Source organism: Acinetobacter sp. ANC 3813, assembly GCF_002135435.1.
In the GTDB taxonomy this organism is placed as follows: Bacteria; Pseudomonadota; Gammaproteobacteria; order Pseudomonadales; family Moraxellaceae; genus Acinetobacter.
The window spans coordinates 57,672-173,014 of record NZ_NEGK01000008.1 but is presented as its reverse complement, the minus strand read 5'-3'; the positions used below and the strand labels follow the sequence as shown (position 1 = coordinate 173,014).

General features: G+C 42.5%; 102 protein-coding genes, 1 other RNA gene and 6 pseudogenes (2 of these 109 cut by a window edge). 75 read left to right on the top strand and 34 right to left on the bottom strand.

What is annotated here, in order from left to right; genetic code table 11:
• Nucleotides 1-26, top strand: partial view of an NAD-dependent DNA ligase LigA gene (gene ligA / locus B9T34_RS13190; protein ID WP_086213585.1) — the 3' end only. It extends 1,999 nt beyond the left edge of the window; the window shows 26 of its 2,025 coding nt (coding positions 2,000-2,025); the start codon falls outside the window, past its left edge; its stop codon occupies nucleotides 24-26.
• 63 nt (nucleotides 27-89) lie between these two features.
• On the opposite strand, the gene B9T34_RS13185 is transcribed toward ligA, so the two are convergent.
• Entirely contained in the window at nucleotides 90-1,154 is a 1,065-nt protein-coding gene (locus tag B9T34_RS13185; RefSeq protein ID WP_086213584.1) for an SDR family oxidoreductase, read from the bottom strand.
• Nucleotides 1,155-1,549: 395 nt separating this feature from the next.
• Nucleotides 1,550-2,212 carry an SH3 domain-containing protein gene (locus B9T34_RS13180; RefSeq protein WP_086213583.1) on the bottom strand — a complete coding sequence of 221 codons (663 nt, stop codon included), beginning with the start codon at nucleotides 2,210-2,212 and terminating at the stop codon, nucleotides 1,550-1,552.
• A gap of 452 nt (nucleotides 2,213-2,664) precedes the next feature.
• On the opposite strand from B9T34_RS13180, the gene rlmF reads away from it, so the two are divergent.
• Together rlmF and ftn are read left to right on the top strand one after the other, a co-directional pair.
• Nucleotides 2,665-3,639 (top strand): 23S rRNA (adenine(1618)-N(6))-methyltransferase RlmF, encoded by a 975-nt coding sequence (gene rlmF / locus B9T34_RS13175; protein ID WP_086213638.1) that lies wholly within the window; start codon nucleotides 2,665-2,667, stop codon nucleotides 3,637-3,639.
• Nucleotides 3,640-4,014: 375 nt separating this feature from the next.
• Complete coding sequence (ftn, locus tag B9T34_RS13170; protein WP_086213582.1) at nucleotides 4,015-4,479, top strand: heteropolymeric bacterioferritin subunit Ftn; 465 nt, start codon at nucleotides 4,015-4,017, stop codon at nucleotides 4,477-4,479.
• Nucleotides 4,480-4,586: 107 nt separating this feature from the next.
• Here the strand turns inward: ftn and B9T34_RS13165 are convergent, their stop codons facing one another.
• Nucleotides 4,587-5,135 carry a peroxiredoxin gene (locus B9T34_RS13165; RefSeq protein ID WP_416202717.1) on the bottom strand — a complete coding sequence of 183 codons (549 nt, stop codon included), beginning with the start codon at nucleotides 5,133-5,135 and terminating at the stop codon, nucleotides 4,587-4,589.
• A 204-nt stretch (nucleotides 5,136-5,339) separates the two neighbouring features.
• Here B9T34_RS13165 and B9T34_RS13160 point away from each other — a divergent pair, with 204 nt between their 5' ends.
• From B9T34_RS13160 to bioD, 5 genes are all read left to right on the top strand, one after another.
• On the top strand, nucleotides 5,340-6,071 hold the full coding sequence (locus B9T34_RS13160) for a lipase family protein (RefSeq protein ID WP_086213580.1): 732 nt from the start codon (nucleotides 5,340-5,342) through the stop codon (nucleotides 6,069-6,071).
• Nucleotides 6,072-6,156: 85 nt separating this feature from the next.
• Nucleotides 6,157-7,449 carry an adenosylmethionine--8-amino-7-oxononanoate transaminase gene (gene bioA, locus B9T34_RS13155; protein WP_086213579.1) on the top strand — a complete coding sequence of 431 codons (1,293 nt, stop codon included), beginning with the start codon at nucleotides 6,157-6,159 and terminating at the stop codon, nucleotides 7,447-7,449.
• A gap of 2 nt (nucleotides 7,450-7,451) precedes the next feature.
• Entirely contained in the window at nucleotides 7,452-8,609 is a 1,158-nt protein-coding gene (locus tag B9T34_RS13150) for an 8-amino-7-oxononanoate synthase (protein ID WP_086213637.1), read from the top strand.
• A gap of 8 nt (nucleotides 8,610-8,617) precedes the next feature.
• Nucleotides 8,618-9,400, top strand: a complete 783-nt coding sequence (bioC, locus tag B9T34_RS13145) for a malonyl-ACP O-methyltransferase BioC (protein ID WP_086213578.1) — start codon at nucleotides 8,618-8,620, stop codon at nucleotides 9,398-9,400.
• Nucleotides 9,397-10,038, top strand: coding sequence for a dethiobiotin synthase (bioD, locus tag B9T34_RS13140; RefSeq protein ID WP_086213577.1), 642 nt, complete (start codon nucleotides 9,397-9,399; stop codon nucleotides 10,036-10,038). Before bioC ends, bioD begins: the two co-directional genes overlap by 4 nt.
• Nucleotides 10,039-10,392: 354 nt before the next feature.
• Here the strand turns inward: bioD and rluB are convergent.
• From rluB to B9T34_RS13125, 3 genes and pseudogenes are all read right to left on the bottom strand, one after another.
• Nucleotides 10,393-11,250 (bottom strand): annotated as a pseudogene (gene rluB, locus B9T34_RS13135) (23S rRNA pseudouridine(2605) synthase RluB); the annotation flags it as partial.
• 41 nt (nucleotides 11,251-11,291) lie between these two features.
• Nucleotides 11,292-11,897, bottom strand: coding sequence for an SMC-Scp complex subunit ScpB (gene scpB / locus B9T34_RS13130; protein WP_086213575.1), 606 nt, complete (start codon nucleotides 11,895-11,897; stop codon nucleotides 11,292-11,294).
• Nucleotides 11,894-12,685 (bottom strand): segregation and condensation protein A, encoded by a 792-nt coding sequence (locus B9T34_RS13125; RefSeq protein WP_086213574.1) that lies wholly within the window; start codon nucleotides 12,683-12,685, stop codon nucleotides 11,894-11,896. Before B9T34_RS13125 ends, scpB begins: the two co-directional genes overlap by 4 nt.
• Before the next feature lie 295 nt (nucleotides 12,686-12,980).
• On the opposite strand from B9T34_RS13125, the gene B9T34_RS13120 reads away from it, so the two are divergent.
• Entirely contained in the window at nucleotides 12,981-13,715 is a 735-nt protein-coding gene (locus B9T34_RS13120; RefSeq protein ID WP_086213636.1) for a GNAT family N-acetyltransferase, read from the top strand.
• Between the two features lie 208 nt (nucleotides 13,716-13,923).
• A complete protein-coding gene (locus B9T34_RS13115) occupies nucleotides 13,924-14,511 on the top strand; it encodes a hypothetical protein (RefSeq protein ID WP_086213573.1) in 588 nt (195 codons plus the stop codon).
• A 147-nt stretch (nucleotides 14,512-14,658) separates the two neighbouring features.
• Here B9T34_RS13115 and B9T34_RS13110 read toward each other — a convergent pair whose 3' ends face one another.
• Together B9T34_RS13110 and B9T34_RS13105 are read right to left on the bottom strand one after the other, a co-directional pair.
• Complete coding sequence (locus tag B9T34_RS13110) at nucleotides 14,659-15,276, bottom strand: L-threonylcarbamoyladenylate synthase (RefSeq protein ID WP_086213572.1); 618 nt, start codon at nucleotides 15,274-15,276, stop codon at nucleotides 14,659-14,661.
• A 117-nt stretch (nucleotides 15,277-15,393) separates the two neighbouring features.
• Nucleotides 15,394-16,056: an elongation factor P hydroxylase gene (locus B9T34_RS13105; RefSeq protein WP_086213571.1), complete on the bottom strand. Its 663-nt coding sequence runs from the start codon at nucleotides 16,054-16,056 to the stop codon at nucleotides 15,394-15,396.
• Nucleotides 16,057-16,153: 97 nt separating this feature from the next.
• On the opposite strand from B9T34_RS13105, the gene B9T34_RS13100 reads away from it, so the two are divergent.
• The 6 genes from B9T34_RS13100 to lysM all read left to right on the top strand — a co-directional run bounded on the left by B9T34_RS13100 (nucleotide 16,154) and on the right by lysM (nucleotide 19,894).
• Entirely contained in the window at nucleotides 16,154-16,711 is a 558-nt protein-coding gene (locus tag B9T34_RS13100; protein ID WP_086213570.1) for a YceD family protein, read from the top strand.
• Between the two features lie 77 nt (nucleotides 16,712-16,788).
• A complete protein-coding gene (gene rpmF / locus B9T34_RS13095; RefSeq protein ID WP_086213569.1) occupies nucleotides 16,789-16,971 on the top strand; it encodes a 50S ribosomal protein L32 in 183 nt (60 codons plus the stop codon).
• 205 nt (nucleotides 16,972-17,176) lie between these two features.
• Nucleotides 17,177-18,163: an ACP S-malonyltransferase gene (gene fabD, locus B9T34_RS13090; protein WP_086213568.1), complete on the top strand. Its 987-nt coding sequence runs from the start codon at nucleotides 17,177-17,179 to the stop codon at nucleotides 18,161-18,163.
• Entirely contained in the window at nucleotides 18,160-18,894 is a 735-nt protein-coding gene (gene fabG, locus B9T34_RS13085; RefSeq protein WP_086213567.1) for a 3-oxoacyl-ACP reductase FabG, read from the top strand. The genes fabD and fabG overlap by 4 nt, the downstream gene beginning before the upstream one ends.
• Nucleotides 18,895-18,977: 83 nt before the next feature.
• Nucleotides 18,978-19,214, top strand: coding sequence for an acyl carrier protein (gene acpP / locus B9T34_RS13080; RefSeq protein WP_067669528.1), 237 nt, complete (start codon nucleotides 18,978-18,980; stop codon nucleotides 19,212-19,214).
• Nucleotides 19,215-19,420: 206 nt separating this feature from the next.
• Nucleotides 19,421-19,894, top strand: a complete 474-nt coding sequence (gene lysM, locus B9T34_RS13075) for a peptidoglycan-binding protein LysM (RefSeq protein WP_086213566.1) — start codon at nucleotides 19,421-19,423, stop codon at nucleotides 19,892-19,894.
• A 97-nt stretch (nucleotides 19,895-19,991) separates the two neighbouring features.
• Here lysM and B9T34_RS13070 read toward each other — a convergent pair whose 3' ends face one another.
• Entirely contained in the window at nucleotides 19,992-20,459 is a 468-nt protein-coding gene (locus B9T34_RS13070) for an Lrp/AsnC ligand binding domain-containing protein (RefSeq protein WP_086213565.1), read from the bottom strand.
• A gap of 140 nt (nucleotides 20,460-20,599) precedes the next feature.
• Between B9T34_RS13070 and B9T34_RS13065 the strand changes: the two genes are divergently transcribed.
• The 5 genes and pseudogenes from B9T34_RS13065 (at nucleotide 20,600) to B9T34_RS13045 (ending at nucleotide 26,404) form a co-directional block, all read left to right on the top strand.
• Nucleotides 20,600-21,865: a D-amino acid dehydrogenase gene (locus B9T34_RS13065; protein WP_086213564.1), complete on the top strand. Its 1,266-nt coding sequence runs from the start codon at nucleotides 20,600-20,602 to the stop codon at nucleotides 21,863-21,865.
• Between the two features lie 83 nt (nucleotides 21,866-21,948).
• Nucleotides 21,949-23,067, top strand: a pseudogene (gene alr, locus B9T34_RS13060) (alanine racemase); the annotation flags it as partial.
• A 146-nt stretch (nucleotides 23,068-23,213) separates the two neighbouring features.
• Nucleotides 23,214-23,576 (top strand): RidA family protein, encoded by a 363-nt coding sequence (locus B9T34_RS13055; protein ID WP_086213562.1) that lies wholly within the window; start codon nucleotides 23,214-23,216, stop codon nucleotides 23,574-23,576.
• A gap of 131 nt (nucleotides 23,577-23,707) precedes the next feature.
• Entirely contained in the window at nucleotides 23,708-25,135 is a 1,428-nt protein-coding gene (locus tag B9T34_RS13050; RefSeq protein ID WP_086213561.1) for an amino acid permease, read from the top strand.
• Nucleotides 25,136-25,297: 162 nt separating this feature from the next.
• Nucleotides 25,298-26,404, top strand: a complete 1,107-nt coding sequence (locus tag B9T34_RS13045) for an acyltransferase family protein (protein ID WP_086213560.1) — start codon at nucleotides 25,298-25,300, stop codon at nucleotides 26,402-26,404.
• 67 nt (nucleotides 26,405-26,471) lie between these two features.
• Here B9T34_RS13045 and hemJ read toward each other — a convergent pair whose 3' ends face one another.
• Nucleotides 26,472-26,924 (bottom strand): protoporphyrinogen oxidase HemJ, encoded by a 453-nt coding sequence (gene hemJ / locus B9T34_RS13040; RefSeq protein ID WP_086213559.1) that lies wholly within the window; start codon nucleotides 26,922-26,924, stop codon nucleotides 26,472-26,474.
• A 67-nt stretch (nucleotides 26,925-26,991) separates the two neighbouring features.
• Nucleotides 26,992-28,221 carry a beta-ketoacyl synthase N-terminal-like domain-containing protein gene (locus B9T34_RS13035; RefSeq protein WP_086213558.1) on the bottom strand — a complete coding sequence of 410 codons (1,230 nt, stop codon included), beginning with the start codon at nucleotides 28,219-28,221 and terminating at the stop codon, nucleotides 26,992-26,994.
• Nucleotides 28,222-28,492: 271 nt separating this feature from the next.
• Here B9T34_RS13035 and B9T34_RS13030 point away from each other — a divergent pair, with 271 nt between their 5' ends.
• The 7 genes from B9T34_RS13030 to rimI all read left to right on the top strand — a co-directional run bounded on the left by B9T34_RS13030 (nucleotide 28,493) and on the right by rimI (nucleotide 36,384).
• The gene (locus tag B9T34_RS13030) at nucleotides 28,493-29,971 is read left to right on the top strand and encodes an EcsC family protein (protein ID WP_086213557.1); all 1,479 of its coding nucleotides are present in this window, start codon (nucleotides 28,493-28,495) and stop codon (nucleotides 29,969-29,971) included.
• 156 nt (nucleotides 29,972-30,127) lie between these two features.
• Nucleotides 30,128-30,502: a 30S ribosomal protein S12 gene (gene rpsL, locus B9T34_RS13025; RefSeq protein WP_002050319.1), complete on the top strand. Its 375-nt coding sequence runs from the start codon at nucleotides 30,128-30,130 to the stop codon at nucleotides 30,500-30,502.
• A gap of 177 nt (nucleotides 30,503-30,679) precedes the next feature.
• Nucleotides 30,680-31,150 (top strand): 30S ribosomal protein S7, encoded by a 471-nt coding sequence (gene rpsG, locus B9T34_RS13020; RefSeq protein ID WP_005011815.1) that lies wholly within the window; start codon nucleotides 30,680-30,682, stop codon nucleotides 31,148-31,150.
• Nucleotides 31,151-31,280: 130 nt separating this feature from the next.
• Nucleotides 31,281-33,416: an elongation factor G gene (gene fusA / locus B9T34_RS13015; RefSeq protein ID WP_086213635.1), complete on the top strand. Its 2,136-nt coding sequence runs from the start codon at nucleotides 31,281-31,283 to the stop codon at nucleotides 33,414-33,416.
• Nucleotides 33,417-33,511: 95 nt separating this feature from the next.
• Nucleotides 33,512-34,702, top strand: coding sequence for an elongation factor Tu (gene tuf, locus B9T34_RS13010; protein ID WP_086213556.1), 1,191 nt, complete (start codon nucleotides 33,512-33,514; stop codon nucleotides 34,700-34,702).
• Nucleotides 34,703-34,917: 215 nt separating this feature from the next.
• Nucleotides 34,918-35,799, top strand: coding sequence for a metal-dependent hydrolase (locus B9T34_RS13005; protein WP_086213555.1), 882 nt, complete (start codon nucleotides 34,918-34,920; stop codon nucleotides 35,797-35,799).
• Nucleotides 35,800-35,925: 126 nt separating this feature from the next.
• Nucleotides 35,926-36,384 (top strand): ribosomal protein S18-alanine N-acetyltransferase, encoded by a 459-nt coding sequence (rimI, locus tag B9T34_RS13000; protein WP_086213554.1) that lies wholly within the window; start codon nucleotides 35,926-35,928, stop codon nucleotides 36,382-36,384.
• Nucleotides 36,385-36,480: 96 nt separating this feature from the next.
• Here the strand turns inward: rimI and B9T34_RS12995 are convergent, their stop codons facing one another.
• The 3 genes from B9T34_RS12995 to trxB all read right to left on the bottom strand — a co-directional run bounded on the left by B9T34_RS12995 (nucleotide 36,481) and on the right by trxB (nucleotide 39,119).
• Nucleotides 36,481-37,296, bottom strand: coding sequence for an arginyltransferase (locus tag B9T34_RS12995; RefSeq protein WP_086213553.1), 816 nt, complete (start codon nucleotides 37,294-37,296; stop codon nucleotides 36,481-36,483).
• Nucleotides 37,297-37,331: 35 nt separating this feature from the next.
• The gene (aat, locus tag B9T34_RS12990) at nucleotides 37,332-38,069 is read right to left on the bottom strand and encodes a leucyl/phenylalanyl-tRNA--protein transferase (protein ID WP_086213634.1); all 738 of its coding nucleotides are present in this window, start codon (nucleotides 38,067-38,069) and stop codon (nucleotides 37,332-37,334) included.
• Nucleotides 38,070-38,168: 99 nt separating this feature from the next.
• Nucleotides 38,169-39,119, bottom strand: a complete 951-nt coding sequence (gene trxB / locus B9T34_RS12985) for a thioredoxin-disulfide reductase (RefSeq protein WP_086213552.1) — start codon at nucleotides 39,117-39,119, stop codon at nucleotides 38,169-38,171.
• 250 nt (nucleotides 39,120-39,369) lie between these two features.
• On the opposite strand from trxB, the gene B9T34_RS12980 reads away from it, so the two are divergent.
• Nucleotides 39,370-42,462, top strand: coding sequence for a DNA translocase FtsK (locus tag B9T34_RS12980; RefSeq protein ID WP_086213551.1), 3,093 nt, complete (start codon nucleotides 39,370-39,372; stop codon nucleotides 42,460-42,462).
• A gap of 68 nt (nucleotides 42,463-42,530) precedes the next feature.
• Here B9T34_RS12980 and B9T34_RS12975 read toward each other — a convergent pair whose 3' ends face one another.
• Together B9T34_RS12975 and B9T34_RS12970 are read right to left on the bottom strand one after the other, a co-directional pair.
• The gene (locus B9T34_RS12975) at nucleotides 42,531-43,079 is read right to left on the bottom strand and encodes a hypothetical protein (RefSeq protein ID WP_086213633.1); all 549 of its coding nucleotides are present in this window, start codon (nucleotides 43,077-43,079) and stop codon (nucleotides 42,531-42,533) included.
• 206 nt (nucleotides 43,080-43,285) lie between these two features.
• Nucleotides 43,286-44,173 carry a LysR family transcriptional regulator gene (locus B9T34_RS12970; protein WP_086213550.1) on the bottom strand — a complete coding sequence of 296 codons (888 nt, stop codon included), beginning with the start codon at nucleotides 44,171-44,173 and terminating at the stop codon, nucleotides 43,286-43,288.
• A 115-nt stretch (nucleotides 44,174-44,288) separates the two neighbouring features.
• Here B9T34_RS12970 and B9T34_RS12965 point away from each other — a divergent pair, with 115 nt between their 5' ends.
• Nucleotides 44,289-45,191 (top strand): AEC family transporter, encoded by a 903-nt coding sequence (locus B9T34_RS12965; protein WP_086213549.1) that lies wholly within the window; start codon nucleotides 44,289-44,291, stop codon nucleotides 45,189-45,191.
• Nucleotides 45,192-45,263: 72 nt separating this feature from the next.
• On the opposite strand, the gene B9T34_RS12960 is transcribed toward B9T34_RS12965, so the two are convergent.
• The 6 genes from B9T34_RS12960 to B9T34_RS12935 all read right to left on the bottom strand — a co-directional run bounded on the left by B9T34_RS12960 (nucleotide 45,264) and on the right by B9T34_RS12935 (nucleotide 49,740).
• A complete protein-coding gene (locus tag B9T34_RS12960) occupies nucleotides 45,264-45,551 on the bottom strand; it encodes a PA4642 family protein (RefSeq protein ID WP_086213548.1) in 288 nt (95 codons plus the stop codon).
• 173 nt (nucleotides 45,552-45,724) lie between these two features.
• Nucleotides 45,725-45,997 carry a cell division topological specificity factor MinE gene (gene minE, locus B9T34_RS12955; protein ID WP_086213547.1) on the bottom strand — a complete coding sequence of 91 codons (273 nt, stop codon included), beginning with the start codon at nucleotides 45,995-45,997 and terminating at the stop codon, nucleotides 45,725-45,727.
• Between the two features lies 1 nt (nucleotide 45,998).
• Nucleotides 45,999-46,811 (bottom strand): septum site-determining protein MinD, encoded by an 813-nt coding sequence (gene minD / locus B9T34_RS12950; protein WP_086213546.1) that lies wholly within the window; start codon nucleotides 46,809-46,811, stop codon nucleotides 45,999-46,001.
• 65 nt (nucleotides 46,812-46,876) lie between these two features.
• Nucleotides 46,877-47,605: a septum site-determining protein MinC gene (minC, locus tag B9T34_RS12945; protein WP_086213545.1), complete on the bottom strand. Its 729-nt coding sequence runs from the start codon at nucleotides 47,603-47,605 to the stop codon at nucleotides 46,877-46,879.
• A gap of 122 nt (nucleotides 47,606-47,727) precedes the next feature.
• Nucleotides 47,728-48,786, bottom strand: a complete 1,059-nt coding sequence (locus B9T34_RS12940) for a hypothetical protein (RefSeq protein ID WP_086213544.1) — start codon at nucleotides 48,784-48,786, stop codon at nucleotides 47,728-47,730.
• Nucleotides 48,787-48,816: 30 nt separating this feature from the next.
• A complete protein-coding gene (locus B9T34_RS12935; RefSeq protein WP_086213543.1) occupies nucleotides 48,817-49,740 on the bottom strand; it encodes an acyltransferase in 924 nt (307 codons plus the stop codon).
• A gap of 248 nt (nucleotides 49,741-49,988) precedes the next feature.
• On the opposite strand from B9T34_RS12935, the gene B9T34_RS12930 reads away from it, so the two are divergent.
• The 10 genes from B9T34_RS12930 to B9T34_RS12885 all read left to right on the top strand — a co-directional run bounded on the left by B9T34_RS12930 (nucleotide 49,989) and on the right by B9T34_RS12885 (nucleotide 60,449).
• Nucleotides 49,989-50,621: an OmpA family protein gene (locus B9T34_RS12930; RefSeq protein ID WP_086213542.1), complete on the top strand. Its 633-nt coding sequence runs from the start codon at nucleotides 49,989-49,991 to the stop codon at nucleotides 50,619-50,621.
• Nucleotides 50,622-50,748: 127 nt separating this feature from the next.
• On the top strand, nucleotides 50,749-52,788 hold the full coding sequence (locus B9T34_RS12925; RefSeq protein WP_086213541.1) for a UvrD-helicase domain-containing protein: 2,040 nt from the start codon (nucleotides 50,749-50,751) through the stop codon (nucleotides 52,786-52,788).
• 33 nt (nucleotides 52,789-52,821) lie between these two features.
• Entirely contained in the window at nucleotides 52,822-53,274 is a 453-nt protein-coding gene (gene dut / locus B9T34_RS12920) for a dUTP diphosphatase (RefSeq protein ID WP_086213540.1), read from the top strand.
• 657 nt (nucleotides 53,275-53,931) lie between these two features.
• Nucleotides 53,932-55,353, top strand: a complete 1,422-nt coding sequence (locus B9T34_RS12915; protein WP_086213539.1) for a phosphomannomutase/phosphoglucomutase — start codon at nucleotides 53,932-53,934, stop codon at nucleotides 55,351-55,353.
• A gap of 10 nt (nucleotides 55,354-55,363) precedes the next feature.
• The gene (gene argB / locus B9T34_RS12910) at nucleotides 55,364-56,272 is read left to right on the top strand and encodes an acetylglutamate kinase (RefSeq protein WP_086213538.1); all 909 of its coding nucleotides are present in this window, start codon (nucleotides 55,364-55,366) and stop codon (nucleotides 56,270-56,272) included.
• A gap of 148 nt (nucleotides 56,273-56,420) precedes the next feature.
• A complete protein-coding gene (locus B9T34_RS12905; RefSeq protein ID WP_086213537.1) occupies nucleotides 56,421-57,209 on the top strand; it encodes a GNAT family N-acetyltransferase in 789 nt (262 codons plus the stop codon).
• Nucleotides 57,210-57,303: 94 nt separating this feature from the next.
• Nucleotides 57,304-58,152, top strand: coding sequence for a class II glutamine amidotransferase (locus B9T34_RS12900; RefSeq protein ID WP_086213536.1), 849 nt, complete (start codon nucleotides 57,304-57,306; stop codon nucleotides 58,150-58,152).
• Nucleotides 58,153-58,437: 285 nt separating this feature from the next.
• Complete coding sequence (locus B9T34_RS12895; RefSeq protein ID WP_086213535.1) at nucleotides 58,438-58,893, top strand: bacteriohemerythrin; 456 nt, start codon at nucleotides 58,438-58,440, stop codon at nucleotides 58,891-58,893.
• Nucleotides 58,894-59,040: 147 nt separating this feature from the next.
• Nucleotides 59,041-60,123 (top strand): hypothetical protein, encoded by a 1,083-nt coding sequence (locus B9T34_RS12890; protein ID WP_086213632.1) that lies wholly within the window; start codon nucleotides 59,041-59,043, stop codon nucleotides 60,121-60,123.
• Complete coding sequence (locus B9T34_RS12885; RefSeq protein WP_086213534.1) at nucleotides 60,123-60,449, top strand: RnfH family protein; 327 nt, start codon at nucleotides 60,123-60,125, stop codon at nucleotides 60,447-60,449. Before B9T34_RS12890 ends, B9T34_RS12885 begins: the two co-directional genes overlap by 1 nt.
• 42 nt (nucleotides 60,450-60,491) lie before the next feature.
• Here the strand turns inward: B9T34_RS12885 and B9T34_RS12880 are convergent, their stop codons facing one another.
• Nucleotides 60,492-60,890 carry an outer membrane protein assembly factor BamE gene (locus B9T34_RS12880; protein ID WP_086213533.1) on the bottom strand — a complete coding sequence of 133 codons (399 nt, stop codon included), beginning with the start codon at nucleotides 60,888-60,890 and terminating at the stop codon, nucleotides 60,492-60,494.
• A 112-nt stretch (nucleotides 60,891-61,002) separates the two neighbouring features.
• On the opposite strand from B9T34_RS12880, the gene fur reads away from it, so the two are divergent.
• Nucleotides 61,003-61,440: a ferric iron uptake transcriptional regulator gene (gene fur / locus B9T34_RS12875; RefSeq protein ID WP_086213532.1), complete on the top strand. Its 438-nt coding sequence runs from the start codon at nucleotides 61,003-61,005 to the stop codon at nucleotides 61,438-61,440.
• A gap of 82 nt (nucleotides 61,441-61,522) precedes the next feature.
• Here the strand turns inward: fur and B9T34_RS12870 are convergent, their stop codons facing one another.
• Together B9T34_RS12870 and B9T34_RS12865 are read right to left on the bottom strand one after the other, a co-directional pair.
• Nucleotides 61,523-62,644, bottom strand: coding sequence for a PilT/PilU family type 4a pilus ATPase (locus tag B9T34_RS12870; RefSeq protein ID WP_086213531.1), 1,122 nt, complete (start codon nucleotides 62,642-62,644; stop codon nucleotides 61,523-61,525).
• Nucleotides 62,645-62,668: 24 nt separating this feature from the next.
• Nucleotides 62,669-63,706 carry a type IV pilus twitching motility protein PilT gene (locus B9T34_RS12865; RefSeq protein ID WP_086213530.1) on the bottom strand — a complete coding sequence of 346 codons (1,038 nt, stop codon included), beginning with the start codon at nucleotides 63,704-63,706 and terminating at the stop codon, nucleotides 62,669-62,671.
• 123 nt (nucleotides 63,707-63,829) lie between these two features.
• Between B9T34_RS12865 and B9T34_RS12860 the strand changes: the two genes are divergently transcribed.
• Nucleotides 63,830-64,522, top strand: a complete 693-nt coding sequence (locus B9T34_RS12860; protein ID WP_086213631.1) for a YggS family pyridoxal phosphate-dependent enzyme — start codon at nucleotides 63,830-63,832, stop codon at nucleotides 64,520-64,522.
• Between the two features lie 47 nt (nucleotides 64,523-64,569).
• Here B9T34_RS12860 and B9T34_RS12855 read toward each other — a convergent pair whose 3' ends face one another.
• The 3 genes from B9T34_RS12855 to B9T34_RS12845 form a co-directional block, all read right to left on the bottom strand.
• Complete coding sequence (locus B9T34_RS12855; protein ID WP_086213529.1) at nucleotides 64,570-68,166, bottom strand: AAA family ATPase; 3,597 nt, start codon at nucleotides 68,164-68,166, stop codon at nucleotides 64,570-64,572.
• Nucleotides 68,167-68,174: 8 nt separating this feature from the next.
• Nucleotides 68,175-69,425 (bottom strand): exonuclease SbcCD subunit D, encoded by a 1,251-nt coding sequence (locus B9T34_RS12850; protein WP_086213528.1) that lies wholly within the window; start codon nucleotides 69,423-69,425, stop codon nucleotides 68,175-68,177.
• 299 nt (nucleotides 69,426-69,724) lie between these two features.
• Nucleotides 69,725-70,102, bottom strand: a complete 378-nt coding sequence (locus B9T34_RS12845) for a VOC family protein (RefSeq protein ID WP_086213527.1) — start codon at nucleotides 70,100-70,102, stop codon at nucleotides 69,725-69,727.
• A gap of 336 nt (nucleotides 70,103-70,438) precedes the next feature.
• Here B9T34_RS12845 and B9T34_RS12840 point away from each other — a divergent pair, with 336 nt between their 5' ends.
• From B9T34_RS12840 to B9T34_RS12830, 3 genes are all read left to right on the top strand, one after another.
• Nucleotides 70,439-71,383, top strand: coding sequence for a diguanylate cyclase (locus B9T34_RS12840; RefSeq protein WP_086213526.1), 945 nt, complete (start codon nucleotides 70,439-70,441; stop codon nucleotides 71,381-71,383).
• Nucleotides 71,384-71,697: 314 nt separating this feature from the next.
• Nucleotides 71,698-72,150, top strand: a complete 453-nt coding sequence (locus B9T34_RS12835) for an ABZJ_00895 family protein (RefSeq protein ID WP_171265212.1) — start codon at nucleotides 71,698-71,700, stop codon at nucleotides 72,148-72,150.
• Between the two features lie 66 nt (nucleotides 72,151-72,216).
• Nucleotides 72,217-73,119: a TIGR01777 family oxidoreductase gene (locus B9T34_RS12830; protein WP_086213524.1), complete on the top strand. Its 903-nt coding sequence runs from the start codon at nucleotides 72,217-72,219 to the stop codon at nucleotides 73,117-73,119.
• 114 nt (nucleotides 73,120-73,233) lie between these two features.
• On the opposite strand, the gene thiO is transcribed toward B9T34_RS12830, so the two are convergent.
• Together thiO and hemB are read right to left on the bottom strand one after the other, a co-directional pair.
• The gene (thiO, locus tag B9T34_RS12825; protein WP_086213523.1) at nucleotides 73,234-74,361 is read right to left on the bottom strand and encodes a glycine oxidase ThiO; all 1,128 of its coding nucleotides are present in this window, start codon (nucleotides 74,359-74,361) and stop codon (nucleotides 73,234-73,236) included.
• 89 nt (nucleotides 74,362-74,450) lie between these two features.
• Nucleotides 74,451-75,464, bottom strand: coding sequence for a porphobilinogen synthase (gene hemB, locus B9T34_RS12820; protein ID WP_086213522.1), 1,014 nt, complete (start codon nucleotides 75,462-75,464; stop codon nucleotides 74,451-74,453).
• 108 nt (nucleotides 75,465-75,572) lie between these two features.
• On the opposite strand from hemB, the gene B9T34_RS12815 reads away from it, so the two are divergent.
• The 3 genes from B9T34_RS12815 to B9T34_RS12805 all read left to right on the top strand — a co-directional run bounded on the left by B9T34_RS12815 (nucleotide 75,573) and on the right by B9T34_RS12805 (nucleotide 79,022).
• Nucleotides 75,573-76,070, top strand: a complete 498-nt coding sequence (locus tag B9T34_RS12815; protein WP_086213521.1) for a thioesterase family protein — start codon at nucleotides 75,573-75,575, stop codon at nucleotides 76,068-76,070.
• Between the two features lie 267 nt (nucleotides 76,071-76,337).
• Nucleotides 76,338-77,489: an HlyD family efflux transporter periplasmic adaptor subunit gene (locus B9T34_RS12810; protein ID WP_086213520.1), complete on the top strand. Its 1,152-nt coding sequence runs from the start codon at nucleotides 76,338-76,340 to the stop codon at nucleotides 77,487-77,489.
• A 6-nt stretch (nucleotides 77,490-77,495) separates the two neighbouring features.
• Nucleotides 77,496-79,022 carry a DHA2 family efflux MFS transporter permease subunit gene (locus B9T34_RS12805; RefSeq protein WP_086213519.1) on the top strand — a complete coding sequence of 509 codons (1,527 nt, stop codon included), beginning with the start codon at nucleotides 77,496-77,498 and terminating at the stop codon, nucleotides 79,020-79,022.
• A gap of 99 nt (nucleotides 79,023-79,121) precedes the next feature.
• Here the strand turns inward: B9T34_RS12805 and glpK are convergent, their stop codons facing one another.
• Nucleotides 79,122-80,606, bottom strand: a complete 1,485-nt coding sequence (glpK, locus tag B9T34_RS12800; protein ID WP_086213518.1) for a glycerol kinase GlpK — start codon at nucleotides 80,604-80,606, stop codon at nucleotides 79,122-79,124.
• A 130-nt stretch (nucleotides 80,607-80,736) separates the two neighbouring features.
• On the opposite strand from glpK, the gene ssrA reads away from it, so the two are divergent.
• Nucleotides 80,737-81,095: a transfer-messenger RNA gene (gene ssrA / locus B9T34_RS12795) on the top strand.
• 185 nt (nucleotides 81,096-81,280) lie between these two features.
• On the top strand, nucleotides 81,281-82,429 hold the full coding sequence (locus B9T34_RS12790) for a tyrosine-type recombinase/integrase (protein WP_086213517.1): 1,149 nt from the start codon (nucleotides 81,281-81,283) through the stop codon (nucleotides 82,427-82,429).
• 161 nt (nucleotides 82,430-82,590) lie between these two features.
• Here B9T34_RS12790 and B9T34_RS12785 read toward each other — a convergent pair whose 3' ends face one another.
• Nucleotides 82,591-83,502 carry a hypothetical protein gene (locus B9T34_RS12785; protein ID WP_086213516.1) on the bottom strand — a complete coding sequence of 304 codons (912 nt, stop codon included), beginning with the start codon at nucleotides 83,500-83,502 and terminating at the stop codon, nucleotides 82,591-82,593.
• A 231-nt stretch (nucleotides 83,503-83,733) separates the two neighbouring features.
• Between B9T34_RS12785 and B9T34_RS12780 the strand changes: the two genes are divergently transcribed.
• The 16 genes and pseudogenes from B9T34_RS12780 to B9T34_RS12705 all read left to right on the top strand — a co-directional run bounded on the left by B9T34_RS12780 (nucleotide 83,734) and on the right by B9T34_RS12705 (nucleotide 101,590).
• The gene (locus B9T34_RS12780) at nucleotides 83,734-85,473 is read left to right on the top strand and encodes a hypothetical protein (RefSeq protein WP_086213515.1); all 1,740 of its coding nucleotides are present in this window, start codon (nucleotides 83,734-83,736) and stop codon (nucleotides 85,471-85,473) included.
• Between the two features lie 475 nt (nucleotides 85,474-85,948).
• Entirely contained in the window at nucleotides 85,949-86,926 is a 978-nt protein-coding gene (locus B9T34_RS12775; RefSeq protein WP_086213514.1) for an inovirus-type Gp2 protein, read from the top strand.
• An 82-nt stretch (nucleotides 86,927-87,008) separates the two neighbouring features.
• Entirely contained in the window at nucleotides 87,009-87,971 is a 963-nt protein-coding gene (locus tag B9T34_RS12770) for a hypothetical protein (RefSeq protein ID WP_086213513.1), read from the top strand.
• 589 nt (nucleotides 87,972-88,560) lie between these two features.
• The gene (locus B9T34_RS12765; RefSeq protein ID WP_086213512.1) at nucleotides 88,561-88,821 is read left to right on the top strand and encodes a hypothetical protein; all 261 of its coding nucleotides are present in this window, start codon (nucleotides 88,561-88,563) and stop codon (nucleotides 88,819-88,821) included.
• 18 nt (nucleotides 88,822-88,839) lie between these two features.
• A complete protein-coding gene (locus B9T34_RS12760) occupies nucleotides 88,840-89,406 on the top strand; it encodes a hypothetical protein (RefSeq protein ID WP_086213511.1) in 567 nt (188 codons plus the stop codon).
• An 11-nt stretch (nucleotides 89,407-89,417) separates the two neighbouring features.
• Nucleotides 89,418-89,798, top strand: coding sequence for a hypothetical protein (locus tag B9T34_RS12755; RefSeq protein WP_086213510.1), 381 nt, complete (start codon nucleotides 89,418-89,420; stop codon nucleotides 89,796-89,798).
• A 120-nt stretch (nucleotides 89,799-89,918) separates the two neighbouring features.
• The gene (locus B9T34_RS12750; protein WP_086213509.1) at nucleotides 89,919-90,227 is read left to right on the top strand and encodes a hypothetical protein; all 309 of its coding nucleotides are present in this window, start codon (nucleotides 89,919-89,921) and stop codon (nucleotides 90,225-90,227) included.
• Between the two features lie 41 nt (nucleotides 90,228-90,268).
• Nucleotides 90,269-91,315, top strand: coding sequence for a DUF932 domain-containing protein (locus B9T34_RS12745; protein WP_086213508.1), 1,047 nt, complete (start codon nucleotides 90,269-90,271; stop codon nucleotides 91,313-91,315).
• Between the two features lie 152 nt (nucleotides 91,316-91,467).
• Complete coding sequence (locus B9T34_RS12740) at nucleotides 91,468-92,511, top strand: YqaJ viral recombinase family protein (RefSeq protein ID WP_086213507.1); 1,044 nt, start codon at nucleotides 91,468-91,470, stop codon at nucleotides 92,509-92,511.
• Between the two features lie 112 nt (nucleotides 92,512-92,623).
• Nucleotides 92,624-93,516 (top strand): annotated as a pseudogene (locus tag B9T34_RS12735) (hydrolase or metal-binding protein).
• Between the two features lie 92 nt (nucleotides 93,517-93,608).
• Nucleotides 93,609-93,839 (top strand): helix-turn-helix transcriptional regulator, encoded by a 231-nt coding sequence (locus B9T34_RS12730; protein WP_086213506.1) that lies wholly within the window; start codon nucleotides 93,609-93,611, stop codon nucleotides 93,837-93,839.
• A 108-nt stretch (nucleotides 93,840-93,947) separates the two neighbouring features.
• A pseudogene (locus B9T34_RS12725) lies at nucleotides 93,948-94,329 on the top strand (HNH endonuclease domain-containing protein); the annotation flags it as partial.
• Between the two features lie 153 nt (nucleotides 94,330-94,482).
• A pseudogene (locus tag B9T34_RS12720) lies at nucleotides 94,483-96,039 on the top strand (type I restriction-modification system subunit M).
• Nucleotides 96,036-97,277: a restriction endonuclease subunit S gene (locus B9T34_RS12715; RefSeq protein WP_086213505.1), complete on the top strand. Its 1,242-nt coding sequence runs from the start codon at nucleotides 96,036-96,038 to the stop codon at nucleotides 97,275-97,277. The pseudogene B9T34_RS12720 and the gene B9T34_RS12715 overlap by 4 nt, the downstream one beginning before the upstream one ends.
• Nucleotide 97,278: 1 nt before the next feature.
• A complete protein-coding gene (locus tag B9T34_RS12710) occupies nucleotides 97,279-98,451 on the top strand; it encodes an AAA family ATPase (RefSeq protein WP_086213504.1) in 1,173 nt (390 codons plus the stop codon).
• A 10-nt stretch (nucleotides 98,452-98,461) separates the two neighbouring features.
• The gene (locus B9T34_RS12705; protein WP_086213503.1) at nucleotides 98,462-101,590 is read left to right on the top strand and encodes an HsdR family type I site-specific deoxyribonuclease; all 3,129 of its coding nucleotides are present in this window, start codon (nucleotides 98,462-98,464) and stop codon (nucleotides 101,588-101,590) included.
• A gap of 227 nt (nucleotides 101,591-101,817) precedes the next feature.
• On the opposite strand, the gene B9T34_RS12700 is transcribed toward B9T34_RS12705, so the two are convergent.
• Nucleotides 101,818-103,242 carry an APC family permease gene (locus tag B9T34_RS12700; RefSeq protein WP_086213502.1) on the bottom strand — a complete coding sequence of 475 codons (1,425 nt, stop codon included), beginning with the start codon at nucleotides 103,240-103,242 and terminating at the stop codon, nucleotides 101,818-101,820.
• Nucleotides 103,243-103,490: 248 nt separating this feature from the next.
• Between B9T34_RS12700 and B9T34_RS12695 the strand changes: the two genes are divergently transcribed.
• The 3 genes from B9T34_RS12695 to B9T34_RS12685 all read left to right on the top strand — a co-directional run bounded on the left by B9T34_RS12695 (nucleotide 103,491) and on the right by B9T34_RS12685 (nucleotide 106,745).
• On the top strand, nucleotides 103,491-104,390 hold the full coding sequence (locus B9T34_RS12695) for a phytanoyl-CoA dioxygenase family protein (protein WP_086213501.1): 900 nt from the start codon (nucleotides 103,491-103,493) through the stop codon (nucleotides 104,388-104,390).
• A gap of 107 nt (nucleotides 104,391-104,497) precedes the next feature.
• Nucleotides 104,498-105,256, top strand: a complete 759-nt coding sequence (locus tag B9T34_RS12690; protein WP_086213500.1) for a TorF family putative porin — start codon at nucleotides 104,498-104,500, stop codon at nucleotides 105,254-105,256.
• Nucleotides 105,257-105,296: 40 nt separating this feature from the next.
• Nucleotides 105,297-106,745 (top strand): APC family permease, encoded by a 1,449-nt coding sequence (locus B9T34_RS12685; protein WP_086213499.1) that lies wholly within the window; start codon nucleotides 105,297-105,299, stop codon nucleotides 106,743-106,745.
• A 53-nt stretch (nucleotides 106,746-106,798) separates the two neighbouring features.
• Here the strand turns inward: B9T34_RS12685 and B9T34_RS12680 are convergent, their stop codons facing one another.
• Complete coding sequence (locus B9T34_RS12680) at nucleotides 106,799-107,479, bottom strand: helix-turn-helix transcriptional regulator (RefSeq protein ID WP_086213498.1); 681 nt, start codon at nucleotides 107,477-107,479, stop codon at nucleotides 106,799-106,801.
• Between the two features lie 453 nt (nucleotides 107,480-107,932).
• On the opposite strand from B9T34_RS12680, the pseudogene B9T34_RS19255 reads away from it, so the two are divergent.
• The 6 genes and pseudogenes from B9T34_RS19255 to B9T34_RS12655 form a co-directional block, all read left to right on the top strand.
• Nucleotides 107,933-108,022 (top strand): annotated as a pseudogene (locus tag B9T34_RS19255) (LysR family transcriptional regulator); the annotation flags it as partial.
• A gap of 287 nt (nucleotides 108,023-108,309) precedes the next feature.
• Complete coding sequence (gene lldP, locus B9T34_RS12675) at nucleotides 108,310-109,974, top strand: L-lactate permease (RefSeq protein WP_086213497.1); 1,665 nt, start codon at nucleotides 108,310-108,312, stop codon at nucleotides 109,972-109,974.
• A gap of 17 nt (nucleotides 109,975-109,991) precedes the next feature.
• Nucleotides 109,992-110,735: a transcriptional regulator LldR gene (gene lldR, locus B9T34_RS12670; RefSeq protein ID WP_086213496.1), complete on the top strand. Its 744-nt coding sequence runs from the start codon at nucleotides 109,992-109,994 to the stop codon at nucleotides 110,733-110,735.
• Nucleotides 110,736-110,738: 3 nt separating this feature from the next.
• Complete coding sequence (gene lldD / locus B9T34_RS12665) at nucleotides 110,739-111,890, top strand: FMN-dependent L-lactate dehydrogenase LldD (protein WP_086213495.1); 1,152 nt, start codon at nucleotides 110,739-110,741, stop codon at nucleotides 111,888-111,890.
• Between the two features lie 342 nt (nucleotides 111,891-112,232).
• On the top strand, nucleotides 112,233-113,930 hold the full coding sequence (gene dld, locus B9T34_RS12660; protein ID WP_086213494.1) for a D-lactate dehydrogenase: 1,698 nt from the start codon (nucleotides 112,233-112,235) through the stop codon (nucleotides 113,928-113,930).
• A 1,167-nt stretch (nucleotides 113,931-115,097) separates the two neighbouring features.
• Nucleotides 115,098-115,343 carry the beginning of a ShlB/FhaC/HecB family hemolysin secretion/activation protein gene (locus B9T34_RS12655; RefSeq protein ID WP_086213493.1) on the top strand. 1,500 nt of this gene lie beyond the right edge of the window, so 246 of the gene's 1,746 nt are visible here — the first part of the coding sequence; its start codon is at nucleotides 115,098-115,100; its stop codon lies off the right edge, out of view.

The window sequence follows — 115,343 nt, the reverse complement described above, 5'->3', positions numbered from 1 at the left end:
TCTTGGCATTTTTAGAGCAGTATTAAAGACCTGCTTTGAAATTGAATAAAAAACCGCCAATAGGCGGCTTTTTTATGAAGAAGATTGGACTATGGAATATATTTCTTTACGACACCGTCATCCAACAGTTGTTGAAAATGCTCAACTAGACTGGTTTCAATATTGCGATATTGAATACCCAATTCGGCTTGGCTCTTAGATGCATTGAAGTAGATTGGATAACCCATATTCAGCTCAACAAAAGACTTGGAAAAACCTGCCAGCGGGCCAAACAATTTAAATGCGGTTTTAGGCAGCTGGTTGCGCGGGAAGGGGAATTTAGGGCCAAAGTGCTGGCGCAGAATTTTGCCCATTTCCAGCAGACTGAGTGTGCCGCCGCTGATAATATAACGGCCTTCGGCTTTCGGATTGAATGCCGCCTGCAAATGTGCATCGGCAACATCGCGTACATCAACAATGCCATTCCACATCGGCGGAACGCCAGCCAGTGTCATGCCGTTGGCAAACTGTTCTAAAACTTCCACGCTGCCGGATTTGGTCATCGCGGTTAAAGATGGGCCAAGGACCAAGGCTGGATTTACACAGACCAGTTCCCAGCGTTGCTGCGCTTTTTGCATCTCCCAAGCTTTACGTTCGGCCATGACTTTAGAATATGGATAAGGCTGATGAGTTTCTGAGCTGGTGCTGTTCCAATGCGATTCATCAAATTCATTATGGGCTGTTTTTTGAATATCAATGGCATCGCCATAGGTCGAGGCAATACTGGAAGTGACCACAACGCGCTTGACCGATTCGGTGGCATTCACGCTGTTCAGCACATTTTCAGTGCCTAAAATAGCGGGTTCGATAATGTCTTTTACAGCATCTTTATAATTGGTCACCACAAAAGGTGAGGCCATGTGCAGCACAATTTCACAGCCTTGCATGGCTTCATCAAAGGCATGTGGTGTCAGTAAATTGGCTTCAAACAGTTTGAGTGTGCCAGTGCTTTGGTTTGCGATATTTTCTAAGTGAGCAAAGCTTTTTTTCTTATTCAAGTCGCGTACGGTGGCGTGTACGGTGTGTCCTTGTTCAAGCAGATTTTTAATGACCCAGCTGGCAATATAGCCTGTGGCACCTGTAACGAATATTGGTTTTGTTGTTTGGGTATTCACATTCTTCAACTTAAAGTGACTTATTTTTTTATCATATTGATAATATTTATTTTTGTCTTTGATTAATTTGAAAAAATATATGTTGATGATTGAGTTTAATGTGCTCTAAATTCAGCAGAAATCTTATGAGAGCGCTGCAAAAGTAATTTTTTATTGATTTAAAAACGCGAAGATGGGGTAAGTGTTGGATAGATGCATATTCTTCTTATTGTGGACGCAAAATCTCATAAATAGATGGACAAAGAGTCATATCTAACTAGTGCGCTTTAATTTGAAGCCTAGATCTTCGGTCTAGGCTTCTTCATTTCGTGTAGAATCTATTGTATTAAATCTTATCCTTATGATTGAGCACTCATCTATTTGCCATCGACCGCTAAAAAAGAGTTTAAATCATATTAATTTTTAACTTTTTTTATATAAGCCTCAGATACATACCCATCAAGATCTATATTATTTATATTCACAGAAACTTTAATCCATCCATTGGTAACTTCTTTATATACTTTCAACGGTGTATTTCTAGGAATAGCAATAATCGATTCACTTTGAAAATTTGGAGCTTCTCTTAAGTTAACACGAGAAATGGTTACACCTTTTGATTCAATCTTATTAAGATAGTAGACATAGGTTTCCTTAAAGTCAGAAGTTACTTCTAAGTTATCTATATGAAACATAAGAATAATAAAGAAAAATTGTATAAAAAAATCTAAAAACTTATTTTTCTCTTCCTCATTTTCAAAAGATTGAAGTTCATCAGAAAAATTAATTTCATCACGAATACTTTCTTCAAAAAAAATAAAATTCTCTTTGTTATCAATTTTTTGATTGTTGATGTAGTTTTTCTGAAAATTTTGATTGTTCACAATATTAACTACTAACATTTGGAAATTTTGTAGATTTTTTTGAACTCTCGGATCATTTAAATATTTATTAAGAGCAATAGAGGTATTTTGGATGGCTATTAATGTTTGTTGCACTTCAGGCTTATTAAAAAAGGAAGTAAGACCCGTTTGAAAATTTATTAGGATTTGATTAATTATTTGAATGTTTTTTGCCATTCAGGGTTCTTAGTCAACTTTTCGATTTCACTTAGTGGAATAGACAATTTTATGTTTCCTACGATTAAATAGAATTATTGATATTTTCTAAAATTAACATAATACACGTTATACGAAATGCTATTTTTTATTTCATATAAATCATGGCTTTATTTTGATGTAAAAAGCCCAAACCTACCGATTTGGGCTTTTTTGTTGATTCTTCATGTTCCATGCTTAAATTTCAATCAATGTTTAACGGTTTTGTTTAGTGAGATTTGATGCTATAGCAAACAAAAATTTCCAGATTAAATAAGAATAGATGTCCAAGTGGTTATTGATTTTGCAGATAGACAAATAAAAGGATTGGGGCGTCATTGTCAGTTAAATTCACGTACAATATTGATGAATTTGCAGGTATAGATCCTGCCTTATCAGATAATTCTGTTCTCCCGTTGATGATTGGCATACACATGGCGCAAGCAAAGAAATCTTTTCCGCAGCAAAAATCGGAATTACATGCACGAAATCAGCATCGCAGCCGTTACGATTTTCCTCAGTTAATGAAGAGTTGTCCGGAACTTGCGCCTTTTGTCAACCCAAATCAATATAACGATTTATCGGTAGATTTTTCTGATCCGCACGCTGTGAAAATGCTCAATAAAGCGTTGCTTAAGCATTTTTATGGCATTCAATATTGGGATATTCCCAAAGATTATCTTTGCCCGCCTATTCCGGGCAGGGCTGACTATATTCATTATTTGGCTGACTTATTGAGTGCTAACAACAAGGGGCAGATTCCAACTGGACACGCCGTTCAAGTGTTAGATATTGGGGTTGGCGCGAACTGTATTTATCCGATCATTGGTCATCGGAGCTATGGTTGGAAATTTGTCGGCTCAGACATTCATTCTGCATCGGTTAAAAGCGCTCAATTTATTGTGGAGGCCAACCCGAATCTGCGTAAAGGGATTCAGATTCGATTGCAGAAGGCAGCGAGCAATATTTTCAATGGGGTAATTAAACCTTCAGATCGTTTTGATTTGACCATGTGTAATCCGCCATTTCATGCCTCGCAAGATGAAGCCAACGCGACAGCAACGCAAAAATTAAGAAAACTGGGCAAGCCGGTTGATCAGAGCAAGGTGGTGTTAAACTTTGGCGGTCAAAAAAACGAACTCTGGTGTGATGGCGGCGAAGAGCGATTTGTCTGCCAAATGGTGCAAGAGAGTATTCAGTTCACTGAGCAATGTCTTTGGTTTAGTACGCTGGTTTCCAAGAAAACAACATTGCCTGTGCTCTTAAAAGCCATAGCGAAGAGCGGAGCAGTGGATGTGAAAACCATAAAAATGACGCAGGGACAAAAAGAAAGCCGTTTTGTCGCTTGGACTTTTTTAGATTCAAAGCAGCAGCAAGCATGGAAGAATGCACGTTGGACTTCAGCTTAAGTCTGTCTTCTTTGGAAATTTTCGCCTTGTCTTTGACTGCAATGCATGAAGCGTCAGTATAGTGTTGTCTTCATCGATTTGCGCAGCAACTCAAGCGTGGCGTGTTGAATCAATCAGCGGATATTTGTACTAAACAAGACGCATTGTTAATTGTTACAAAAAACAGCACCCAGCGATTTTTGCTTATTTCACGCTCAAAGCGCTATAAATATTCTGCAAGGGCTTCTTTTATATGTGAAAAATGCGCGGAATTGAACTGCAAATGCGTATGTTTATCATTTAAATTTTATATAAATCATAAGCTTACAAAATTTATATTTTGCATTCATTTTGAAACTTGTCCATAATATTTGAAAAGGGTATGGAGTAAAGAAAATGCGTGGCAATCCAGAAGTCGTAGACTACTTAAATATGCTGATCGGTGGCGAACTGGCTGCTCGTGATCAATACCTGATTCATTCCCGTATGTATGAAGATTGGGGCCTAAGCAAAATCTTTGAGCGTATCGATCATGAAATGCAGGAAGAAGCGCAGCATGCTGATGCGATTATCCGCCGCGTGCTGTTCTTAGAAGGCACGCCAAACATGAACCGTGACGATATTGTCACTGGTGAAGACGTGGTGACCTGCTTAAAAGCTGATTTGGCGCTGGAATATCATGTGCGTGAAAAATTGGCGCAAGGCGTAAAGCTGTGTGAAGAAAAAGGCGATTATGTGACCCGCGATATGCTGCGTCAGCAAATGTCGGATACGGAAGAAGATCATACCTATTGGCTGGAAAAACAGCTGCGTTTAATTCAATTGATCGGCCTGCAAAATTATATTCAATCGCAGATGTAAGATCTGTTTCAATTTGAATTTGCTTTTTAGGGCAAATTCAGCTGATAAAAAAAGCCTTTGGATGCGTGTCCAAAGGTTTTTTTTATCATCTATTTGTTGATGCTTTTTTATTTTTTATTCAGTTTTTGAATATCCGCCAAGACTTGCGCGGCATGGGTTTGCGTATCGACACTGCTGTAGTGGTAGACGATTGAGCCTTGAGGATCAATCAGAAAAGTTTCGCGTTTGGCCATTTTAGTGATGCCTAGGTTGCGCACAATGCCGAGTTGACTGGCCAGCTGATGTTTGCTGTCTGCCAGAATAGGGAAAGGCAGGCCCAGTTTGGCAGAGAATTTTTGATGTGAGGCCACATCATCCAAGCTGACACCCAGCACAGCGCTATTGTTCTTTAAAAATTGCGGATACAGCGCTTTGAATTGATTGGCTTCTTTGGTGCAGCCAGGAGAGTCATCTTTGGGGTAAAAATACAGCACCAGCCATTTGCCGCGGTACTGTTTCAATTCATGCCATTTACTGTTTTGATCCTGCAGTTTAAACGCGGGTGCAGGCTTGCCAACCCATTGCTTTTGCTCAGCTGCTGAAAATATAGCGTTTTCTGCATAGGCGGGAACAGTAAAAGCGCTGGATGCAGTCAGGCTAAGCAAACTGATTTGCATAAGGGCTGTTATTTTCATGGCATATATTTTCATGGAAGTCTAAAAAGATCGTAGCAGATTTTGAGTTCGTACAGCGCAGAGAGTGTTTGCAATTGTTTCACATCGGCATTCGAAACGAATTCAAACTGTAATGAGAAATGTCACTGCTTAACTGAATGCGGCGTTCTATACTATTTTAAATAATTCATGATTTTCGAGTGAGCATTGAACCAGCATATTTTACTTATTACTGGCTGGGGCGGCGGCACCAAATTGCTGCAGCCTTTACAGGACGCTTTGACACAGCAGGGTCATCATGTTGAGCTGATCAATATTTTTAATGCTTTAGATCCAGAGGTCTTGCAGCAGCAGGTAGAAAAAGCGCGGGCATTTGATGTGATTTGCGGCTGGTCACTGGGCGGCCAGCTGGCGACATTATTGGCAGATCAGATTTCTAAGCAATATGATGAGCAAAAGATTTTAATTACTTTGGCGTCTAATCCCTGTTTCGTGGCCAATGATCAGTGGGAAACGGCTATGGATGTGCAGACTTTTCAAAATTTTAAACGGTTCTTTGAAACCGATGCGATTGCAACTTTAAAAAAATTCGGCTTTATGGTCTGTCAGGGGACTGCAAACACCAAACAGGATTTCTTAACGCTGCAAAGTTTAATTCAAGCGCAGAATTTAGATGTGTTGCGTGCAGGGCTGAATTGCCTTGAACAGCTAAATAATGTCAGTATCTTAAAAAAATATAAAGGTCATCAGTATCATCTATTTGCGAAACAGGATTATTTAGTTAGTTACAAAGTTGAGCATAATCTTCGAAATTTCGCTGTGGAGTTTTTAGAGACTGAATTAATAAGCGGCTCTCACGGCATGCCATTATTTGAGTCTGAAAGCATAAGTTGCAAAATCTGCCAATATTTAAAGAAAATTAAACAAACATTCGGATAAGTGACCTATCTCGCAATTTATTTTTCATTCCTGCAGGTTTAACATCGTGCCCAATTGATGCAAACGCCTTTTCATGGAGTGAAAGATGACCGAATTAACTGATCTGCAGTTTGACCAGCAGCATATTTGGCATCCCTATACGTCTATGACGCAGCCGCTGCCTGCGTTTAAAGTCAAAAAAGCTTATGGCGCAACGATTGAGCTGGAAGATGGGCGGCAGCTGATCGACGGCATGTCCTCGTGGTGGTGCGCCATTCATGGCTATAACCACCCTGAGCTGAATCAAGCGGCAATTGATCAGCTGCAAAATATGTCGCACATTATGTTTGGCGGCCTGACACATGATCCCGCTATTCAGCTGGCAAAAGTATTGCTTGAGATCACCCCGCCCAATTTAACCAAGATTTTCTATGCAGATTCGGGCTCAGTGGCCGTAGAAGTGGCATTGAAGATGGCAGTGCAGTATTGGGCATCTCTGGGTAAAAAAGAAAAAAGCAATTTTGTCACACCGCGCTCGGGTTACCACGGGGATACTTGGAATGCGATGTCGGTCTGCGATCCTGTTACAGGCATGCATCAGATTTTTGGTTCCAGCCTGCCTAACCGCATATTTGTACCCGCGCCGCAAACTGCTTTTGATGAAGCGTGGAATCCTGAAGATATCAAAGATCTTGAGCAAACTTTGGCGCAGCATTATGCCAGCATTGCTGGACTGATTATCGAGCCGATTGTACAAGGCGCTGGCGGCATGCGTTTTTATCATCCTGAATATTTGCGTCAAGCCAAATTGCTCTGTGAAAAATATCAAATCCTGCTGATTTTTGACGAAATTGCGACGGGTTTTGGCCGTACTGGCAAGCTGTTTGCTTGGGAATGGGCAGGAGTGGAGCCTGACATTATGTGCATCGGCAAAGGTCTTACGGGCGGCTATATGACCTTGTCTGCCGCACTGACCAGTACACAGGTTGCAGAAACCATCAGCCAAGGTGAGGCGGGAGTGTTTATGCATGGCCCGACCTTTATGGCCAATCCTTTGGCTTGCGCCGTGGCATTAAAAAGCACACAGCTGTTGCTGTCACAAGATTGGCAGGCCAACATCTCGCGTATTGAAAGACAGCTGCAGCAGGGGCTATTTCCTTTAAGTGATTTGGAACATGTGCAGAATGTGCGGGTGCTCGGTGCTATTGGTGTGGTGGAGCTGAAGCATGATGTGGATATAAAAAGCCTGCAGCAGGAATTTGTCCGCCGCGGCATTTGGGTGCGCCCATTTGGCAAGCTGGTCTATGTGATGCCGCCGTATATAATTTCGGAACAAGAACTCAAAACGCTGTTAGAACAGCTGGCTGACGTAGTCAAAAATATGGAGCAAGCTGGATGAATATGACATTGCTCGATCATTATGCACAGCAGCTGGACAGTTTGAAAGCGCAAGGCAATCGGCGTCAATTTACGGCTCATCTGCAGCAGGGCAAGATGATCACAATGAATGATCATCAAATGCTGAATTTGGCGTCTAATGACTATTTGGGTTTGGCATCGGATCTGCAGCTGCGTGAACAATTTTTTGATGAAACACCAAATGGCCAGCGCTGGATGAGTTCGTCTTCCTCGCGGTTGCTGACTGGTAATTTTCCAGAATATGAACAGCTCGAAGCCAGCTTAAGCCAAGCCTTTCATGGCCGCGACGCTTTGCTGTTTAACAGCGGCTACCATATGAATATCGGTATTTTGCCTGCATTGGCGGACAGTAAAACCCTCATATTGGCGGATAAGCTGGTGCATGCCAGCATGATTGACGGCATTCGATTGTCTGCCGCCAAATATGTGCGCTACCGCCATAATGATTTAAATCATCTCACTCAGCTGCTGCAGAAATATCATGAGGATGCTGAAATTGAGCGCATTATTGTGGTGACTGAATCCATTTTCAGTATGGATGGTGATGAAACAGATTTAGCCGCTTTGGTGCAGATTAAAAAGCAATTTTCCAAAGTGATGCTGTATGTAGATGAAGCGCATGCGATCGGCGTGCGCGGCGCGCAGGGTTTAGGCTGTGCAGAGCAGTATGCGGTGATTGATGAGATTGATTTGCTGGCAGGCACTTTTGGCAAAGCGATGGCTTCAGTCGGTGGTTATTTGATTTGCCATCCTGTCATTCGTGAATATTTGATCAACAGCATGCGCCCGCTGATTTTCAGCACCGCCCAGCCGCCAATCTGCATGGCGTGGACTAATTTTATTTTTCAGAAAGTTTTAAATTTAAATGTACAGCGTCAGCATCTGCTGCAGATCAGCCAGTCCTTGCAGCAAGCGGTGAAATGTAAAGGTTTTGACTGTCCATCCACATCACATATTGTTCCTGTCATTATTGGCGAGTCAAATAAAACCGTGGAAAAGGCAAAAATGCTGCAGGCTGCAGGATTTTATATTATGCCTGTGCGGCCGCCGACCGTGCCGCAGCACAGCTCGCGTTTGCGCATATCGTTAATGTCTTCGATCAGTCAAACTGAAATTGATCAGCTTGCGGCGCTGCTTTGAGTGAACTGATGATGATTCAAAAATCTCAGGTCGCACAGCGCTTTGCCAAAGCGCATCAAAGCTACGATGCACATGCACTTGTTCAAAAACAGATTTATCAGCACTTGATGCAGCTGATGCAGCAGCATTTGCCTGCAAAGCAGCTGGGAAAAGCGCTGGAAGTGGGCTGCGGTTCAGGCGGATTAACCCGAGAATTGCTGTTGAATTTTCAGATTAATCAGCTGTTTCTTAATGATCTTTATTCAGAAGTTCAGCAGCATATATCCGCTTCGGAATATCCTGAAACACAGATGAATTGGCTGATTGGCGATATTGAAGCGCAGCCTTTGCCGCAGCATTTAGATTTGGCGCTGTCCAGTTCTGCGCTGCAATGGATCAATGATTTAAATGCATTGCTTCAGCGGATTCATCAGGTCTTAAATCCGCAAGCTTATTTATGCTTTTCGACGTTTGGTCCGCAGAATTTACAGGAAATCAAAGCGCTTACAGGGCAAGGTCTGCACTATCAGACCTTGCCCGAAATACAGGCTTTACTGAGTGAAGCAGGTTTTGAGGTTTTGCATCTTTCGGAAAGTTTAGAAACATTGCGCTTTGATCATCCCAAAGCCGTACTGCAGCATCTAAAAGCGACAGGGGTCACAGCGACCTCATCCCGCCACCGCTGGACCAAGCAATCTTTAACACAGTTTTATCAAGATTATCAGCAATTTTCACAGCTCGATGATGCGGGATTGCCGCAGTATGCATTGAGCTATCATCCAATTTACTGCATTGCACGGAGACGCTTATGACAGCGCCAGTTTATTTTATCAGCGGCATTGATACCGGCATTGGCAAAACTTTTACTACGGGATATTTGGCGAAACTGTGGAATGCGCGGGGCGTTAAAACCATTACCCAGAAATTGATTCAAACGGGCAATGCAGATGTGTCTGAAGATATTGAGCAGCACCGTGAAATTATGCAGATGGGCTGGTTTCCTGAAGATGACAGCAAATTGACCATGCCTGAGATATTCAGCTATCCAGCCTCTCCGCATTTGGCAGCTAAAATTGATGGGCGTGAAATTGATTTTCATAAAATTGAAGATGCGACAAGGCAGTTAGCCGAAATTTATGATGCGGTGCTGCTGGAAGGTGCGGGCGGCCTGATGGTGCCCTTAACTGAACAGTTGCTGACGATTGATTATGTGGCGCAGCATCAGCTGCCAGTCATTTTGGTGACTTCAGGACGTTTAGGCAGTATCAACCATACCATTCTCAGCTTAGAGGCGCTCAAAAGCAGAAATATTGAGCTGTATGCGCTGGCTTATAATCTCAATGATGAATCACAGGATAAAATCATTTCACAAGATACGGCTGATTTTTTGAAAGGCTATTTGGCGCAGCATTTTCCACATGCACAGTGGATTGATATTCCTGCACTTTAAGCTGAATTTGCAAGCTGGCAGTTTGTTTGTCATAAAAAAACCGCTCATTGAGCGGTTTTTTTCAGTTTTGAATTAAAACTTTTTAAAGATTTTTTTTGTGCCGTATGGCTTGCGCGGCGCATTTTCATCACGGCGTTCACGGTTGCCAAAATCGCGGTTGCCAAAATTGTCATCGCGGCGTTCACGGTTTGCAGGAGCTTCTTGACGGTCGCGCTGTCCATAACTGCCTTGGTTGCCGCTGCTGCGGCGTTCACTCTGCTGACTAGGCTGAGCCTTATCGTCACGGCGTTGACCAAACTGGTTCATGTCGTCACGGCGTTCACGTTCACGGCCATACACCGGTTTTTGCTGTGTTTCTTCTTCATTGTCACGGCGCTGCTGACGCAGGAAACCGCCGCGGCGCGCAGCCATCGGTTTATCCTGCATGCGTTCATTGCGGCGTTTCGCCATGCCAAATAAGCCAGTGCCTTGACGCGGCTTCAACTCAACAGATTTTGTTAAGTTGTCGATATCTTGCTTGTCCAATTCCATCCAGCGGCCAGTACGCAGTTCACGCGGCAAAATCACAGTACCGTAGCGGGTACGCAGCAGGCGGCTGACTTTTAAGCCTTGTGATTCAAAGATACGGCGTACTTCACGGTTTCGACCTTCTTTCACCACCACTTGGAACCAACGGTTAATACCTTCACCGCCAATTTCAGTGAATGATTCAAATTTCGCAGGGCCGTCATCCAGCGTTACGCCTTTGAGCATGTTGTTTTTCAGCTGCGGTGTTACTTCCCCCATAACACGTACAGCATATTCACGTTCAATTTCATTTGACGGGTGCATTAAGCGGTTTGCCAGTTCACCATCATTTGTGAACAGCAATAAGCCTGTTGAGTTGATATCCAGACGGCCTACCATCACCCAGCGGTCGCCAGCAATTTGAGGCAATTGCTCAAATACAGTCGGGCGGTTTTCAGGGTCGCTGCGTGAACAGATTTCACCTTCAGGCTTGTAGTAAATCAGCACGCGGCGGCGGATTTCGTCTTCGATCTGGAATTGCACTTTACGGCCGTCGATGCGAAGCTCATCACCCGGTTCAATGCGTTCCCCAACTTGGGCAACTTGCCCATTTACGCTCACACGTCCTGCGGCAATGACTTCTTCCATATAACGGCGAGAACCCAAACCAACACGTGCAAGCACCTTTTGCAATTTTTCACTCATGACAGCATAACCTTAGAAATTATCATCAACAGTTCACCTATTTACGACTTCGGCGCATTTGCGTCGAGGGCCATAAAAGCTTCCTTGGCATCCTGCAGGGGAGGCAATTGACCTAAAGAATGGAGGCCAAAAGCATTTAAAAAGTGTGGCGTTGTAACTAACAACGCAGGTCTTCCTGGGAGTTCCCGAAAACCAGACTCTTTGATCCAGTTCCAGTCAAACAGCGTTCGTAAAATCTGGCTGTTGTTGGTGACTCCGCGAATTTGCTCAATGTCTGCCCGTGTCACTGGTTGATGGTAAGCAATCACAGCGAGTGTCTCGAGCAGAGATGGCGATAAACGAAATGGTCGTTCAGGCCATGTCTGTACAATAATATTACGATATTTTGCGCGAACTTGAAATCTGTAACCTTGCGCAGTTTCAATCAATTCAATCGATCTGCCATGCTGCAGCAAAGTCAGCTGCTGCAGAAATTGGCGCAGTTTCTGTTTGCTGTAGCGGTTTTCAAAAGCTTCTTTTAAACGCGCCACAGAAACTGCTGTATCGCTGGCAAAGATAATGGCTTCCAGCTGCATCAGCACTTCATGCGTGTCTTCTGGCTGCGGGGCATTGTCTAAGTTAAGTTCGTAATTTACATCATGATTCATGCCTGTGCTCCTTGAATTGCAAGCGGCGCTTCAACACCTGTGGCAATGATGTTTACTTTTTGCTGGCGGGTCAGCTCTAGAATGGCCATAAACGTCACAACCATGCCCATGCGGCCTTGGCTGGGTTTCAGCAATGCTTCAAACTCTAAAATTTCTCCGCTTTCCAGCTTGCTTTCAATATAGGCAATGCGCTCTTCCAGCAGCACAGGTTCTTGCAGAATTTGATGGACTACAGGTTCTGGGCGGTTAAAGACACACAGAATCGCATCGCGCAGCAGGCTGGCATCATAGCCATCATTGCTGAATGAAACATGCCCCAGCATGACATTGGTTTCAAAGGTGTCGCGTTCTAAAATGGTCATTTGACCTAAACGCTCAGCAGCTTGCTTAATGCGTAAATAATTTTCTAAACGGTCAATCAGTTCTTGTTTTGGATCATCTTCTATTGTTGCAGATTTAGGCTTAGGCAGCAGCAGGCGTGATTTTAAATCGGCCAGTAAAGCCGCCATCACCATATAGTCTGCTGTCAGTTCAATATTGAGCGATTTCATCGCATCCATATAAGACAGGTACTGCGCGGCTATGGGGGCAATGTCCACCTGCAGCAGATCAAAACCATTTTTTTGAATCAGGTAAATTAAAAAGTCGAGCGGGCCTTCGAAATGTTCTAAAAGAATTTCAAATGCAGCGGGAGGAATGTATAAATCCTCGGGAATCGTATCTTGCCACTCATCCAATACACGGATGTGTGCAGATTGCTCCACGGGTTCATGGATAGGTTGATTCATTGCAGTTATAGGCCACGCGAATTTTCAAAGGCATGAATAGCGATTTCAGATCAAATAGAATCTGCTGCCGTCAGCAGATGATGAGAAATAGCAAAGATAAAGAGCGGGTAGTTTAATCGAAAAGCGCACTGAAATAAATCAAAGTGCGGCGATTTCATAAAAAAAACTTGGAATAGCTAAAGAATAATGATCTGCTTCAAATTATTCTAAAAAAATGTATTTTTCTCAATCTTTTATGCTTATCTTCAGAAATGGAATTTGTATAAATATAAAACACAGGGTGGCTGTGCTGCAGATGAGAGCGTATCAAAAAACACAAGAAAACCCGTTTGGACAAAAAATTGGCCTGCCGGTACAGATGAATATAGAGCAGTCAACACAGCCGATGGCTCTGTGCGGGAGAACCGTGCAGCTGATGCCATTTTCAGAGATGGTCTTAAACAGTGAGCGGCTCAATCAGCTGTGGCAATGCAGCAGTCAGGAACCGGACGGCCGCTGCTGGACTTATCTGCCTTATGATCTGTGCAGTGATCTGCAAAGTTTCAAACACCGTTTAGCAGGGCAGTTTGGTCTTGGCCAATCTCAGCATTTTGTGATTGAACATCTGCAGCAGGTTACAGGCTGGATTGCATTGCTGAATATCCGCCCAGAGCAAGGCGTGATTGAAATTGGCAATGTGTATTTCTCGCATGTGATGAAGCAAAGCACTGCGGCTACAGAAGCTGTTTATTTGCTGCTGAAAACTTGCTTTGAGCAAGGTTACCGCCGTGTAGAGTGGAAGTGTGATGAGCTGAATCTGCCATCACGGCAAGCGGCTTTACGTTTAGGATTTCAATATGAGGGAATTTTCCGTCAAGACCGTGTGGTCAAAGGCAGGAACCGCAATACGGCTTGGTTTTCTATGCTGGATGAAGAATGGCCTGAACTGTTAAAAGCGTATCGGGCGTGGCTGGATCCTGAAAATTTTGATGCAGCAGGACAGCAGAAAATTCGTTTGGGTGACTTTATAGCACTGTACCAGTCAGCATGAACCGCGCTTTTAGGCCTGTATTAAAGAAGAGTATTGCGCAATGGTTGGCTGTCCTATGACTGAATAGGCTTGAGATGCTCATCGGTGTTTATGTTGGGTGGGTGTGCAGTTGTTGCGGAATTAAAATATAAAAAACAGTTGCTTAATGCTAAATAAATCACCATATTAAGCGCATAAATCATGAAGAATTAATAATAAGGATAAGTACATGCCAGTGATTGTAGTGCTGATCGCGATGATTGCTTTTGGAGTGTTTTTGGGTTATCCCAAGTATCAAGTGATGAAGCTTGAAGATGAAGTGCGCAGCAATCTTAAATCGGGCGGTTTTGCCGAAATAGAAGCGCGATACCGCCCTCTGATGAATGCCGCGAAAATTGATTTTTCTGTTTTGGATCAATATCCAAACGTCCGTTTTTATATGCGCAATACACAATTTTCAGGAAAAGTTTTACCTGAAAATACCCAGGACATGGTCAATAATATGAGCTGTGATTCGCTAGAGTCCTTCCGAGCACTAGAGGATAAAGAGCGTACTGCGGTGCTGAATGTGCTGGAAGAAGATCAGGTTGTCTTTCATATTTCCTTAAAAAATAAATTTGGCGCAGAGTTGGCCTCGCACCAGCAAAAGCTTTCGGCTTGCCCGAGTTTTACGGCTTTAAGAAATTTAAAACATGATGCTGAGCAGGGCGCAGAGCAAAATACTATAACGCCTGCAGCAGCCCCTGTCATTTCTTCAGCGGTTGAAGCTGCGCCTGCAGCGGCATATTCAGGCAGTGATGAGGCTGCTGCCCATTAAGGTTCATGGTGTACAGAACTGGATCGGGCAAATATGTATGGCCAAGCAGCTCTAATTTACATATGCCAAAGCTTAAAAAAACCTTGCTGAAGATCGTTCAGCAAGGCCGTATTTACAGGATCTTTAGATCGCAATCAAAGTACTGCTTTATTCAAACGCGCTGAGATCTCCCATGCCGCGTCGGATAATTTCAGGATGATCGCCCGCAAGATTGACCACACTTGTGGTATTTAATGTGCCTAAGCCGCCGTCAATCAAGACATCAATCTGCTTGCCAATCTGCATCTCAATATCATAAGGATCATCAATCGGGTCGTTTTGACCCGGTAAGATCAGCGTGGATGTCAGCAGCGGCTCGCCTAATTCTTTTAACAGCATCTGGCAGATGGGATTGCTGGGAATGCGCAGGCCAATGGTTTTCTTTTTTGGATGCATTAAGCGGCGCGGCACTTCACTGGTTGCCGGCAGAATAAATGTGGTGATGGCAGGGGTATTGTTTTTCAGCAGACGGTACATGGCATTGTCCACTTTGGCATAAGTGGCAATGTCTGACAGGTCTGAGCAGATAATAGCATACTGATGCTTGGCATCCAGCCTGCGGATCTGCGCAATACGCTCCATTGCGCTTTTGTTGCCAATTTGGCAGCCAATGGCATAGGCGGCATCGGTTGGATAAACAATTACATCGCCAGCGCGGATGCGCTCTACAGCTTGGCTGATCAAGCGGGGTTGAGGATTGTCGGGATGTACGCGTAAATGCAGCATATCTGGTCCTCCATTATTATATTTAGCTGTTGATATTAAGCAGTCATTATACAGCTGGGTCTATTATGGATGCGCAGCGTAACGGCGCGCAATGCATCATGCGTAGATTTGTGTAATTTAATCAAGCATTTCACGCAGGAACTCATTGGATTGTAATGTTTTGCCATTTCGTGTGCAGGCGCAGATGCCGTTTATAAAATGCTGGGCATCTCTGGGCAGCTTTGCCTCACCTGAAAAATAGCGCTGCAGCTGGGCATGGACATTGTCTTTAAATGCTGCGCCATCACCGCTATCACCCGTTAAGTTATCCAGCGATACGCGGAATTTACGGCCAAAAGCCTGCGAGAATAGCCATTCAATGGCTTGCGGCTTAATTTCAACTTGCTCAAATAAGGCTTGCTGTTCCCGCGTGCGGCCATCTGGCGCATACCAATAGCCGAGATCAGGCAAAAGGCGGCGTTTGTCGCCGGCAATCGTCCAGTGGCTGATTTCATGCAGGGCGCTGTTAAAGAAACCGTGTGCAAATTGGATGCGGGCAGGGGCGCTCGCAACTGCTGGAAAATACTCAGGTTCAAAATCACCTTTGACTAAAGTGACATTTAGGTGGGAAAACCAGTGATTAAAGTGTAAGATGAGCCAATCGACCTGATCTGCTTCTGATGATAATTTAGCCCATTGCGAGAGTTGCGCTGGCTTGGCTGAAGTGTCAGAATCGTCGGTTGAAAGTGTGCTCATAAGTGATGAAATATTCACTTCTGTTTGCGGCTGCAACAGATGCATGACTTGAATTACCCAAATGGTCTGTCTAAATAAGTACAAAATTGTATCTTAATCTTTGACAGAGTACTGATGAATTTGTAGAATTGCCGCCTTAATTATGTCAGCAAATACCTTTCCGGCACAGATTGAGCCGTTTAAATGGGCTGAACAAGGCTTTACATGGTCAGGTACCCTGCCATTGTCTCGCTTTGTTCGTATTGCTCGTGAAGCTGTTGGATCAATTGATAATCAATTGATTAACATAGACTGTAAGCTATCAATGGATGCGTATCATCGCGTTGTATGGCTGGATGGTCATGTTGAAACGAAAGTTCCAGTGGAATGCCAGCGTTGTTTAGACGTGGTAGAAATTGAACTCGTTTCAGATTTTCATCTAGCTCTAGTGGACGATGAGTCACTGATAGAGCGCTTGGATGAGGATGCTGATTTCATCGTCTTAGGTGAAAGTGAAGCAACCACTAAAGGTACATATGATGCACCTGCAATGGCTGATTTACTTGCGCTGATAGAAGATGAACTGTTATTGCTGATGCCTTTGTCTCCTAAGCACGACGCTTGTGAACATAAGCACCAGCCTGCCGTTCAAGAAGCTGTTGAAGAAAAGCGGGATAACCCGTTTGATGTTTTGGCAGGTTTGAAGGGTAAACTTAACTAATTTTTGTGTTATACTCACACGTATAAGACAATCGAATTTGTTCTGATCCATTTTTTCGATATTTGTAAGGAGCCATCATGGCCGTTCAGCAAAACCGTAAAAGTCGCTCTCGCCGTGACATGCGCCGTTCACATGACGCTTTAACTGAGAATGCATTAACTGTAGACCAAGCTACTGGCGAGACTCACCGTCGTCACCACGTAACTAAAGATGGTATCTACCGTGGTCGTCAATTATTCGCTAAAGCATCTGCTGAATAATTGATGATGTATTAAGCGTCAAGCTTAGTAGAAAAATTGGGAGCCTTAAGCTCCCTTTTTTTTGTGCCGATTTTTGTTGTATTTGGCAATTACCTAACGCAAATTTAAATGTTAAATTTCCGCCCACATATGAACTCATATGAGGTTTTGCTGAAATAATGAACATTTGTCATTGTTTGGCATATCTTAATTAAAGGATTTTTTTATGTCTGCTAATCAACTTGAGCAAGCGGTGCTGGCTGCGAAAACTGCATTTTTGTTTCCGGGCCAAGGTTCGCAAAAAGTTGGCATGCTTGCCGATCTTGCAGAACAGTTTAGCGGTGTTCAAGCCACATTTGCTGAAGCATCGGAAGCGGTAGGTTTTGATTTGTGGCAAATCGCGCAAAGCGGCGAAGGACTGAATCAAACTGAATTCACGCAGCCTGTATTGCTGACAGCCAGTATCGCGATGTGGCGTGTATGGCTGGAGCTGGGCGGTGTGATGCCGAAATACTTGGCAGGCCACTCATTGGGTGAATACAGCGCATTGGTTGCGGCTGGCGCGATGAGCCTTGGTGATGCAGTCAAATTGGTAAACCTGCGCGGTAAATTGATGCAGGATGCCGTACCGCAAGGCACTGGCGCAATGGCGGCAATTTTGGGCTTTGATGATGACAAAGTGATTGAACTTTGCGCCCAAGCCAGCACATTAGGCAAAGGCAGTGTAGAAGCTGCCAACTTTAATGCGCAAGGCCAAGTGGTGATTGCCGGCACTAAAGATGCGGTTGATGCTGTGATTGCTTTAGCGAAAGAAAATTCAGGCAAAGCGATTGCCTTGCCCGTTTCTGTTCCATCGCACTGTTCATTAATGAAGCCTGCGGCTGAGAAGTTTGCAGCAGTTTTGGAACAAACTGCCATTGAGCTGCCGCGCATACCTGTAATACAAAATGTCAACGCAGAAATTGCCACTGATGTGGCGCAGCTGCGTCAGGCATTGACTGCGCAGCTGTATGAATCTGTGCAGTGGACCAAAACCATGCAGTTCATTCAGGATCAAGGGATTCAGTATGTTGCAGAATGCGGTCCGGGCAATGTGCTTGCGAATATGGCGAAACGTTTGCCAAACATCGAAAAAGCATTTCCACTTGACTCTACTGGTCGCATGGAAGATGCACTTAACGCCATTTTAATGGCTGAAGGGAAAATTGCATGACACAAGAACGCAAAGTTGCACTGGTTACTGGTGCAAGCCGAGGGATTGGCGCAGCCATCGCTCAGCAGCTGATTCAAGACGGTTATTTTGTTGTAGGTACTGCAACATCTGAATCAGGCGCAGAAAAACTTGCAGCTGCTTTTGGCGGCAATGGCGCAGGCAAAGTGCTGGATGTCCGTGACGGCGCAGCGATTGATGCTTTGGTGTCAGACATTGAGCAAAATTATGGTCCTGTTCTTGCGTTGGTGAACAATGCAGGCATTACCAAAGATAACTTGCTGCTTCGCATGTCAGAAGATGATTGGGATGATATTTTGAACATTCATCTGAAAGCAGTCTACCGTTTATCTAAACGTGTGCTGAAGGGCATGACCAAAGCGCGTTTTGGACGCATTATTAACATCAGTTCTGTGGTTGCGCATTTTGCCAATCCAGGTCAGGCGAACTATTCAGCGGCAAAAGCCGGTATTGAAGCGTTCAGCCGCAGCCTTGCAAAAGAAATGGGCAGCCGTCAAATTACAGTGAACTCTGTGGCGCCTGGTTTTATTGCAACAGAAATGACGGAACAGTTGAGCGAAGAAATTCGTAAAAAAATGAGCGATCAGGTGGCTTTAGGCCGTTTAGGTGAGCCTCAGGATATTGCTGATGCCGTAAGTTTCTTGGCTTCAGACAAAGCAAGTTACATTACTGGTACAGTGTTACATGTAAATGGCGGTTTATACATGGCTTAAGGCCAAGTATAAACTTTCCAAATTTTTTATATTCAATTAAACTAACGGCATTAAAAACGCCACAAGCAATGAGGAGAATTCCTGTGAGCGATATCGAACTACGCGTTAAACAAGCAGTAGCTGAGCAACTTGGTCTTAAAGTTGAAGAAATCAAAAACGAAGCATCTTTCATGGATGACTTAGGTGCTGACTCTCTTGACCTGGTTGAGCTTGTTATGTCTTTCGAAAACGACTTCGACATCACTATTCCAGATGAAGATTCTAACGAAATCACAACTGTTCAATCTGCTATTGACTACGTTTCTAAGAAACTAGGTTAATAACTGATTTTCAGCTTTGCTGAAACAAAAGAGCCGCCTTCTGGGCGGTTTTTTTGTGCCTGTATTTTGGTTGTTACATGAATTTACGGTTCTAACACGAATGGCAACTTAAAGTTGTTTATTTTTTAGCTATAAAAATAGAGCTCAATCATTTTTTGAAAATTTGATTTTATAAACGCATAAGTTAAAACAATAAGGAGTGTCAGATGGGTCTTTTTGATTTTGTAAAAGGCATTGGTAAAAAAAATACAGCGCCTGCAGAACCGCAAGCGGCGCCAGCAACTCCTGCAGAGCCGTCTGTACAGGAAATTGCCAATAAGCTTTTGGGGCATATTAAGAGCTTAGGTTTGCCTGTCACAGGGCTTTCAGTCAGCTATAACTCCGCCTCGGATTTGGCTACGGTGAAAGGGCAGGTGCAAACACAGGCGGATAAAGAAAAAATTGTTTTGGCGGTGGGTAATATTGATCACGTGGCGCAAGTGGATGATCAGCTGACCGTGGCTGCGCCTGAACCTGAAAGTAAGTTCTATACGGTTAAGTCCGGCGATAATTTATCTAAAATTTCGAAAGAATTTTATGGTGATGCCAATCACTACAATAAAATTTTTGAAGCAAACCGCCCATTGCTGAAAAATGCTGATGATATTTTCCCTGGGCAAGTGCTTCGTATCCCAGCTTAAACGCTTTCCTGCTAAAAACGCTGCATGGCCAGCGTTTTTTTATGCCTATGTTTACCTATGATGTACGGCAATCAGCATCACAAGATGAATGCTTATGCTAAGCGGTGACATCCAAATATAAGCCTTCTTTCACTTCCTCCATCACCACATAGCTATGCGAAGATGCGGATGCAGGCAGTTTTTTTAAAATATTGCCCAGCAGCTTGCGGTATGCGCTCATCTCTTTTAAACGCGCTTTAACTAAATAATCAAAATCTCCAGAGATTAAATGGCATTCCAGAACTTCGGGAATGTCGGTTAAGTCGCGCGCCACTTGCTCAAAAACATCGCCGGATTTTGCAGACAGTTTAATTTCAAGAAATACCAGCAGGCGCTTGTCCACCAATTCAGGGTTCAGCCGCGCATAGTAGCCCATGATAATGCCATCGCGTTCCAGCCGTTTCACCCGCTCAGAACAGGGCGTGGTTGAAAGATTGACTTGTGAAGCCAGCTCACTGATCGCGATGCGTCCATTCTTTTGCAGAATGTCTAAAATCATGCGGTCTATACGGTCTAATTTGCGCATTTAATTTTCCCTGTCTTTTTTATAATTTCATGACAAAACAAGTGAATTCACTGAAATAAAGTCTTCAAATCAGCAAAATTAACTATTGATCCAAAAATATACTAGTTAAATAAACTAGGGACAGGGTCGAGGTCAAGACTATGCATGTAATTGTTTTAGGCAGCGGTGTGATTGGCGTAACCAGCGCTTATTATTTGGCAAAGCAGGGCGCTCAAGTGACGGTATTGGACCGTCAGGCTGGGCCAGCCGAAGAAACCAGCTTTGGCAATGCGGGTCAAATCTCACCTGGCTATTCGACTCCGTGGGCAGCGCCTGGTATTCCTTTTAAAGCGGTGAAGTGGATGTTTCAGCATCATGCGCCATTGGCCGTGCAGCTGGATGGCAGCATGTGGCAATTGCAGTGGATGATGCAAATGCTGAAAAACTGCAGTGCAGATCAGTATGCTGTGAATAAAGAACGCATGGTGCGGGTTGCTGAATACAGCCGTGACTGCTTGCGTGCATTGCGTGATAAAACAGGCATCAGCTATGAAAACCGTTCTAAAGGCACGCTGCAGCTGTTCCGTAAAGACGCGCAGCTTGAAGCTGTGCAGCGCGATATTGAAGTATTAAAAGAAACGGGTGTTGAGTTTGAGTTGCTGGACCGTGACGGCTTAAGCAAAGTTGAACCAGCTTTGGCTGAAGCCAAAGATAAGCTGGTTGGCGGCTTGCATCTGCCGAATGATGAAACAGGCGACTGCTATTTATTTACCAATGCTTTGGCCGAACATGCGAAAACACTGGGTGTGGATTTTCAGTTCAATCAAGATGTCGAAAAGCTGATTGTCGAAGGCGGCGAAATTAAAGGCGTGCTGGTTAATGGCAAGGTGTTGACGGCAGACCGCTATGTTTTGGCCTTTGGCAGCTATTCACGCGATTTCTTAAAACCATTGCATTTAGACCTGCCAGTTTATCCTGTGAAAGGCTATTCGCTGACTGTGCCAATTATTGATCCAAGCCATGCGCCGCAATCTACTGTGCTGGATGAAACGTATAAAATTGCCATTACCCGTTTTGATAACCGTATCCGTGTAGGCGGCATGGCGGAATTAAGCGGTTTTAACTTAGGTTTGAACCAAGACCGCCGCGGCACTTTGGAAATGGTAACGCGTGACTTGTTCCCAGGCGGCGATTTAGAACAAGCCTCTTTCTGGACAGGTTTGCGCCCAATGACACCAGACAGCACTCCAATTATTGGGCCTACACAGTACAAGAATCTGTTCCTGAATACTGGTCACGGCACATTAGGCTGGACCATGGCCTGCGGTTCAGGAAAATTGATCAGTGATTTAGTGCTGGGGCAATCTGCAGAGATCAGTACAGAAGGCTTGTCATTGCAGCGCTATGCGCATGCACATGCAGCATAAAGAATACGGTTTGCAGGCTTAGCCGCTTGCAAGCCGTATTTTGCTATTTACAGTTTCAAGGACGCGTTTTAGGGAAGAATAAAATGTCACGGCCGATACAAGCAGTTATTCATTTAGATGCCTTAGCGCATAATTTGCAGGTCGCCAAACAATTTGCCAGACAAAATGTGCCGAATGCGCAAGTCTATGCCGTGGTAAAAGCCAATGCATATGGTCATGGCATAGAGCGTGTTTATGTGGCATTTAAGCAGGCAGATGGCTTTGCTTTGCTGGATATGGCAGAAGCTAAACGTCTGCGCGCTCTAGGCTGGCAAGGCGATATTTTACTGCTCGAAGGTATTTTTAGCTTGCAGGATCTGCTGGATTGTCATCAGCTCAAGCTGAGCTTTACGGTGCACAGCACTTATCAGATTGACTGGCTGAAACAATTCCAAGACAGCTATCCTCAAGCGCAGTTTGATGTTTTTGTCAAAATGAATTCTGGCATGAACCGTTTGGGATTTACTCCAGAGGCATATGCACTAGCTTGGGTTGAATTGCAGAAACTGCGCATTGTTCACAGCCTCACGCATATGATGCATTTTTCAGATGCGGACGGAGAGCGTTTTGGCGAGTCTGGCATTGACTATCAATATCAATGCTTCCAGCAGATGATTGAACAGTTTCCAGCGCCTATGACCGTCAGCAACAGTGCGGCCATTTTGCGGCATTCTCAAGAATTGCAGTCCGATATCGCCCGCAGCGGCATCATGCTGTATGGCAGTTCTCCTGACTATCCGCTTCATTGTATTCAAGACTGGCAGCTGCAGCCCGCAATGACGCTGCGTACCGAAATTATCGGTATTCAAACTCTTCAGGCAGGGCAAAGCGTGGGCTATGGCTCGAGTTTTGTGGCAGACAAAGCCATGCGTATCGGTATTGCCGCCTGCGGCTATGCAGATGGCTATCAGCGCATCTCACCTACAGGTACGCCAGTGCTGATAGATGGGCAGTCTTCAGGTCTGATTGGCCGCGTGAGCATGGATATGCTGGCGGTCGATTTGACACATTTGCCTGAGAGCGGCATTGGTTCAGAAGTGGTGCTGTGGGGCAAGGCTTCAAATGGCGCTGTGCTGCCGATTGATGATGTGGCCAAGGCCTCGGGCACAGTTGGCTATGAGCTGATGTGCGCAGTCACGCAGCGTGTGCCTTTTAGCATTGATGCAGGACATATGTCGGTTGATCACGTTGTGGCGTTGAAAAATGCAGCAGCAAATTTGAAGGCTGAGTGTTCAGCCGAATATTTTTAAATTTATTTATTAAGAACAGGCGCTGTACTGGCGCCTGAAACGAAAAAGTACAAGGAAGCATGACCATGTCAGACCCTATTCAAAGATTCGGCAGCAATGATTTTATGAGTGCAGTCACCGTGTTTAATCAGGTGATTTATCTTTCAGGGCAAGTGCCGAAAAACCCAGAAGCAGGGATTGAAGCGCAGACTTTGGATGTGCTGAATACCATTGATCAATTGCTGGCTCAAGCGGGCAGCGACAAATCCCAAATGCTGTCCGCGCAGCTTTTTCTTAAAAATCTTGCTGATTTTAAAACCGTGAACGCGCTGTGGGCTGAGTGGTTGAAAGATTCGCCTAAACCTGCACGAGCCACCATACAGGCTGAGCTGGTCAATCCAGATTGGCTGATTGAAATTGCTGTTACTGCTGCTCAGCCTTAAGCTGTGCAGTTTTTTTATTTTTGAATCTTCCATGTTTGCACTGGCAGTTTAAGCCCAATAGGACATTGGGCAGGGCAGTTTAAGCGTTTAGTGAAAGCTGCGCCGCTGCAAGCATTATAAGGACATCAACTATGACTACACATCAAGATGACGTGCAATCGTCGCCTCATGAATTGCAGCGCAAGCTGTCGAACCGTCATTTACAGCTGATTGCGATTGGCGGCGCCATTGGCACGGGCCTCTTTATGGGCTCAGGTAAAACCATCTCCCTCGCTGGGCCATCGATCCTGTTTATTTACATGATTATCGGTCTGATGTTTTTCTTTTTAATGCGCGCACTGGGTGAAATTCTGCTGTCTAATTTGCACTATAAATCTTTCATTGATATGGCGCATGATTTGATTGGGCCGGGCGCAGGCTACTATATCGGCTGGTCGTATTGGCTGGGCTGGGTATTGGTCGGCATTGCTGATTTGGCTGCCATTATTAACTATTTGGGATTTTGGCTGCCGCCAGATGTCGGCTTTACCCCAATGGGGCAGGCGCTGATCAGCGCAGGCTGTGTGCTGCTGGTTTTGGGTCTGAATCTGCTGACCGTCAAACTGTTTGGTGAAGTTGAATTTTGGTTTGCATTAATCAAAATTTTGGCCATTTTAGGGCTGATCGTAATTGGCGGTTATATGGTATTCAGCCATTTCCATTCTCCTGACGGTACGGCTTCGAGCTTTACCAATGTCTGGTCACATGGCGGCATGTTCCCCAAAGGGGCAGATGGATTTCTTGCAGGCTTCCAAATTGCGCTCTTTGCCTTCGTTGGCGTTGAGCTATTAGGCACCATGGCGGCAGAAACTAAAGATCCTGAAAGGAACCTGCCTAAAGCGGTAAATGCTATTCCAACACGGATTATTCTGTTTTATGTGCTGTCTTTATTTGTAGTGATGTCGGTAACGCCATGGGATAAAATCCCTGCCGATCAAAGTCCATTTGTATCACTGTTTCTGCATGCAGGCATTCCAGTGTCTGCCATTATTATGAATTTGGTGGTGCTGTCATCGGTCATGTCATCTATGAACAGTGGTGTGTTTTCAACCTCGCGCATGCTTTTTGGTTTGGCGCGCGGCGGTCAGGCGCCGCAAGCGCTGGCGCGTTTATCTAAGCGGGCTGTTCCTGCGCAGGGTTTAATCTTCTCTTGCTTCTTCATTATGGCAGGTGCAGGGCTGCAGTATTTTGTACCCAATACCATTGAAGCTTTTACTTTGGCCAGCTCCCTTTGCGTGATTCTGTTTATCAGCATCTGGGCGCTGATTATGGTCTGTTACCTGCGCTACCGCAAACTGCAGCCGCAGAACCATATCAAATCGACCTTTAAAATGCCGGGCGGTGTGTGGATGAGCTATATTGTTTTGGCTTTTCTATTCTTTACTTTGATCATTTTAAGTCTGGAACCGGATACGCTCAAAGCGCTGATGATCAGTCCGCTTTGGCTGGTCATTTTGGCGGTCACTTACCGAGTGCTGTATTTGCCGCGCATGCGTAAGCGCCAGCTGCAGCAAATGTAAATCGTGTTTTGAATTTGAAATTTAAAGCCCTGCTTCTGCAGGGTTTTTTATAATGAAACTGCCGCTGATTTTAATCATTCATGGATGAATTTGCCGATGAGCGCTATTTATTCTGCTGAAATTGCTTTTTAATGAAGCACTTTAAAATTTTAACAGCGATAGATGCGTAATTATAAAATTGATGTCTTGCGCGGCATTTCCATTCTTTTGGTGCTGCTGCACCATTTTAATATTCCTTATAAATTGTACGATACTTTTTTAGGCATTCCAGTTTTTGGTGAAAGTCTGAGTACCTTGATTGCCCGAAACGGCAATTATGGCGTGACTATGTTCTTTGTGATTTCTGGCTTTTTAATCACGCAGCATACTTTGCAGCGCAGTCCTTCATTGGCGAAAATTCAGCTGAAAGATTTTTATGTACGCAGAATTGCGCGGATTATTCCCTGTCTGGTGCTGCTTGTCACCATGGTTGTTTTTTTAGGCGGTTTAGGGCTAAAGCCTTTTATGAATCAGGCGCCTAACGGTATTGAGGTGTCCTATGGATTAACCGTGCTGTCTGCCTTCAGCTTTTGGATGAATCTGCTGATTATTGAGTATGGCTGGGTCAACTATGCGCTCGGCGTGCTGTGGTCATTGTCTGTAGAAGAAGTCTTTTATTTGGCATTTCCTTTACTCTGTTTGGGTTTAGGCCGCGGCAAAGGGTTTATTATTTTTCTGCTGCTGATCATTGCTTATGCGCCGTACTTTCGCAGCCTGCATTTTGGCGAAGAAAGCGGGGCTTATCTTTATGATTATTTTTCTAGCTTCGATGGTATTGCGATTGGCTGTTTAACAGCGCTGTATACGCAGCATTTTAAAGGTGCTTTACAGAGCAAGAAACCCATTGTGACGGTAACAACGCTGCTGATGTGCGGGCTGTATTTATATGCGCCAATTAAAGAGGTAAGTACTTGGAGCATTAGCGCTTTTGCAATGCTGACAGCGCTGTTGATTTTTTGTTTTGCGCAAGATCCGCAAACGCAGGCACAATCTTTCGGGTCGAGGGCTTTGGTCTGGATAGGACAGCGCAGTTATGAAATGTATTTGTTTCATTTGATTATTTTGGGTTTGATGAAAGTGGTGTATTTCCCTAAAGAAACGTTGCCGACTGAAAAATTGCTGCTGCTGCCGATTTATTTTATTGCGGTTTTTTTACTAAGCTGGGTGATAGAGAAATATTATTCCACGCCCTTAAATCGCATGATTCGAAATAAATGGATTAAATCTTGAAGCTTTGCAAAACGTAAAAAGCCCTAAATGAATTAGGGCTTTTTTATAACTTATTTATTTTACGTTTTTAGAACGTCGGCTTTACCACCACCAAAATCACCACTGCAAATAAAATCAACGTTGGCATTTCATTAAAGAAGCGCCAGAACTTGTGTGATTTGTAATGCGCATTGCCAATCAGCTTTTTACGGTAATAGCCGCAAACAAAATGGTAAATCACCAGCAAGCCGACCAAGCCAACTTTAAGATAAAACCATAAGGCTTCATGGTAGTGCTGCGTAGCATCGCCCCAATCGACTAAAAAATGCGCCGTGATCAGTGTGCCGATCATTGCCGGCCACATAATGCCTCGGTACAGCTTGCGTTCCATCACTTCAAAGCGCTGATGGCTGACAGCATCATCACTCATGGCATGATAAACATAGAGGCGGGGAAGATAAAACAGCGCTGCAAACCAGCATACAACGGCGATGATATGTAATGCTTTGACCCAGAGGAAAGCATCTGATGGAGCATCCATAATGTACCCTTAAAAGGGCGGTGGGTGTGCTATTTGGCGCCGAAGCGCCAAATCAGCAGGCTTTAGATTAGCCTTCCCATTTTTTGAAAATGAGACACGCGTTCACACCGCCAAAACCAAAACTGTTACTCATCACAGTATTCAATTTTGCGTCGCGTTTTTCAAGCACGATATCAAACGGTTTCGCGCCTTCGTCTAATTCTGTGACGTTGATGTTTGGCGCAATAAAGTCATTTTGCATCATCAATACAGAATAAATCGCTTCTTGTACGCCTGCTGCGCCAAGGCTGTGACCAGTCATCGATTTAGTTGAGCTGAGTGGCGGTACTTGGCCTTCACCAAATGCACGCTCCATGGCTTTAAGCTCTGTTACGTCGCCCGCTGGAGTAGAAGTACCATGTGTGTTCACATAGTCAATTTTATCTACACCGTGCTGTTTCGCTTCGTCTAAAGCCATCAGGATGCAGCGTGTTGCGCCTTCACCAGATGGGGCAACCATGTCTGCGCCGTCAGAGTTTGCCGCATAGCCAACCACTTCAGCAATAATGTTTGCACCGCGCGCTTGCGCGTGTTCTAAAGACTCAAGCACCACGAAACCGCCGCCGCCGGCAATCACAAAACCGTCACGGTCAGCAGAGTAAGGGCGTGAAGCAGTTTCAGGCGTATCGTTGTATTTCGAGCACAGCGCGCCCATGGCATCAAACAGTAAGCTTTGAGACCAGTGATCTTCTTCGCCGCCGCCTGCAAGCATTAAGTCTTGTTTGCCTAATTGAATCAGGTTGTAAGCATAACCAATTGCATCTGCAGATGTTGCGCATGCGCTGGTAATCGTGTGAGCAACACCTTGCATTTTGAAGGCAACGCCAACGTTTGCAGTGATGGTATTGGTCATGTTGCGGGGAACAAAGAACGGGCCAACTTTACGCGCGCCTTTGGTATCCAGCAGATCTTTCATTTCAATCACAGAAGCTGTAGAGCCGCCGCCTGAACCGCCAGCAATACCGTAACGCGGATTGCCGCCAATTTGTTCAGCTGTTAAGCCGGCATGTTCTACTGCAGACAATGCAGCATTGTAGGCATACATTGCGCATACGCCCATGAAGCGTTTTAAACGGCGGTCAATGCCGTCAAAGTCTTGTTCAGCGGCTGCGCTGACATGGCTTTTAAAATTCAATTCCGCATAAGTCGGATTAAAACGTGTTCCAGAAATCCCGTTTTGCAAAGAGTTCGTTACATCTTCCAATGTATTACCAATGCATGAGTTAATCCCCATACCAGTGATTACAACACGTTTCATCTACAGATCCCTTTATGTTGAGGTAGAGAAGCACAAACCCCGCGTGTTTCAAACACTGCAGCGGTGCGCGTCTCATGTTGTTCAATTGCAATTATGATAGCAGAAAGAATTTTGAATTCTTATGGCAAATCCTATGCCTATTGATGCAGATGCAGAATCGAACAGAGTTGGCCGATAAATTAACTAAAAGATACACAATGATATTGAGATAAAGTCAGACAGCACCTAGTATTTATCCATAAATTCAAGAATTGAAGATGTGGGGGAGTGAATGGCGGATTCTAATAATAAACAGTCGGCTGGATTGTTTTCAAATGCCTTTGGAGTGGCTAAAAAGCTCAGTGAGTCAGGCGTATCTTTGCTGAATCATCTGGCGCCTGATTCTGTTTCCAAATTTTCATCGTCAGAAAACAATGCCCGCACCATTGAAGGCAGTGCGCAATATAAAGGCGTATTTAACGTGAAAAACTATGAAAATCCGCAGCAGGTCTTGCGTGATCATGTTCCGAATGTATCGCGTCAGCTTTTGGGGCGGCACTACAGCAAAGTCAATAATGTAGCGAATTTTGTCTCGCCGCAATTTTCAGATAAAATTTCTGATTATCTATTCGAGCAATTGAATCAATTCAGCAATAGCCTCAGTTCGGTCGATGATGTGCTGGATCAGGCAGGTGTGCGTGATTTAGAGGAGCTAACCAAGGATGTCGATCGCTCTAAGCGGATCAGCCAAGCTTTGACAGAGCAAAACAAATGGATTGCATCGCTGCAAGGTGCGCTCACAGGTGCAACAGGCGTGGTGGGTTCAACCATTGATATTCCAGCATCACTGGTGATGTCTTTGCGGGTCATTTATCAAGTGGGCCGTTCATACGGATTTGATTTGAGTAAAGAAAGCGATCAGGACATTGTGCAGCATATCTTTAAGCAGATTGATTTAGGCATCATTGCAGAGAAGCAAGCTTTGCTGATGGCTTTAAAGGCGCTTTCAAGCACGATTCAAAACAGTGATATCAGTCAGCTGCAGCAAATGCTGGGTTCAGGCAATGATATCGAATCGCTGAAAAAATATTTATTAGATGACAGCGGTCAGTTTAAATGGTCGTGGCTAAACCAGATGCCGAAAGTCTCTGTACTGGAGAAATTGTCAAAACTGACGCCATTGGCCAGCGCGGGCATCGGGGCAGTATATAGCCGCCGTTTGGTCAATGAAGCGAATCAAAAAGCGCAGGAAGTTTTTTCTCATGCCCGTGGGTATCTGATTCAGCATGCAGACCATCAGCTGTCGCCATTGGCGGCATATGAAAAGTCATTGGAACTGCTGTCGCAGGCTGCACCTAAACTGCTGGAATCTCTGAAAGGGCTTGAGCATGGGTTAAAAGAGCCCGTATTGGATCAGGTCATTGAAATTGAAGGCAGTCCCAATATCAGTCAGATCAAAGTACGCAAAAAAGTGCAGGCAGTAAAAGCTGCGCCGGAGCAGCAGGATGCGCAAGTGTCCGATCAGCTGGATGCCTTGGCAAAAAAAGAAGTTGCGCCAAGCAAAGCTGTTCCGCCGCAAAAGCCTGCTTTGTCGGAAGTTTTAACTGCAGATGAAAGTCATGCTGATGAGTTTGCTGACGGTTTAATCTCTACAGAAGATACTGCGGTACAAGTTCAGGCTGCTGCTGACGCGGCAAAAGCGCCTGAAGCTGCAAAAAAACCTGCCAAAAAAAGAGTTGCAAAAAAGCCTGCGGGTGAACAGCCTAAATAAGCAGTATATTTTCTGCTGAAAAAGTGATCAAAATACAAAATGGTTAAGATTTGGCTGCATGCTGAATCTTGACCATTTTGACATCCTGAATTACAATTGCATGCCCTCAAAAAGCAGTATGTTTTTGGGGCTTTTATTTAACGGGAGAATTGCCAAATGGCAACAACAAATCAGTTGATCCGTAAGGGTCGTACAACTTTGGTTGAAAAATCAAAAGTTCCTGCGTTGAAGGCTTGTCCACAACGTCGTGGTGTTTGTACACGTGTTTACACGACTACACCTAAAAAACCTAACTCAGCAATGCGTAAAGTTTGCCGTGTTCGCTTAACTTCAGGTTTTGAAGTTTCTAGCTACATCGGTGGTGAAGGCCATAACCTACAAGAGCACAGTGTTGTTCTTATCCGTGGTGGTCGTGTTAAAGACTTACCAGGTGTACGTTACCATACCGTTCGTGGTTCTTTAGACTGTGCTGGCGTGAAAGATCGTAACCAGTCACGTTCTAAATACGGTACTAAACGTCCGAAAAAATAATCTTTCGAGATTGTTTTTAAGAACGTAGAACCGCAATCCTTTATCGTCTCGCTTGTCTGATTTCTGCATTAATTTTGTGAAATTCAAGCGACGTGTAGTAAGGCCAGCGAATAGCACATGACACTTTGTGCTGATGCTGGATAAACCTGAAGTGTCAATTTTATTAGGTGTATTAAAATGCCAAGACGTCGCGTAGTCGCTGCCCGTGAAATCCTTCCGGATCCTAAGTTCAGCAGCCAAACAATCGCTAAATTCATGAACCACGTAATGCAAGATGGTAAAAAATCTATTGCTGAAAGTATCGTTTACGGTGCTTTAGACCGCGTTCAAGAAAAATCTAAAGTAGACCCAGTTGAATTTTTCGAGACTACTCTTGAAAAAGTTCGCCCTATGGTCGAAGTAAAAGCTCGCCGTGTTGGCGGTGCTACATACCAAGTACCTATGGAAGTACGCCCATCCCGTCGTACTGCCTTGGCTATGCGTTGGTTAGTAGATGCTGCTGCTAAGCGTTCTGAAAAAACTATGGCTTTACGTCTTGCTGGCGAGTTGCTTGATGCAGCTGAAGGCAAAGGCGCAGCGATCAAAAAACGTGAAGATGTGCACCGTATGGCTGAAGCCAACAAAGCCTTCTCTCACTACCGTTTCTAAGCGGATAAAACAGCCCCTATTCAGGAGGGTGGCTGAGCGGTTGTCATTGTTCAGTCATCGAATTGCTTTAAGCTGCTCTGCAGCTTAAAGCGTCCTGTTTTAATAACAAAATTTAGGAATGCAAGAAATCATGGCTCGTCAAACCCCAATTTCTCGTTATCGTAACATTGGTATTTCTGCGCACATTGATGCCGGTAAAACCACAACTACTGAACGTATCTTGTTCTACACAGGTGTATCTCACAAAATTGGTGAAGTACATGACGGTGCAGCGACAATGGACTGGATGGAGCAAGAGCAGGAACGTGGTATTACAATCACTTCAGCTGCGACTACTACATTCTGGTCAGGTATGTCTAAGCAGTTCCCTGAACACCGTATCAACGTAATTGATACACCGGGACACGTTGACTTCACAATCGAAGTTGAGCGTTCTATGCGTGTTCTTGACGGCGCGTGCATGGTTTACTGTGCTGTGGGCGGTGTACAGCCTCAGTCAGAAACTGTATGGCGTCAAGCGAACAAATACCAAGTGCCTCGTTTAGCATTCGTGAACAAGATGGACCGTACTGGCGCCAACTTCTTCCGCGTTGTTGAACAAATGAAGACTCGTCTTGGTGCTCACCCTGTACCAGTTGTAATCCCTGTTGGCGCTGAAGAAAACTTCCAAGGCGTGATCGACTTGATCGAAATGAAAGCGATCATTTGGGATGAAGCTTCTCAAGGTATGCAGTTCGAATACGGTGAAATTCCTGCTGAACTTCAAGCAACTGCTGAAGAATGGCGTACAAACATGGTTGAAGCTGCAGCTGAAGCTTCAGAAGAGTTAATGGATGAATACCTAAACAATGGCGACTTGTCGAAAGAACAAATCGTTACTGGTTTACGTGTTCAAACTTTGGCTTGTCAAATTCAACCAATGCTTTGCGGTACTGCGTTCAAAAACAAAGGTGTTCAACGTATGTTGGATGCTGTTATTGAATTCTTGCCATCACCGACTGAAGTTAAAGCGATTGAAGGCGTTCTAGACGACAAAGCTGAAACTAAAGCAATTCGTGAAGCATCTGACGAAGCTCCGTTCTCTGCGCTTGCGTTCAAAATCATGAACGACAAATTCGTAGGTAACTTGACATTCGTACGTGTTTACTCTGGTGTTCTTAAACAAGGCGACTCTGTTTTCAACCCAGTTAAATCTAAACGCGAACGTATTGGCCGTATCGTGCAAATGCACGCAAACGACCGTCAAGACGTTGAAGAAATCCGCGCTGGTGATATCGCTGCATGTGTAGGTCTTAAAGACGTTACTACTGGTGATACGCTGTGTGACGAGAAAAACGTTATTACGCTTGAACGTATGGAATTCCCAGAGCCAGTAATTGCATTGGCTGTTGAACCTAAAACTAAAGCTGACCAAGAGAAAATGTCTATCGCTCTTGGCCGTTTAGCGAAGGAAGATCCATCATTCCGCGTTCGTACTGACGAAGAATCAGGTCAAACAATTATTGCTGGTATGGGTGAGCTTCACCTTGACATCATTGTTGACCGTATGAAGCGTGAATTCGGTGTTGAAGCAAACATTGGTAAACCAATGGTTTCTTACCGTGAAACGATCAAAAAGTCAGTTGAACAAGAAGGTAAGTTCGTACGTCAAACTGGTGGTAAAGGTAAATTCGGTCACGTATACGTACGTTTAGAACCGCTTGATCCTGAATCAGAAAAAGACTACGAATTCGTTGAAGAAGTTGTAGGCGGCGTAGTACCAAAAGAATTCTTTGGCGCTGTAGACAAAGGTATTCAAGAACGTATGAAGAATGGTGTCTTGGCTGGTTACCCAGTTGTTGGCATTAAAGCTACATTGTTCGACGGTTCTTACCACGATGTCGATTCTGACGAATTATCGTTCAAAATGGCAGGTTCTTACGCATTCCGTGACGGTTTCATGAAAGCAGATCCTATCTTGCTTGAACCGATCATGAAAGTAGAAGTAGAAACTCCAGAAGACTACATGGGCGATATCATGGGTGACTTAAACCGTCGCCGCGGTATGGTTCAAGGTATGGACGACTTGCCTGGCGGTACTAAAGCTATTAAAGCTGAAGTTCCACTTGCAGAGATGTTTGGTTACGCGACTCAAATGCGTTCTATGTCTCAAGGCCGTGCAACTTATTCTATGGAATTTTCTAAATATGCTGAAACTCCACGTAACGTGGCTGAAGGCATTATTTCTAAGTTCCAGTCTGGCGGTAAAAAAGGTGACGACGAGTAATCTTTCGATTACTATAAGCCCAAACTAATTCATAGTTAAAAACCAAATCGCTTATGGAGTTTTCCCTCCATAAGCAGTTTAAAAAGGAAGATCTCATGGCTAAGGCTAAGTTTGAACGTAATAAGCCACACGTAAACGTGGGCACAATTGGTCACGTCGACCATGGTAAAACAACTTTAACAGCTGCAATTGCAACTGTATGTGCAAAACAATTCGGTGGCGAAGCGAAAGATTACGCTGCAATCGACTCTGCACCTGAAGAAAAAGCACGTGGTATTACAATTAATACTTCACACGTAGAATATGACTCAGTTATTCGTCACTACGCACACGTAGACTGCCCGGGTCACGCCGATTATGTTAAAAACATGATTACTGGTGCTGCTCAAATGGACGGCGCGATCCTTGTATGTGCTGCGACTGACGGTCCTATGCCACAGACTCGTGAACACATCCTTCTTTCTCGCCAAGTAGGCGTTCCATACATCGTTGTATTCTTGAACAAATGCGACCTTGTAGACGACGAAGAGCTTCTTGAATTAGTAGAAATGGAAGTTCGTGAACTTCTTTCTACTTATGACTTCCCAGGCGATGACACTCCAATCATCCGCGGTTCAGCTCTGCTTGCACTTAACGGTGACCAAGGTCAATACGGCGAACCTGCTGTAGTTGCTCTTGTTGAAGCGCTTGACTCTTACATTCCAGAACCAGAACGCGCTATCGATAAAGCATTCTTGATGCCAATCGAAGACGTATTCTCTATTTCTGGCCGTGGTACAGTAGTAACTGGCCGTGTAGAATCAGGTATCGTTAAAGTAGGCGAATCAGTAGAAATCGTTGGTATCCGTGATACTCAAACAACGACTGTTACTGGTGTTGAAATGTTCCGTAAACTTCTTGACGAAGGCCGTGCGGGCGAGAACTGTGGTGTTCTTCTTCGCGGTACTAAGCGTGAAGACGTTCAACGCGGTCAAGTATTGACTAAACCAGGTGCGATCAAGCCGCATACTAAATTCGACGCAGAAGTATACGTACTTTCTAAAGAAGAAGGCGGTCGTCATACTCCATTCCTTAACGGTTACCGTCCACAGTTCTACTTCCGTACAACTGACGTAACTGGCGCTATCTCTCTTCAAGAAGGCGTTGAAATGGTTATGCCTGGTGACAACGTAGAAATGTCAGTAGAGCTTATCCACCCGATCGCTATGGACGCTGGCTTACGCTTCGCGATCCGTGAAGGCGGCCGTACAGTTGGTGCTGGTGTAGTAGCTAAAGTTATTGCATAAGTATTAGTTGTAAAAGAAGCGCTCCTTAGGGGCGCTTTTTTTTTGTTTAAATTTATCGAAGATAAAATTGTCAGACAATAACTGCTTAAGCTGTCCTTAAGTGATAATTTGCTGTCCTAAACTGCACTTATAGAATAATCAGAACAACGTAAGATAAAAAATGAAAACAAATATAAGTTTTTAGGTGAATTGTTCACTTAAAAAGGAGCGGTAAGATGAATGCTAAAGTAAAAATCACAAATCGTGCAGGTGCAAGCTTTCCTGTACGCCGCATGAATTTTGATTTTGAATCTGTACCAGAATATTGGATGAATGGTTCAGCAGGCCTCACACACTTTATGACGGGTTTGTCAGCATTATTTCCAGCGGGTGAAAAATTCTTTATTGATAGCGTGCGTGCTGTGCGTCAGCACCCAGCGATTAAAGACAATGAATCGCTGCAAAAAGAAATCAGTGCGTTTATTGGTCAAGAAGCAATGCATACGCATGAGCATGTCGGTTTTAATGCCTCAGCGCAAAAGTATGGGCATGATGTTGACCGCTTAGACGGCATAACAGACCTTGTTATTCAGCGGACTCGTAAAGTTTTTGCTTTTATTGGCAAGCCTGTGGGCATTACGCAAGAGATGGTGGATTTAACGGCAACAACTGCGCTTGAGCATTTCACTGCAACAATTGCATCACAATTGCTGACCAATAAGCATATTCAAGAGCTGATGACTGATGAAACCATGAAAACAATGTGGCTTTGGCATGCGATTGAAGAAAATGAACATAAAGCCGTGGCCTATGATGTGTTTGAAGGTGTATTTGGTAAAGGCCTAAGAGCATATGCTTTACGTACTGGTTCTTTGGTTGGCGCAATGGTGACGCTGTTTTTTGTACAAAGTTATTTTGTTGCTCGTTTGCTGAAAGACGACAAGCAGTTAAATTTACAATCTTTGAAAGATATTTATGTTTATGGCTATAGCCCATCGAAAGGGGTGATTACCGGTATGTGGAAAGAGATGCTGGAGTATTTCCGTCCAGGCTTCCACCCAAATGATTTAGATACAGATCAGCTGCTCATGAGCTGGAAAGCAAAACTGGGTTTATAAGTTTTCAACCTGCAGCTGTGGTTTGGTGAATTGATAGGGCGATGCAAATCGCTCTTTTTTTTGTTCGATTTTTTCTAGAAAGTTTTTATAATCCACTATTCCTATTTAGATAAAAGATAAACGAAGATGATTCGTTTGATGAATGCTGCAGATGTTGCGTCAGTGGCGGAAATTGAAAAATTAGTACAAAGCCATCCTTGGAACAAGAAGCAATTCGAAGAAGCGGTAGAGGGTTATCAAAGCACGGTGCTGGAGCAAAATGGCGTCGTACAGGCATTTTGTATTTTACAGCCCGTTTTAGATGAGGCGAATTTGCTATTGATGGCCGTGCATCCGAGTCAGCAGGGTAAAGGTTTGGGCTATCAGCTGCTGGATCAATCCGTAGCTATGCTGAAAAACAATCCAGTACAGATTTTTTTGGAAGTGCGTGAAGGCAATACAGCTGCAATCAAACTGTATGAAAAAGCTGATTTTCATCAGATTGATCTGCGTAAAAACTATTATCCAAAAGCAGACGGAACACGAGAACATGCCATTATTATGGTGAAATCCTGTACAGATGATTTTTCGAAACTATTTAATTAATATTTTTTAGCTGCATAAACGTGCAGTATCCAAATTGATTCAATCAAAAGATGGATACTGCAGTCTGTAAATTGAAGCGCTGCAAAGATGTCAAACTTATTTGATAATTGGATTGTTCCAGCCAGATGGCAGGGTAGTCATCAGCGAATCTCCAAGCTGATGGATTTCTTCTGCAGTCAGCGCGCGGTTTAAGCGGCGCCATTGCCCATCCAATAAAAGCTCAAGCGGAATATATTCAGATTTGTAATTCATTTTATTGGAATGCGGCACCCAATAGCCTAAATAGATATATTTTAAATCCAAATTTCGAGCATGTTCGATTTGCTTCAATACGGCAAAGACACCAAGTGAACGGCGGTTTTCATCTGGATCAAAAAAAGTATAAACCGCAGACAGCCCATCATCTAAAGGATCACAAGTCGATACACTGATCAGGCGGTCATCTTTCCATAATTCTAAAAAGAAACTGTCTGTGCAGCTGTGAATCAGAAATTTTTCAAATTGATCGCGGCTGGGCGGATACATGTCGCCATCGGCATGCCGTTCATTGATATAGCGTTCATATAAAGCATAGTGCACATCGGAAGCGTCTTGCGGGCGGCTGATCTTAAGCGTTAAGTCCTGATTGCGCTTCCATGCTTTTTTCTGCTTGCTGTTCATTTTAAACAGCTGAACAGGCACTCTGGAAGATAGGCACTGGCGGCAGAGATGGCACTCTGGGCGGTAGACAAAATCGCCGCTGCGGCGGAAGCCCATGCGTGACAGTTCTGACAGTGTAACGACATCAATTCGGTGAACCGGATCTAAAAACACCATGCGCGCAGATTTATTTTCGAGATAGCTGCAGTCGTGCGGCGGTGTAATGTAATACTGCAATTCATTCAATAGGGATTTTGGGTGATATGAATTCATGTCAAATATCCCTCGCTATTATTGTGTGGGGCAGCTCATGTCGTTCCTAAGAGCTGAGCAGTTTCTGCTATTGTTTTACTTGAAAATACACTGTCCTGATACTTTTTCCAATCTATTGCAGGCTGTTTTATTACATCTTGTAACGAATTAAGGTACGCATGGCGAGAAAGTGTGCAGGCGCCCAGACTGATTAAATGGTCGTTGACCAGCTGACAGTCAATCCAAGGTAAATTGTTTTCACGGCCCAGCAGCATTAACGCATAAAAAGCCATTTTGGAAACATCGGTTTGCGTGCTGAACATCGATTCGCCGAAGCAGCCATGCCCGATGGACAGGCCATATAATCCGCCGACCAATCTGCCCTTGTCCCAGACTTCAATGCTGTAGCCGTAGCCGGCATCGAACATTTGGCAATAGGCATAAATAATATCTTCACTGATCCATGTTTCATCGGCATAGCTGCGGGGCAGGGAGCATGAGCGGATGACCCTTCCAAAAGCCTGATTCACCGTAATGGTATAATCGAGTTTTTTCATATTGCGGATAAGAGACTTGCTCGGCTTGTATTCTTGCGGGCGGATGATGCAGCGCGGCTCTGGGCACCACCAGCAAATGGGTTCGTTTTCAGAAAACCATGGAAATAAGCCGTGCGTATAGGCTTCATATATTGTAGAGGCTGAGAGGTCTGCCCCAATGCAAATCAGGCCTTGACCCTCGGGATCGGCTTCAGCAGGATCAGGAAATGTATATTCTGACGGCGGCAAAATCTGCATCATGAGGTCGTTGTTTTAGCAATGTGATATTTAAGATGATACATAAAAAAACCGCCTTGAAAGGCGGTTTTTTGATTCATCTTGAAATGATATTAAGGCTTAGAGCGCGTCTAAATATTTTTCAGCATCCAGCGCTGCCATACAGCCTGAACCTGCAGAAGTAATGGCTTGGCGGTAAACGCTGTCTGCAATATCGCCCGCTGCATAAACACCTTGTACAGAAGTTTGCGTTGCATTGCCTGCAGTGCCGCTTTGCACTTGAATGTAGCCATCACGAAGTGTCAGCTGGCCTTCAAACATGCTGCTGTTTGGCTTGTGGCCAATGGCAACGAATAGGCCGGTCACATCTACATTTTGAGTCGAATCATCTTGAGTTGATTTTAAACGAATAGACGTAACGCCTGATTTTTCATCGCCCAAAACTTCATCAACTTGGTGATTCCAGATAATGCTGATTTTGCCTTCTTTTTCTTTTTCAAAAAGATGGTCTTGCAGGATTTTTTCAGAACGCAGTGAATCACGGCGGTGAACTAGAGTCACATGCGATGCAATATTTGAAAGGTAAAGCGCTTCTTCAACTGCAGTGTTGCCGCCGCCAACAACCATCACTTTTTGGTTTTTGTAGAAGAAACCGTCACATGTTGCGCAAGCGCTTACGCCTTGGCCCATGAATGCTGCTTCAGATTCAAGGCCTAAGTACTGAGCTGTAGCGCCTGTTGCAATGATCAGGGCATCACAGGTGAACTCTTCCATATCGCCTTTGAGCACAAATGGACGTACGTTTAAGTCAACTTCATTGATATGGTCGTAAACGATTTCAGTGCCGAAACGTTCTGCGTGCTCTTGCATGCGCTCCATCAGGGCAGGGCCTGTTAAGCCGTGTGCATCGCCTGGCCAGTTGTCAACTTCAGTCGTTGTGGTTAACTGACCGCCTAATTGCAAGCCTGCAATCAGTGTTGGCTTTAAGTTCGCACGTGCGGCATATACAGCAGCGCTGTAGCCAGCAGGGCCTGAACCAAGAATAATCAAACGTGAGTGACGAGCGCTCATGCGGCATCCTTTTTTTATATAGAAATTTGTGAAATTATACGTGAAAGTAGGGGGCTGTTGTGTGCGATTAAAGTCGATATTATTGATCATTGAAATCGATTTGAGCTATATAGCCCGAAGTTAACAACATGCATCAATAATATTGCATCTTTTTTTAAGGAAGAGGTGCATAATAATGAGTTATTGCACGGCTTTTTGAAGCAGAACAGCAAACAAAAACATTCATCAAGAATTGGCTACAGGACAGTATATGACAGCGGTGTCGAGTGCTTATGCACAGCGCTTAGTAATGACATTATTTTTAGTCTCGTTTGGGATTTATCTGTTCCTTGCAACAGTAACATACACACCATTTGACCCCGGCTGGATGCATATTTCCAGTGATACTTTTCAAGTGTCAAATGCAAGCGGTGTGGCTGGCGCTTGGATTGCAGATTTGCTGTTCGGTTTTTTAGGCTGGGCTAGCCTGCTGATTCCGATGTATTTGTTCGCTGAGGCGATACAAGTGTGGTGGCCGCACAGTTTTCTAAACCGTCCTTTTCGCTATGCGGCGCAATTCTTTATTTTATTGGCCAGCGCAAGCCTGCTGTATTTGCTGTGGAATGTTCCGGCAGATACTTTGGATAACTCGTCAGGCGGCATTATCGGCTATGAGCTGGGCGGCAGTTTTGAAAATCTGCTGACCGTATATGGGGCCGTCCCTGTATTGCTGGCATTCTTGATTTTACTGCTGACATTGGCTTTTGGTATTAAGTGGAACCGTACATGGGCCACCTTAAAAGCTGCGCCAGCGTATCTGCAGGATTTGTTTTACCGCAATGTGCCAGAATCAGAAGCTGCTTTTGACCGTACTGCACCGCATATTAAAAAGGAAACTGGGTCGGCATCTGCAAAAGCTGCGGCAGTAACACCTGCGCCAGAACATCATGAAGTGGCGATTGATCCTGCTGTCCGTGACCGTGCAGCTGAGCGGCTATTTGACGATATTGCGCATAAAGAGTGGATGTCTGCGCAAGATGCCGGGCCTGCACCGTTTGATGAAAATGACGATGAATTTGAGCGCACCTTAGAAAAAGCGCACCGCCTTGAGCAGGACAGCCAGCGTGTTGTTGCAACAGGTGAAGTATGGCGCGCGCTGAATTCCAATGAAGATCAGCGTCATACACAGGATATTGATGCCTTGCTGAAAGCGGCGGAAGAAGATCAGCCCAGCAATCCTGCTGGACATTTTCAGCATGTGGTGCATCCGCAGTCAGGTATTTCAGCTGAACAACAGCCGAAAGCTAAGAGTGTGGACTGGGATGATGACGAGATATTTGATGAACTGCTGGCGGCTGTGCCAAACAGCAAGACAGCGACAGATGTGCACACGCCATTCAGTCATACAGCTGAACCTTCCCCAGCAGCTGCTTCAGCATTGCATATTGTAGAAGAGGCTATACCTGCGGTTTCGGCTGCTGCAGTGCCTGTGGCAGCAGCAGTTCCAGCTGCTATCCCTAAAACTGGCTTGGCTGCAGATTTTGATGATCTGGATGATTTGCTGGTGGATGAGACTGAAGTATCAGAAGCCGCGCCGAGAACTGCGAGCAGTTACGCGCAATCTTCACCTTTTGTCAAAGCGGAGATTCAAACCAATTTCAGCCAGCCAGCCGCTGTAGCGGATACTTACGTGTCTGAGGATGAAAAAAACTTAATTTCATCCAACAAAGATGCTTTCCGCGATGCATGGCAGGACACTGCCGGCAAGCCTGCTGATGAACCATTTGATGAAGAAGATGATTTTGATCTGGATGCACCGCTGACCGATGCCATGGGGCGTCCAATGTCACGTTCTATGCAGGTGGCAAAAAAGCGTTTAGATTTGCCGACTTTACCGGGTTGGGAATTGCTGGATCGCGTTGACCCAAATAAAAAAGTGAACTTCACTGCGGAACAGCTGGCGCGTTTATCTGAACTGCTGGAAATTAAGCTGCAGGAATTCAATGTCAAAGCCAAAGTGATGGAAGCGCAGCCGGGTCCAGTTGTTACCCGTTTTGAATTAGATTTGGCGCCGGGTGTGAAAGCATCAAAAGTCACTAACATTTCTAAAGATTTAGCGCGTTCGATGTCTATGGCTTCCGTGCGTGTGGTCGAAGTTATTCCGGGCAAGCCCTATATTGGCATTGAAGTGCCAAACAGCGCGCGTGAAATGGTGCGACTGATTGAATTGCTGGAAACACCTGCATACCGTGATCCTGCGGGACTGCTGTCGATGGCGATGGGCAAGGACATTTCAGGTAATCCAGTGATTACGGACTTGGGCAAAGCGCCACATATGCTGGTGGCAGGGACCACAGGTTCAGGTAAGTCAGTCGCCGTGAACTCAATGATTCTATCTATGCTGCTGAAATACACGCCTGATCAGCTGCGTTTAATTATGATTGACCCGAAACAGCTGGAATTGGCGAACTATAATGATATTCCGCATTTGTTAACACCAGTCGTGACTGACATGAAAGATGCGGTGAGCGCATTGAACTGGTGTGTGAATGAAATGGAACGCCGCTATAAGCTGATGTCTTTCTTAAAAATCCGTAAATTGGCTGACTATAACCGCAAGGTTGAAGAAGCGCTGGCCAATGGCGAAGATTTAATTGACCCAACATGGAAAGCCAGTGATTCTGTAGCGGGTGAGCGTGCACCGCGCTTAGAGCCATTGCCATCCATTGTGATTGTGGCGGATGAGTTCGCGGACATGATTATGCAGGTGGGTAAAAAAGCAGAAGAAATGATTACCCGTTTAGCGCAAAAATCACGTGCAGCGGGCATTCACTTGCTGCTGGCAACTCAGCGTCCATCGGTGGATGTGATTACAGGTTTGATTAAAGCCAATATTCCAACCCGCGTTGCGCTGCGTGTGAACTCAAAAATTGACTCGCGGACCATTTTGGATGCGGGCGGTGCAGAAGACATGCTGGGGCATGGTGACATGCTGTTCCTTGGCCCTGGTAAGATTGAGCCAGAACGTGTGCATGGCGCCTTTATTTCGGACGACGAAGTGAACCGGATTTGTGATGCATGGCGTGAGCGTGGCGATCCGAACTATGTTGATGAAATATTGACGCCATTTGATGAAGAACCGACTTCTCGCGGCTTTGAAGATGGTGATGGCGGTTCAGACCGCGATGCGCTATATGATCAATGCGTTTCCTTTGTTCTGGAAACCCGTAAGGCGTCAACATCTTCATTACAGCGTAAATTCAGTTTAGGCTATAACCGTGCCGCCCGCATTATCGACCAGATGGAAGAAAACGGCATTGTCAGCTCAATGGGGGCGAACGGTAAGCGCGAAATCTTAGTCTAAATGCCATCTGCACAATGATGATTGTGCGGCACAAGCTTTAGTCATCATAACGCCGCAATGAGTTCTGCTTATTGCGGCGTTTCTAATATAAATAGGGCCGCGAGAATCAGCAGCCAAAATATTGCGCAGATGATAATCAGAATCCACTGAGGCATGCTGAAATTCTGCATATGCTTGATCTTTAAACCTTGCGTATTTTGTTTGGCATAATTCAGCGCTTGGAATGCCGGGATTAAGAAGGCAAATGCCGCGACTGAAATAAGCCAGTAAGGATCAGGCAGCTGAGCCAGCAGTGACCCGCCAATATAGCCTATGCACATCAGCACTGAGGAAAATTTTTTCTGATAGCCCTGCGCTTCGGCATAATTCTGAATATGGTTGAAGAGTAGGTAGATGAAAAATATGGCAAATATGGCGCGTGCTGCAGGCATTATATTCAGCTGATCTTTTTGCATAAAGAAGCGCCATGCTTCAAACATCCACCAAATAGGATAAAGACCGAAAGAGATGATTGATAAAAAGATAAATCTGTTCAAGCTAATGATGCGCTGTTCTTCTACATGCGCATAAATGGTCTGAGCCTCATGCGGAGGCAGGTCTGTTTGTAAGGTTGTCATAGTCATTATTCTTGCTGAGTTGAATTTTAGTAAGCTAATTTATTTTGATATGGTGCGATGAATGATTCATTGTATTGATTTATACAGCAATTTATTTCATTCATTCAATGTTAATCAATTGAATACTATTAGATTTAAAAAAGATGTGAGCTGTTTTTATGTTGATTCATTCTTTTGGAAGGGTAAAGAAGTGCACATAGAATCGGCTATTGAGGAAAATAAAACATTTGCTGTGCCAGTTGAATAAATGCTTTAACCGCTGGGCTGGCGGAGTTGGCATCTTTTATTGCAAGCCCAATCTGACGCTGCGTATTTGGCAGCAGCGGACGCTTAATGACATTTGGGTGCAGCTGCAGCAGGTCAGCAGTCATCGACATATCCGCAACAATGGCAATGCCTTCCTGCAGATTGACCATATTTAAAATCGTCAGTAGTTGCGACATTTGATACATGATTTTTGGCTGAATCTGGTACTGCTTGAGCAGGCGCTCGACATGCGTCTGGCTGCCGGCCTTGGTCATAATAAATGGATAATCCTGCAAGTCTTGTATATTTAAAGCGCTTTGCTGCGCTACAGGATAAGATTTTGGAATTAGCGCAATAAAAATGTCCTGCAGCAAGGGATAGGTATCTAAATCAGTGCGGGGCAGGACAGCAAAACCGATGTCAACTTGCCGTTCATGAATCCACTGCGAAACATCATGATCAGTGCCTTCTTCAACAAAAATTTCAATATTCGGATAGCGCTGGCGGTAGGCATTTAATAATTCAGGCAGGAGATGAATGGATGAAGAAGCCCCAAAAGAACCGATCCGCAGCGTGCCTTGCTGAATGCCGTGTGAGGCATTAATTTCCTGCTGCATAATTTGCGCAGTATTGAGCATTTCTTTCGCATGCGATAGCAGCTGGCGGCCGATATGAGTCAGTTCAATCTGATGCTGTTCACGAATCAACAGATGAACATCCCAATCCTTTTCCAATGATTTTACGGCATGCGATGCGGCCGACTGAGTAATGCCCAGCTCTTTCGCGGCTGCAGTAAAGCTTTGATATTCAGCGACTAAAATAAAAATTTCAAGTTGAGTCAGGGTCATGGTTCAGTTGTTTAATATTATGAGTATTTACTCATTTTGATATGAATATGAATGAGGATTATATTGTGCGCTGAATTACTGTGAAAGTACACGATGTGTGTGCATGGAAGAGATGATGACTGTCTTCATGGCTTTATTCCCGCTGATGATTTTGATTGCAATGGGCTATGTGCTGAAACGGAAGCAGTTTGTACAAAATGAGTTTTGGGTTAATTCTGAAAAGCTGAACTACTATATTTTGTTCCCAGTGTTACTGTTTACCAATCTGGCTGATGTGCAGCTGGATTTGCAGAAAATTATTCAGCTGCTTTTGGCCTTTTTTATTACAGTTTTGTTTGCCAGTGCAATTTTATGGCTGTTGAAGCGAATTTATCGTATTCCGCCAGCGCGTTTTGGGGTTTATCTGCAAAGCCACGTCCGTTTTAATACCTATATTGGCCTTGCGCTGATGGGAACACTCTATGGTCCAGCAGGCATGCAGCAGTTTGCCATGCTGATCGCAATTGCGATACCTGTTGTGAACGTTTTGTCAGTGATGTCTTTTGCGCAGGTGCAGCGTGGACAAGGCCTGAATACGGTGCAGTCTATTCTGAAAAACCCGTTAATTTTAGGCTGTGTGGTTGGCGTACTGTTTAATCTTTCAGGCCTAAGCTTATTCAGTGGCATGCAGTCTCTGCTGAAAATTTTAGCAGCGATGAGCCTGCCATTAGGCTTGCTATCTGTGGGCGCTGCCTTGCAATTTGGTCAGCTGCGCTATGATTTAGCCCGTCTGTCATGGAATACAGCAGGCCGCTTGCTGCTGATGCCATGCTTCGCCTTTGCCGTCAGTGCGCTACTTTCTTTAGACCCGCTGCAAAGCGCGCTAGTGGTGACTTTTTTTGCTTTGCCAACCGCCTCTGCATCCTATATTTTGACCCGCTATTTTCAGGGTGACAGTCAATTGATGGCAGGAGTAATCAGTCTGCAAACCTTATGTTTTACTGTCAGTTTTCCATTGCTGATGTGGCTGCTTTTTTAATCTCAACTTGATTGCTGAAACTCAAGCAAAAAAATGCCTGCATCAGCAGGCATTTTTATAGCAATCAAGCGATCAAGCAAATTTAGCCAAAACTTCTAAGAAGCCTTCGCTTTGACGCGGGTATTGCGCAATCACATCGTGAATACGCTGACCTTCAGGATTTGTTGCATTGACATCGCGGCCATCAGCTTTGAATTGGGTCAGCAGGCGCTCATAATCATTAGGGCGCATGTGTTTGAACGCATGGTAAAGCACATGAAAATCACCATTTACGCCTTCAGGAGGCAGCTGATTCAAGTAGGCAAATACACGCTCATCAGACCATTCTTCGTTAAACGTCGCCGGTTGAGATAATGCCATCGCAATCTCCTTGGTATTCTTTTGAAAATAAAAAAGCAAATTTGAGTGCACAAGCAGCAAAGCCTTAAGGCACTTCGAAGCAAAGCTTCTCGTCTTGCGCCGGAACCAAGCAATGCTTTGCTCCGGCGCACATTTTGCCTTGAATCAATTTGCTTGACTAATCAGAAATCAGATTAACGCTCTTCAGGCAAATTGATATTCATTTCGAGCATTTCAATGTTGGCTTCAGAACGAACAGACATTTGAATGTGTTCTTCATCCACGCCGCTGACATAGCGGTTCACCACTTGCATGATCTCTTTCTTCATCTGTTCAATTTTTTCTTGGCTTAAGCGGCGGCCTAAACCTTGCTCAGATGCTACAATTACTTTTAAACGGTCTTTCGCAGTTTGCGCGCTAGAAGGCTTGTCATCACTGCTGAAAAGTTTACTCCAGAATCCTGCCATTTTACGCTCCAAATAATCGTGCTAACCAGCCTTTAGGTTTTACCGTAATATGACGGTAAGGGCGTTCTTCGCCAAGGAAGCGGGCAACAAGGTCATCATAGGCTTCACCAGCTGCAGTTTCTGTATACAGAATTACAGGCTTACCTTCGTTTGATGCTTGAAGGACGCTCTTGCACTCAGGAATAACACCTAAAGTCGGTACGCGTAAAATATCTTTTGAAATGTCGTCAATCGTCAGCATTTCTTGCTTATCAGCACGTTCAGGGTTGAAGCGCGTGATGCACAAGTGTTTGCGGATACGGCCTTCGTTCTGTTCAACTTTTTTAGTTTTGCTGTCCAGCATGCCAATGATGCGGTCTGAGTCACGCACTGAAGAAATTTCAGGGTTGGTTACGATGATCGCTTCATCTGCGTGGTACATCGCTAAAATCGCACCGCGTTCAATGCCGGCAGGCGAGTCGCAGATAATGTAGTCAAACTCTTGTGAAAGCTCATCCATCACACGCGCTACGCCGTCATCAGTCAATGCGTCTTTATCGCGTGTTTGAGAAGCAGGCAAAATATAGAGGTTTTCAATATCTTTATCGCGGATGAGCGCTTGCTGCAGACGCGCTTCATTATTTAAAACGTTTACAAAATCATAAACTACGCGGCGCTCACAACCCATAATAAGGTCAAGGTTACGTAAGCCTACGTCAAAATCGATAACAACAGTTTTGTGACCGCGTAGGGCTAAACCTGTTGCAAAAGATGCGCTTGTCGTAGTTTTGCCTACGCCGCCTTTGCCTGATGTTACGACAACAATTTTCGCCACCGAATCCACTCCTGTTATGGTAAATCCCCTTATATGAATAGGGGTTTTTGGTGTTTATTTATACATTAAAATTGCAAAGCTTCAAATACAAGCTCTTGCTGATCATTTAAATAAATATGCACAGGCTGTTTTGCCATATGCTGCGGAATGTCATCCGCAACGCAATAAGTTCCCGCAATTGAGACCAATTCTGCCTCTAAAGAGTGGCAGAAAATACGCGCTGCGGTATTGCCTCCAGCGCCGGCAATGACTCTACCACGGGCAATGCCGTAAATATGTATATTTCCTGATGCAATCACTTCTGAACCGCTGTTAATGCCCGCTGTGCTGATAATGTCCCCATTGTTTTGCACAAGACATTGGCCTGTACGCAAAATTTCATTATGGTAAGACGTCAAATGCTGCGCTGCAGGCGCCTCAGCCGCTGGCTGTTCTGCTGCAGTTTGAGTTTCAGCTGTAACTGGTGCCGCCGCTTCTACAGCAGCCAGTTCTTTGGTTGCTTTCACTTGCTGCAATTGACGGTCTGCAGGCACAACGGGGAATTGAATTGAACGCGCTTGAGCTGCAAGCAGCCCTTCAGTGACAGCCATGGGCTGCAGGTCTAAGCTACTTAAAAGCTGAATCAGTTCAATCAGCTCCTGATCTACACTGCTTTCAATGACTGCCAGTGTGCCAGCCGGGAAAGCTTTTTGAAGCATAGGGGTGAGTTGCTGGCGGATAGCATCATGATCATTCGTATCGAGGCTAATGCGAATCGCATTGACCATTCTGCCTTTTATCCGTATATCAGCCATAATTATTCCTTCGTACTTCTGTGCTGTTTGTTTTATGCCGAAGCGGTTTGGTAAATAGAGCAAATGCTAGAACAAATTGACTCAATTCTCTAGCGCGAACAGCAATTATTTTGCTCTGCTGCTTATTCTTTGTCTTGATTCTGTTCCTGCAAAATTTGCTGCCACTGTTTGACCTTCACTTGCTTACGTACTGCATCTAAACTTTCAAATACTGCAGAGCGGACAAGTTCATCCAATTTTTCATTTTTTTCAATTTCAATTCGGCTGATCCGCTGTGCAATATCAGCATATAAGTTTGGATTTTTGTGTGTGGACGCTGCAGGATAGGCGAGCGGATCAATCAGCCCATGAGTAATATTTTCTCCAAGGCGCTGACCGATGCTCTGAATCTGCTGTTCGATACGTCCACCAACCAGCGGAATAAGACGCAGCAGCTGTGTCAATTCAGGCGTATCTTCAATCGCTTGATTGACAATCTGTCCGACACTGGCCGCAATCCGTTCACGCTCAGCTTTCAGTTCTTTACTTAAATTTTCCTGCAGCACTTCTGCCAGCACTTGAGAAAACAGTTCACGGTGGTGCTGGATTACGTTGCTGATTAAATCTTTATGGGTAGTGCTGGTATTCAGCTCATGCTTTAAACCATCTAAAACAGTGATTACAACACGGTCAGAAAGTTCTTCCATTACCACACGGTAATAAAATAGCGCTTTATTTTGCCAAGATTTTGGGAAGATCTGATAGCCCATTTCATAGAGGCGGTAGGCGATAATGCCGGCGCGAAATAAACGTAAAAAACGTAAATAAGGAATAATAGCGACGATTTCATACCAGTGAATAAACGGGAAGAAGAACCAGCGCTGGTGGTGCTTTTGCACAATGGCAATGATCCAGCGAATGCTTAATTCCGCAATTAAAAAGATAATGAACCACGCTTCAGTGGTAATGACCCAAGGGTGCAAGTACTCACGGTAAAAGCTGAGTACATTGCCTAAGTGAATACTGTTTAAGAACCACTCCCCGATATTGCTCATCAGGAAAAGGTTCATGCCTAAGCAGAACAGGTTAAAAATGATGATAAAGACCATGAAAATGTCATAGGCCAAAAACAGCTTGAAATATAGGCTGCTCGGGTCTAAGTGATGGTATTTAGACTTTTTAACGCTGTCGTTTTGCGGCATATGCGTTCACTTTTCCTAATGGGGTTGAGCTTATGATTTGACAGTGTATTGCGCTTTCATCTGGCTAATCAATTGATCTTTTTCTTTCCATAACTGGTCAACCCAGTGCTGAAATTTTTCCCGAAACTCAGCGTCATCTTCATAATTGCCTTCAAGCACCCACGCCGGAATATCAATCTTGCGTAAATTGACCGCAATACGCGGGACTTCTCCGAGCCAGAATTCACCGTAACCTGGAATGCCGTCAGGATAGACAATTGTCATATCGACCAAGGCATCAATTTTATCGCCCAAAATATTCAGCGCCAGCGCCAAACCGCCTGCTTTAGGCTTCAGCAGATTTTTGTACGGTGATTGCTGCTGTGCCTGCTTTTCTGGCGTGCAGCGTGTGCCCTCCAAATAGTTGAGCAAGGTAAAAGGCTGGCTCAGCAGCTGTTCGCAAGAATTGCGCGCTTCCTCTATATCACGGTATTTCAGCTCAGGATTTTTGGCAATTTGCTCTTTGCTATGACGCTTCATCATCGGGAAGCCGAGAATTTTAAAGGCTTGGCCGACAAATGGAATAAAAATAAGTTCCCATTTTGTAAAAAAACGGGTTAAAGGCATGCGGGTGAGGCCAAAATACTGATTGACTGTAGTATCTACCCAGCTTTGATGGTTGCAGGTCATTAAATAGCGGCCCTGCATATTTAAATTCAGCTGTTCATCTACCGTGATGTCCCATTTTGTATTGGACAGAACATGATCAATCAGCCAGTTGTTGACAGTAAGCCAGCTATTTGTAATCTTGATGTTGGTTTCATCGACTTTGCTGGATTTTTTTAGTAATTTAGTTAAGCCTAAAGCTAAAATAGGCGGGCCATGAAAAAAAGTGCTGCCCGTAATAACTGAACTGACCGTCAGACCGCGTGTGATTTTTTTTAAGATTGGTTGCTTATTTCTTTGAGATGGCATAAAAATTCCCTAGGATCAAATCTTCTTTATTTTGCCGAATCTATCAAATATAGCTGCAGTTTGCGAAATAGCAAAGGCCTGCAATCTAACTATGAAGAAATTGTGATGAAGTTAACGTTTTTTTTCACAATCAAACATTACAAAATGTAACTAAACAGATTATTATTAACAAAAAATCAATGGTTCAGCCATTTGTTTTCATTCATCATTTCGTTCATATAAACAAAACACAACCAAGGAGGCATGCGATGCGTGCACTAGTAATTTCTGCAGTAGTTGGGGCTCTGGCACTTTCAGGCTGTCAAAATATGGAATATGACAAAGCTGCGATTGGTACTGGCCTAGGTGCATTGTTAGGCGCTGGTCTTGCTTATTCAAATGCTGACAAAGATAAAATGGGCCAAGCGGCTGCAATTGGCGCAGTTGTGGGCGGCGGTGCTGGCCTTCTTCTTGATAAGAAAGAAAAACGCTTACGTGAAGAATTGGCTGGTACAGGCGTAGATGTAGACCGTAACTCTGACGGTTCAATCAACCTTGTTATGCCTTCTGTAACTTTTGCGACAAATTCATACACCATTCAGCCTCAGTTCCAATCTGCACTGAATGACGTATCTAAAGTATTGCGTGAAGACGGTACTGCGAACAAACTGGCAATTGTTGTACACGGTCATACTGACAACACAGGTACTGACGCGATCAACAATCCATTGTCTTCTAACCGCGCAAACTCTGTGAAAAACTACTTAGCTTCTCAAGGCATTTCTGCATCTCGCATTACTGCTAAAGGCTACGGTTCAACTTCTCCAGTAGCTGACAACTCAACAGCTGCAGGCCGTGAACAAAACCGCCGTGTAGAAATCACAGTTTACGAAACTAAATAATTTTTAGTTCTAAACAGAAAAGGCCACCTTCGGGTGGTTTTTTTTATGAACGGAAAATCAGCTTTTAGATTATGAAAGTCACGCAGAGATGACTATAATCGAGACCGAATCAGGAAAAGGAAAAGATATGTCACTCGGCAGTCACTTAAATGACAAGCAACTTGAAGCCATGAAATACACTCAAGGACCCTTGTTAGTGCTTGCTGGCGCGGGTTCAGGCAAAACATCGGTGATTACCCAAAAAATTGCCTATTTGGTAAAACACTGCGGTATTCCAGCGCACCGCATTACAGCAATGACTTTTACCAATAAAGCTGCCCGTGAAATGAAAGAGCGTGTGACTAAACTGCTGTCGCGCGATGAATCCAAAGGGCTGTCGGTTTCGACCTTCCATACCTTTGGCCTGAATATGCTACGGATAGAATTAAAAAATACACCGCTGAAACCCAACTTTTCTATTTTAGATGCTGACGACTGCAAACGCATTTTGATGGACTTAATGCACCGCGACAACATGTCCGGCGCAGAAAGCAAAGAATTAATCGCCAAAGCCATGAAGATGATTTCGGATTGGAAAAATGACCTGATTCCGCCTGAACAGGCGCATACGACCTGCGAAACCGCAGAAGATGTGCAAATGGCGCATTTGTATCAGCTCTATGAGCGCAACCTGCGCGCTTATAATGCAGTCGACTTTGATGATCTGATTGTGATGCCGACCATGCTGCTGCAGCAAAATGCAGAAGTGCGTGACCGCTGGCAGAACCGCACCCGCTACCTGCTGGTCGATGAATATCAAGACACCAATACGGCACAGTATATTTTAGTGAAACTGCTGGTTGGGGTCATGGGGCAGTTTACTGCGGTAGGCGATGATGACCAGTCGATTTATGCATGGCGCGGCGCAAAACCTGAAAATATGGCGCTGCTGCAGGACGATTTCCGCAACCTGAAAGTCGTTAAACTCGAGCAGAACTACCGTTCGACCAGCCGAATTCTAAAAGCGGCCAATACCGTGATTGGCAACAACCCGCATATTTTCGATAAAAAATTGTGGTCAGATAAAGGCCATGGTGAAGTGATCCGCGTGATTACCTGCCGCAATGATGACGATGAAGCGGAACGCGTTGTTAAAGATTTAATTACGCATAAGCTGATGAATGGCAAAAACTGGAAAGATTACGCCATTTTGTACCGAGGCAATTTTCAGGCGCGCATTTTGGAAACTCAGCTGCGTCAAATGCAGATTCCGTATAAATTGTCAGGCGGTCAGTCGTTCTTCGCCCGCTCTGAAATTAAAGATTTAATGAGCTATCTGCGTCTGATTATTAACCCGGAAGACGATAGCGCGTTCTTACGCATTATCAATACGCCTAAACGCGCGATTGGCCCCGTGACGCTGGAAAAACTGGGGCTTTTTGCTCAGGAGCAGCGTTTGTCGCTGCTGGCGGCTGCGGGTGATCAGCGCCTGACTATGGTTATTCCTAAAAAAGCCACCACGCAGTTAGCAGAATTTTCCGACTTTATTGACCGTTTTACCCGCAATTTGCTGGATGATGATGAGCCTGTGCCGATCATCCGCCAGATGATGCTGGAAGCGGGCTATATCGATTATGTCAAAGAAACTGCGGCTACGCCGGCGCAGGAAAAAACCAAGCTGGACAATATTGAGGTGCTGTACAGCAGTATTCAAAGCCTGATTAACCGCGCTGAAGATGTGGATGAAAAGAACATTGAAAGCGTAATCCGTAAAATGGTGCTGCTGGATATGCTGGAACAGCAGCAGGAAGAAGAAGATACAGATAAGGTGAATTTGCTGACGCTGCATGCATCAAAAGGCTTGGAATTTCCGTATGTCTATCTGATTGGGCTGGAAGAAGAACTGCTTCCGCATAAAAACTCGATTGCCGCGGATACCGTTGAGGAAGAACGCCGCTTGATGTATGTGGGGATTACCCGCGCGCGTCAGGGGTTGACCATTACATTGGCGGAACAGCGCAAAGCTGGCGGTCAAATGAAGCAGCAGACACCAAGCCGCTTCCTAGATGAGCTGCCTGAAGACGAGCTGGAATGGCTGGGCCGCAAGAAAAAGCTGGCGGGCAATATTGACCCGAAACAGCAGGCACAGCACTACTTAGATAATTTACGTGCGCTGATTAAGCGTTAATCTCCATTATATTAAATCCACAGGAATGAACGAATGAAAGTTCAGGTAAAAGTACTCGACGCACGTTTAGGCACAGAATGGCCTATGCCAACTTATGCAACAGCTGGCTCTGCGGGTTTGGACTTGCGCGCTTGCGTAGAAGAAACGACGGTAATTGAGCCGGGTCAAACCGTCTTGGTAAAAACAGGCTTGGCGATTTACATCGAAGATGTCAATTTTGCTGGCTTGATTTTACCGCGCTCGGGTCTAGGCCATAAGCACGGTATTGTACTGGGCAACTTAGTGGGCTTAATCGATTCAGATTACCAAGGCGAGCTGATGGTTTCTGTTTGGAACCGCAGCCAAACTGCGTTCAACTTAGAACCTGGTGAGCGTCTTGCGCAATATGTATTGGTTCCAGTTATTCAAGCTCAGTTTGATGTTGTGAATGAATTTGAAGCCACTGAACGCGGTGCTGGCGGTTTTGGCCATACGGGCAAAAACTGATTCAGTACTGACGCCGAACGATATAAAAAACGGATTGCAGATTTTTCTGCAATCCGTTTTTTTATTTGAATTATTTGTATATTAAAACAAAAGTATTTGAGTCGATATTAATGTTAAATGTTCTTGCCGCTCGGTGTTTATTGCTTCATGGTTAAAAAATAGTTTGGAGTAGGTTGTGTATAAATTGCTATAAAAAATAGCATTGTAAATAAAACATGAGTTTATGTTGTGTTTTCTTATTTAATTAATGAGTTCGCCAATATATTTTTACATAATGTGAAAGTATTTGTGAAATTTAACTTAAAAGTATGTGATTTTATTCTCAATATTGAGCGATTTTTGCCATTATATTTGTTTTTTATTTGACCTGAGTAAATGCATTCTAAATAATTATTTTAGTAAGTCTTCGTAAATAAAGAATAATTTATAAGCCTAATCTTGTGTTTAATCTGATTTTTTGTCTGAAAGAATATTTTATTGTATTATCTGCGCCCGCATGTTTTTTATTGATTCGTGAACGGAAATCATATAAAAACTATACGGCCTAATGCGTTAGACTAAGTGAATTAAGTTGGGGATTAATTTACTTATTTCCGGCATGATTTGTTTGAAATAATAAATCAATATCTGCAACATTGATGATTAGAAGAATGCTTTATGGGGTCATTGTATAATAACTTCCCGATACATATTTTCCGCGCTTACGATATACGCGGAAAGCTGTCTGTATTGAATGCAGAAATGGTACGAGCGATTGCGCATGGATTGGCGCAGCAGTATCTTCGTGCAGGGCAGTCAGAACTGGCGATAGGCTACGATGCTCGACTGAGCAGTCCTCATTATGCGCAAATTATTCAAGATGTCTGCAATCTATATCCATTAAAAACCGTGATTATTGGCTGTTGTTCCAGTCCGATGCTGTACTGCATAGCGCGTCAATTTGGCGGCAATGGCATTATGGTGACTGCCAGCCACAACCCTAAAACGGACAACGGCGTCAAATGGATTGTGCAAGGCGAGCCGCCATGCCCTGAAATGATTCAGCAGGTCGGGCAGGATTCAAAAAAATATTTTGTGCCTAAAGCAGTTACTGCTGTTCATCAAGCAAAGCATCAGATTTTTCCAGAATATTGTCTGCAGTATCAGCACACTTTACTTTCAGATATACAGATAACTCAGCCCTTTAAAGTGGTTTTAGATGGTTTGAACGGTTCTGCTGGCCGCTGTGCTGCATTGGTATTAAACAAATTGGGCTGTGAAGTTACCAGGATCCGCTGTGAAGCGGATGGTAATTTCCCCGATCATGCACCAGACCCATCACAAGAAGCGCATTTGCAGAAAATCCGTCAGGCTGTAATGGAACAGAAAGCGGATCTTGGCATTGCTTTGGATGGTGATGGCGACCGTTTGGTCCTGATTGATGAATATGGCAGCATTATCTCTGCAGACCGGCTGCTGTGCCTATTTGCGGATATATGCCTTGGGGCGCACCCAGGCAGTGAAATTATTTACGATGTAAAATGCTCCACCATAATCCGCAATACGGTTGCAGCAGCGGGCGGCAAACCGATCATGATCCGTACTGGCAGTTCATTTTTACGCAAGCATTTGGCGCAGTCTCATGGCAATGCGGTCTTTGGCGGCGAATATGCTGGGCATTATGTATTTAATGATGGACGCGGCGGCGGCTATGATGACGGCCTGTATGCAGCCTTGAGGGTAATGGAATATCTGCAGCAGCAGGAATTAAGCTTATCTCAGGCTTTAGCGCCGTATCCGGAGCGCAATGGCACAGAAGATATTTATATCAGTACCTATCAGGCGATTCCGCAAACAGTTTTAAATGCCGTTGAGCATCAGGCTCAGTTTATTGATGCAGAAATCAGTAAAATTGATGGTATACGACTTGATTTTGATGATGGATTTGGCATCATTCGAGCATCGAATACAGGCGAGTATTTCACAGTGCGTTTCGATGCAGACAATGCAGAGCGTTTAGATGAAATACGCACACTGTTCAGTTCTATGTTGTTAGAGCAATATCCGCATATAGCTCAAGACATCTTAGATGCTCAATAAGGAGAGGCGAATGCCGCATCAGCATACAGGCATCGACAAAGCGCAAATTTTGACAGAAGCTTTGCCGTACATTCAAAGATTTTCAGGCAAAACGCTGGTTGTTAAATATGGTGGCAATGCCATGACCGATCCTGAGCTGGAAAGCTCTTTTGCGCGCGACATCGTTTTATTGAAAACTGTCGGCCTCAACCCGATCGTGGTGCATGGCGGCGGTCCGCAAGTGGATTCATTCTTAAAACAGTTAGGCCGTGAATCTGACCGTATTGATGGGATGCGCGTGACTGATCCTGCAACCATGGAAGTGGTTGAAATGGTTTTAGGCGGCAGCGTGAATAAGTCGATTGTCAATCTGATCAATCAGCATGGCGGCCGCGCGATTGGCCTGACCGGTAAAGACGGCAATCTGCTTCGCGCGCAAAAGCTGCTGATGCAGAAAACAGCTGAAGACGGCACAGTGAAAGAAATTGATCTGGGCCTTGTCGGTGAAGTGGTTGGTGTGAAAACTGACGTGCTGGAAATGTTTACGCAAAGTGATTTCATTCCTGTAATTGCGCCTTTGGGTGTGGATGACGAAGGCAATACTTACAACATCAATGCAGATTTGGTGGCAGGTAAGGTTGCAGAAGCGCTGGGTGCAGAAAAATTAATTCTGCTGACCAATATCAGCGGTGTGTTGGATGAAAACAAAAACTTGCTGACTGGACTCAGTACACAGGAAGTGGACCGTTTAATCGAGACTGGCGTGATCTACGGCGGCATGATTCCAAAGGTTGGCTGTGCGCTTGATGCAGTCAAAGGCGGCGTGGTCAGCGCGCATATTGTTGATGGCCGTGTGCCGCATGCAACTTTGCTTGAGATTTTTACCGATCATGGCGTAGGCACCTTAATTACCAACCGAAGCAAACCGAAAAACGCATAAATTGCAGAGGAGAAATACAGTTTTCTCCTCCGCATATAATAAAAAAGCCTCATTTTTGAGGCTTTTTTATGCGTCGATGTTGGAAAGCGCGTCATTAAAATGTCATCAGGATTGCCTAATGTAGAAAAAAACGCCTAGGTGCCTTGTGATGCTGGATAAATTGAAAAATCAGTACCTTCAAAACTTTACATTAGGTTCTCAAAAGAAAAATGCCAAAAGCTCAGCCTATAAATTTGAGTGGATTGAAGATTTAAAAAGTTTACAAGAAATCCAGCGTTTTCGGGCTGCACAATTTTCTGCGCAGTACGGGATTGAGTTTGCAGAAGGCTTAGACCAAGACTTGTATGATTTTGGCTGTGAGCATGCGGTGCTGCGTGATAAGTGGAGCAATGAAATCGTTGCTTACACACGTTTGAAACTATTTCAGGGGCGGGAGTTGGCGCGCAGTTACAGCCAGCAGGAATTTAAAATAGCGGATCAATTCAGCACGCTGAGCAATGTTGTTGAAATTGGCCGGACATGCGTACACCCGCGCTACCGTTCTGGAAAAGCTTTGTCCGTGCTATGGCTGAATTTAATGCCGAAAATACTGTGGGAAATGCGTGCAAAGCATATCATTGGCTGCGTCAGCATCCGCTTGCAGGGGAATGAAGCGCGCGCATTCTATACGCATCAGCACATTAAAAAGTTGCCTGAAGCCTGCCGCAGCGAGACTCAGGCCCAGCAGGCTTATGAACCGACTTATCCGCAATTCAGTTTTCAGCAGGATGAGCGGATACCTAAACTGTTTGATGTGTATTTAAAGATGGGCGCGCAGCTGTCTCAGCAGGCCTATCATGATGAAGCATTCAACTGTTTGGATTATTTTGTGTATTTAGATGGCTCAAAGCTGGCCAAAGATTTCATTTTGCAAAAGAAAATCATCACTAAATCATGAAATCTTATAAGAAACGCTGATTTTGCCGTTTGAATTGGGATAAGGACTCATGCAAAATAGGCATTGTGGTGAATTAGACAGATGATGAAAAATTATGTGCCAGCTGTTAGGAATGAATTGCGCAACGCCGACGGATATTACCTTTTCATTCCGCGGTTTTTCGCAGCGTGCGGGAATTACCTCGGATCATTGTGACGGCTTTGGTATTGCATTTTTTGAAGATAAAGCGTGCCGTTTGTTCGCAGACAATCAATCCGCTGTCGAATCACCTATTGCAGAGTTGATCCGCAATTACCCAATCAAATCACGCAATGTGATTGCCCACATCCGCAAAGCCACGCAAGGCAAAATCAATTTAGAAAACTCACATCCCTTTAGCCGCGAGCTATGGGGACGCCAGTGGATTTTTGCACATAATGGCGATCTGCACGACTTTTACCCTGATCTGGCAGGGCACTTTACGCCCGTTGGCAACACGGACAGCGAACGCGCATTTTGCTATTTGCTGGAACAGCTGGTGAAGCGCTTTGGTTATACAGAACCGTCATTGGATGAAGTTTTTGACGTGTTGTTAGAGATTTCCCCACAAATTGCAGAGCATGGGACTTTTAATTTTTGCCTATCCAATGGGCAAGCGCTGTTTACTTATGCCATTACCAAGCTGCATTGGCTGGTGCGTGAGTATCCATTTCAGCCAGCACAGCTCATCGATTTGGATGTGGAAGTCGATTTTAGTGAACTGACCACGCCGGAAGACCGTGTAGCAGTGATTACCACTGAACCCTTAACACAAAATGAAGTCTGGACAGCCTATGAGCCTGGTGAAATGATTTTATTTCAGGATGGCCGTCCGATCCGCCATGGAAAAACTCAAATTGCCCGTTTGGAGCGTGAACGCCTTGATCCATCCCTCAAACGCTTGACCAAAGCAGATCAGTATTAGGCATAATTCAGGCGGCTTTTTTTATGGCGCTGCCTGAATTTTTTATCGCATATTAATTATTTGAATGTGCAGTATTTTTTTGCAATAAAGTGCTCGGTTGGTTAAAAAATATCTGAGCTTTATAGTCAGGTTTATTTATTAAAACTTTTATAAAACAAGTATATAGATTCATTTTGCTGGATTTTGCTTAAACCCGAGTATTTCACTTCATTTTTATTTTTCAATTTTATCTATATTATTCATTTTAATGTGATTTATATCTTAAAAGTGACATAGGTGATCGTAATGAAAATGAAATGGATTCCAGAATATAATACTGGCATCGATGTGATTGACGATCAGCACAAGCGTATTTTGGACTATATCAATGAGATTTATGGGGTAGATGCAAATACTGACCGTGATCGTATAAAGCAGACTCTTGATAACATTATTGACTATACGCAGTCACACTTTACCTTTGAAGAATCGCTGCAAGAAGAAGCGGATTATAAATACCGTGTGCCGCATAAGCGTGTGCATGATTTATTTATTAAGAAAATAGAAACCTACCGCGAGCGTTTTGAGCAAGGCCAGTCTATTGAGGCTGAACTGCATGAGGTGCTGTCTAAGTGGCTGATTAACCATATTCAGCACGATGATGCCGATTATGTAGGCGCGGTTAAAGAAAATATGATCGGCATTATTAAAGAGAAAGAAAAGAAAAAAGGCAAAAACTGGTTCAGCCGTTTTTTCTCTTAAAATGACAATAAGAGCATGCAAATAATTAGAATTAAAATGTAGTAATAACTTAGCGCAGCAAATCACCTTCGGGTGGTTTGCTTTTTGTTTTTGATTTTCGGCCTTGAGCAGGGCAAAATAGCGCTAGATTTTATAAAGGAACGCATCATGCAGGATCATGCTATGTCAAAATGGTTATCGCCTCTGATGGCATTTTGCCTATCATTCATTGTGATTGCTACATTGGCGCCAATGACAGGTATTCAAATTGACCGCCAGCTGGATTTTTGGCTGCTTTGGCTCGCCACAATGCTAATTTTGGCATTGCCGGTTTGTTATTTAGAAATTGCTTTGGCAAAACGCTCAAAGACTACGGCATTGCAAGCATTATCCAATCTGACTCGTGATGCAGATGCATCGCAAAGATGGCGTTTGGCTGGCTGGCTTGGTGCGGTATTTATTCCTTTTCTTGCTGGCGGCATGCTGTCCAATTCTGCACAGATCTTAAAGCTTTCTGCGGTACCTGATATCGCACCGAATATTGTATTTGCAGTACTTGCGGTTCTTGCTTTTGCAGTTTCATTTATTCCGCGTCAATTTACCGTGCTGTTAACGGCATTGGGTGTCGTGGCTTCTTTAGCGGTAGCAAATATTTTAGGCACATCATTGCCTGCATGGCATATCACGCCAGTCGCTTTTAGTGAGTGGGGCAGTGCAACAGTGCTTGCATTGGTTGCTAGCGGTTTAGGTCTAGGCCTGTATTGGCAAAGCAGCCTGCAGGCAGCACAAACGCAAGAGTCGGCTACACAGTCTGCATTGCCAATTTGGTTCGCGCAGCTGCTGGCCGTTGTCGCATTTGGATTCTTTGCGGTCACTTCTGAAATTCCTGCTTATGTCATGTCTTTTGCAACGGTGATGGGTGCAGGCCTGATTTTAAATATGGCGCGTGAACAGCTGCAGCAGCGTCAATTGGCTTTACCTGTATTTTGGCTCATTTTAGTGGCGGCTGTATTTGTTTGGGCTATTCCACAAATTTCATCTATTTTTAATGTTCTACTGATGCTTTGGGGCTTAGTGATTTGTTTGATCTACGCTGTATTTGCAGGCTGGATTATGAAAATCAGCCATTTGCGCAAATCAATGAATTTCAGCAATGAAGCTTTTTACAACATTTGGCGTATTGCGGTGCGCATTGTGCTGCCTGTAGCCATTATTGCTGCCATTATCGCGGTAGTTGGGCAATTATTCTAATGGCTATTCCAGCTCAGGTTTGGGTGGCATTTGCTGCCGAAAATCAGCAATTTCATTTGGCTGTCGCGTTTAAAGAAGGCATGACCGCTTTAGATGCTATTGAACAAAGCGGCATTGCGCTGCAGGTTGCTTTGCCAGAGCCGCTGCAATTGGGTATTTTTGGGGTGCGTGTGCAGGATCATCATCAGCGGCTGTCTGCAGGGGATCGTGTTGAGATTTACCGCGCTTTGACCATTAATCCCAAGGACATCCGGCGTAATCGGGCGATGAATCATCCAGTTGGCCGCTTTGGCAAAGGAAATCGCTTTAAACAATTGAAGCCATAAGAAAAACCCCTCAAGGAGGGGTTTCTTTTTATCTTAAACTGTCTATAGTGGAGGCGCGTTTAGAATCGCTTCTTTAGAACCCGGCAAACCCGGTTGAGATTCTGGAATGGTCTCCAAGCCTTCTACTTTTTCGACAATGCCTTGCTGGTTAAAGAAGACTTTTAAATGCTGACCTTGTGCTGCAGGGATCTTGGCTTTTTTTGCATAAGTTCCTGGGGTATAGTTGTAGATGTAGTCCCAGCGCAGCGGATTCATTGGATCTGTAATAGTTGGGCTGCCAAGCAAAAAGCGGACTTGCTGAAAGTTCATGCCAGGTTGAATTTTAGCTGCTTGTGCTTGCGTAAGAGGCGTTCCTTGAGGAATATCAACTTTATAAACGCCCAAGGTTGAACAGCCTACGAGCAATGAAGTGACGAATAACGTCAGCATGAGTTTTTGCATTTTGCTACACTATCCCAAATTAATTATGATGCATTTGATCCAAGGATAGATCATACTGCATCTAAAGTTTGTTGCATATTCCAACTTTAATTTTGTTGAGAGACCTTTTTTCATGCCTATATCAAACCAAGATTTACGCAAAGCTGGACTTAAAGTTACGCTTCCACGAATTAAAATATTGGAATTATTAGAAAATTCAAAACAACACCATCTTAGTGCAGAAGACATTTATAAAACTTTACTGGAACAAGGCGAAGATGTTGGTTTAGCAACTGTTTACCGTGTGTTAACGCAGTTTGAAGCAGCCGGCATTATCCAGCGTCATCATTTTGAAAATAATCATTCTGTTTTTGAAATTATGCAGGAAGATCACCACGACCATATTGTCTGCCAAAACTGCAATAAAGTGGTTGAGTTTAACAATGAAGTGATCGAGCATGAACAGCACGAAGTGGCTAAAAAATTCGGTTTTGAACTGACAGGACACTCATTGAATTTGTATGGCTACTGCGATGCGCCAGCATGTCAGGATGCATACCGTAAGAAATAATTGCGGTTGAATCATCGATTCAAATAAAAAACAGGCTTCATAAGAAGCCTGTTTTTTTATGCTCAAAATTAAAATAGAAATTTTATGATTGACCATCAAAAGTAATGTTCGTGCCGGCATTCATTAAGCGGTCACCGCCTTCTTCAGACAATTTGATTTGCAGGCGCAAGTCGTTCGGAGAATCGGCGTGTTTCAGCGCATCTTTATAGGTAATTTGCTTGGCTTTATACAAATCAAATAAAGCTTGGTCAAATGTTTGCATGCCCAATTCACGTGAGCGTTTCATTAAATCTTTAATTTCATGCACTTCACCTTTACGGATTAAGTCTGAAATTAAAGGTGAGTTAATCAAAATCTCAATCGCAGCGCGGCGGCTATTCCCATCGGGTGTTGGGATAAGCTGCTGTGCAACCATAGCTTTTAAGTTCAGTGATAAGTCCATGAACAATTGGCTGTGACGGTCTGCTTCAAAGAAGTGAATAATACGGTCAATTGCTTGGTTGGCGTTGTTGGCATGCAGGGTGGCAAAAACCAAGTGACCGGTTTCTGCAAAGGCAATAGCATAGTCCATCGTTTCGCGTGAACGAATCTCACCGATCAGGATCACATCAGGCGCCTGACGTAGGGTATTTTTCAGCGCAATTTCGAAAGAATCGGTATCAATGCCGACTTCACGCTGAGTGATGATACAGCCCTGATGTTCATGCACAAATTCGATTGGATCTTCGATGGTAATAATATGGCCATGCGAGTTTTGATTGCGGTAACCAATGATTGATGCCAGAGAGGTTGATTTACCTGTACCCGTTGCGCCAACAAAGATGATGATGCCGCGCTTGGTCATTGCCAGTTCTTTCAGTATCGGCGGCAGCTTTAACTCATCCATGGTCGGAATGATTGTTTCGATGCGGCGCAGCACCATGCCGGGCTGGTCACGCTGCTGAAATGCGCTGACACGGAAACGTGCCGATTTACTGGTGTTGCTGATTGCAAAGTTGCATTCACGGGTATCTGCAAATTCTTTACGCTGTTTGTCAGACATAATGGAATGCAGCAGCTGGCCCACTGTAGCGCCTGGCAGTTTAGTAGAACCAATCGGCATGATAGTGCCGTTAATCTTAATTGATGGTTCTACATCTGCCGTAATAAATAAGTCAGATGCTTTCTTTTCGACCATGTAGTCGAGTAAGCCGTTAAAGTCCATAAATCGCTCCCAATGACCGCTTTATTACAGGAATGATTCAGGCTGCTTCGCTGCAGTACGTGCAGTTTGCGGGCTGATAATGCCTTTTGATACCAGTGTTTTCAAACTTTGATCGAGTGTAGTCATGCCGTAGTTTGCACCAGTCTGAATCGCAGAATACATTTGAGCGACTTTGTTTTCACGGATCAAGTTACGGATGGCTGGAATACCGATCATGATTTCATGCGCAGCCACACGGCCGCCGCCATTTTTCTTTAACAGTGTTTGAGAAATTACTGCTTGCAGCGATTCTGAAAGCATGGCGCGGACCATATCCTTTTCTTCGGCAGGGAATACGTCAATCACACGGTCAATGGTTTTTGCCGCAGATGTCGTATGCAGTGTGCCGAACACCAAGTGACCCGTTTCAGCCGCTGTTAGCGCTAAACGAATTGTTTCAAGGTCACGCATCTCGCCGACAAGGATAATATCCGGGTCTTCACGAAGTGCAGAACGGAGCGCTTCGTTAAAGCCATGTGTATCACGGTGCACTTCACGCTGGTTAATCAAGCATTTTTTAGAATTGTGTACAAATTCAATTGGATCTTCGACCGTCAAAATATGGTCATAACGGTTATCGTTAATGAAGTCGATCATGGCTGCTAGCGTGGTAGACTTACCCGAACCTGTAGGGCCTGTGACCAGAACAATACCGCGTGGATATTCGCAAATGTCTTTGAAAATTTGGCCCATGCCTAGGTCTTCAAGAGAAAGCACTTTTGATGGAATGGTACGGAAAACTGCACCAGCGCCGCGGTTTTGGTTAAATGCGTTCACACGGAAACGTGCGACGCCAGGAACTTCAAACGAGAAGTCAGTTTCTAGTTTTTCTTCAAAATCTCGGCGCTGTTTATCATTCATGATGTCATACACAAGCTTGTGCACTTCTTTATGCTCTAACGAAGGCAAGTTGATGCGACGGACTTCACCATCTACACGAATCATTGGCGGCATACCTGCTGATAAGTGTAAATCTGACGCGCCATTTTTGGCAGAAAACGCTAATAATTCTGTAATATCCATAATATCCCCGAGAACGTCTAAATCTTAATTATTTTGATAGAATAATAAGGCTTTCCCTCAGCTTAACCAACTGTTAGTTAAAGGGCAAAGGAAAAAAAGATGAATGAAATGAGAACCCCGTCAATGATTACACTTTCACAAGCAAGAGAACAGGTCCAGCAGCAGATTGAGCAGGCATGTGAGCAGGCTGGCCGTAAAGCGGAAACTGTAGAACTGCTGGCTGTATCAAAGACGCACCCGAGCGCGGCGCTGCGGGAAATGCATGCTGCAGGGCAGCGCGCATTTGGTGAAAATTATCTGCAGGAAGCTTTAGAAAAAATTGAGGCGCTCAAAGATTTAGCGATTGAATGGCATTTTATTGGCCATGTACAGCGCAATAAAACTAAACATTTAGCTGCAAATTTTGCATGGGTGCATGGCGTAGACCGCTTCATTATTGCGGAACGTTTATCCGGCCAGCGTGAGGCATCTCAAGCGCCGCTGAATATTTGCCTGCAGGTCAATATTGACGGTCAAGAGACGAAAGATGGATGTGAACCGAATGAGGTTGCTGATTTGGTTGCGCAGATTTCAAAACTGCCGAATTTACGTTTACGCGGTTTAATGGTGATACCTGCGCCTGAAAATACAGGCGCATTCGCTGATGCGAAGGCTTTATTTGAGCACGTGAAGTCACTTCATGCTCATCCACAAGATTGGGATACTTTAAGCATGGGAATGTCTGGCGATATGAATGCTGCGGTAGCGGCTGGTTCAACGATGGTACGTGTGGGCACTGCACTGTTCGGCAAGCGGGATTATGTACTGAAGGCGTGATGTAATCCGTCCTAACCCTCCTTTTTTAAGGAGGGGACTTTATTCTACTAACCGACGACATCAATTCTACTGGCGCCAGCGCCTAAGGGATTGACCTGAATTTGGACGGGAATCCGTTCATGCATTTCTTGGATGTGCGAAATCAGCACCACTTTGCGGCCTTGATTTTGCAGCTGATCCAGCGCATTCATCACCATATGCAGACTGGAAGCGTCGAGTGTGCCGAAGCCTTCATCAATAAATAATGATTCAATTTTCATTGAGCCGGATGCCATATTGGCAATCGCGAGCGATAAGGCCAGCGCAGTCAGGAAAGATTCGCCGCCAGATAATGAGGCTGTAGAGCGTAATTCGCCATCCATATCATGGTCAATAATGCCGAGGCTTAATGAGTTTTCTAAGCGTTTGAGCGTATAGCGCTGCGACAGCTGGTGCAATTGCTGATTGGCATATTCCACTAAAATATCAAGATTGTACTGCTGCGCATATTCGCGGAAGTCTTTGCCTTTGGCATCACCGATTAAACTGGAAATTTTGCTCCAGCGGTGTTCTTCCTGCTGAATACTTTGTATTTGCTCTGCAAATTGCGTGAGCTTTCCGGCATTCACCAAATGCAATTCTTGTTTAATTTTCAATTGTTCGCGCAATTCAGATTGCGTGCTAAACATTGACTGATAGGCAATAAATTGCTGCTGCAATTGCGCTTCATCGGTATGGGGCTGATGAGTGCGGTGCTGTGCCAATTGTTCCTGCATCGTTGTGAGCGCTGCATTGGCTTCATTGAGCTGGCGTTCGGCTTGCTGCAATTTCAGACGCAGCTGCTGCTCTTGTGCAGAACTGATTTGCGATAGCTGCGCTAAATCTTCAGGCAGAAAATCTGCATGCTGCGCTAACCAATCTTGAATGCTGCCTTGCGCTTCATGCGCATTTTGCTGGTTTTGCTTGAACTGGGCATTGAGCTGATCCAGTTGACTTTTTTCGTGCTCGAATTGCTGTCTTAGCGTTTCATAACCATGTTTGAGCTGCTGATATTCGCTTTGAATACGCTGGCGTTTCTCATCAAACTGCATTAGCCATTCATTGGCTTTTATACCGTCTGCACCTGTCATTTGCTGGATGAGTTGATTCGCTGTTTCTGTGTTTTGCTGCCCTTTCAGTTTAATTTCTTGCAAAGCGGCCGCGCTTTCCTGCAGCTGCAGGGCATTGTTTTCAATATTTTGCTGATTTGTGCTGTATTGCTGCTGTTGTTGGCTTTGCTGCTGCAATAGCTGTTCTGCTTGTGTTAATAAATCTGCACGTGTTTGCAGCTGGCTTTTTATTTGCTGAGCGATGATTAGGCTGTGGAGCTGCCATTGCGCTTGGTCAGCAGCAGAAAGGCACTGCACAATATGCAGCACATTTCGCTGCAAGGCTTGAGCACTGTTGAGCTGCTGCTGAATATTTTGAATGTGCAGGAGTTGCTGCTGCTGCAATTTAATATTTTCAGTCCATTGCTGGACTTGCTGTTCAAGCTGATTCGCTTCCGCTTGATAGCTTTGCTGCTGCTGCGCTATGTGTGCAGTAATCTCAGCCGGTGTTTGGCTGAAATTAAGCTTCAGCTGTGCGGCTTCTGCCTGCTGGCTTAAGCTCTTTTCGATATTGCGGATTTTATCTGCAGTCTGCTGGATTGCGATGTTGAGCTGCTCGAGTTCAGCTGTATGATTGGCCAGCTGCTGCTGAGCCAGCTGCCATGTGTTAAATGCATCTTGTTCTTTGGCTAAGGCCTGCTGTTCCTGCTGCTCATGTAATGCAAACAGTGCTTTTGAAATAGCGGTATCATCAGTTTTATACGGGTGGCTGGTGCTGCCGCAAACCAGACAAGCTTCGCCGTTTTTCAGTTCCGACCGCAAATGCTCGATATTTTCTGCATGCAGCAGGCGCTGCTGCTGCAAAATTTCTTGCAGTTTTAGGTGTTCAGTTTTGGCTGTATAGAAATCCTGTTCTGCTTTTGCCACATTTTGCGCATGCTGCAGCTGGGCGGGCTGGATAATCTCTAAAGCGCTTTGCTGTGCAGCGGCTTCGGCTTTGAGTGTGAACAGCTGTTCAGTATTCTGCTGAATGGCATTTAACTGCCCTAATGCATTGAGTTTGCGTTCACGCTGCAGACGGGCTTGCGTGATTTGATTTTCCAGCTGATCTGCCGAGCCTAAAGCCTGAATATTCTGTTCCAGCTGTGAGATGAATGCTGCCAGCTGCTGTTCTGCCTGTGCCTGATTGCCAAGCTGCTGCTCAATATTTTGATAGTGCTGTATGAACTGCTGCAGCTGCTGCAAATGCGCGGTTAAGCCTGAGTCTAAGCTGGAAAAGTGCTGTGAGCTTTCCAGCTGCAATAGCAGATGTGTGTGCTGCTGCTCAGTCTGCTGCTTTTGCTGCTCAAGTACAGTTTTCTGTGCCAGTAAGGGCTGTTGAGCTTGTTCTAGAGCATTAAAACGCGATTGGATTTTCTTGTAATCATTGCCGATAAAGTCACGTTCTTGAACGCATTTACGGACTTCACTTAAGGCCCCAGCATGCGTTTGTTCAAACTGCTGCTGTGTATTGAATGCCGTTTCGGCCGCTTTAAATTTTAATTTCTCAGTTTCAAACTGCTGGTTTAATTGGTTAAACAGCTTTTGCTGCTGTTGAATCTGCGGCTGTAGGCGCTGCTCGGTATCGAAGATTTTTTGCTGCTGATACACGCTTGGGCGGATCTCAGAAAAGCGTTCTAAGCGCCGCAAGTGCAGCTTTTCTGGTTCAAGCGCTTTTAAGCTGGCTTCTTCGCTGCTGAAGCGCAACTGTTTTGCTGTAATTTCCGCTTGAAAATGATGCAGGCGTTCAAACCAAAGCTGCTGCAGATCCAGCTGTTTTTTTTCAGTGAGCAGATTGAGATAGCTCGCATCGGCTTCCTTGAGCTGTGCTTTGAGTTCATCGAACTGTTCTTCAGAAAGGATTTCAACATCACCTAAACGTGTTTCTAATGTTTCACGCTGCTGCCGGACCGCTTTGGTTTTTTCAAATGCCAAATGACCGATTTTGGCAAAAATTTCAGAATTGGTCAGATACTCCAGCAGTTCGCCGCGTTCTTCATCGCGTGCATTTAAAAATGCAGTCACGTCAGACTGTGCTAAAAGCACTGCGCGGGTAAACTGTTTAAAGCTCAGCTGAGTCAAACGCTGAATCGCCGCTTCAAATGGTGTGGTTTTGGTCGCAAGAACCGTACCGTCACTGATGCAGGTTAACGTGCGTGAGGCAGGCTGCAGCTTGCCCGTGGCTTTATTGTAGGAGCGTTTGACTTCCCAGCGCGCCGCATAGACTTTTTGATCCTGCGCCTGAAAATGCAGTTCTGCAAAGCCTGAAACTGTGCCGCGCCGTAAAATGGTACTGGTGAATGTGGTTGAAATTGAACTGCCGTCCGAATCAGTCAGCTTGGCATCGCTATGCTTAAAGCGGGGCATTTTATCAAACAGCGCCAAACACATGGCATCTAGAATAGTGGATTTGCCTGCGCCAGTTTTACCGACAATGGCAATTAAACCTGCTGCAGCCAAAGGCTGGCTTTCAAAATCAATAAAATGCTCACCCGCCAGCGATGCCAAATTTTTAAGACGTAAAGATAAAATTTTCATGGCAAAGCTTAATCCTGCGGCTGTTCTAATCGTTGTTTGGCTTCTTGAACTAAGCTCATAAAGTCATTCATGACGTGTTCATCTGTACCGTAGCCTTGCTTCTCCCAAAGCGTTTTAAACAGCTGTTCTGGTGTCGGCGGTTCTAAATTGATTTTTTCATTTGCACTGTCTGCATTCTGCTGGGTTAAATACTTGCGGGAAATCCGCACCAATCGGTAGCGGTTCGGCGCTAAAGCGTCTTCGAACTGCTGACGTAAATTTGGCGCAGGCGGCACGTCAGTGTGATATTCAATATCAACATATTCGCGCTGATCAATATCTGCAATTTCACCATCCGGTAAGGCGTTTAACAGACTCAATACTTCGGCAATACTGCCTTTAAGCCGGTGCAATTGCACACTGCGCGGAATGGCCAAGGCTTCAAACTGGAAACGTGATTCATCTGTTTTCGTTGGGTCAAGCATGACCTCAACCACTTGGTGCTTATAATTGATTTCACTGAAAGATAAAGGAATCGGTGAACCGCTATAGCGGATATGCGGCGCACCGACTTTTTGCGGTTTATGCAAGTGTCCCAGTGCGACGTAGTCAATGACATCATCAAATAATGCAGTCGAAAGCGCTTCTTCATTGCCGATAATAATGGGCCGTTCCGAGTCTGAAGTTTCACCGCCTTGCATATGCGCATGTGACATCAGAATCAGCGCCTGACCATCTTCCTTGCGTTTTTCTGCTTCTGCAATCAGCTGCTGATGTAAATAGGCAATTGCATTTTCACTGCTGGATGTGTGTTCATTGACGCCGGTAATTTCAGCTGGGCGCAGAAAGGGCAGGGTTAAGCACCAAGCGACAATGTGTTTATCTTCATTATAAATCGGCACCAGCAGGCGGTCTAAATCAATTTTCCCAGCTTCATTTTTCTGAATGACGCCAACGGTTTTCGCATTATATTTTTCAAGCAGCGGTTCAACTTGTTCTATGCGGTAGCCGGAGTCATGGTTGCCTGCAATCATCAGGGTTTGCATGTTGGGCGCTAAGTCATGAGCATCCGCTAAAAACTGATAAAGCTGCTTTTGCGCAGAAGATGAGGGATTGATCACATCGAATACATCACCAGCAATCAGCAGGGCATGCGGCTGTTTTTCTTGAATTTGAGTTAAGAGCCAAGCCAAAAACTGCTCGTGTTCATACTGGCGGGAATGATTATAAAAAAACTGCCCTAAGTGCCAATCTGATGTATGAAAAAAACGTACAGTCATGTGAACTCAATAGAATGAAATGCCCCGCATAAATTAGCATATTTTCATTCTGGAGAGGCGTCAGAACATCTCAGCACGACACAAGCTGCCGTAAAAAGATTCTTTTTCATTGCTCAGCTACAGGCAAATGCTGTACATCAATTTATTTTTATACTCAGAGAATTTAAAGAAATTTTGTCCGGAACGGTTTTTAAAGTGTGGCTGGGCACGGCTTGCATCAATAAACTTTAATACAATAAATTAAAGTGTGGCTGGGCACGGCTTGCATCAATAAACTTTAATACAATAAATAAGGTGTTTTATGCTGCATTTTCATCAATCTGCACCAGCCCAAAAGTGTTGTGATCAGGATCTAAGAAATAGCCCTGCCAGCATTTGCCAGGAATAGCGAATTTTTCCATAGCAATCTGACCGCCATTCGCTGAAATTTTTTCTGCGGCTGCATCAAAATTTTCTACTTCAAAAGAGCAGGTAAAAGCATTGGTGCCGCAATGCGTAGGTGGCGTTGAGGCGGGCCGAGCCAATAAGCCGCCGTGCATAGCAGGACTTTCAATTTGATAATATTCAATGGGTAAGCCTTCAATCTTGGTAAAAGTCCAGCCGAAAACTTGCTGATAAAATGCAACTTCACGCGCGGGATTGGAGGATTGAATTTCGAAATAGCAGAGTTGGTTCATGGGGAATACCTTTTAGCCTATTGATGCTTTTTCATGTAAAACATTTACCAGTTGTCGAGTAGTTTTATACAAGATATTTGCTTTGACGTAATATTACTTTAACCAAAATATTAGATTGTTTTCTGATCATGAAGTGATGCATTAATGATGCAGTTCTGTACTCAGTTTTTATGCCTATAGCGTCTTTATTTTAGATTTTATTAGGGGGCAGAAAGTGCTTGAGCCAAACCTCAATTGTTATTATTGCAGCATAAATCAAAATAAGCATGCTTTTGCCCTCAAGAAGATAAATACTCGTAACGGCAGCAGCAAGTGTTGAAATAGCGCAGGAAAAAAATGCCAAATAATCCATTTGATGAAGAAAAACTTGCCAATAGCATGGTGTATAAAACATTGATTGAGTCGACACTGGCTATTCCTTGGAGTATTGACTGGGAAAGTAAAACATTCAGCTATATCGGGCCGCAAATTGAAAAGCTGCTGGGCTGGACGCAGGATTCATGGGTGTCAGTGCAAGACTGGGTAGACCGCATGCATGAAGAAGACAGGGACAGTATATTTAATTACTGTGTTTCACAGTCGATTGCGGGGCTGGATCATGAAGCAGATTACCGCGCTTTAAAATCCAATGGCGAATACACTTGGATTCGCGATGTGGTGCATGTGGTGCGCAAACCGAATGGCGAGGTTGAAAGCCTAGTTGGCTTCATGTTTGATATTTCAGCACGAAAACGGCAAGAGGACCGCATGAAAGCCATGCAGCGCAAGCTGGAGGAGTATTCATATAAAGACGGCTTAACAGGTGTCGCGAATCGCCGTCTTTTTGATGATTATTATTCACGTGAATGGCTGCATGCAATCCGAGAGCAAAAACCGTTGTCTTTAATCATTGCCGATATTGATTATTTTAAGCAATATAACGATGTAAATGGGCATGTGGTTGGAGATGCCTGCATTCAGCAAATTGCGCAGCTGCTGGAGGGTTGCTGTGTGCGCCCGCGTGATTTGGTAGCGCGCTATGGCGGTGAAGAATTTGTTTTGGTGTTGCCTGAGACCCATTTAGAAAATGCGATTCAGGTTGCCGAAAATATTCAGCGCGCTGTAAAAGCAGCAGCTTTGCCGCATAAAGCATCGCCAGTCTCAGATGCATTAACTTTAAGTTTAGGCATTAAAACGATTGTGCCTAACAGTGAAAAAGGCCAAATGGAATTTTTAAGTATGGCTGATGCAAATTTATATAAAGCAAAAAGTTTAGGCCGCAATAGATATGTTGCTGATTAGCTTTAAAAGCGTATATGGCAAAAATAATGTTATACAAAATAAAAGACCAGCGATTCGAGTGATGATAAATCGCTGGTCAAAAAAATCTATTTCAAATTTAAGTTTTAGCTGCTGTTCAAAAACTTAAGCTTGAAAAGAAACTTATTGCTTTAAGAAAGGTCACCGAAAACATTGTGGATGCCGGTACAAATCATTCGGTTGCTACTGACCTTGTACCCTATATAACGCATGGGGTTACAGATTGGTTGACAATAAAATGAAAAAAAATTCATTTTTTTTTATACTGGATGTCATCTTCTTCTTGGGTCATCGTTCTGATGTCACTAAAACGTTATTTTTTAATATTTTTTCTTATTTGTTTGGTGCTAACCTGCATTTGCGGCGTATTGGCGGCTTTAATGCCAGTCGGTGTTGGCGGCATTTTAACGGCGGTTCCTTATCTGGCTGCCATGATTTGGGTGCTGTTTCATTTTCTCAAGCGCAATCAGCGTGCGCCAAGTCAGGCTGAACGCAAGCGTCTGACTTTTGGCTATACCTTGATTTTCTGGGGCTACAACATCGCCTTTCAAATGATTGGTGTGGCTGTGTTCGCGATTAAAGACCCTGAAATTTGGCAGAACTTTTTGCTGTATTTACAGCAGCCGCAATTTATCAGCATCGTATTGATTATGGCCTTAATGCTGGCAATTCCGCTTTATCTGCTTACCTATTGGTTTTATGGGCCGCAGGCGAAACGCATGTCCATCAAGATGTTTGGACACGAATAAGCACTTGAATGCAAATAAATCTTATTTTATATCTAAGATAGATATTGATAACAATGAGATGGCGTCATGCTTAAAGAGCGGGTACTGATTACAGGCGCAAGCGGTTTTATCGGCACGCGGCTGATTGAATATTTTCTGTCACAGGATTATGCGGTCATTGGTTTAAGCCGGAAAAAGAATTTAGTTTCGCGCCACCCAGATATGCAGTGGATCAGCCAGCTGGATGAGCTGAAAAGCGATCAGGTTGATTACGTGATTAATCTCGCGGGTGAAAGTATCGGCGAAGGCCGTTGGACAGCAGCCCGCAAACAGCAGCTGATTGATAGCCGCGTGCAAATGACAGAAAATCTTTACCGTTATTTGGAGCGGCGCCGTATTGTGCCAAAATGCATAATATCAGGTTCGGCCATTGGCTATTACGGTATCGATCCAGACGAAAAATGGCAGCAGGCCTGTACCGAGGAATCGGCGCCGCAATCAATTTTTCAGTCTGAAATGTGCCAGCAGTGGGAAAAAACCGCACTGCAATTTTCCAATCAAAATACCAAAATTATCCGCTTAGGCATTGTACTGTCTGCCAAAGGCGGCATATTGCCGCAAATGCTGCAGCCGATCCGCTTGAATCTTGCGGGCAGGATTGGTCATGGCAGGCAGCCGATCGTATGGGTGCACATTCGGGATGTGCTGCGTGCCATCGAGTTTTTAATGACGAAACAGCCTGAGGGCACAGTGTTTAATCTTACTGCGCCAGAGCGGGGCAGTCAGGCGGAGTTTGCGGATTTGGCGGCACGTCAGCTGCATAAACGGCCTTTATTGTCTGTACCTGCTTGGGTGATGAAAATGATGCTGGGCGAACAGTCGCAGCTGGTGCTGAATGGCCAGTATGTTCAACCCAAAGCGCTTCAAAATGCCGGTTTTGAGTTTAAATTTCCAACTCTAAAAGAGGCTTTGACAGATTTGCTACCATGATTTATGGCACTAAGCTCATTCAATAAAATCAAAACAATCCCCCAAGCCTATGATATAAATTAAATGGATTGGGGCGGGTACTTTTCTTCGTTATTCAGTTATTTGTGCCATATCTTAGACAGTCATATCCGTGGAATTACGCTCAATGAGCCGTACTGGATCATAGGCAGCAGTCTCAGCAATCAGCGGCTGCTTGAGCAAGAGCTGGCGCAGCAATTGAGCTGAAGCTGGTCCCATGCATAAGCCGTTGCGGTAATGTCCGAAATTGGCCCAAAGATTGTCAAAATTAGGCATTTTGCCAATGTAGGGTACACCGGTTGGTGAACTTGGTCTTAAACCAGCCCATTGCTGTACCACGGGGAAGTTTTCTAATTCTGGCACCATTTCCAAACTGGCTTTATATATATTCTGCTGGGTTTGCGTAGATGGGCGTTTATCAAAACCCAAGTGATGCATGCTGGAACCACAGACAATGTGGCCGTCGCTCCGCGGAATCAGGTACATGACATTGTTCATGCACATGGTCGGCAGCCAATTTTCAGGTGTTTTAAACAGCAGCATCTGGCCTTGTACTGGCTCGACTGGAATGCTCAGCCGCAGCTGCTGTGACCAGTGCTCAGACCAAGCGCCAGTGGCAATGACGAATTCATCTGCTTCAAAATGCTGACCATTTGCTGCGCGGATGGCTGTGATTTTTTGCTGCTGGATTTCAAAATGCTCAATCCACGTATTTTCAAAAAATTGAACGTTAGGATGCAGTTTAAGATAGGCAATGATTGATTTCAGCAGGCGCGGGTTGCGCACATTGGCAATTTGCGGAAAATAAATGGCCTCATTTAGCTGTTCAGAAACTCTAGGGTTAATTTGTTCTAGATGCTCTTGCTGCAAGTATTCACACTGCTGCATGGGTTCTTGGTATTTTTCTGCATAATTGAGGCCTGTTTCAAAATCATCTTGATCGAAAATCAGCATACCTGTTTCATGAATTTCAAAATCTATGCCTGAAATGGGCAATAACTTTTCATTCCATGCTTGATACAGCGCCTTGCCATGCTTGGCTAAATCATTCACAGCTTGCGGATAGCGCCATGGATACATAGGAGAGAGTATCCCGCCGCCAGCCCAAGAGGCGGCTTTGCCCGCAGCTTGTTGATCAAAAATACTGACTGAGCAGCCTTGCTCAAGCAGTTCTAAGGCCGACAGCAGTCCGCTGATTCCTGCACCAATAATGGCAATATGCATCTGTTTGAACCTATTTCTCAGGTTTAAATATATTTAAATGTTCCAGAAATAAAAAAGCCTCCCTCATAGGAGGAAGGCTGATTCAGATTTTATCTCATATCTTTCAATTTCAGCGCAGCTTCTTCTGCGAAATAGGTCCAGATGCCGTCAGCGCCTGCGCGGCGGCAGCTCATCAATGACTCAATAATTACGCTGTCCGACAGCCAGCCATTTTGAATGGCCCCAGCCAGCATGGCGTATTCACCGCTGACTTGATAAACGAAGGTTGGCACGCCAAAAGTATCTTTCACTTCACGGACAATATCTAAATACGGCATGCCTGGTTTGACAATCACCATGTCTGCGCCTTCTTGAATATCCAGCGCAATTTCATGTAGCGCTTCTGCGCGGTTGCCGACATCCATTTGGTAATTGTATTTGTTGCCGCCTTTAAGATTGCTAGACGAACCCACTGCATCGCGGAATGGGCCGTAAAAGCTGGATGCATACTTGGCAGAATAGGCCATGATATTGGTGTAAATATGGCCATTGGCTTCAAAAGCCTGACGGATTGCGCCGATGCGCCCGTCCATCATATCGCTAGGCGCGAAAACATCAGCGCCCGCTTCTGCATGGCTCAAACCTTGTTTAATTAGGGCTTCAACCGTTTCGTCATTCAGCACATAGCCAGTATCATCAATAATGCCGTCTTGACCGTGTGTTGTATATGGATCCAGTGCGCCGTCTGTAATCAGCACCATTTCTGGCAATTCTTTTTTCAGCAGGCGAACAGTGGTCTGCACCAAGCCATCTTCACGCCAAGCCGCTTCAGCATTCAGACTTTTATCTTCTTGCGGAGTGACAGGGAACAGCGCCAACTTAGAGACGCCAAGTTCAAGCAGGCTTTCCGCTTTTTTCAGCAGTAAATATGCTGATAAGCGCTGTACTTTTGGCATGCTTGGAATATCTTGCGTTTGATTTTGCCCTGGAAGGACAAATACTGGGTATATGAGATGGTCTGCCGTGAGCTGTGTTTCCCGAACCATTGCACGCAGCTTGTCATTTTTACGGATGCGGCGCATGCGGGTGGCAGGAAATGCTGGACGATTGAACGTATAGGTCATAACAATCTCAATGATCAGTATTAAACTTGCAGGTATTGTAGACTTATAATCTGTCTTTAGGGCAACAGTATTCATTTTTTTATTCAATTACAGTAATTCGGGCAGACTATGACGCAAGCGGTAAAAAGTTGGACAGGAAATATTGGTTCAGACGCCACAGTTGACATCAATGTGATCTTGGAAAAAATCTGTCAGGCGTTTAATAATTCGCCGTTTTATTTGCATAACGGTATGCAGATGCGGGTGGTGGATGGTCAGATTGAGGCGCATGTGCAAATGGGTGAAAATCTGATTGGCAATGTGGCTTTTCAAATCCTGCATGGCGGTGTCGCGGCGACTCTTTTAGACAGCATAGGCGGCATATCCGCTATGGCGGAACTGTACCGCAATGCCACACCGGAAACTTTGGAAGAGGCCAGTAAAAAAGTATCGCGTGTTGCAACTGTAGATATGCGGGTGGATTATCTGGCGCCAGGCCGAGGCGAGCATTTTATTGCGCGTGCGGAAACCCTGCGCTTAGGCCGTAAAGGCTGCACCATGCGTATGACTATGGTCAATGATGAAGGAAAAGCGATCGCAACGGCAATTGCATCTTACGCTTATTAAGCGCCGTATTCAGGCTGAATTAAGCTAAATCAATCATAATTAAGCATAATTTACAGCATTCAATGAAAATTGAATGCTGTATACGTAAAAAAGACTGACCAGTTACATTTTATATTCTCAGAACATGATTATCTCGCTATAAAATGCGTCAAATTTAAAAAGAAATGACTTTCTCATCGACACCATAGAGGACAAAAATGTCCGATTCCTTGCGTGAGGCAAGAATGATGCCGTCTGACCAAGTCTGTTTGGATTTAGGAAAAATCAATGACAGATGCTCAAAACACACTGCCAGATGCAGAAGCGGCGGATCAGCCCAGTGATCAGGAACTTAAGGCCAAGCGCAAAAAAAGCTTAGGGTTTATTGCAATTATCCTAATCATTGCTGTGGTGTTATACCTGATTTGGAAATTGTTTTTTAACAATTCAGTTTCAACGGATAATGCCTATGTCGGTGCAGAAACCGCGTCGGTGACATCGATGGTGACAGGCCAAGTGGCGGAAGTGCTGGTCAGTGATACTAAGCAAGTGAAAAAGGGTGATGTGCTGGTGCGCATAGATCCGCGGGATGCCGAAATTTCCTTGGCGCAAGCCAAAGCAGAATTGCGTAAAGCGCAGCGTCAGTACAAGCAGACCGCCGCGAACAGCAGTGCCTTAAATTCGCAGGTTTTTGTCAGTGACGATGGTATTCATAGTGCGGAAGCGCAGGTGGCGAAAGCCAAAGCTGAACTGGATAAAGCCAAAGATGAATTAAACCGCCGTCAGCAGCTCAGCGCTTCAGGTGCAATTTCCAAAGAAGAACTCAGCAGTTCGCAAAGTGCAATGCAAAATGCGCAGGCTGGCTATGATTTGGCCCAAGCGGGTTTGGCGCAAGCGAAGTCTAGTCAAAAAGCTGCGCAGAGTACATTGGCGGCTAACGATGCCTTAATTCAAGGCAGCAATGAAAACTCTACCCCTGATGTTTTAGTAGCACAGGCAAAGCTGAGACAGGCAGAGCTGGATTTAGAACGCACTGTGGTGAAAGCGCCCTTTGATGGCGTGGTGACTAGCCGGAAAATTCAAGTTGGTCAGCGCGTTGCGCCGGGCAGTGTCATGCTCATGGTGGTGCCTTTGTCACAGCTTTATGTAGATGCCAATTTTAAAGAAAGCCAATTGGAAAAAGTACGCGTAGGGCAGAAAGTGACATTAACGTCTGACCTGTATGGCGATTCGGTTGAATATAAAGGCACAGTGACAGGTTTTTCCGGCGGCACAGGCTCAGCCTTTGCGCTCATTCCTGCACAAAATGCGACGGGCAACTGGATTAAAGTGGTGCAGCGCTTGCCGGTGCGCATTCAGCTCGATCCGAAAGAATTGGCTGAGCATCCATTGCGTGTCGGCCTATCGATGGAAGCGAACATTGACCTGACATCGAAGTAATCGCCTATGAATAGCTATGTTCCTTATGGTGACCTGAAAGGCGGGCGTTTAATCCTCGCCGCCTTTGTGTTGGCGCTGGCAAACTTTATGGTCGTGCTGGACATGACCATTGCCAATGTTTCAGTCACACATATTACCGGAAGCCTTGCTGTCTCCAGCTCACAAGGAACTTGGGTCATTACGTCTTATGCGGTTGCGGAAGCGATTTGCGTACCCTTGACTGGCTGGCTGGCTGGGCGCTTTGGCGGGGTGAAAGTCTTTACCATAAGCCTGATTGGCTTTACGGTGTTTTCGGTACTGTGCGGTCTATCGACCAGTTTGGAAATGCTGGTGTTTTGCCGGATTGGTCAGGGCCTGTTCGGCGGCCCGATTATGCCGCTCAGCCAAATGCTGCTGCTGCGGATATTTCCGCCTGAAAAGCAGTCGCAAGCCATGGGCATGTGGGCCATGACTACGGTTGTTGGGCCAATTCTAGGCCCAATTCTAGGCGGTTCAATTAGTGATAATCTGTCTTGGCACTGGATTTTCTTTATCAATATTCCTGTGGGTATTGTCTGCGCGATGGCGGCAGCACGTCTGCTTAAACCAGCAGAAACTGAAACAGCCAAGTTAAAAATAGATATGGGCGGCTTAATGCTGCTGGTACTGTGGATTGGCGCTTTACAGCTGATGCTGGATTTAGGCCATGAACGGGATTGGTTCAATAGTCCATTTATTGTGGGTTTAGCACTGACATCTATCATCGGTTTAGTCATTTTCACTATTTGGGAGCTGACCGAACGGCACCCTGTGGTGAATATTCAAATTTTTAAATACAAAAGCTTCACCATCTCAGTGCTGGCGCTGGCCATGGGCTTCGGCGCATTTTTTGGCAGTATTGTGCTGATTCCACAGTGGCTGCAGATTAACTTGGGCTATACCGCAACATGGGCAGGTTATTTAACTGCGACGATGGGTTTTGGCAGCCTGACCATGTCACCTTTGGTGGCAAAAATGGCGACCAAATATGATCAGCGGGCCTTGGCTAGTTTTGGCCTCAGTATTTTGGGCGGCGTGACGTTGATGCGTGCATTCTGGACCACAGATGCAGACTTTTTGGCCTTGGCTTTGCCGCAAATTTTACAGGGCTTTGCAGTGCCGTTTTTCTTTATTCCATTGTCCAATATGGCGATGGCCTCCGTTAAACCTCATGAAATGGCTTCTGCTGCGGGCTTAATGAACTTTTTAAGAACCATGGCAGGCGCCATTGGCGCATCGCTTGCAGTGACCATTTGGGATGATCATACCAAGCTGTCGCGCAGTGAAATGGTTGGAACACTGCATACCGATGATGCGCAATCCGCTTTAGTGCAGCAGGGGATGAGTTCAGAGGGCGCATTGGGTTACATTTCCAGTTTGGTGGATAAAGAAGCGCTGACCCTTTCGGCCAATCATGTATTTTTAATTCTTTCGCTGGTATTTATTACCGCAGCCATGATTATTTGGCTATGCCCTAAACCGAAAGTGGTGGCTGGCGGCGGCCATGCACATTAATGATTAAAATCAAGTTTTTAATAAAAAACCGCTTTAAGAAGCGGTTTTTTATTTCGGCAGGCCTTTATACAGGATTCAGCGGGATTGAAAACAGCATAATTAAAGGTCTGATTTTGCACGTTTCAATGCAGACTGCCAAAGGCCCAAATGATATTCGCGTTCATCAGTCTGCATTTTCGGTTCAAAAGCGCGTTCCAGCCGCCAAGATTGTCCAATTTCATCTAGATTGGAAAAGACACCTGCTTTTAGCCCCGCCATAGCGGCTGCACCCCATGCCGTCGATTCCAGCATTTTAGGACGCAAGACGGGCACATTTAAAATGTCTGCCTGAAACTGCATCAGCATGTCATTGGCGCAGGCGCCGCCATCTACACGCAGTTCTTTTAGCGGTTTGGAGATGTCGGACTGCATGGCGCTCAGCACATCAGAGACTTGAAAGGCAATAGATTCCAAGGCTGCCCGCGCAATATGCGCTTTGCCTGTGCCGCGTGACATCCCGCAGAGTAAGGCGCGCGCTTCACTGTCCCAATGCGGTGCGCCAAGCCCAGTAAATGCAGGCACGAGAACCACGCCATCTGTCGATGGGACTTGGCAGGCCAGCTTTTCGACATCGCTGCTTTTTTGAATAATGCCAAGGCCGTCGCGCAGCCATTGCACAATGGCGCCCGCCATAAATACGCTGCCTTCCAGCGCATAGGTCGTTTGGCCTTGCGCTTGCCAAGCCAGAGTGGAGAGCAGCTTATTTTGACTGAATTGTACTTCATGACCTGTGTTAAACAGCATGAAACAGCCCGTGCCGTAAGTATTTTTTGCAGTTCCTGCATCAAAACAGGATTGCCCAAAAAGCGCAGACTGCTGGTCGCCTAAGATGCCGGTAATCGGGATATTTGCGCCGAGTAAGCCTGCAGCTGTATCTGCAACATAACTGTCAGAGCTGATAATTTTAGGCAGCATAGCCACTGGAATGTTAAATAAATCCAGCAGTACTTCATCCCATTGCTGGGTTTTTAGATTCATCAGCATCGTTCGTGAAGCATTGCTGGCTTCAATGACATGTTCTGCACCTTGGGTTAGGTTCCAAATCAGCCAGCTGTCTATGGTGCCAAAGATGGCATGGCCCTGTTCAGCCAATTCGCGCAGGCCATTTATATGCTGCAGCAGCCAAACCAGTTTTCCAGCACTGAAATAGGGGTCAACCCGCAGTCCAGTGGTTTGATGGATGTGCTCATGCAGATTCTGCTGGATGAGTTGATTGCACCAGTCAGCTGCACGGCGGTCTTGCCAAATGATTGCAGGCGCTAGCGCTTTGCCTGTTCGTTTATCCCATACGACAGTGGTTTCACGCTGATTGGTGAGTCCAATGGCTTTAATGTCTTTGGCGAGGATGCGCGCTGTTGCTAATGCTTGCTGCACCACGGCAATTTGCGAGCTCCAAATTTCTTGTGCGTCTTGTTCAACCCAGCCGGAGTGCGGCGTCTGAATATGCGTCTCTCGCTGAGCTGTTGCCTGAACTTGTCCATGTTCATTAAAGATGATCGCACGGCTGGAAGTGGTCCCTTGATCGAGTGCAAGTAAATAGCTCATATATATTTTTCTTTTGAGGTCTTGAAAAATAAAATATTAGCGCAATTATGTAATTAAGCGCAGATCAATGTGCAATTGTTTCGAAATTGCATCGCAATTTTTTGCAGTTATGCTATGATGGCTCTTCATTGGGGATGTTTCTGGCTTCGACGCTGGTGATGAAACTCATAGATGCATGTCGAGAGCGCATTTTCTCTCGTAAATCAAATTTGCATTTTTTAGTCGCAAACGACGAATCATACGCTCTAGCTGCCTAAGGGCAGCTTGTCCGCCTCTCCGAATACTTGTGGTTAGAGAGTCCGACTGAAGCGCACGCACACAAGTCCGTATAAAGCCAAGCCTCGGGGCTTTGTACTAAACTTAGAGGATCGCGATTTGTACCCTGTTCGTCGGGTCACAAAGAGTTAAAACAATAGACGATATCTAAGCATGTAGTATTCTCGAGCGTAATGCTGGCGGACGCGGGTTCAACTCCCGCCATCTCCACCAAAATTCAATTCAGAGATGTTCGACTGAATGTAAAAAAGCCCTTAAATTCAATGTTTAAGGGCTTTTTTATTGGCTGTATTGTCCGATCCTATCCTAAGCTGTGTGACCCAATTTTTGCCTTCTACGGGTAATTATTGGGAAAATTTACCCAATTATTTTTTAGTCTAGATAAAGGGTAAATACAGATGAAACTCACAGATACAGAATGCAGAAAAGCGCAACCACAAGATAAGCGTTACCGTCTTTCAGATGAGAATGGGCTATCGCTTCTGGTGATGCCAGCAGGGCAAAAATATTGGAATGTACGCTATACCGTTCATGGTGAGCGTAAGTCAGAGTCACTGGGTCCATATCCAGACATGAGTTTAAAGAAAGCAAGAGAGCTTGCCCTTGAACTGAAATATAAGCATTCCAAGTCAGTTTTATACGAAGACATCAAGCCATTTTTTAAAGAGGTGGCTGAAGATTGGTTTGATAACCAAAGAGAGACTTGGTCATCCAAACATATTAGTAATGTACGAGCATCTCTGGATGAGCTTTTTAGTACACTTGCAAATAAACGAATCAATCAGATTCAGGCGCCTGAGATCTTGCAGGTTATTAAAAAAATTGAAGCCAGAGGTTCTACTGAAGTAGCTAAACGTACGCTATCTCGATGCGGTATGGTGATGAAATATGCTATAGCCCACGGTTATCGATATGACAATCCAGCCAGTGATTTGGTGTATGCACTTAAGAATAAAAAAGTAAAAAATTTAGCATCATTGCCTGAAAGTGAAATGCCTGAATTTCTTAGACGGATTAAAGCCTATCCTGCTGATGCTCAAACGCATCATGCAATTATTTTGATCATGCTTACAGGTGTTCGAGTAAGTGAGTTATTGCAAGCACGTTGGGAAGAGTTTGATCTTGAAGAACGTAAGTGGGATATCCCTGCTGAGCGTATGAAGAATGGTTTACCCCATCGTGTACCCTTAACAGATATGATGATTGATGAGCTTCAGGCACTACGTTTGACTCATAACCAAGATCTATTATTCCCACATCGTTTAAACAATAAAGAACCTATGCGTAGTGAATCAATTTTAGCTGTCATTAAACGTTCTGGTTATACAGGTCGAATGACAACACATGGGTTTAGATCACTATTTAGTACTGTGCTAAATGAGTCAAATTTGTTTAATCCTGATGCAATTGAACGTCAGCTTGCCCATGTGCCACAGAACCGCATTCGTTCTGCATATAACCGAGCACAGTATTGGGATGAGCGTGTAAAGATTATGGAGTGGTATAGTGAAGTAGTTAATAAATGGACTACCGGTGGGTGTAATTAAACGTAATTGGTGTAATTCTATAAGTGCAAGACTTTATAGTGCTAGTTCTTGCCTAGTTTACAGGTTTCTGATTTTATTCATGGTAAATGGGGGTATTAAAGATTTTCGATAATATTTATTTTACCTAACCTATTAATACCCTTTAATAATTATAATGATTTTTATTCTTCTTTATAAAAATCAACGTGTTGATCAAAGCCTAAAGCATCATTTAAGTTTGACTGATTTTTCATTATTAATAATTGCTTTTGCTCTGTGCAATTTTTTCGAAATTGATCTTTTATTTCGTTAATTGCTTCAGGTGCAAGAGCTCCATTTATGCTTTGTTGGTCTACTTCGGACATATCACCTACATAAGCTTTAATCTTTTCTAACTCAATGGTTTTACTTACAGCTATTTGTATTAAGTATTCCTCATATTCTTTTGCAGATCGGCTCATATTTTCTTGGATGGTATTTTTTTGCTGCTCAAGCTCAGTTTTAATTTGAGAAATTTCTTCATCCTTTAATTTCAGCTCTTTCCTTAAAATAGAATCATTATTTTTGCTTTTCTCCTTTTTGAGAGTTGATATTATTTTATTTTTTTCTGTTAATTGTGTGTTTTGCCTATCAATTAAAAACTCTAAACAGTTTTTAAGGCTTTTAAATTTATATTTTTCTTTAATTTTATCAAGTTCTTTTAATGTCTTTTGATCAAGTGTGATTTGTTTAATGACGCAATTATTTTCTTTGTTATTGTGGTTATATTTAAATGACGGGAATTTCTTTTTTAAAATTTCAAAATGCGCATCATTTATTTCAACGATAAATTCATCGTTTTCAAATTTTGGAAGGTAAGGGAATATTTTATTTTTAGAGTCTGACTGGGATTGACTGTTTCGGTAAGCAAGGTCTTGATCATCATTTGGACTAGTCGACGAGTCATTTTTCGATAAATAGTGATCCTTTTTTCCAGACGCCACAATCTTTCTGATTAGGCCAGATTTCTCGCTGGCTTCTAAATCTAAGAATTCTTTTTTTAAATCTGTGTGAGAGGATAACCATTTTTCTAAAGTTAAATGTGGTCGTGCCATTGTTAATTTTCATTAATATTTACTTAATATTAATGTATAGCATAAATAAAAATTAAGTAAAAATTAAGTAAATATTAATTAAATGATAATTATAAAAACACCATTTATTAATTATTGTTTTGTGCCTATCATATTTAATGTATGATACATTTACCTGAGATATAGGTTAATGAAGTAGAGATTTTTATTGTGGACTGGAAGACTTCTGAGCAGCATTTCTTAACCTTATTTATGGCTTTCTATCAGAGGGTGGAGGGGCAACTTTCAGCCTACGCCGTTTGGGCGCTAATTACTTTTATAAGAAACTTTGGAGCTGAGAGTACATCATTACCGCTTGCCCAATTGACGAAAGCCACTGGCATACAGACTAAAAAATTACGGGTTGTATTGCATGAATTGGAACAGCATGGAATATTAAAAATAGATTTCCCTGAGACGGGGAAACGTGCCAGAGTCCGTCACTTACAGCTTAATCTTGCTTATATTAGCGATGATTTAATAATGTCTGTTTACAGTCTGGATAATATTATTAAAAGAATGTCTAGAAAATTTCCGTTATTAAAATTTATTGCACTTCTATTTATAAAAAGTGCTGAGATAAAAATCAGCAATTTACCAAAAAAAACAGAGACTGATTGCAATCTTGATTATCGAAGTTATCTTGTTTTATTGCGGTTAATTTATGGTGCAGATTCGTTTGGGATTGTTGTAGGGTATGGAATTTCTGAAATTGAGCGGGCAACGGGTTTAAACAAACAATCTATTTATCGAGCTATACAGCAGCTGAAACAATTCGGATTTATTCGATGTCAGGCAAATGGAGCAATTCGAAATAGTTTTATTCAAACAGAGTCTCCAATTTACGCTTTAAACCTTTCACATACATTTTGGGGCGATGCTGCAATTTACGGTAAATTTTATATTTTAAAATACCCGCAGCCACATGCTTTTGAAGTTCAGAAGGTAGCCTCTATTTTTACTTTTCTTGATCAAAAGGGTGACTTATTTTCAAACAATGAAAGCGAACATTCTGATGCTGGTTTGAATATTCTAAAACATAAAAATAACTATTTGCTGTGTGATCCTTTGTGTTGGATGAAGCCGGTCTTACACGAAAATAATAATAATTTTAATGTAATACAGAGAGAGCAAGTCATGAAATTCTTCGATCATTATTTAGGATTAAAGAAATTGCATCCTGAGAATTCATTATCAACTGCTTTTAATTTAAAGCCCCATGAAAATATTCTGGATGATGAGGTGGCTTTAGATAGTTTAGAATCTACCAAGGCTATAAAACTCAGTGGAATGCATAACCGCTTAGGTCTTTTTCAAAGTTTACTTGAGCAGTGGTGCTGTCAGATCTATAGCCAGAATAAATCTTTTTTTAAAATGTTAAGAGATGCTAATCTAGTTGTAATTGATGATGAAAGTTTTGAACGTTTAGAGTGCATAGACTCTCTCTATCCGTATTCATTGCATGATAACCAAATCAAAATAATCAAAAAAGAAATGGAGTTGAAGAATGAATCAGACAAAACTCCATCGAGGATCGCGGCCAAATTAAAAGCAGAACAGTTCAGGGTTTATCAGTTTTTAATGGCTCTTATGGATCTTATTGCATATAACCAAATTTACTTTTTTCAGCAATGTATGACTAAATATTCCGATATTGATAATACGACTAAGAGGGGGTTAGACCGAGTATTTGCTGAGGCAAGAGAAATAGTAAAGCCTTTTAGAATTCTACCTCGGTCATTTATTCAGAACACGTACAGCTGTTGCTATGTTCCTGATCAGAATGCAAAAGCTGACGAGTATTTCTTATGTGAATTGGAATTTCAAAAAGCATTGCAAGATGCGACTCCATTTGACTTTCCGGTACAGCAAATGACAGAGATATCGCCAACACTGGAAGAACTTAAAAATTACGGATTACTGCATCATCGCTGTTTATCATTATTTGAGTAGTATGCATGCTTGATTTAGGTTTATGACTAAAATATTCAAAAAACATTTTTCTGACTTAACTATCGTAACGATGATATATCTAAAAAGCCTAGCTTAGCCGAAGGTTTGAAAATCGGACTGTTCGGCTGGGCTATATTTTTTGTATCTGTAACAAGACGGTTTTTTATATTATTAATATAGAGATTAATACTAATAATAGACTTGTTACTATAGATCATAGAACTATAAATACTAGATAGATCAATACAATCACAATTACTCATACCTATAACAAGAACCATGAGATATGTCTTACATACCTGAATAAATATCCCAATATGGATGATATGGCTGATCAATAGTCAATGCAGAGTGAGATCACTATTCGATACATGTGCATATTGGATGACTTGTCCTTACTCTAGATCAGGACAGCATTTAAAAAAATAAGTCGATTGCTTAACTATGACGTAAATCATAGTTAAGGAAGTTCAACGTGTTCCCATTCAATTTAGACCATCAGGCAGGGGTGATCTATGCGATTCATACCTTTGTCGATATATGCCTTAATTTTGATATGCCGAATGAAGACTTCATGTTTAACCTAGAACGCTTATGGTATGTATTTGAAAAGTTCAAACGAGAAGGGGGTGAGTATGCTGCATCGATTAGGGCGTTTATTGCAGTCACTGAATACGTCAATAGTCAGCGTGGCATGCTTAGCTTTGGTGAATATCTATCAGGATTGTCTATGGGCGAAATTAAGAATCTAAGACAGATCTTGCATGCACATCGAGGGTTTGTTCTTGAGGAAATTGAAAAGTATAGAAATCAGGAAGAAGATAACCAAAAGAGCTTTCTTGCAGAGATGAATAACGTCATTGTTGATCGGAGCTCTGTATTGATTGTGCGTGTGGATTTGTCCTATGCAGTTGAGTCTTTAAGTGCTGTGACGATTGATGTTTTTGATTTACACATCCAAAGCTTACGTAGGGCACTGAAAGATAAAAATGGCTGTTTTAAGCATTTACTGACTTTTGGACTGGCTTTAGAGCACGGTGCCACAAAAGGCTTTCATGCGCATTTGATGCTGGTTTATAACAGTTCAAAAATCCAAAAAGATGTCTACTATGGATTTGAGATTATTAATAAATGGAGAGAGATTGCGATGACCAATGGCGGATGTACTGGCATTGGGTTTAATGTGAATTGGGACAAAAAGAAATATCAGAAAAAAGGTACTTTGGGCGTTGGTGAAATTTCAAGAGATTCTGCAGTACAGCATGCGAATGCATTGCGTGTTGCTGAATATTTGGTACGGCCTGAAAAATATAACCAAATGATGCTCATCAAGCTGGGAGTCAAGAACACGTTTACTAAGGGTAAATATAAGCCTCATGGGAGGATGTACCAAACTCATTATAAGCAAAAACAGTTGGGCTGCAGTGCCATAAATCTTGCAGCTGAAGACTAAAAAATATCGGTCGATGCTGATATGGCATAAAAAATTATGACGATGCCTGTTCTATGAAGTTAATTTATTCATAGGACAAAACATGAGCTATACAGAGTTTGAGTTTGTGACAGCGCCACGCTTGGAACAGGATGTTATCGAGTTTTATCAAACGATTCGATTTGCTCCAATTCCAGAAGGTATTGAATACGATGCTCATCACAAGAATATCGATGATGAGTTTAAGCTGAAACTGTCTGGTTACTTTTCAGCATGGCGCAGGATGATGGCTGTTGGAATTCAAGAGCATTTATCTTTTTCATTTTGGGCAGATAAGTTCTTTCAGGCTTACTGCAGCGTGCTGACAGAAGAGAAGCTTCGTTTCATTGAAGTCACGGCGCAAAGAAGCGCTGGTTTTTATATCAATAAGATCGTAAAGCGGCTGAGAGTGCTGTTTGAAAGCACCGGCTTGACTGAAGAAATGCATAAGCTGAATGAGCGATACGGTAAGCGGATTGAAAAACTGAGAGAGTCTTATTGCAATACAAGCCAGATGTATCCCGATGCTGCGGATTTAAAGCTGGAACTGAGCCTAAATGAGGGGGGGAATGAAATTATCGATTTGCGACAGTTAGAGCGATTTTTTTCAAATTTCCAAAAAAGTCTAGCGGCTGAGTATTGGTATCGAACACAAGCCGTTTACCGCTTTTATCAGATCGTACGGGATGATGTTCAGCATCGGTATGTGATCCACTTTTATCTGAGCTTTAACCGATCACTCTATGCTGATCCATTATTTTATTGCAGTGTCATAGAGCATTTCTGGGCTCAAGTCACGAATTATATGGGTATCTGCAGTTGCCTGAGTCTGACAGATCAAAATAGTGTGGGTGAGGCTGAACAGATGTTTCGGATTGATCGAATTATTCAAGAAGACGCCCAATGTCCGCTGAGCGCATTAAATAGCATGCCAGAAAATCAAACAGGAAGGGGTGGACTTGCGAATAGAATCTGTATCTACCCCAAAGGCTTCAAATGGTTTGATGGAGTAACCATACGGTACTAAAAAATTATATTGCATTCCTGTACTTGCTTGACGCTCTACATTGTGCAGATTATCCTTAGCCTGCTGACCTACATCGTCAGCGGGTTTTAGCAGACCCATTAACAAAGACAATATGTGAAATCTCATTTTGCATGTTGTGGACCCGTTCGTCCCCCTTTCTTTGCGGTAGGGCGGAGGGGGGACGCGCTTGCGCGTGCTGGTTTCTTTGTTACCAGTCTGCTAACCCTCCTTCGTTCTGCCACCATCATATTAGCAGTGATTTGGCAGGATTCTTTTAAAACAAAGGAGTACGCCATGCGCTTACATCAATATCGTCTTTTAAATTTCTCTTTTTCAATATTTGTGCCGTTGGGTGATGAGACCGCGTGCTGTGAATAGCTGTGTCTATGACTTTTTAAGAATAAAACTTTTTCAAATACATATTACCGATATGAAGATGAATCTCTAATGCTGTTTTGAGCTAAGTAGATCTGTACGCTTTATCGTCTATAAAAAATTCAAAAACTTCGGTATTCATTCCAACAAATATTACATGGAGGACACTGGATCTGCTGAAGACTAGTGATGCCTGTAAAAAGAGAAAATGACTATGTTAAAAACTTTCCTAAAAACTACCCTGATTTCATCACTGTTTGTAGGCGCGTCATGGGCGCAGGCCGGCTGGTTTGCGCAAGCCAGTGAAGCCTATTTTGTTCAGGCCCGCAATTTGGGTGGAGGTGTTTATCAGTGCATGTATAAAACCAATCCAGGCAATCGCGGCTGGCGGAATTTCACGGTGAACTTTCAGGGTGGCTGCCCGCGCTTCGTTCACTTTAATGCTCAGAATGGTCAAGTCACTGTACCCAACTAAGACGGGGGAGCATTTGAGATGAACCAAAAAACCATATTGGCCTTAGCCGTTATTCTGGCTTTGACTATTGTGATCGTGTCTGGATTTTATTTTTTCAGTACTAAGCCGAACGTCCAGAAGCCGGTGCAAACGGCAACCGCCGTAAGTGATATACCAGCTTCAGAGGCTGCTGCTTCAGAAGGCATTCCTGCTGCGGAAGTTGATGGCATTGATGTGGAGGAATTGACTGCTGGAATCAAGCAGCCAAGCTCTGCACAGCATCAACCTGAGCTGCTGAGTTTTGAGCTGGAGCAAAGCCTAAAAGTGGCAGATACCTTGCTGTCCATGCTTCCTTATGCAGACCTGCCTGAATTTGAACAGGAAAATGTAGATAAGTACCAGCAGCTCGTCTTTGCCAAAGCCTCTCAAGATACCGGTAAACCCCTGAGAGGTTTTAGCTTGCAGGAACACGGCGCATTAGAGTCGGAACAGGCGGGCAACCGTTACTACGTTTATAAATTTGATAATGGCACAGACTGTGAAATCCATCTGGTCAGTATTGATTTAGAGACAGGTGATTACGGCGTGAGCTACAACTACTGCTGAGGATAAGTTTTATGAATACATTTTTTAAATCGATCCTGCTGGCAGTAACGGCCGCTGCAGGTATGATGTTGTCAGGGTGCAGTTCTAGCCTTGATCCCAATACTTTTACTGTTGAAATGAATGTAGTAGATACCAGCAACTGGTATGCGCAAAACCAAGCGGCAAATGTCATCACCATTCGTTCTAACAGCCCAGATCCGATTAACGTTACAAATGTTTTAATTAATAACGGTGAATGCAGTTATGAAGGCTATCGCAGATCGTTGGAATATCCGCAGCATTTTAAAATGGGGCTACGTTTAAGGCTGAAATTAACCGGCTGTGGCTATGACAATGTCGTGCGTGTCGATGTTGAAACAGAACAGGGAACAGCGAGCTATAGCTTTCAATAGCGGCCTTTAACTCTAAACGACGAACCAAAATTTCAATCAAACCGTGTCCTCAATGGGCACGGTTTTTTTATGCCCTCAATTCAGCTCTTGGTACTCAATTCATTTCACAAGGAATATTCAATGTCCTTAATTCAATGCCCCTATTGTCAGTCCACTCATGTCAAACAGACGGATTCAAGTCATGCAAACGCCAACTATTTCGAACAACTGCAACGCTGTATTTCACCGACCCAGATGGCGCTTTTCGGCATGCAGCTTGCCAAAAAAGCAGGATTTCCGCCTTTTACAGGCGCAGCCATTGGTGTTGTGGTGGGTGGTGTATTGGTCATCGTCAGTCAGTACTGCTATGAAAAATATTATAGCAACGCGGAGCAGTATATCTGTCAGGACTGCCATCAACTAACAGATTTTACAGCTGATTATTTTTAAATATTTTAATTCAATCAATTATAGGTACAGGAATTAACACTATGGCACATCAAATTGAAAAAATGGCTTATGTCGGTGAAACCCCTTGGCATGGTCTTGGCAACCAGCTCGCGCAAAATCAGCCAGTTGAAGTCTGGGCGAAACAGGCAGGCATGGATTGGCGTATTGAATCATCAAACGTCAGCTATATGGCACAAAATGAACGCGGTCAAAGCATCATCATGCCCTATGAAGAACAGCGCGTACTTTACCGCTCTGATACCCATGCACCTTTATCTGTGGTCAGTCAGCGCTATCAGGAAGTCCAGCCTGCTGAGGTGTTGGAGTTCTACCGTGATTTAACTGAACAATCAGGTTTTGAGCTGGAAACGGCGGGTGTATTAAAAGGCGGAAAAAAATTCTGGGCTTTGGCTAAAACGGGGCAGACAGCAGCACTCAAAGGTAAAGATGTCAGTAATGGCTATATCTTATTGGCTACGGGCTGTGATGGAACACTAGCAACAACTGCACAGTTCACTTCAATCCGTGTGGTGTGCAATAACACTTTAGCGATTGCTCTCAAAGGTCAGAACGCTAGTTCAGGAGTAGTTAAAGTCCCGCACAGCACTCGCTTTGATGCCCAAAAGATTAAACAGCAGTTGGGAATTTCTGTCCGGGCATGGGATGAACATATGTATGAAATGAAACAACTCAGCCAGCGTAAAGTCACTCAAAGCGAAGCAGTAACTTATTTTGATGCCGTGTTTAACAATAGCAGCTTGAGTCCGATAGAGCAGGACGAAGGTATTATTCAGTTCTACCGCAATGTTGCTACACAAGCCAATTCAGCTGCTAAAGCTGAAAACAAGACTGAGCCGAATGGCCGTGCCATGTCAAAAGTCATGACTATGTTTAATGGGCAGGGACGTGGGGCAGAACTCAGTTCAGCTAAAGATACCGCATATGGCTTGCTTTGCAGTATTACAGAATTTGCCGATCATGAACGTCGCGCCATGAGTCAAGATCACCGACTCGATTCAGCATGGTTTGGCGCAGGTGCTGGGTTGAAGCAGCGTGGGCTCGAACAGGCGCTGCGAATGCTTGCTTAAGATCAATAGTTCTCCTTTTTATAAATTAGCCTAAGTATTACAGAACAAGGCCAAATATTTTTCTTCACTAATGACTCAAATACCAAGCTCTTAAAGCCGTGTCTTTAGGCACGGCTTTTTTATGCCCAAAATTTAAATTAGAGGAATTAACAATGAATCATTTATCAAATCTACCTGCAGCATCTGCACAGCCTAAAGTATTCCGGGCTCCTAAAAATTTTACTGCAAAACGTTTTGTAGCGACTAAGAAGCTCAGTCAGGCCGAATGGCTGGAAGTGCGCAGGCAAGGCATCGGCAGCAGTGACTGCGCAGCTGCCTGTGGACTCAACCCTTATATGTCGATGCTGGAACTGTGGATGATCAAGACTGGACGGATCAAGCAATCGATTGAAGATGAAAGTGAAGGTCATGCGCCATTGTACTGGGGTAAGCGTTTGGAGCCCTTGGTTGCTGAGTATTACAGCATGCATACCAATTATAAAGTCCGCCGCGTGAATGCTGTGCTACAGCATCCTGATCCAGACAAGTCCTTTATGTTAGCCAACTTAGATTATTCTGTAGTGGGTGACGCAGATGTACAGATTCTAGAATGTAAAACCACAGGGGAATATGGCGCTAAGCTTTGGCGGGATGGTGTGCCTCTATATGTACTGTGTCAGGTCCAGCATCAATTGGCTGTGACCGGAAAGAAGGCAGCCCATATCTGCGTGCTGATTTGTGGACACGAAACCCGCATATTTAAAGTAACCCGTTCAGAATCGGTGATTCAGCATATCGTGAATGCAGAGCGTTACTTCTGGGAGTGCGTCGAGAAGGATACACCGCCTGATGCAGATGCCAGTGAATCGGCAGCTAAAGCCTTACAGTTGTTGTATCCGGAACATGTACCGCTAAGTACGACAGATTTATCGTTAGATGAACAGGCCAATCAACAGTTTGAGCAGCTGATTCAAGCACGCAATCATATTGAAAAGCACCAAGAACAATTCGATCTGCTGAAGCACCAGTTGCAGGCCAAGATGCAGGAGGCCGAACGTGCGACCTTTAAAGCAGGTTCGGTGACATGGAAAAAGGCCAAAGACTCGATTAGCTTAGATAGCAAAGCCCTACTTAAACAGTATCCTGAATATCTGAATCAATTCCCGCAAAGTAAATCTGGTTCAAGACGCTTCAATATTTACCCAGATGATGAATGAGATGAAATCAATCTTCGCTCTTCACAACCAAATCAATTTAAGGCCATAACGATCCCATGCCAAACAGCATGGGATTTTTTATGCCGATTTCATTGTTAAAAAGAGGAATATCATGATTAAAGGTTTAGCAATAACACCGCCTATTTTAGGGCGAATCAGCATTGGCCGAATGGTGGAAAAGAATGGCAAGCGTCTGCCTGAAAAAGATGATCAGTTCACCATTACCAGTCAAATCCAAAGTAAAGATAGTGGTTGGGTGAAACATCCACTTGATGAACAACTTCGAGCGAAAGCGCAAAACCAAAAACTCAGAACTATACCAGTCCGGATGATTTTCAATGATCCTGAACTTAATTTGAGAGCCGAATATAGTTTATTTGATCGTCAAACTGGACGCCCCGTTTGTGTCGGCAATGGTGAAACCTGCCAGCGCTTAACTAGTCAAGGTGTGGCACAGCATCCATGTCCATCACCTGATTTATGTTCAATGGCCCAAGGCGGTAATTGCAAGCCTTATGGACGGCTACATGTCAATTTAGATGAATCGGATGAGCTTGGCACATTCATCTTTAGAACCACTGGCTTTAACAGTATAAGGACCTTGGCCGCACGACTAATCTACTACCATGCAGCATCGAATGGTTTACTTTCATGTTTACCGCTACAACTCACTCTTCGGGGTAAATCCACGACCCAAAGCTATCGCCAGCCTTTGTATACGTGGATTTAACTTTACGTGAAGGCGTTGATTTAAAGCAAGCTATACAGACTGCTAAAGAAATTGATCAAGAGAGTAAATCGAGTGGTTTTAATCAGGAAGCTTTAGATCACAAGGCAAGACAGGGTTATGCAAATGCAGTTTTTGAAATGGATTCAGGTGATGGGTTAGACGTCATTGAAGAGTTTTATCCATCTGATGAAGGCAGCGATGATGCTCAACAAAAGAAAACCACAAGCTTGAATTTACAGAATGAGTTACAGCGTTCTGTTCAAACTTTGAATTGAATGATTGTTGAGGTTTAAGGAGATTAAATTTTCACGGAGCTGCATATCATTTGAGCGAATAACCGCTCGCATGAATGATTAGGAGTAAACTCATGAATGCGTTTGTTGGTCAAACTTTTCAAATGAATCAACTCATCAGTATTAAGCAGGTTGTAGAAATTGTAGGTGTTGCACGTTCTACTATCTATGAAATGATGGATGAAAACTCACCGTATTACGATCCGACATTTCCAAAGAAAGTTAAAATTACCCAAAACCGTATTGGCTGGTCAGCTTATGAGATCCATCAGTGGATTGAAAATAAGTTGGCCAGTCGAGAATAAGGGATGCTTTGCTCCCTTATTTTTTTGTTTTTTAGTAGACTAAGCTTAGTTTTAGCCTAAGTACTAAGAATGAAAACAATAGATTATTACAACCAACATTCGGATGAGTTTGAGCCAAGTCGAAACTAATTGAATGCAGTAGCAAGTGTGCTAGTCGAGCTGCAAGACTGTAAATGCTTCTACTGTAATAAGCCGATGCAAAAAGGTAATTATGCCGTCGATCATTTTATCCCTTGGTCAATGTATCCCTCTGACAAATGGCATAATTTTGTATTTGCAGATTCAAGCTGTAATTCAAAGAAAAGTAATTTGCTTGCATCAGATGAGTTTTTGCATAAGTGGTACGAGCGCAATGAAGAACAGGATTTGATTATTGTGGAGCAGATATCAATGTTAGGTTTTTTAATGGATAAAGAGCGGTCTCATAGGGTGGCGGAATGGGCTTATGCGCAGGGGGAGAGAAAATAATTATTTGATGTGGAATGGTTGAAAAGGCTAATTTAACAAAACAAACTGGCTTCGACTAATCAGTCTCAAATTACTATTAACAGACTAATTTCGCTATAATGTTCAACCAATTAAATACAATCCATTATTTAATGGATATTATATTTTAAAGTTTTGATTTTTAAAGGAAGTATTAATGACTAGTACCCAACAACGTGCAGCACTTCATCGCCAGATTTGGCAAATTGCCAACGAAGTACGTGGCGCAGTGGATGGTTAGGACTTCAAACAATATGTTTTAGGTGCACTATTTTATCGCTTTATTTCTGAAAACTTTGCTCATTACATTTCAGGTGGTGATAAAGACATCAAATATAATGAGATGCCTGATAGTGTCATTACCCCAGAGATTAAAGATGACGCAATAAAAACCAAAGGTTATTTTATTTTACCTGGTCAACTTTTTAGTAATTTGGTAAAGAGCGCCAATAATAATGAAAGCTTGAATACTGACTTAGCTAAAATTTTTTCAGCGATTGAAAGTTCTGCCAATAATTATCCTTCAGAAAAAGATATCAAAGGCCTATTTGCTGATTTCGATACTACCAGTAATCGTCTGGGTAACTCAGTTCCTGAAAAAAATAAACGCTTAGCTGCTGTCTTAAAAGGTGTGGCAGCGTTAGATTTTGGGGATGATTTCCAAAATAGCCAAATTGATTTATTTGGTGATGCCTATGAGTTTTTGATTTCTAATTATGCTGCAAATGCAGGTAAATCAGGAGGTGAATTCTTTACACCGCAACATGTATCAAAACTGATCGCACAGTTGGCAATGCATAATCAAACGCATGTCAATAAAATTTATGACCCTGCATGCGGTTCAGGTTCTTTGCTTCTTCAAGCTAAGAAGCATTTTGATGCACATATCATTGAAGATGGTTTTTTTGGACAAGAGATTAATCATACGACATATAACCTAGCGCGAATGAATATGTTCTTGCACAATATTAATTACGATAAATTTAATATTCAACTCGGCGACACGCTTCATCATCCGCATTTTATTGATGATAAGCCATTTGATGCCATTGTATCGAATCCACCGTATTCAGTGAAATGGATTGGTTCAGATGATCCAACATTAATTAATGATGATCGCTTTGCTCCAGCAGGAGTGCTTGCACCTAAGTCAAAAGCTGACTTTGCTTTTGTGTTACATGCTTTAAGCTATCTTTCGAGTAAAGGCCGTGCAGCAATCGTTTGCTTCCCTGGTATTTTCTATCGTGGTGGTGCTGAGCAGAAAATTCGTCAATATTTGGTCGATAATAACTATGTGGAAACAGTAATTTCACTTGCACCGAACCTGTTTTATGGTACTACCATCGCTGTAAATATTTTGGTGTTGTCAAAACATAAGACAGATATGTCGATTCAGTTTATTGACGCAAGTGGTGAGGATTATTTTAAGAAAGAAACTAATACCAATGTTTTAACAGATGATCACATCAATAAAATTATGCAGGTGTTTGATCGTAAAAATAATGTAGATCATTTTGCCAAGTCAGTCTCTTTTGAGCAGATAAAAGCTAATGATTACAATCTGTCGGTGAGTAGTTATATCGAAGCCAAAGATACTCGTAAAGTTATCGATATTGTGCAATTGAATACAGAGCTGAAAACCACTGTAGCTAAAATTGATCAGCTTCGTAAGGATATAGATGCAATTGTTGCAGAAGTCGAGGGTGAGGCATGAGTTTTTTAGAAGAGCTGTTGGCTGATGTCATCGTAGAGTTGATGCCTGTCGCTGAAATAGGGGAATTAGTCCGAGGTAATGGGTTACCCAAAACAGACTTTACTGAATCAGGTGTTCCAGCTATTCATTATGGGCAGATCTATACTTACTATGGGCTCTCAACCATAGAAACAAAATCGTTTGTTTCTTCGGAAACAGCAAAAAAACTGAAAAAAGTTGATACTGGTGATGTTGTTGTTACTAATACCAGTGAAAATTTAGAAGATGTTGGCAAGGCAGTAGTGTACTTGGGGAAAAAACAAGCCGTAACAGGTGGACATGCCACAATTTTTAAACCTAAACCTTATATTCTTGGGAAATATTTTGCTTATTACACTCAAACAGAAGCGTTTGCACAGCAAAAAAGGAAGTTTGCAAAAGGGACAAAAGTGATTGATGTTTCAGCAACAGATTTAGCGAAAATTAAGATTCCCATTCCTTGTCCTGAAAATCCTAAAAAATCTCTAATAATTCAATCAGAAATTGTTCAAGTTTTAGATAAACTTAGCGCTATGACCGCCGAGCTGACCGCTGAGCTGACCGCCGAGCTTAACATAAGAAAAAAACAATATAATTACTATCGTGAGCAGTTGTTAAGTTTTAAAGATGGTGAGGTTGAGTGGAAGACCTTGGAAGAAGTGGCAGAGTACTCAAAAACACGGATTAGTTATGAGTTGCTTGATAAAACAAATTATGTGGGTGTTAATAATCTCCTGCAAAATCGAGCAGGAAAAACAGAATCAAATTACGTGCCAACTTCAGGTAACTTAACTAAGTATAGTGAAGGCGATATTTTGATTGGAAATATTCGCCCATATTTAAAAAAAATATGGCAAGCCGATCGAATTGGTGGAACAAACGGAGATGTGCTAGTGATCCGCCTAAAAGACGAAGTGGTAAACGCTAAATATCTTTATCAAATTTTAGCTGATGAGAGATTCTTCGAATACAACATGCAGCATGCTAAGGGTGCAAAAATGCCCCGAGGAAATAAAGACAAAATAATGGAATACCGCTTTCAAATTCCGAAAAATCTAGATGAACAAGCTCGTATTGTTTCAATTCTTGATAAATTTGATGTGTTAACCAGTTCAATCACCCAAGGTCTACCTCGCGAAATTGAACTGCGCCAACAGCAGTATGAATACTATCGTGATTTGTTACTTAGTTTTCCAAAGCCTGAAACGGTAACGGTGTAGTATGAGTAAGACACTGACCGATATAGCAAAGCAGTTAAGTACGCCTATAACTTTAAAAAAAATAGTTAGAGAGGAAAAAAAGAGAATTCCAGCGAAGGAAGTGGATGAATTAAAACCAGTTCCAAAGGTACAACTGATATATGCTTTTAACGGTACAGGAAAAACCCGTTTATCACGAGAGTTTAATAAACTAATTGTAGGCAATGAGGGTGAAGGTAAATCCCATGCACGAGAAAAAATTCTTTATTATAACGCATTTACAGAAGATCTTTTTTATTGGAATAACGATTCAGAAGGGAACTTTGAGCCCAAACTCAAAATTCAACCGAATACTTATACAGACTGGTTGCTTACCCTCCTGAAAGATCTGGGGCAAGATGGAAACATTGTTAAATATTTCCAACATTATACCAATGATAAATTAACACCGAGCTTTAGTGCAGATTTAACAGAAGTTACTTTTACTTTTGAGCGTGGTGATGATGAAAACTCGGAAACGCTTAAGATATCGAAAGGTGAAGAAAGTAATTTTATTTGGAGTGTATTTTATACACTGCTAGATCAAGTGATTACGATACTAAATGTTGCTGATCCAACAGATCGAGAAACGAATCAGTTTGATGAATTAGAATATGTATTTATTGATGATCCTGTCAGTTCATTAGATGAAAATCATTTGATTGAATTAGCAGTTAATTTGGCAAATTTAATTAAATCTAGTCAATCTGATTTGAAGTTTGTGATTACTACACATAGCCCGTTATTTTATAATGTTCTTTATAATGAATTGAAAAATAAAAGTTGTTATCTCTTAGAGAAATTTGAAGATGGTAGCTATGCTTTGGCTGAAAAGCATGGTGATTCAAATAAAAGTTTTTCTTACCACTTGTATTTAAAAGAAACGATTGAGAAGGCAATTACTGAAAAGACAGTTCAAAAATACCATTTTACTTTATTACGTAATCTGTATGAAAAAACTGCGAGTTTCTTAGGTTATCCAAAATGGTCAGAACTATTACCTGGTGATAAAGAAGCTTACTTTAATCGAATTATACAATTTACAAGTCACTCCACATTATCAGATATGGCAGTTTCTGAGCCGAGTGATCCAGAAAAGCAAACAGTGGAATTACTTCTTAATCACTTAGTAAGTAATTACGGATATTGGCAATAGGAACAATAAAATGACTGATCATAATAAAACAATTGTTGAATCGAATAATTTCATTGTTCTTGATAAATACATTAAAGAATCTCGAGCAATAGATAGCTATCAAACGGAAGCTGACTTAGAGCGTGAACTCATCCAAGATTTAGCTAATCAAGGCTATGATTTTTTATCCAATATAAATAATGCTCAGGCTATGTTGAATAATGTACGAGAGCAATTACAGTTATTCAATAATGTACATTTTTTAGAGAGTGAATGGGCACGTTTTGTTGAAACATATTTGGATAACTCAAGTGATAGTATCGTAGACAAAACCAGAAAAATCCATGATGACTACATTCATGATTTTGTTTTTGATGATGGTCGTATTCAGAATATTTATTTACTTGATAAAAAGAATATTGCTCGAAATAAAGTTCAAGTTATCAAACAGTTTGAACAAAAAGGTAATCATGCCAACCGTTACGATGTCACCATTTTGGTTAATGGTTTGCCGTTGGTACAAGTTGAACTCAAAAAGCGTGGTATGGCGATCCGTGAAGCATTTAATCAAGTCCATCGCTATAGCAAAGAAAGTTTTAATAGTGAAAACTCACTATATAAATATTTACAACTATTTGTTATTTCAAATGGGACAGATACTCGCTATTTTGCGAATACCACATCACGTAATAAAAACAGCTTTGATTTTACGATGAACTGGGCAGAGTCAGATAACAGTCTCATTAAAGACTTAAAAGACTTTACTGCAACGTTTTTCCAAAAAAATACCTTACTCAATGTGTTGCTTAATTACTCCGTATTTGATGTAAGTGATACTTTACTTGTCATGCGTCCTTATCAAATTGCGGCAACAGAACGTATTTTGTGGAAAGTTAAAAGCTCATTTGAAGCCAAGAGTTGGAGTCAAACTTCAAGTGGTGGATTTATTTGGCACACTACTGGTTCAGGGAAGACATTAACCAGTTTTAAAGCAGCGCGTTTAGCAACAGAACTTGATTTTATTGATAAGGTTTTTTTTGTGGTCGATCGCAAAGACCTTGATTATCAGACTATGAAGGAGTATCAACGTTTTTCTCCCGATAGTGTAAACGGTTCTGAAAGTACGGCAGGATTAAAGCGAAACTTGGATAAAGATGATAATAAAATTATCGTAACGACCATCCAAAAGCTAAATATTTTGATGAAAAGTGAACATTATTTGCCGATATACAACAAGCAAGTCATGTTTATATTTGATGAATGTCATCGTAGTCAGTTTGGTGAAGCACAGAAAAATTTAAAGACAAAATTCAAAAAATTTTACCAATTTGGTTTTACAGGAACTCCGATTTTTCCTGAAAATACATTAGGTAATGAAACCACGGCTAGCGTATTTGGTATTTACGATAAGAATAAAAATAGAGGTGCTTTGCATGCCTATGTCATCACCGATGCGATCCGTGATGAAAAAGTCCTCAAATTTAAAGTGGATTATAATGATGTACGCCCACAATTTAAAATGATAGAAAAAGAACAAGATGTCAAAAAACTGAGTGCTTATGAAAATAAACAAGCCTTATTGCATCCTGATCGTATACACGAAATTAGCCAGTACATCCTACATAACTTTCGTCAAAAAACGCATCGTTTACAAGTAGGTAGCAAAGGCTTTAATGCCATGTTTGCCGTGAGTAGCGTAGATGCTGCTAAGTTGTATTATGAATCCTTAAAAGACTTACAGAAAAATAGTGATAAGCCTTTAAAGATAGCGACTATATTTTCATTTACAGCGAATGAAGAACAGGATGCTGTGGGTGATATTCAAGATGAAAGTTTTGAGGTATCAGCTATGAATAGTAGTGCCAAAGAATTTTTAAGTTCAGCGATTGCAGATTATAACGCAATATTTAAAGCGAACTTTAGTGTTGAAACTAAGAATTTCCAAAACTATTACCGTGATTTAGCTAAGCAAGTCAAAGCTAAAGAAATTGACTTGCTGATTGTGGTCGGTATGTTCTTAACAGGATTTGATGCACCAACATTAAATACTTTATTTGTCGATAAAAATTTGCGTTATCACGGTCTTATACAAGCATATTCACGAACTAACCGTATTTTTGATGCGACTAAAACATTTGGTAATATCGTAACTTTTCGTGATTTAGAGCAGCCGACAATTGATGCTATACGATTGTTTGGTGATCCAAATACGCAGAATATTGTTTTAGAAAAAAGCTATGAAGAATATATGGAGGGCTTCACCGATGTATTAACTGGAGAAGCAAGAAGAGGCTTTATAGAAGTAGTTAAAGAGTTAGAGCAACGTTTCCCTAACCCCGATGAAATTTTTAAAGAGTCAGATAAAAAGGCATTTGCTAAATTATTTGGTGAATACTTGCGAGTAGAAAACGTACTGCAAAACTATGATGAATATGCGAGTCTAAAAGAATTACAAACTGTTGATTTGAATGATACTAGTGCAGTTGATGAATTTAAAAATAAGCATTATTTAAATGATGAAGAGTTGGCACAGATCACAGCAATTGATATGCCAGGTGAACGGAAAATCCAAGACTATCGATCTAGTTATAACGATATACGTGATTGGTTGCGTAGGGAACAATTAGCGGAGCAAAAAGAAAAATCTACGATTGATTGGAACGATGTGGTTTTTGAGGTTGATTTATTAAAGTCACAAGAAATCAATTTAGACTATATTTTAGAACTTATCTTTGAAAATAATAAAAAAATCAAGGATAAAGTTGCGTTGGTCGATGATATGCGACGTGTGATTCGCTCAGGCTTGGAGAGTCGATCTAAAGAAAGTCTGATCGTTGATTTTATTAATCATACTGATTTAGACAATATTGAGGATAAAGCTAGTCTGATGGATTCTTTTTACACTTTCGCTCAAATAGAACAGCAGCGTGAGGTTCAGGAACTGATTCAGGATGAAAACTTGAATGAGGACGCCACTAAGCGATATATCACGGCTTCATTGAAGAGGGAGTTTGCAAGTGAAAATGGCACTGAACTTAATGCAATTTTGCCTAAAATGAGCCCATTGAACCCACAGTATTTGACTAATAAACAAAATGTTTTCCAGAAAATTTCAATTTTAGTTGAGAAGTTTAAGGGTGTTGGTGGTAATTTAAATTAAAAATAAGATCTATTAGCTAACTACCTGTGTTGCCACAGGTAGTTAGCATTAGTGGGTAAAATTGGGTAAAACTAGAAATATTTAAAATTGAAATATTAGACCAGTATATGTTGAGTTAAACTGCCACCACCTCAGATTATGTAATTGTGTGTTTTAGAAAGTATGGTATTCAAAGTTAAATAAAAATAAGCGTAGATTATCTGCGCTTATTTTTGAAAAGATTTTTCTTATAGAAATTTTATTTTTCTGAAAGAAACATAGCCATACGTAAATACGGCAGCAATTAAAAACAATACACCGACTGACAATGTCATGCTTAAGCCAACTAGCATGTCTATTTGCTGGGTGGCTTTAAATAGAATCATACCTAAACCAATAGAAGAAAGATGGGGAATAATTCTTTTGGTGAGATGGAAAGCTTTTTCATTTTTGAAAAATTTTACGATAGATAAACTGGTTAACATCATGAGGGCCATAATAGAAAAGGCCCCAATTCCAGCTAAGGTCACAATCAGTTTATCAGGATCATTTTGAATTTGAGACAATCCTACTACCAATAAAATCAATATTAATGTTGCGGTCATACTTGCTACATAAGGCGAGCCATGTTTTGGATGGACTTTGTTTAAGGCAGTTGGAAGTACTTTATATTTACTTAGATTAAAGAGATAACGAGCAATGATATTCATGGCTGAAAGAGCAGCAGCAAAAGCTGATGTTACTAATAATAGGCGAGTTGCATCCATCCCTACATGCCCAATATAGTTAGTCACCGCAATTGAATACAATCCTGCTGTATTTTCTTGAGCAACTTTAATTACATCTTTGGAACCAAATGCTGTGATAATCATCCAAGCACAGAATGCATAAAAAATTCCGATTAACAATACTGCTAGGTAAGTAGCTCGAGGGATTGTTTTTTCAGGATTTTTAACTTCATCACGGAAGACAGCGGTTGATTCAAATCCTAAAAATACTGTTACTGAAAATAGTAATCCTAAAAACACTTCGCCACTAATAAAGGATGAGATTGCAAACGGCTGTAATGAGATAGGTTCAGGTCCGCCTTGAAATAGTACAGACAGATTAAAAATCATGACTACTACAATTTCGAGTGCCATAACAAGGGATAAGACCTTGGCTGATAAATCAATTCGATGATAAGCCAGTACACTACAGGCTATGATTGCTACAGAAGTTCCGATATACCAATTAAAATTATGAAATCCAAAAGTTTCTATGAAAAGTTTTGATGTATAGGCTCCAAACATCGTAAAACAGCAAGTACCTAAAAACAGATAAGCAAATAAAGCTAAAAATGCTGAACCCCCGCCAAATTTTGTACCAAAACTTGTACCAATGTAGTCATAGAAAGCACCAGGTTTAGATACATACTTCGTCATAGTACAAAAGCCAATGGCAAATAAGAGAAGAAGAGTCATTGTCAAAAGCATTGTGACAGGAGCACCTATTCCATTGAAATAGATCACGACTGGTAGAAAGCTGTAAACCACACAAACAGGAGCAGAGAAGGCAAGAACTGTTGATGCAAGTTCCCAAGTTCCAATTTTTCCGCTCAAACTTTGAGGTTCATTTTTATGTATTTCTTTTAGGTGATTGAATGCAGAAATTTCATGATTGGATGTAACCATGTTTACCCCCTTGCAGTCCTAATATAATGAATAGAGACGGTGAACAAATTTCTATTATGCAAATTTGGACATCATTTGATTTCAACTATAGGCGTGAAGGAAAATTGAACACATCCACCATTTGGTGGAATGCAGTTGAAATAATTTTAGAAAAAGGAAAAAGTTCCACCATTTGATGGATACAAACAGAAAAGTGGTCCTCCTAGTATGTAGTTATCGAAACAAGAAAACCTACTTAGGAGAACACTATGTCATTGATTCATTTACCTTCAGATGTCTCAGTAGAAGTTGTTTTAAAGCATTTAAAAGAAGATGGTTATTGCATCATTGATAATGCAATCTCAGGAGAAGTTGTTGATGCAATCAATGCGGAAATTGATCCGTACTTAAATCAAGCCGATGGTGCAGATAATGAGGCATTAGGAAAGAAAACCCGTCGTTGTGGTGCGATGCCAGCACGTTCACCAAGTTCACATCAAGTCATTATGCATCCAACTGTAGTGGGAGCGACAAAAGCATTACTGGGAGAAAATGCGACAACCATCCAATTAAATCTGACACAACTTATTGCCGTTGGTCCAGGGCAAAAAGCTCAGTTCTTACACCGTGATGAATACTGCTGGGATTATTTTGATCATTTCCCAACAGATATTCATCTGGAAGTTAGTACGATTTGGGCAATGGATGATTTCACTGAAGAAAATGGTGCAACTCGCGTTATTCCAAAGAGTCATACCAATAAATTATTACCACATGAGTTTGATCCGGCAGATACCTTGGCTGCAGAAATGAAGAAAGGTTCTGTATTGGTTTATACAGGTAAAACAATTCATGGCGCGGGCGAGAATAAATCTAATAGTGTCCGCCGGGCTTTAAATATTGATTATTGCGTTGGATGGTTACGTCAGGAAGAAAATCAGTATTTATCTGTACCAATAGAAATGGTCAGAACTTTCCCTGAAGAATTACGAAATATGCTCGGATATCAACTCGGTGGAGCAAGTGTAGGCTATGTCCGTGAATTTGAAGAGCCACATGTTGCGTTATTTCCTGAACAAAAAGGTGATCCAAAAGTCTATATGACGATGATGAGAGAAACAGCCAAGTTTTCTAAAACCGCTAAAAGTGTATTGGACCTTACAGCTTAATTAGGTGAAAAAAGAAGGGTATTCCCTTCTTTTTCTGCTCTAAGAAAGCGCATTCACCGATTAAGTCAAATGCAGAAATCAGATTTTTTTAAAATTTAGGGGAATAAATGAATTCACTTTTAAAGGTAATCGCAAGTGGGCTCTTAGCTAGTTTTTCTATTCAAAGTTATGCTTCAAAAAACACAGAAATTTCAGGAAGTATAGATGTGGTTTCCCAATATGTTTCCAGAGGTCTTACCAATGCACCTGAAAATGATGCTGTGGCATTACAAGCATCACTTACTGCAAGTTTAGATCAATTTTATTTATTTTATTGGGGTTCTACACTCAATTATTCTTTTAGAGAAATTCAAACAGGTGAAAGTTTCACCGCAGATAAATTCGAACATGATTTGGGTTTTGGCTATAACTTTAATATTGCAGATTTGAATGTTGATTTATGGGATGCCTTTTATTATTACCAAGGCGGCAAAAACACGACTGCAAATGAGTTAGGGGTAACTTTAACAAAACCGATATCGGAGAAGAGCGAATTTAGTTTAGGGGTGGCAACATTTTTATACGATGTAGCGTATATGAATCAGTGGGATACCTATCTTCAATTGGAATATACCCATCAAATTAATGAAAAATTTACGACAATTTGGACCACAGGATTTTCTTACTTTAATGATGACGGAAAATATGAAGGTGGAACATTTTTAGATACCCAGACTAATTTCACTTTTAGATTTACCTCTGCTCAATTGAATTACCTGATACATCCAAATATTACTGGATACGGCCAATTTATTATTGGTGGTCATAATCGCTCGGATATTAAGCAAAAAAACAGCCTTATTATTGGTCTAAATTATGATTTTTAAATCAATAAAAAATAATTTTAAAAATTTGAGGGATAAATGAATGGCAATTTCAGAGAGTAAATCACCAATATTAATTGATTTAGAAAATCCAGTATTAGCAGGAGAATCAAATCAACTTAAGGGGAAAATGAGTACTTTTACATTAACCATGACGGTGTTAGCTTTTACTGCACCCTTGGTTGTTGTAAGCGGTTTCGCACCATTTATTATTGCAGCCGGAGGAATAGCTTCACCTGTAGCTTTTATTCTAACAACACTGTTAATGCTTCTTTTTTCCATAGGTTTTTTAACTATGGCAAAGCACTCTACTAGACCACGTAATTTCTATCTATTCATTCGAGAGGGTTTAGGGAGTACTGTCGGTTTAGGTGCCGCATTTATGTCGATTACTGCATATCTCATGTTATTAATTGGTACATATGCTTTATGTGGTGTCAGTGTCAGCGCCTTACTCAGCAGTTTTGGTGGTCCTGAGATTCCTTGGTGGATCTTGTCGTTAATAGGTTGGTGTATTGTTAGTACAGTCGGTTATTTCCAAATCGATGTCTCAGCAAAGATTATGTGCCTGATCATGTTTGTTGAGTTGTTTTTAGTTCTGATTTTTAATGCATCAGTTTTTAGTGTGGGAGGTAAAGAAGGTTTGAGTGCAATACCATTTTCTTTTAGTACTTTTCTTGAAGGAAATATTGCAGTTGCATTTTTATTTGCCATTTTAGCATTTATTGGATTTGAGGCCACTTTGTTATATCGGGATGAAGTCAAAAATCCTGAATCTACAATACCAAAGGCAACTTACACAGCTGTTGTGGTTATTGGAATTGTCTATATTGTATCGACTTATGCGTTGATTACAGCTTATGGCTCAGAGGCTCTAACAGTTGCAGCCAATAAGCCGAATGAAATGTTTACAGATGGTATGACACTCTATGTCGCACATAGTGTCACTCAAATCGCTCATTTATTTGTAGTGACATCGATTTTAGCGACATTATTGTCCATTCATAATGCAGTGACACGCTATATTTACAATTTATCTAAAGATAATGTTTTACCCGCTAAATTTTCAGCTATTCACCCCAAATTAAATTCCCCTTATATTGCATCACTGACTGTGTCTGCTATAGCTATCAGTGCTTTAATTCCAATGTATGTATTAGTTGCAGATGGGGCGACTATCTATGGAAAAATTAATGGTTTAGGTTGTGTTGGCATTATCGTGCTTATGTGTTTGGTTAGTCTTTCTGTATTAGTATGGTTTTTTAAAGAAGGTTATCTTAAAACTAGAAACTATTTTGTTGGTGTGGTTGCACCATTACTATCTTTACTCGCACTAATAATAACCACTTTTTATATTGTTCAGAATGTTGAGTTGGTTTTAGGTGGAGAAGTGGGCGAAAACACACATTACCTTTATATTTTAGTTTTAAGTTTTGTTATTGGAGTAATATTGGCAGGATATTACAAATATAAAAAAATTAAATTCATGTAGTGAATAGTAAAAAATCGAGCATCTAATTAGATGCTCGATTTTTTTATGAATAATTATAAATTTGAAATACATGCTACTGCTTGTGTTCTTGAGCTCACTTCTAATTTGTCAAATATATTGATTAAGTGGGTTTTCACTGTAGCGGGTTCAACACATAGCTTAGATGCAATTTCCTTATTTGCATAACCTTGGCAAAGCAGTTCTGTAATCAGAGCCTCTTTGGCGGTCAGGTTCAATTGGCTTCTTAAATGTGATTGCAGATTGATTTTTTTTATTGTTGGTAACATTTCGAAATTGAACTGAATAAATTGTCTAATTTGCTCTAAATTGAAATCACTTTGGAAGGGACAATCATTCTCTATTTTCATAAGTGCAATGCTTGCTACAGGCGCACCACCTGCCCAAAGAATGACATCAGCTTCATCCTTCAAGTTATAGTTATGCATGAAATCCTGATATTTTTCAGTATGCTTTTGTTCTAGTAAATTTGGCGTCAAGCGTGCAGTGAGTAATTTACTATTAATAAGCTGGATATGGCTAATAGGGTCATTATCAACATATTTATCATAGTAATGGCTAATGATTTTTTCATCAAAGCCATCACTGAAATGTGTTGGTACATCTGAGATATTATCGAACCAGGTAAATACAGCAGCAGAACACTGCGTACTTTTCTTGAGGAAACTTAAAGTCTCGTATGAAAATTTTTGGCAGGAATCGTTTACTGTCAGCATCTTTGACCCTAAATATAATGTTGAGTTGATTGATCAAGATTTAGCAATTGCTGTGCCAAAACCTATTTATTAAATTTTTTAATTTACTTCAACTGCTTATGGTTTTTACTTATGGATATTTGAATCACCTTCAGGATTTAACGGTTAAAAAATCCAATTGAGACAAGAGAGCAGCTTACCTAGATTTCGACCTGCATAAATCGAAATAGTCCTTGCGCTCTGTTAAGGGGGGGGAATTATTTAAGAACTGAATAGCCAACAAAATTCTAGACACACATAATCATCTTTTGGACTGCCACCATCTCTCAACGAATGAAGATGGCGGTGGAACTTTGGTTATAGAGCTGAGTTGATTAGAAATTATTTAGTTTTTCTTTCATTTTTCAAAACATTGTATATTTAACGTATTCAGCATCTGACTATTCATAGTTCGCAAGGGGATCTAGTGGAGCTCAACAGCTAAAATACTTTATTACAATTGTAGAGTCTGGAAGCCTAGGAAAGGCAGCACAAAAGTTAGAAGTAGGTACATCTGGATTAAGTCTCATTTAGAAATTTTATTGCTGAACAAGCCTTAAAGAATAGATTTGTGCAACAATACCATGTATTGCTTAAGTTTTTCATAATGTATAAGATTTTAATAAATTATAAAATTGGTCATACCAAAAAAATAAAATAAATCTCGCTCTTGCGTTTTTTGCAACTATTACTAACATATCTGGCATAAAATGTACATTTATCTCTCAATCACCAAAATTGGTAGTACCAATTTGGTGTGTGAGTATAATTAAATGTTCAATCTAGTAGTTAAGCATTTCAAGGAGTAGACAATGCTTCAACAGTGGCAACAAATTTATGATCCCATGAGCAATATTTGGATTTCGAGTGCAATAGCGCTAGTTCCAATTGTTTTCTTTTTTTTGGCACTGGCTATTTTTCGCATGAAGGGTAGTGTAGCCGCGACAATTACTGTTTTTTTAGCCTTTCTGGTCTCATTTTTTTTATACAAAATGCCAATTGGAATGGCATTGGCTTCAATGGTTTATGGTTTTTTTTACGGACTATGGCCAATTGCATGGATCATTATCGGTGCCGTATTCTTATATAAGATCTCTGTAAAAACAGGACAGTTTGATGTTATTCGCTCATCTATCCTGTCTATTACAGAAGATCAACGTCTGCAAATGCTACTGGTTGGTTTTGCTTTTGGTACTTTCTTAGAAGGTGCGGCTGGTTTTGGTGCGCCTGTTGCGATTACTGCGGCACTGTTGGTTGGACTCGGTTTTAAACCTTTATATGCTGCTGGGCTATGCTTGATTGTTAACACTGCTCCAGTTGCATTTGGTGCAATGGGGATTCCGATTATTGTCGCTGGGCAGGTTTCTGGTGTGGATACCATGGAAATCAGTCAGATGGTCGGTCGTCAATTACCCTTCATGGTGCCAATTGTATTGATCTGGATCATGGCGATCATGGATGGTTGGCGGGGTGTGAAAGAAACGTGGCCTGCTATTTTAGTGGCAAGTTTGTCATTTTCTTTAGCGCAATATTTAACATCAAACTTTGTTGGTCCTGAGTTGCCCGATATTACTGCTGCTATTGCCTCATTAGTCAGTTTGACAGTGCTGCTAAAATTCTGGAAGCCAAAGCATATTTTCCGTTTTCAAGATGAAGATGTACAGGTGGATGAAACTGTTGTCGCAGAAGCTCGGAAGCAATATAGCTTGGGTCAAATTGCCAAAGCATGGTCTCCATTCGCATTACTGACAGCCATGGTGACAATCTGGAGCATCAAGCCCTTTAAAGATTTGTTTGCTAAAGATGGTGCATTAAGTGATCTAGTCATTTCAATTAAAGTTCCATATTTACACCAATTGATTCAAAAGCTACCGCCTGTTGTACCTGAAATCAAAGATTATGATGCGATTTATAAGTTTGATTGGTTGTCAGCAACGGGTACAGCAATCATGCTGGCAGCAGTGATTACGATTATTTATTTAAAAATGAAACCGAAAGATGCGGTGGTGACGTTCTTCGAAACAGTGAATGAATTGAAAACACCAATTTACTCAATCGGTATGGTACTGGCGTTTGCATTCATTGCGAATTATTCAGGTTTATCAGCAACGCTTGCTTTGGCACTGTCACATACGGGTCAGGCTTTTACCTTCTTCTCACCGTTTTTGGGTTGGGTTGGGGTTTTTCTTACGGGTTCAGATACATCAGCGAATGCATTATTTTCGGCTTTGCAGGCAACCACAGCACAGCAAATTGGTGTGCCTGAAGTATTGTTAGTTGCTGCCAATACCAGTGGCGGTGTAACAGGCAAGATGATTTCGCCTCAATCGATTGCGATTGCTTGTGCTGCAGTTGGTTTAGTTGGTAAAGAATCTGATTTATTTAGATTTACAGTGAAACATAGCATTATCTTTACCGTGATGATTGGTATCATTGTTACCTTACAAGCCTATGTATTCCCGTGGATGATTCCATAAAACGGTTAAGGAAAAAAATGAAAGTCTCCGACAAGGTGGTACAGCGTTTACGTTTATTGATAGAAAAAAGCAATATCCAAGTCGGAGCACGTTTGCCTGCTGAACGTCAGCTGTGTGAGCAGTTGGGTGTGTCTCGTAGCTCTTTGCGTGAGGCAATTCAACAATTGATCACCGCAGGAATTATTCAGAGCAAAGCAGGTGCAGGTACCTATTTAAAGCAGTTGCCTGCACATTGGTCACATTATCAAATTGTTGAGCCATTATCAGGTTTGATGGATCAAGATCCTGAATATCGTTTTGATGTGCAAGAAGCTCGGATGGTACTTGAAGGCGGTACAGCATGGTATGCAGCACAACGTGCGACATCTAGTGATTTAAGCAATATTCGTCAGTGTTTTGAGCAGATTAGCCATTATCAGGCTTTAGGTGATGATGCTCAAGCGGCAATAGCGGATGCAAAGTTTCATTTGGCGATTGCAGAAGCATCCCACAACCTGGTACTGATCCAAATGATGCGTAGTTTGTTTGATTTATTGCAATACAACGTGATGTTGGGGCGACGTAAAGTCTACACCACACCACAACATTTTGAACAATTGTATGACCAACACTTTCAGGTAATGGATGCAATTGAGCGTCAAGACCCAGAGGCTGCACGTAAAACAGCTTGTGGGCATATTGAATTTGTTGTTCAACGGGTACGTATGATCGATGAAGAAGAAGCTCGTCGTCAGCGTTCGAGTCGATTAAATAGGACATAAGTTATGATTATTTCTTCTGCAAATGACTATCGTGAAGCTGCGAAACGTCGTTTACCACCATTTTTATTTGAATACATCGACGGTGGTGCCTATGCGGAATATACATTAAAGCGCAATGTAGAAGATTTATCGAAAATCGCTTTGCGTCAGCGTGTGTTGAATGATATGTCTGAGCTGAGCTTAGAAACGAAACTGTTTGGTGAAACTTTGGCCATGCCAGTAGCACTTTCACCTGTTGGTTTAACAGGGATGTATGCACGTCGTGGTGAAGTTCAAGCCGCTGTGGCGGCGGATAAAAAAGGCATTCCATTTACCTTGTCGACAGTTTCTGTCTGCCCAATTGAAGAAGTAGCACCTGCAATTCAACGTCCAATGTGGTTTCAATTGTATGTACTACGTGACCGTGGCTTTATGAAAAATGCCTTAGAGCGTGCTAAAGCAGCAGGATGTTCTACCTTAGTATTTACAGTCGATATGCCAGTTCCAGGTGCACGCTACCGTGATGCACACTCAGGAATGAGTGGTACAAATGCTGCTATGCGTCGTTATATGCAATCGTGTATGCACCCACACTGGGCTTGGAATGTTGGTTTATTGGGGCGTCCACATGACTTAGGTAATATTTCAAAATATTTGGGTAAGCCGACAGGTCTGGAAGATTATATCGGTTGGCTGGGCAATAACTTCGATCCTTCGATTTCTTGGAAAGATCTTGAGTGGATTCGTGATTATTGGGATGGTCCAATGGTGATTAAGGGAATTTTAGATCCTGAAGATGCCAAAGATGCAGTGCGTTTTGGCGCAGATGGTATTGTAGTATCGAATCACGGTGGTCGTCAGCTCGATGGTGTTTTGTCTTCTGCTCGTGCGCTTCCTCCAATTGTAGATGCGGTTAAAGGGGACATTAAAATCTTAGCAGATTCGGGTATTCGTAACGGTCTTGATGTGGTGCGTATGCTGGCGATGGGTGCAGATACCTGCATGCTTGGACGTGCATTTGTATATGCACTGGGGGCTGCAGGCGGTGCAGGTGTGAGTAATTTACTGGATTTGATTGAGAAAGAAATGCGTGTGGCAATGACGCTGACTGGTGCAAAAGCCATTGCTGATATTACATCGGATTGTTTAGTGAGATTGGAAAGAGAGCTAAGTTAAGAAGCTCAGTGTACTTCTTTAACATTAAGTTTTTTTTAAAGAATATCTTATGGCAGAGTCCTTGCCGTGATCATTCAACTCTTATAATTATTCATAGCTTACTTTTGTTTCGGTAAAAGTAAGCAAAACAATTTAACGATTGTTGAATTAGTAAAAGAACAAAACAGATTACTTGATTTCGTAGATTTTTTTGTCGAAATATATTTTTAGTTGAAATTAAGTCTGTCTCAAACAGCAACGAAAGACTTTATTGAGCACTCACGCTTCATTTTTTGCTTCAAGTCTAAAATTAATTTGAATTGATCTTCACTAAGATTGATTCAGTGATACAGGATTTAAACGATGTCAGCTTCATTTGCTTCTCAACACACTATTCAAACATTGATTGATATTGTCGGCAAAAATCATGTATTAACCGATGAACAAGAGACGCGTTTGTATCGCCAAGGTCGTCGCTATGGCTCTGGTCAAGTGCTGGCAGTGGTGGCGCCAGGGTCTTTGCTGGAACAATGGCAAGTGTTGCAAATAGCAGTCGATGCTGATTGTATCGTGATTATGCAAGCTGCCAATACAGGACTCACAGGTGGTTCAACCCCATTCGGCGATGATTATGACCGTCCCGTGTTGTTGATGAGCACCCGCCGTTTAAATGGTATTCAGGTGATTAACGAGGGTAAGCAAGTGATTTGTTTACCAGGCGCAACGTTAGATTGTTTAGAAAAAGAATTGGCTGGCTTTAATCGTGAACCGCATTCCGTGATTGGTTCATCCTGTATTGGTGCATCAGTTTTAGGTGGCGTGTGTAACAACTCTGGTGGAGCATTGGTACGCCGTGGCCCTGCTTATACAGAACTTGCTTTATATGCACGAGTGAATGATCTAGGTCAGCTTGAATTAATCAATCATTTAGAAGTGAATTTGGGGCAGTCTCCCGAAGAGATCTTATTGAATTTGGAAAAACAAAAATATCAAATTAGTGATATTAAAAATGAAAGCCAGTGCTGTGCATCAGACCAACGTTATATCAAAGATGTGTCGCAGGTTGATGAAAACACTCCTGCACGTTTTAATGCCGATCCTTCCCGTTTATTTGAAGCATCAGGTTCAGCTGGTAAAGTCTGTGTGTTTGCAGTGCGTTTAGATACCTTTGAGAAAATTCCAAGCCAAGTGTTTTATGTGGGCAGTAATTCCCAAGAGGATTTAACAGAAATTCGTCGTTTCTTGCTGAAAGATTTGCCACGTATTCCGATTGCAGGCGAATACATTCATCGTATTGCCTATGACATTGGTGCGGAATACGGCAAAGATACCTTTATGTTTATTGAGAAATTCGGTACAGCGAAAGTGCCTGCTGCATTTGCGATGAAAGACAAGGTTGATGGTTATCTTGAAAAATGGAATATGCGCGGTCTTACAGATAAGTTTTTGCAGTTACTGACAAAATTTTTACCGTCGCATTTACCGAAAAGGATGAATGATTTCCGTGATTTGTATGAGCATCATTTGATACTGCGTATTGAAAATCAAGATGTAGAATCTGTTGCAACGTTCTTCAAACAATACTTTGCCAGTCATACCACGGGGAATTACTTCCTTTGTGATAATGATGAAGGGCGTAAAGCTTTTTTACATCGTTTTGCGGTGGCTGGTGCTGCGATTCGCTATCGTGATACACACCTATCTGAAGTTGAAGACATTGTTGCACTGGATATCGCGCTTCGCCGTAATGATCGTGAATGGGTCGAAACTTTACCTAAAGAAATGGATGAGCAGATTTTACATAAACTGTATTACGGACATTTTCTATGTCATGTATTCCACCAAGATTATATCGTTAAAAAAGGGGTTGATCCTTTAACGATGGAACATGCAATGTGGCATTTGTTAGATGACCGTGGCGCTGAATATCCCGCAGAGCATAATGTTGGGCATTTATATGTGGCTAAGCCTGCGCTGAAAAACCATTATGAAAAACTTGATCCAACCAACAGTTTTAATGTTGGTATTGGACAGACATCTAAGCTTAAAAATTGGAAGTAACAGAAAAATTTTTTAATGCACCATATTATTGGCAACAAACAGCCTAAAATAACGGTATCTAGGATATATAACCCTAACCAAGTGTAATTAAATGATTTCTTAATCTGAATGGCTGGCTTATTGTGAGAGCATCTGGAGATGTACAGATAACACTTAAAAAGCCCTTCATACTACGGACTCTAATCGTCATTAAATTGTATTACCCTTTTAATAAATTGAATGATATTGATCAAATTTATTTTTTAAGTCATTAATAATTTCAAAGATTGCCTTGTCCTGTATGTGTCTAAAAGAATATTTCATCAAAATATGTTATAATATACTATTTTATAGTACGCTCAATGTTGGTACAATTACGTATGCTATTTCAAATCCTGAATTTGGATTTGAAATAGATTTGAAAGTGAATCAATATACTTAATCTAATTTGGGTACAAATTAGGTCAATGATTTTTTTGTTCATTAAAATATATTTGAAATTAATTAGTTAGTGTTTGAGTTCAATTAATACTACTTCCAATTAAATTAATTTATATTTTTGGACGATTTAGCTTGTTAAATCAATTTCAAATTAATGCTCTATATCAAGCGTATTCAGGCATTTGTGGGCAGATTTGATTTTGAAGTTTGCCTGATCCTTTGCTAAAAAATGATTACTGAAGCGTTTTGATTTGACGTAACTTATTTATTATTTTTAAAAAGAAAACAGTAGAATGAAATAATAGTACTTCTGTATACCTCTTAGGTTGAAGATCCTTATTGGTATTTTAAAAGCAGAGTTATTGTGATTCTGCCTTTTTATTTATGATGTATTTAAATGGACAAGTTTTCAATGTTTTAGGTTGCTTTTATGCGACCAAGCCTTCATTTGCTTTAAAAGAAAATAATAATTAAATATGTAATTTTAAAAACATCTAAAGCAAGTATTGATGTAAATATTAGAGGAATTGCTTTGTTTGTAAATTTCAAATCCAATAGTGGTAAAACTGAACAATAAAGCTGTTTTTTATAATTAAAATTACTATTAAATTTTACTTAATAATGTGATTAAATAGTCATCAATTTATTGAATTCGTTAACATAACTTTAACAAACAGGTGCCTTTTGTTACTGATTTTGTGTGAATAATCATGTATTTTTCATTTTTTTTATAATTTTGAAATCAAGATGTTTTCTATAGAGCACCAAAAAATAACTATAACATTGATTGCGGGCCTTTCTATTCATTCTCTAGCTTTTGCTAACCAACCTTTACCTGAACCTGTTGTTGCAGATCAATTTAACCGTCAATTACAGCGTGACCAAGCGCTGGAAAAGCAATTGCAGCCGCAAGCCAATGTTCAGACTGGCTTAGAAAAAACACTGCAAAACCAGCCTCAGCTTCAATACTTAAAATCCCACAGTGAAAACATC

Bases quoted from the DNA above. Each gene is read 5' to 3' on its own strand.
- B9T34_RS13180 (WP_086213583.1), bottom strand. From the start codon at position 2,212: ATGGCAAAAAACATTCAAATAATTAATCAAATCCTAATAAATTTTCAA.
- rlmF (WP_086213638.1), top strand. From the start codon at position 2,665: ATGGCGCAAGCAAAGAAATCTTTTCCGCAGCAAAAATCGGAATTACAT.
- ftn (WP_086213582.1), top strand. From the start codon at position 4,015: ATGCGTGGCAATCCAGAAGTCGTAGACTACTTAAATATGCTGATCGGT.
- B9T34_RS13165 (WP_416202717.1), bottom strand. From the start codon at position 5,135: ATGCAAATCAGTTTGCTTAGCCTGACTGCATCCAGCGCTTTTACTGTT.
- bioA (WP_086213579.1), top strand. From the start codon at position 6,157: ATGACCGAATTAACTGATCTGCAGTTTGACCAGCAGCATATTTGGCAT.
- B9T34_RS13150 (WP_086213637.1), top strand. From the start codon at position 7,452: ATGACATTGCTCGATCATTATGCACAGCAGCTGGACAGTTTGAAAGCG.
- bioC (WP_086213578.1), top strand. From the start codon at position 8,618: ATGATGATTCAAAAATCTCAGGTCGCACAGCGCTTTGCCAAAGCGCAT.
- bioD (WP_086213577.1), top strand. From the start codon at position 9,397: ATGACAGCGCCAGTTTATTTTATCAGCGGCATTGATACCGGCATTGGC.
- scpB (WP_086213575.1), bottom strand. From the start codon at position 11,897: ATGAATCATGATGTAAATTACGAACTTAACTTAGACAATGCCCCGCAG.
- B9T34_RS13125 (WP_086213574.1), bottom strand. From the start codon at position 12,685: ATGAATCAACCTATCCATGAACCCGTGGAGCAATCTGCACACATCCGT.
- B9T34_RS13120 (WP_086213636.1), top strand. From the start codon at position 12,981: ATGAGAGCGTATCAAAAAACACAAGAAAACCCGTTTGGACAAAAAATT.
- B9T34_RS13115 (WP_086213573.1), top strand. From the start codon at position 13,924: ATGCCAGTGATTGTAGTGCTGATCGCGATGATTGCTTTTGGAGTGTTT.
- B9T34_RS13110 (WP_086213572.1), bottom strand. From the start codon at position 15,276: ATGCTGCATTTACGCGTACATCCCGACAATCCTCAACCCCGCTTGATC.
- B9T34_RS13105 (WP_086213571.1), bottom strand. From the start codon at position 16,056: ATGCATCTGTTGCAGCCGCAAACAGAAGTGAATATTTCATCACTTATG.
- B9T34_RS13100 (WP_086213570.1), top strand. From the start codon at position 16,154: ATGTCAGCAAATACCTTTCCGGCACAGATTGAGCCGTTTAAATGGGCT.
- rpmF (WP_086213569.1), top strand. From the start codon at position 16,789: ATGGCCGTTCAGCAAAACCGTAAAAGTCGCTCTCGCCGTGACATGCGC.
- fabD (WP_086213568.1), top strand. From the start codon at position 17,177: ATGTCTGCTAATCAACTTGAGCAAGCGGTGCTGGCTGCGAAAACTGCA.
- fabG (WP_086213567.1), top strand. From the start codon at position 18,160: ATGACACAAGAACGCAAAGTTGCACTGGTTACTGGTGCAAGCCGAGGG.
- lysM (WP_086213566.1), top strand. From the start codon at position 19,421: ATGGGTCTTTTTGATTTTGTAAAAGGCATTGGTAAAAAAAATACAGCG.
- B9T34_RS13070 (WP_086213565.1), bottom strand. From the start codon at position 20,459: ATGCGCAAATTAGACCGTATAGACCGCATGATTTTAGACATTCTGCAA.
- B9T34_RS13065 (WP_086213564.1), top strand. From the start codon at position 20,600: ATGCATGTAATTGTTTTAGGCAGCGGTGTGATTGGCGTAACCAGCGCT.
- B9T34_RS13055 (WP_086213562.1), top strand. From the start codon at position 23,214: ATGACCATGTCAGACCCTATTCAAAGATTCGGCAGCAATGATTTTATG.
- B9T34_RS13050 (WP_086213561.1), top strand. From the start codon at position 23,708: ATGACTACACATCAAGATGACGTGCAATCGTCGCCTCATGAATTGCAG.
- B9T34_RS13045 (WP_086213560.1), top strand. From the start codon at position 25,298: ATGCGTAATTATAAAATTGATGTCTTGCGCGGCATTTCCATTCTTTTG.
- hemJ (WP_086213559.1), bottom strand. From the start codon at position 26,924: ATGGATGCTCCATCAGATGCTTTCCTCTGGGTCAAAGCATTACATATC.
- B9T34_RS13035 (WP_086213558.1), bottom strand. From the start codon at position 28,221: ATGAAACGTGTTGTAATCACTGGTATGGGGATTAACTCATGCATTGGT.
- B9T34_RS13030 (WP_086213557.1), top strand. From the start codon at position 28,493: ATGGCGGATTCTAATAATAAACAGTCGGCTGGATTGTTTTCAAATGCC.
- rpsL (WP_002050319.1), top strand. From the start codon at position 30,128: ATGGCAACAACAAATCAGTTGATCCGTAAGGGTCGTACAACTTTGGTT.
- rpsG (WP_005011815.1), top strand. From the start codon at position 30,680: ATGCCAAGACGTCGCGTAGTCGCTGCCCGTGAAATCCTTCCGGATCCT.
- fusA (WP_086213635.1), top strand. From the start codon at position 31,281: ATGGCTCGTCAAACCCCAATTTCTCGTTATCGTAACATTGGTATTTCT.
- tuf (WP_086213556.1), top strand. From the start codon at position 33,512: ATGGCTAAGGCTAAGTTTGAACGTAATAAGCCACACGTAAACGTGGGC.
- B9T34_RS13005 (WP_086213555.1), top strand. From the start codon at position 34,918: ATGAATGCTAAAGTAAAAATCACAAATCGTGCAGGTGCAAGCTTTCCT.
- rimI (WP_086213554.1), top strand. From the start codon at position 35,926: ATGATTCGTTTGATGAATGCTGCAGATGTTGCGTCAGTGGCGGAAATT.
- B9T34_RS12995 (WP_086213553.1), bottom strand. From the start codon at position 37,296: ATGAATTCATATCACCCAAAATCCCTATTGAATGAATTGCAGTATTAC.
- aat (WP_086213634.1), bottom strand. From the start codon at position 38,069: ATGCAGATTTTGCCGCCGTCAGAATATACATTTCCTGATCCTGCTGAA.
- trxB (WP_086213552.1), bottom strand. From the start codon at position 39,119: ATGAGCGCTCGTCACTCACGTTTGATTATTCTTGGTTCAGGCCCTGCT.
- B9T34_RS12980 (WP_086213551.1), top strand. From the start codon at position 39,370: ATGACAGCGGTGTCGAGTGCTTATGCACAGCGCTTAGTAATGACATTA.
- B9T34_RS12975 (WP_086213633.1), bottom strand. From the start codon at position 43,079: ATGACAACCTTACAAACAGACCTGCCTCCGCATGAGGCTCAGACCATT.
- B9T34_RS12970 (WP_086213550.1), bottom strand. From the start codon at position 44,173: ATGACCCTGACTCAACTTGAAATTTTTATTTTAGTCGCTGAATATCAA.
- B9T34_RS12965 (WP_086213549.1), top strand. From the start codon at position 44,289: ATGACTGTCTTCATGGCTTTATTCCCGCTGATGATTTTGATTGCAATG.
- B9T34_RS12960 (WP_086213548.1), bottom strand. From the start codon at position 45,551: ATGGCATTATCTCAACCGGCGACGTTTAACGAAGAATGGTCTGATGAG.
- minE (WP_086213547.1), bottom strand. From the start codon at position 45,997: ATGGCAGGATTCTGGAGTAAACTTTTCAGCAGTGATGACAAGCCTTCT.
- minC (WP_086213545.1), bottom strand. From the start codon at position 47,605: ATGGCTGATATACGGATAAAAGGCAGAATGGTCAATGCGATTCGCATT.
- B9T34_RS12940 (WP_086213544.1), bottom strand. From the start codon at position 48,786: ATGCCGCAAAACGACAGCGTTAAAAAGTCTAAATACCATCACTTAGAC.
- B9T34_RS12935 (WP_086213543.1), bottom strand. From the start codon at position 49,740: ATGCCATCTCAAAGAAATAAGCAACCAATCTTAAAAAAAATCACACGC.
- B9T34_RS12930 (WP_086213542.1), top strand. From the start codon at position 49,989: ATGCGTGCACTAGTAATTTCTGCAGTAGTTGGGGCTCTGGCACTTTCA.
- B9T34_RS12925 (WP_086213541.1), top strand. From the start codon at position 50,749: ATGTCACTCGGCAGTCACTTAAATGACAAGCAACTTGAAGCCATGAAA.
- dut (WP_086213540.1), top strand. From the start codon at position 52,822: ATGAAAGTTCAGGTAAAAGTACTCGACGCACGTTTAGGCACAGAATGG.
- B9T34_RS12915 (WP_086213539.1), top strand. From the start codon at position 53,932: ATGGGGTCATTGTATAATAACTTCCCGATACATATTTTCCGCGCTTAC.
- argB (WP_086213538.1), top strand. From the start codon at position 55,364: ATGCCGCATCAGCATACAGGCATCGACAAAGCGCAAATTTTGACAGAA.
- B9T34_RS12905 (WP_086213537.1), top strand. From the start codon at position 56,421: ATGCTGGATAAATTGAAAAATCAGTACCTTCAAAACTTTACATTAGGT.
- B9T34_RS12900 (WP_086213536.1), top strand. From the start codon at position 57,304: ATGTGCCAGCTGTTAGGAATGAATTGCGCAACGCCGACGGATATTACC.
- B9T34_RS12895 (WP_086213535.1), top strand. From the start codon at position 58,438: ATGAAAATGAAATGGATTCCAGAATATAATACTGGCATCGATGTGATT.
- B9T34_RS12890 (WP_086213632.1), top strand. From the start codon at position 59,041: ATGCAGGATCATGCTATGTCAAAATGGTTATCGCCTCTGATGGCATTT.
- B9T34_RS12885 (WP_086213534.1), top strand. From the start codon at position 60,123: ATGGCTATTCCAGCTCAGGTTTGGGTGGCATTTGCTGCCGAAAATCAG.
- B9T34_RS12880 (WP_086213533.1), bottom strand. From the start codon at position 60,890: ATGCAAAAACTCATGCTGACGTTATTCGTCACTTCATTGCTCGTAGGC.
- fur (WP_086213532.1), top strand. From the start codon at position 61,003: ATGCCTATATCAAACCAAGATTTACGCAAAGCTGGACTTAAAGTTACG.
- B9T34_RS12870 (WP_086213531.1), bottom strand. From the start codon at position 62,644: ATGGACTTTAACGGCTTACTCGACTACATGGTCGAAAAGAAAGCATCT.
- B9T34_RS12865 (WP_086213530.1), bottom strand. From the start codon at position 63,706: ATGGATATTACAGAATTATTAGCGTTTTCTGCCAAAAATGGCGCGTCA.
- B9T34_RS12860 (WP_086213631.1), top strand. From the start codon at position 63,830: ATGATTACACTTTCACAAGCAAGAGAACAGGTCCAGCAGCAGATTGAG.
- B9T34_RS12855 (WP_086213529.1), bottom strand. From the start codon at position 68,166: ATGAAAATTTTATCTTTACGTCTTAAAAATTTGGCATCGCTGGCGGGT.
- B9T34_RS12850 (WP_086213528.1), bottom strand. From the start codon at position 69,425: ATGACTGTACGTTTTTTTCATACATCAGATTGGCACTTAGGGCAGTTT.
- B9T34_RS12845 (WP_086213527.1), bottom strand. From the start codon at position 70,102: ATGAACCAACTCTGCTATTTCGAAATTCAATCCTCCAATCCCGCGCGT.
- B9T34_RS12840 (WP_086213526.1), top strand. From the start codon at position 70,439: ATGCCAAATAATCCATTTGATGAAGAAAAACTTGCCAATAGCATGGTG.
- B9T34_RS12830 (WP_086213524.1), top strand. From the start codon at position 72,217: ATGCTTAAAGAGCGGGTACTGATTACAGGCGCAAGCGGTTTTATCGGC.
- thiO (WP_086213523.1), bottom strand. From the start codon at position 74,361: ATGCATATTGCCATTATTGGTGCAGGAATCAGCGGACTGCTGTCGGCC.
- hemB (WP_086213522.1), bottom strand. From the start codon at position 75,464: ATGACCTATACGTTCAATCGTCCAGCATTTCCTGCCACCCGCATGCGC.
- B9T34_RS12815 (WP_086213521.1), top strand. From the start codon at position 75,573: ATGACGCAAGCGGTAAAAAGTTGGACAGGAAATATTGGTTCAGACGCC.
- B9T34_RS12810 (WP_086213520.1), top strand. From the start codon at position 76,338: ATGACAGATGCTCAAAACACACTGCCAGATGCAGAAGCGGCGGATCAG.
- B9T34_RS12805 (WP_086213519.1), top strand. From the start codon at position 77,496: ATGAATAGCTATGTTCCTTATGGTGACCTGAAAGGCGGGCGTTTAATC.
- glpK (WP_086213518.1), bottom strand. From the start codon at position 80,606: ATGAGCTATTTACTTGCACTCGATCAAGGGACCACTTCCAGCCGTGCG.
- B9T34_RS12790 (WP_086213517.1), top strand. From the start codon at position 81,281: ATGAAACTCACAGATACAGAATGCAGAAAAGCGCAACCACAAGATAAG.
- B9T34_RS12785 (WP_086213516.1), bottom strand. From the start codon at position 83,502: ATGGCACGACCACATTTAACTTTAGAAAAATGGTTATCCTCTCACACA.
- B9T34_RS12780 (WP_086213515.1), top strand. From the start codon at position 83,734: ATGGCTTTCTATCAGAGGGTGGAGGGGCAACTTTCAGCCTACGCCGTT.
- B9T34_RS12770 (WP_086213513.1), top strand. From the start codon at position 87,009: ATGAGCTATACAGAGTTTGAGTTTGTGACAGCGCCACGCTTGGAACAG.
- B9T34_RS12765 (WP_086213512.1), top strand. From the start codon at position 88,561: ATGTTAAAAACTTTCCTAAAAACTACCCTGATTTCATCACTGTTTGTA.
- B9T34_RS12760 (WP_086213511.1), top strand. From the start codon at position 88,840: ATGAACCAAAAAACCATATTGGCCTTAGCCGTTATTCTGGCTTTGACT.
- B9T34_RS12755 (WP_086213510.1), top strand. From the start codon at position 89,418: ATGAATACATTTTTTAAATCGATCCTGCTGGCAGTAACGGCCGCTGCA.
- B9T34_RS12750 (WP_086213509.1), top strand. From the start codon at position 89,919: ATGTCCTTAATTCAATGCCCCTATTGTCAGTCCACTCATGTCAAACAG.
- B9T34_RS12745 (WP_086213508.1), top strand. From the start codon at position 90,269: ATGGCACATCAAATTGAAAAAATGGCTTATGTCGGTGAAACCCCTTGG.
- B9T34_RS12740 (WP_086213507.1), top strand. From the start codon at position 91,468: ATGAATCATTTATCAAATCTACCTGCAGCATCTGCACAGCCTAAAGTA.
- B9T34_RS12730 (WP_086213506.1), top strand. From the start codon at position 93,609: ATGAATGCGTTTGTTGGTCAAACTTTTCAAATGAATCAACTCATCAGT.
- B9T34_RS12715 (WP_086213505.1), top strand. From the start codon at position 96,036: ATGAGTTTTTTAGAAGAGCTGTTGGCTGATGTCATCGTAGAGTTGATG.
- B9T34_RS12710 (WP_086213504.1), top strand. From the start codon at position 97,279: ATGAGTAAGACACTGACCGATATAGCAAAGCAGTTAAGTACGCCTATA.
- B9T34_RS12705 (WP_086213503.1), top strand. From the start codon at position 98,462: ATGACTGATCATAATAAAACAATTGTTGAATCGAATAATTTCATTGTT.
- B9T34_RS12700 (WP_086213502.1), bottom strand. From the start codon at position 103,242: ATGGTTACATCCAATCATGAAATTTCTGCATTCAATCACCTAAAAGAA.
- B9T34_RS12695 (WP_086213501.1), top strand. From the start codon at position 103,491: ATGTCATTGATTCATTTACCTTCAGATGTCTCAGTAGAAGTTGTTTTA.
- B9T34_RS12690 (WP_086213500.1), top strand. From the start codon at position 104,498: ATGAATTCACTTTTAAAGGTAATCGCAAGTGGGCTCTTAGCTAGTTTT.
- B9T34_RS12685 (WP_086213499.1), top strand. From the start codon at position 105,297: ATGGCAATTTCAGAGAGTAAATCACCAATATTAATTGATTTAGAAAAT.
- B9T34_RS12680 (WP_086213498.1), bottom strand. From the start codon at position 107,479: ATGCTGACAGTAAACGATTCCTGCCAAAAATTTTCATACGAGACTTTA.
- lldP (WP_086213497.1), top strand. From the start codon at position 108,310: ATGCTTCAACAGTGGCAACAAATTTATGATCCCATGAGCAATATTTGG.
- lldR (WP_086213496.1), top strand. From the start codon at position 109,992: ATGAAAGTCTCCGACAAGGTGGTACAGCGTTTACGTTTATTGATAGAA.
- lldD (WP_086213495.1), top strand. From the start codon at position 110,739: ATGATTATTTCTTCTGCAAATGACTATCGTGAAGCTGCGAAACGTCGT.
- dld (WP_086213494.1), top strand. From the start codon at position 112,233: ATGTCAGCTTCATTTGCTTCTCAACACACTATTCAAACATTGATTGAT.